Here is a 115,343-nt window from a genome sequence, read left to right as displayed (position 1 = left end):
CCCGGGCACGCGCTGCTGCGGATCGCAGCGGCCGCCTCGACACAGGTGGCCCTGACCTCCCGCGACGAGTTGCACGCCCGGTCCATGCCGATTCTCGAGGCGCTGCGCATGCTGCTGCGCGGCCTGTCCGCGGCGGACGCGTTCGGCCGACCCGACCTGGAATCCCGGGTTGCGGCCCGGTTCCCGGCGTTGGCGAAGGCCCTCCCGCGCCGCCCGGAGCTCGACGCGGTGGTGCAGACGCTGGTGCCGGACATGCACTGGAACGAGTCCCGCAGCCGCTACGAGTTCGTGCAGGAGCAGGCCGTCGCGTCCTACGTGCCCACCCGGCACACCCGCACCGCCGCGCCGGCGCACCGCGAGCACGGCACCTCCGACGTGGAGTACCTGCTCACCTCGAGCGTGCAGGAACGCACGTTCCGGGCGCTCGGGGTGCCGTTGGGCACGTCCGACACGGTGGCAGCGGCGCTGGTCGAGAAGTTCGGTGCCACCCGCATCGACGTGACGGATCTACTGCTGGGCACCTTGCGCTCCAAGGCCGCGGCCGCGGGCATCGACTGGAACGCGATCCTCGCCGCGGACGCCGGCGCCGCCGCCGACCGGGAAGGGTTGAAAGGCTTCGTCGCACAGGCAGTGCCGCCGCTCATCGATGCGGTCGCCGCAGCGGATGGGCCGGTGGTCCTCACCGATCTGTCCACACTCGCCGCGTACGGACAGTTGGGGATCGTGCGCACCTGGTCGGATCTTGCGACGCCACCACCGCACGCGGTGTGGGCGCTGGTGCCGCAACGCAATGAATCGGGCGGACGACCCGGCGCGAAGGTGGACGGCACGGCATTGCCGCTCAACAGCCCGGAACAATTCGCGCAGATCGACGATACAGAGGTAGCGGCACTGCTCGCCGCCGTGCAGACCGAGGATTCGACAGTGAAGGAGCACGCCTGATGGCATTGGCCACGATCGCCGGAGCCCAGTTGACGGCCGCACTCAAGCCTCAGCTGACCCTGCTGGTCGATGACATGCGGGCCCGCCTGAACGCAGACACGCACGAGCTCGAGAACTGGCGCACCACGCACCGCGAGGCCGTGCGCGAGCAGCGCACCGCCACCTCGTGGACCGACTGGTCCGAAGACCAGCTCACCCAGGCCGCCGTCGGCTGGCTGCTCACCTCGGTGTTCGTGCGGTTCTGCGAGGACAACCTGCTGCTCGGCGACACCGCCGTGTGGATCGCCGGCCCCACCCCGCTGCTGCGGCAGCGCGCCGTCGACGCCGAGAACAGCTTCTACCGCGAGCACCAGGACTGCTCGTACCGCGAATGGCTCGAGCAGTCCTTCGACGCGCTGCGCCGCAACCCCGCCACGCAGGCGTTGGTCGACGAGCACGCCGCGCTGAACATCATCTCGCCGTCGTCCGACGCGGTGCAGCAACTGCTCGGATTCTGGCGGCAGACCGACGACACCGGTGAGTTGGCGTGGTCGTTCCACGACGACGCCCTGACCACCCGCTTCCTCGGCGACCTGTACCAGGATCTGTCGGACTTCGCGAAGAAGAAGTACGCCCTGTTGCAGACCCCGGAATTCGTCGAGGAGTTCATCCTCGATCAGACCCTCGAACCGGCGCTGAAGGACCGCCCGCTTGAGGGTTTCAAGATCATCGACCCAACCTGCGGCTCCGGGCACTTTCTGCTCGGCGCGTTCGCCCGTCTGGTGGAGCGCTGGCACCGCCACGCCCCCGGTCTCGAACTGCGCACCCGCGTGGACAATGCCCTCGCGTCGATCTACGGCGTGGATTTGAACCCGTTCGCGGTGGCCATCGCGAAGTTCCGACTCATCGTCGCGGCGCTGCAGGCATGTGGGGAGAAGTCCCTCATCAACGCCCCGAAGTTCACCCTGAATCTCGCCGCCGGCGACTCCCTGCTGCATGGGCCAGAGCAAGGCGGTAAGGAAGCGTTCGACTTCGGCGACGCGGCGTTCGACAAGGACGCCGTCGCATCGGGTTTCACCTACAGCACCGAGGACGCGCGGGTGCTGCGTCGCATCCTCGCGCCCGGGCAGTACGACGCGGTGGTCGGCAACCCTCCGTACATCACCGTGAGCGACAAGGCGCTCAACGCCCGATACCGGGAGATCTACCACCACTGCAAGGGCACCTACGCTCTCACAGTTCCGTTCATGGAAAAATTCTTCGACCTCGCCAACCCCGGCGAACGGGCTGGCTGGGTCGGGCAGATCACCTCGAACTCCTTCATGAAACGCGAATTCGGGGTGCCGCTGATCGAGGAGTTCCTCGCCCGCAAGGACCTGCGGCTGGTCGCCGACACGTCCGGGGCCTACATACCGGGCCACGGCACCCCGACCGTCATCCTCGTCGGCCGGAATCAGTCCACGGTTCATGACTCGGTCCGCGCGGTGCTCGGTATCGAAGGCGAGCCCGGGGCACCGGCGAATCCGGCCAAGGGACTGGTGTGGACGTCGATCGTCGATCACATCGACCGGCCCGGCTACGAAGACCAGTGGGTGTCGATCGCCGACCTCCCGCGTACGAACCTGAATCAGCACCCGTGGAGCTTGAGCGGCGGCGGAGCTGTCGAAACGCTCTCCGCTATCGACGAGGTCGGCAGAACCACGCTCGGTGACCGTTGCGATGCGATTGGCCGAACGACCCACACTGGGCTCGATGACGCGTTCTACGTAACACCGCAAGCCGCCCGGACCCGCGACTTCTCTTGTGATGCTGTCCCGATTGTCTTGGGCGAAGATGTGCGCGACTATGCCATCGCCCCAGAACACGTGACGGTTTTCCCGTACGACCGCCATGGACTCCCCAAGGAGGTAAAGGATTCAGCGTTTCGCACACTCTGGTTAAACCGCACAGCACTCAGTAGACGAATTGACTTTAAGCAAACGCTCACCGAACGCGGTTTGCGTTGGTTCGACCACTCGATGTTCTTTCCCAAACGTTATCGATCGCCATTTGGTATCGCTTTCGCGTTCGTCGCCACCCATAACCATTTCGTGCTTGACCGTGGCGGCAAGGTGTTCAAGCAGTCTGCGCCGGTGATCAAGTTGCCGGAGGGTGCGAGCGAGGACGATCACCTGCGGCTGCTGGGCACCCTCAACAGCTCGACCGCGTGCTTCTGGCTCAAGCAGAACAGCCATAACAAGGGCGAAGGTGGCGGCGCGCGTGTGGATGCGGGATACGCGGCTATGGGCAGTGAGCTGTGGAAGAACACCTACGAATTTACCGGCACCACCCTCAAGGACTTCCCGCTGACGAAGGAAGCCCCGCTCGAGCGTGCCCGCCGCATTGACACCCTGTCGCACCAGCTCGCCGCTCAGGAACCGGCCGCGGCAATCGAAGCCGGTGGTGCCACCCGCGCTACTGTCGACACCGCCCGCGTCGAACACAACCAGACTCGCGCCCAGATGATCGCCGAGCAGGACGAACTCGACTGGGAGGTCTACCGTCACTACGGCCTGGTCGACGAGGACCTCACCGTTCCTGTGGGTCAGGCCCCCCGTATCGCTCTGGGCGAGCGCTCTTTTGAGATAGCACTCGAACGTAAGATTGCGGCCGGAGAAGCCGAGACCGAGTGGTTCACCCGCCACGGGTCCACCCCCATCACCGAGATCCCCGCGCACTGGCCCAGCGAATACCGTGAACTGGTCGAGAAGCGCCTCGCCGCCATCGAATCCAACCCGTTCATTCGGCTGCTCGAACGCCCTGAGTACAAGCGCCGCTGGGCTGGAGACTCGTGGGATGTGAAGCTGCAGCGCGCGCTGAAGGACTGGTTGCTCGATAAGCTCGAGGACCCGGCCCTCTGGTTCACCCCGCACGGCACGCCGCTGCCGCGCTCCGTCGGCGAGCTCGCCGGGCACGTCGAAAAGGACTCGGAGTTCATCGAGGCTCTAGACCTGTGGGCCGGGCAGAAGGACGCACCGGTCACCGCAACGCTCGTCAAGCTGCTCTCCGACGAGGCCGTGCCGTATCTTGCGGCCCTGCGCTACAAGGACTCCGGGCTGCGAAAGCGTGCCGAGTGGGACCGGGTGTGGGATCTGCAGCGCGACGAGGACGCCGGCCTGATCAAGGCCACCGACATCCCCGTTCCGCCGAAGTACACCAGCACCGACTTCCTCAAGTCGTCGTACTGGTCGCACCGCGGCAAGCTCGACGTGCCGAAGGAACGCTTCATCGCCTACCCGGATGCGGGACGCGACACCGACCCGACCCCGCTGCTCGGGTGGGCCGGGTGGAATCACGCACAGCAGGGCCTGGCGCTGGCCACCATCTATGCGCTGCGCGAATCCGAAGGCACGGCGCTGACCGCGCTGGTGCCCGTCGTCGCAGGGATCGCCGAGGTGCTGCCGTGGGTCAAGCAGTGGCACTCGGGCGTCGATCCGAACCTCGGCCTCGATCTCGCGGAGTACCTGAGCAATCAGCTGGCGGAGAAATCGGCGGCTGTCGGTGTGCCGGTGCAGGATCTTCCGGCATGGCGGCCCGAGAAGAAGACGCGTGGTCGTAAGGCAGCAACCCGAAAGGCAGGCCAGTAGTGTTCCCCGGCGCCTCCACTCCCGCGCGCACCCTGCGGGAGACGTTCGACATCCCCGAATCGCACGGCACCAACGACTATGTGCTGCGACTGTCCGATTCGGTGGGCGAAGACCACCTCGCCGCGACCGTCGACTCCTACGTCGTCACCCCCGCCCTCGCCGGCGCGTTCGACTTGGCTCTCGCGGTGGTGGAGGAGGCGCTCCGCTCCGGGGAGAACAAGGCCGCGTTCCTGCACGGCTCGTTCGGCTCCGGTAAGTCGCACTTCATGGCCGTGCTGCACGGCATCCTCGGGCACTCCCCCAAGGCCATGTCGGTGCCGGAACTGCAGCCGATCGTCGCCGAGCACCCGATGGTGAACGAAGCGAACCTGCTGCGCCTGACGTTCCACTTCCTCGACGCGACCACCGTCGAATCGGCACTGTTCGACCAGTACCTGCGGCAGATCACCGCGGCACACCCCGATGTGCTGCCGCCCGTGCTGCACTCGGCCGGCGGTCTGTTCGCCGACGCCGACAACCGTCGCCGCGAAGTGGGCGACGAGAAGTTCTTCGCGGCGCTCAACGGCGCCGGCGGTCCGCAGGCCAGCACCACCGTGAATTGGGCGGCCCTGGGGCAGGCCACCTCGGCGTGGACTCCGGAGACCTATGCCGCCGCGAGTGCTCCCGGCGCCGCCCCCGCCGAGCGTGCCCGACTGCAGCAAGTCCTGGTGTCCACCTACTTCACCAGCTACTCCCGCAACACCGACTGGCTGTCCCTCGAGGACGGCATCGCCGTCATCGCCGACCACGCCAAATCGCTCGGCTACGACGGCGTGGTGCTCATGCTCGACGAGCTGGTGCTGTGGCTGACGTTCCTCATCACCGAACGCGAACGCTTCAACGCCGAGGTCCAGAAGATCACCAAGCTGGTCGAGACCAGCCGCGGCAGGCTCGCGGTGCCGGTCGTCTCCTTCGTCGCCCGCCAGCATAACCTCGCCCAATGGATCGCCAGCGGCCCCGACGCCGGCGCCATCCAGCAGGCCGTCGAACGCGCGTTCGCGCACCAGGAAGGCCGGTTCGGCCTGGTCACGCTCGGCGACGAGAACCTGCCCTACATCGCGCACAAGCGGCTGCTGCAGCCCCGCGATGCCGACGCCAAGGCCGCCCTCGACGCCGCGTTCACGCGGCTGGACCGCAGCCCGCAGGTGTGGGACGTGCTCCTCGACGGCGTCAACACCGACGACCGGCACCGCGGCTCCGACGCCGACGCCTTCAAGCTCACCTATCCGTTCTCGCCGGCGCTCATTGCGACGCTGCGCGAACTGTCCGGGCAGATGCAGCGCGAACGCACCGCGCTGAAGGTCATGCAGCAGATGCTCGAGGACAACGCCGACCGCCTCACCATCGACAACGTGATCCCCGTCGGGGAGGCGTTCGACTACATCATCGACAGCGCCAACGCCACCCCCATCAACGACGCGGCCGTGCACACCTTCAAGACGGCCCGCTCGCTGTGGACGGACAAGCTGCGGCCACTGCTGTTCCGCAATGCCAACGTCCCCGAGTCCACCCTCGACAAGGACGTGCCGCCGGGTCTGCGTGCGGACATCCGCATCGCCAAGACCCTGCTCATGTCGGCGGTCGCCCCGAATGTGCCTGCGCTCAAACAGATCGACGCCTCTCGGCTGGCCTCACTCAACCACGGCAGCGTCATCAGCCTCATCCCGGGCGACCAGATCGGGCAGATCACCGGCAAGGTCAAGCAGTGGGCAGCGGAGATCCCCGAACTGTCCGTCACCGCCGATGCCAACCCCATCATCTCGGTGACCCTCGAGTCGGTGGACTACGAGAGGATCGTGCGCCGCGCGCAGGCCGAGGATACCGACGGCCGTCGCCGGGAGTTGATGCGCGAGTTGCTCTCCGAGCAGCTTGGTGTGGTCGGCGCTGACCACACCGTCGACAACGCACTGCTGCGCCAAGTGGTGTGGCGCGGCACGCAGCGGCAGGTGGAGGTGGTGTTCGGCAACATCCGCGACCACAGCTACCTGCCCGACGAGGCGTTCCGGCCCTCGGTCGCCGGTGCGCTGCGGCTCATCGTGGATCTGCCGTTCGACGACGCCGGCCACACCACCGGCGAGGACCACGACCGCATCGACGAGTTGCTGCGCACCGGGCAGGACCGGTTCACCGTGGCGTGGCTGCCGAACTTCTTCAGCGAAAAGGTGACCCGGCAGCTCGGCCGGCTGGTCATCCTCAACTACGTCCTCGCCGGCGACCGGTGGGCGTCGTACGCGAACGAGCTGTCCGACGCCGACCGCGCCGCGGCCCGCTCGATCCTGCAGCAGCAGCAGACGCAGGTGCGCGGCCAGTTGGGCACTGCCATCCAGGTGGCGTACGGAGTCGCGGCCGGCGCCCATTTCGCGGCCGGGCAGCCGCCGCTGCGGTCGCTGCACGCCGGGTTCGCGGTGCAGCCGCCGATCGGAAACGACCTCGCCGAGGCCGCGAACCGGCTGATCGCGGATGCGTTCGCCGCGCTGTACCCGGACCACCCGGAGTTCACGCCCTCCGATCTGCTCATCACCCGCCGCCAGTTGAACACGACGTTGACGCGGCTGCGGGAGGCGCAGGCGGTGGTGGACGGCCGGATCCCGCTGGACCGCGGTGAACGCGACAGTGTGCGGCGCATCGTCGAGTCGCTCGGCGTCGCCCGCACGAACGACACCCACCTGCTGTTCGGCCCGGAGCACTTCGCGACGTGGCGTAACCGCATCACCCAGGAACTCTCCCGCGGCGGGATCGACGAGGCCGGGGACGTGCCCATCGAGGAGTTGCGCAGCGCAATCGTCGCGAGCGGCCCCAAGCGTGGATTGACCGACGACATGGTCGATCTCGTCGCCGGGGCGTGGGCGGCGCAGGGCAAGCGGTCGTGGTTCCTGCACTCCTCCCCCATCGACGAACCCGCCATCGGCGAGTTCCGGCGCGGCACCACGCTGCGGCTCGAGCCGCTGCCCGACCGACAGGTGTGGACTCAGGCGTGCACCCGGTGGAAGACGCTGACCGGACACACCGTCAACGACTACCTCACCGCCACCAACGTCGCCGCATTCGTGCAGCACGTACGCGATGACGCGGCCGCCGGTCGCGCCGACCGGTCCCGGCTCGTCGACGTCCTCACCCACGCGTACGCCTACTTCGGTCTCGACGCCGGCAAGCGCCTCGATCTCGCCCGGGACCTGAACGGGATGCTCGATGCGCGGCTGAATCGCCTCGACAACCTCGCCGTGGTGGAGGCGATCGCCAGAGCGCCACTCGCCGGCACCGACCATGAGGCCGGTAAGTCCCTCACCACAGCGGTCTCGGTCGCCGACGTGGTGAGCCGCTACTCCCTCGATAAGTTCACCGTGCTGCGCAAGTCTGCAAATACGAACGACGAGAAGGGTCAAGAGGCCGCGATCATCGTCAACGCAGTGGCGGACGCATTCGCCGATCACGAACTGTCCCGGCCACTCGCAGAAGCACTGCGCACCGCCGATGCAGCACGGGATCGGTGGATCGAGAAATGGCTCACCGACCCCACCCCGCCTCCGCCTCCTCCGCCGCTGCCGCCCCTGCCGGACCCAATTGCCCCTCCGATCACACTCACCTGCACCGGCCGTAGGGATTTCTCCGCCGTCGAAGCCCGGCTACGGGAACTCCTCGACGCAGATCCGGACGCCACCTACACCGTCACGATCACCAAGGTGCAACCGTGACAGTCGCCGCTGGACTGCCCGAGGCGGATGCCGCGGCGGTGCGCAGCCTCGTCATGGGCCTGCGCAGCAAGAACTACCCGCGCGGGGTGGTCGCGCTCGCGGCGGCACCGGTGTGGTCGGGGCCCGAGGAGTTCGACCTGGACGGGCAATCGGTGCGGGTGCGGGTCGCCCCGAGCGTCCTGGCGATCCGCGACGCGCTCACCGAGCGGCACCGCGCCGACTGGGTGGTGATCCTCACCGACCGCGACCCGGCGGAACTGCCTGCCGGGATCCTCGAGCACCTCACGGCCGGGCGGTTGTCGAACCTCGACCCGTGGCCCGCGCTGCGGGAGCTGTTTCAGGCGTCGCGGCAGGAGTTCCATCTGCTGTCGCTGAGCAACGACGCGGCCCGCGCCGCGCTGCGCGACCTCGATGGGGTGCGTGCCCCCGCGCCTGGTGGGGTGCTCACCAACGACCACCTGTTCGCGGCCCTTGCCGACCGCAACTTCGGGCTGCGGCCCGCCGAGTACACGCCGCACCACGTCGCCCTGTGGTCGATGGACGGCGCGGCCACCGCCCGGTTCGACGTGTGGCGCCAGCACACGGATCCGGTGTTGCTGGAGCAGTTCTACGGCTGGCTCGAGGCCCGGCTCGGCCCGCTCGGACCGGCCTTCGTCGCGGTGTGGCGGAGCAGCGGACCGGCACAACTCGTGCCGCTGGGTCTGGTGGCAGCGCTCGTCGGCGACGGCACCGCCGCTTTCCCAGCCCCGCGCGATACCACCGTCAAGGTCCGCACCCTGCTCGAGGTCGAGCTCGGCGGCCGGGCCCTCACCGAACAGCAACTCACCGCATGGGGCAACGCCGCCACGCTCGCGGTGTCCGGCCCGCACGTCCCGGACGACGTGTTGCGCCGCGCGGAGGACGCGGTGCGGCGCCTGCAGGCCGAGCCGCTTGTGGCGCGCTCGGACGTGTTGCAGATGGGGTTGGCGCCACGGATCGCGCAGTTCGCGTCGGCGCTGAGCGCAGCAGTCGACTCCGGTGATCTCGCGGAAGCGGAGAACGCCTGGGCGGACGTGGTGGCGCACCGCGGTGCGCACGCCGGCACCCCGGACGCGCCGCGCAACGTGCAGGTCGGCGCAGCGGCACTGCGGCTGCTGCGGCGCCGAGCGCTCGACTGGCCCGAATCCGGGGGCTTGACCGACTGGCTGGCCCACTACCGGCGCGACCTGTCGTGGGTCGACGATGCCGTCAACGACGCGTTCGTCGGCGCCGACGATCGTGCCCTGGCAACAGTCGCCGATCGGATCGTCACTGCGGTGCGCGCCCAGCGGGCGGAGGCAGATCGCCGGTTCGCGCGTCGCCTCGCCGCCGACGGCGGACACCGCGCCACCTCTGGCGGCCCCTTGTACATCGAGGATGTGCTCGACCGGATCGTAAAGCCGCTGACCGTGCCCGCACCGGGCCCTACGGGCGGTCTCGGCGGGGTCACGCCCGGCGGGCCGAAGCCGTCGCCGGTGCTGCTCGTGATCGCGGACGGGATGAGTGGATCGGTCGCCAACGAGGTCGTCGCGGACGCACTGCGGCGACACCGGCCGCAGTGGCAGGAATGCCGGTTCGCGGGCGCCGAGCGGCCGCACGCGGCACTCGCCACGCTGCCGACGGTGACCCGGTTCTCGCGCTGCTCGCTGTTGACCGGCACGCTCGCCGAGGGCGGACAGGACAAGGAACGATCCGGGTTCTCGAACTGGCTGCAACGCAACGGGCTGCGTGGCATCGGACCGGTGCTCTTCCATAAGGCCGAACTGGATCTCGTCTCTCGCAATCACGCCCTCGCCGACGCGGTGCGCGACGCGGTGGACGACACCGAGCATCGCCCAGTTGTGGCGTGTGTCCTGAACGACATAGACGATGCGCTGGACCGATCCGATCCGATCGGAACCGCCTGGAGCACCGCGAGTTTCAAGCATCTCGATCCGCTGCTCACCGCCGCGGCCGCCGTGGGACGAACGGTGGTGCTGGTCAGCGATCACGGGCACGTCGTCGAACGTCGGGAGCAGCCGAGCGTGCAGCGGGGCCAGCAGGTTTCGGCCCGGTACCGGTCCGCGTCCGATGTCGACCCGGAGGCCCGCGACGACGAGGTGCTCGTCACCGGTGTGCGGGTGCTGTCCGGGCACCAGCGGGGGATCCTCGCCGTCGACGAGCAGGTGCGCTACACCGGTCTCAAGGCCGGTTACCACGGCGGCGCTTCGCTGGCCGAGGCGGTGATCCCGGTGTCGATCCTCGTCAACGGTGCGGTGCCGCACCATCTCGGGATCGAGGTCGCGCCGGCCCCGCAGCCGGCGTGGTGGGAGGCGGCGCGCACCGCCCCGGCGCCCACGCCCGTCCCGACCGTCGCGGCAGCCGCCGCGTCGAAGCGGAAGAAGCCCACCGTCACAGCAAAACCCGTCGCGCAGGCCGACGCCTTGTTCGACGTCGGCGCGCCCGCCGCCCCTGTCGCTGCAGCGCCCGGAGGCCGGGACCGGATCGCGGAGGTCCTGGGCAGCGAACTGTTCGGTCAGCAGTACGCGCAGTTCCGGCCGAAGTTCACCAAACCGGTGATCGGGCGGCTGCTGCGGGAGCTGCTCGACGGCAACGGCCGGCTCGCGTTGAGCCGGGCCGCCGATCTCCTCGACGTGAAACCCGCCCGTGCCCGGGCTGCGGTCGCCGTGCTTGCGCAGGTTCTCAACACCGACGGGGTGGTGGTGCTCTCCGACAACGGCACCGAGGTGGAACTCGAAGCCGCGCTGCTGTTCGAGCAGTACGGGGTCGCGCCGTGACGACACTGTCGCCGGTGCGGCGACGGGAAATCCTGCAGGCGCTGCGGCAGGGCACCGTGCCCTCCGGCAACCTGGACGTGCTCGCCGTCGGCATCGACCGCTTCGCGCCGACCATCGACGACGACCTCGATGCCGTCGCCGCGGGCGGGTCGATGTTCAAGGCGGTGCGCGGCGAATACGGTTCCGGCAAGACGTTCTTCGCACGGTGGATGCAGCAGCGAGCGATGCGCCGCAGCTTGGCTGTCGCCGAGGTGCAGATCAGCGAGCTCGAAACCCCGCTGCACAAGCTCGAGACTGTGTACCGCCGGACCACCGAGTCGCTACGCACCGCCGCGTTCCCGCCGTCGGCGTTCCGCAATGTCCTCGATGCGTGGCTGTTCGGGGTGGAGGAGGACGCCGCAGCCGCCGCCGGGGTTGACGAGGCCACGCCCGAGCAGGTCGACGCGCTGCTCGAACAGCGACTCGCCGCGGTCGCGACGGCCACTCCGGTGTATCCGATGGTGCTGCGCGCCTACCGCGCAGCCCTCACCCATGAGGACGCCGCGACCGCGGATGCGCTCGTCGCGTGGCTCGGCGGACAACCGCACGTGGGGGCCGCCGCAAAACGCGCAGCCGGGGTACGACAGGACGTCGACCACTTCCTCGCAATGGGATTCCTCCAGGGCCTGCTCGCGGTGCTCCAGGGTGCACGGCACCCGGGGCTGCTGCTGGTGATCGACGAGGTGGAGACGCTGCAGCGGATGCGCTCCGACAGCCGCGCGAAGGCGCTCAATGCGCTGCGGCAGTGGATCGACGAGCTCGACTCCGGTCGGTATCCGGGGCTGTATCTCCTCATCACCGGGACCCCGGCGTTCTTCGACGGCCGGCTCGGCATCCAATCGCTGCCGCCGCTCGCGCAGCGGCTGCACACCGACTTCACCACCGACGGCCGCTTCGACAATCCGCGGGCCCCGCAGATCCGGCTCGTCGGTTTCGACCTGGACCGCCTCGTCGAGGTCGGCATCCGGGTACGCGAGGTTTACGCGGAGGGCACGGCCGACCCGGAACGGATCCGGACCCTGGTCGACGACGCGTACCTGCGCGGCCTCGCGGCCGCCGTCGCCGGGAAGCTGGGTGGGCAGGTGGGCGTCTCACCGCGACTGTTCCTCAAGAAACTGGTGCTCGACGTGCTCGACCGGGTCGACCAGTTCCCCGACTTCGATCCGCGGCAGCACTACGCGCTCACCGTCGCGACGACGGAGCTGACGGACACCGAACGCGCTGCGGTCACCGCGGACGACGTGGAGCTCTAGCGTGGCCGGGTTCGACCTGCTCGATCCGGTGCTGCAGCACCACATCGTCAACTCGCTCGGCTGGCCCGGACTGCGGCCGCTGCAGGACGAGTCCGTCGCGTCCGTCACCGCCGGCGCGGATGCGATCCTGTTGGCCCCGACCGCGGGAGGCAAGACCGAGGCGGCGATGTTCCCGCTGTTGACCCGCATGCAGGCCGAACGCTGGACCGGGATCTCGGTGCTGTACGTATGCCCGCTCAAGGCGCTGCTGAACAACCTGCAGCCGCGGCTCGCGGAGTACGCGGCGTGGCTCGGCCGCTCCGCGATGACGTGGCACGGCGATGTGGGCCAGTCGGCGCGTGGTCGCATCAAGCGCGATAGGCCCGACATCCTGCTCACCACCCCGGAATCGCTGGAGTCGATGCTGGTGTCCGAGAGCGTCGACGCCGCCGCACTGCTCAGCGGGGTGCGAGCGGTGGTAGTCGACGAGGTGCACGCGTTCGCCGGCGACGATCGCGGTTGGCACCTGCTTGCGGTGCTCGCCCGGCTCGAGACGCTGCTGGGGCGCAGGCTGCAACGGGTCGGCATGTCCGCCACCGTCGGTAACCCGGACGAGTTGCTCGGCTGGTTGCAGGGTGGCGCGTCCGCCCCCGGTCGTGTCATCTCCCCCGCAGTGCCCGGCGGTGCGGTGGTCCCCGAGATCACCGTCGACTCGGTCGGCGGCGTCGAAAATGCCGCGAAGGTCATCGCGGCGCTGCACGCCGGCGAGAAGCGGCTGGTGTTCGTGGATTCGCGGCGACTCGCCGAGGAATTCGGCACCGAACTCCGGCGCCGCGGCATCACCACCTTCATCTCGCATTCGTCGCTGTCGGCGGCCGAGCGCCGCGAATCCGAGCAGGCGTTCGCGGAGGCCCGTGACTGCGTCATCGTCGCCACCTCTACCCTTGAGCTGGGCATCGACGTCGGCGACCTGGACCGCGTGATCCAGATCAACGCGCCGCGAACGGTGTCGTCATTTCTTCAGCGGCTCGGGCGCACCGGTCGTAGGTCGGGCACCACCCGCAACTGCCTGTTCCTGGCCCTCACCGACCAGGCGCTACTGGAGACGCTCGGAATGCTGCAGTGCTGGTCCACCGGCTGGGTCGAGCCCGTCGTTCCGACGCCAGAACCACGCCACATCGCCGCCCAGCAGTTGTTGGCCGCGGCGTTGCAGACGCGACGAGTTCCGCTTGTCGGATGGCAAAAGGCCTGGGGTTCACTCCCGCTGTTCGGCGCCGACGGTGAGCAGATCTTCCACCACCTCCTCTCCGAGGGGTTCCTCGAGCACGACGCCGGAAGCGCCTTCATCGGGCCCGAATCCGAAATGCACTTCGGGCGCCGGCATTTCATGGAGTTACTTGCGGTATTCACCGCCGCCCCGGAATTCACGGTGTTGGCAGGTCGGCAGGAAATCGGATCGGTCGAAACGAGCGTGCTTACCGACGACGTCGATGGTCCGCGCATCCTACTGCTCGGTGGACGGTCGTGGACGGTCACACATATCGACTGGAAACGCCGACACGTGTTTGTCGAGGCCACCGACATCCAGGGACGCGCCAAGTGGAGTTCGGTGCCCGACGGAGCATCGTTCGAAATTGCCCGCGGGATTCGCGAGATCCTGCTCGGTGCCAACCCGGCCGGGGTGACGTTGACGCGGCGGGCCGCCGCAACTCTCGACGACCAGCGTCTGCTGCGCGCCGATCAGGTCACCGACGGCGCGTTCATCATTGCCCGCGACGACCGGGACGACTGGCGCTGGTGGACGTGGGCGGGGGCGAAAGCCAACCGCACCCTTGCGGCGTGGGCCCCTGACCTGGTGCCGCCGCGCCAGCGGATCGGGGCGGAATCGCTACGCCTTCATGCCGATCTCGCTGTCGCCGACATTCGCTCCGGGCTGGCCGCACTACGGGCCGCGGGTTCAGGGCCACTTCCGGCGGTGGACTCCGGTGCACTGCGGGGACTGAAGTTCTCGACGGCATTGCCAGAGCACCTGGCGCGCGCCACCCTTGCCGTCCGTGCCACCGACGCTGCGGGGGCTAGCACGGTACTCGACGAGAAGACGCGGATCGGCAAATGACTGCCTCGATCCCCGTGTGTAGCAAATGGCTGCCGCTGCGCGAGATCTCCCGCAACGCCCCCCTCCTCCAACTTCCTGGCATGTCCCCCGTGCGTTGCAGAGGATCCGACGGTCTCGACTACATCGGCCAGACTGGTCGCGGTCTTCGCCACCGGTTGGGCGCGCTGTCCCGCTGTTACAACACGAAAATGCACTACCGCGATCCGCACCCTGCGGCGCCGGCGCTGTCGGCGTTGCGCAACGCGAACGCCTACCGGTTCGAGGCATCGTTCGCGGTGGTTTCCGGAGATGCGCATGCCCGCGTACTGCCGAGTCGCCCTCGGGCGCATCTGGCGAAACTCACGAAAGCAAATCACGTCCAGGGCGAGACCTTCGCCGCACAGCACAGACTCGAGGTCTTGTGGGTCGCCACGTCGCAGCGACTGCAAATCAGCTGCTGGAACTCGAGAACGGCCATATCGCAGCACACCTTGTTCATCTCTGTAGCGCTCCCGCGCGCACTTCAAGGGTTGTTCAGACAGGAAATTTTATCCTTGCCATCCCTTGCTTTCCGGGCAAGGCGTGAAACTCCCACCGATAAGCCTCGGGAACACGGTCCGAGCAGACGATTACGATGCATCAGACAATCACCGAAGGGTAGCGTGACCGGATCGACCTGGCACTGAAATCTAATCATCGGCGCTCAGTTCTAGTGAATCGAACACAGATCGAACGTCCGATGGCTGCAAAGCCCATCTGTATGCAGGATGAACCTCCCAATCATAGCCAAAATCAGCGAACTTGCTCTGCAGATAGCGCTGCTCCTCAAAGTACTTACGGTGTATCAGACCCCCCGATTCTTTCCGAGCTGTAATGAAATTGATCTTATACATGAATGCCGCAAGTTCCTGAGGAGATGCCTCCCTCCCTGACGCGAAGTAGAATTTCCCCTGCTCTTGAATGTTCTTGATCTTACGTATGAGCGATTCAGTTGGGTATACATAGCCAGCCTTGGCACTTGCCTCCTTTTTGCTCGGGCGCATGCCAAACAGCAATCGTTCAATATCCCTTAGTTCAGAATTGTATTCATTAATCGCATCCTGAACTCTCCCCTGTGAATACTCCTCGAAACTTGCCTCAAGGTCTCCGGTAAGTATTAGATTGTGCTTGGTTCTATTTGCGGATCGCGCCGCCAGAGTGCATAACTTGACAAGATCACGCGGACGTTTTCTAACAAGTGACATCATTACTCTATATATTGGCGCATTGCGCCAATGGCCCCTCCCTTGAAATCTTGGCTCAAACACCGGGTCGAGATAGTGGGCCAAGGACGCCGAGCTCCTACTGCTCAAGTCATCGTAATCAACGTCTCGACCATAGAATGTCTCAATACGCTTTACTAGCAAGGCGAATATCTCATTATTGGTCCACGAGTTCCAAACGACAGATCCTTCGACCTTATCGGTTGATTCGTCCGAAGTTCGGACCAGAAAGTACACATCCGACCTCAAGCTGATTCTGAACTTTATTCCACGGTCCTCGTTCGACAGATCCCGGACCGCACTCAACAACGCCGAGATACGGCGCACATCTTTTGTACTTCCCTGCCAACCCCGGTCGAGATCATCTATGTACACAATAATCTGAGGTGATCGCAGGAATTCTGCTCCCAGTTCATCGACACAACCTTGAGCACCCAACTCCTTGGCGAGGCGCATCAGAAGTAGATCAGATCCGGAGGTGCTACTAATGTCTACGTCCAATCTTCGCGATGCCTCGCGCTCGATAATTTCGCGGATTCCAACCTTCCAGTTTCGCACCGATTTGAGAAAGTCGTTGCTCTCCGTCGCGATATCTAGGACATCATCTGGCTTCACACTTATTGCGAGGAGGTTCATTTCCCGATTCTCCGCGAGTGCGACCTGAAATAGTGCGGACTTTCCGATTCCTTTATGACCCACAACAATACGAAGCGGTAATTCCGTGACGACTTGATCATATGTCGATGGCTTGAAGTAATACTCCTGTAGACGTTGAGGGTCTTCATCTTCAGCCGCCTCGTGACCAAAAAGCCTCTGGATCTTTTCTTCATCGAATGGGGAGATTTTGCGTTGCGCCACGGTAGTCTCCTTGCTCACCAGGGTGTCCGAGTCCAGACCTAGGAGCCGACTTTACATGAACCTTCGACGCAGCCCCTCACTTTTCGGGTGGGCAGTTCTCGGTATGATCGTAGTGGTCGTCGTGGGTGCCGTTTGCACTTGGGTACTTCCTAGAGCGCTGTCGTTGCCATACGCCGAAGGACTTGACTCAGCGGCACGCCTCAAGGCAGAGAGCGACATTCGCTCAAGTCTGGTAGCCTTCGTGGCGGCTACTGCCGCATTGTTCACTTTTGTGATCGCCGCAAGGAATTTCGGACTATTACGGACCGGGCAACTGACGGATAGATTCAGCCAATCAGTTGCCGAACTCGAAGCAGACTCACTCTCTCGCCGCCTCGGGGCGGTCTACTCACTTGATCGACTTGCTTCCGACTCTTCATTCGACAAGGATTCTATACGACAAGTGCTCAGCGCATTCGTACGCGATTCTCGGCCCGATATTCAAGACGGAGAGCAACACATTAGGCGAGATTCTGAGGCGGCAGTGCGCGTTCTGGGTGGAAACTGGTCAAGGAGAATGAAATCTCCTCTAGACTTGACCGGCGCATGTATTGCAGGAGCAAATTTGGAGGCGCTTTCCTACAAGAACGCGATTCTCGTAGGAGCAAATTTCGACGGCGCGATTCTAGTCCGTACCAACCTGAGTCGGGCAATCATCAAGAATTCTTCATTTCTCTCTGCCAATATGAAAGGAGCAAGTCTCAAAGACGTTGATAAATCCGACGCTGATCTACGTGGCACTTGCTTCGAATGACGTTTTCTCGGTGAGTTGATCTTGCTTGGGCGGCGTAGGATTCGGATCGCGAAGCGACGCGGAGCCCTAGCCTGCCGCTTTCACGGCGTTCCGCGTGAGGGTGTGTGTCGGACATGAAGAAAGGTGACCCGACCTGGGAGAATGCGGATTGTTGAGGCCCGTATTCACCCGAGAAGAAGGATCACTTTTCCGGTGCGCAAGTCTACGTCCCCGTATCGTCGCCTGTCCGCAACAGCCGCCGGAACCGGTGTCGTGTCACACGCCGGCGCGGTCCTGTTGGTACGGGCGGTCGAGAAGACCGCTCTGACCACCGCACTCTCGACCGCCCTCGCGCGATGGCGCACATCGCTGGCCAGGCACGATCCCGGCAAAATCCTGCTCGATCTGCGATCTCGCTCGCTCTGGGTGGTGACTGCCTGGCCGACATCGCTCAACTACGAGCACATCCGGAGGTCTTCGGTCCGGTCGCCTCGGATCCGACGGTCTCACGCTTGATCGGCGCCCTTGCCGCCAATGCCCCTGCAGCACTGTCGGCCATCGACGCAGCCCGGGCTACCGCCCGCGCTCACGCCTGGTCCGCAGCACGAACGCAGGCACCCGACCACGGCATCGACGAAGACCACCCTCTGGTCGTCGACATCGATGCCACGCTGGTCACCGCCCACTCCGAGAAAGAGAGGGCAGCTCCGACTTCAAACGCGGCTATGGCTTTCATCCACTGTGTGCGTTCGTCGACCACGGCACCGGCGGCACCGGCGAACCGGTCGCGATGCTGCTACGCCCGGCAATGCAGGCTCCAACACTGCAACCGATCACGTCACGATCGTGAAGGACGCACTCGCCCAGTTGCCGTTCGATCCGTCGTATCGGGTCGGGAAGAAGGTGCTGGTGCGCATCGACGGGGCCGGCGGAACCCATGCGTTGCTCGAGTATCTGACGAAGCGACGACTGTCGTATTCGATAGTGCCCCGTGGAGTGATGGACTTCGGATCGGTTCGCGGTATGCGCGGTGATCAACGAGTTGTGGTGGATACTATGCTGTTTCACGCGATCCGGTCAACGACAACACCGGTTCGGTGGCGTGTTCCTTCGCGGCGATCACCGTCCGGAGCTCGTCCATGCTCAAGTCGGAAACGTAACGGCGGGTGACCTCCCACTCGTCGTGCTGCTCGATCACCACCGCGGTCGCCAGCCGCAGGAACGCGGCCGGATTCGGGAAGATCTCCCCGACATCGGCTCGACGCTTGATCTCCTTGTTCAACCGATCTGGGATTGTTCGACCACAACTTCTGCCAATGGGCCTTCGGGAACGCGGTGAACGCCAACACATCGTGCTTGGCCGACTCCATCAACGCCGCGACCTTCGGGAACGATCCGGAGAGGGTGTCGGTGACCTGATCCCACTGCGCGGCCACCTCCACCGGGTCGGTGTGCGCGAAGATCGTCTTGACCGCCGCCATCACCGGCGGCACGTGCTTGGTCGCCACCGCGCCCCGGATGTTGTGCATGAAGTACACCCGGCACCGCTGCCATGCCGAACCCGCAAATTGCTGCGCCACGGCGGCTTTGAGCCCACTGTGCGCGTCGGAGATCACCAGATGCACCCCGGACAGACCTCGTCCGCGCAGGCCGGTGAGGAACTCACGCCAGCACTCGTACGATTCGCTGTCCCCGACCGCGGTGCCCAACACCTCGCGGGTGCCGTCGATCGACACCCCGGTCGCGACCACCAGGGCCTGGGAGACCACGTGTGCACGGATGCGGACCTTGCAGAAGGTGGCGTCGAGGAACACGTACGGAAAACTCGTATGGGTCAAGGTGCGTTCCCGGAACCGGGCGACCTCGGTGTCCAGATCGGCGCAGATCCGCGACACCTCCGACTTCGAAATCCCGGAGTCGACCCCGAGCGCGCCGACCAGATCATCGACACTGCGTGTCGACACCCCGTGCACGTACGCCGCCATCACCACCGCGTACAGGGCCTTGTCAATGCGCCGGCGGCGTTCGAGCAAAGACGGGAAGAACGACCCCGACCGCAGCTTGGGGATCTTGACGTCGACGTCCCCGCTGGTGGTGGCCACGGTCTTGGTGCGGTGCCCGTTGCGGTGGGTGGTGCGGGTGGCGGTGCGTTCGTAGCGGCCGGCACCGAGTTTCTCGGTGGCCTCGGCTTCGATCAAGGCTTGGAGGCCGGTGCGGATCAGTTCGGCGAACACGCTCGCGCTGTCGGCGCCCTTGAGTGCGTCGAGTTCCCTGCGTGTCAGGGTGAGTTGAGTCCAACGGTTCACAGCAACCCCGCCTGCAGGGCGAGATACGGATCTATCCCACGATGACGATTTCCAGCCTGGCCATGGCCGGGGACAATGCTCACATGGAGTCCTCCCACCCACGTTCCGATGGGCCACGCCGACACTTGTTCACCCCGGCGGACAATTTGGCGCACCTGGCCGCGTACGAGCAGGCCTGCCAGACGAACGAAGGCGGCGCCTACCTGCGCCGCGAGGGCCTTTACTCCTCCCTGATCACCGAGTGGCGCAAGCAACGCGACGCCGGCGTCCTCGACGGCAAACCTGCCGGCGCGAAGGTGGGCAAGCTGCCCGCTGAGCAGGCCGAGATCGCTCGCCTCAAGCGGGAGCTCGACCGCACGAACAAGCGACTGGCCACCACAGAAGCCGCCCTGGACATTATGGGAAAAGCGCCTGCTCTCATGGAATCTCTCTCCGAGAGAGCGGATTTGGACGGCAAGCCGACCGAGCGCTGTCCGCAGCATGGACCGAACTGACCGACGTCGGGGTGTCGACGAGAACAGCAAGCGCAGTGACCGGTGTGGTCCGATCGACCGCGGTCCGGCGCCGCACCGCAGCCGCCGCACCGATGCCTTCCGCCCCGACCCGACCTACGAATCCGCCGGCGAACAAGCTCAGCCCGATCGAACGGCGCCGCATCCTCGACATACTCAACAGTGACCGGTTCGGCGATCAGGCACCGCTCGAGGTGTACGCGCAACTCCTCGACGAGGGTGTCTACCTGTGTTCGATATCGACGATGTATCGCATACTGCGGGAGAACACGCAGGTCAGTGAACGTCGCAGGCTCGCCCGGCACCCGGCGAGAACCTGCCCGGAACTGGTCGCGACCGCGCCCCGGGCGGTGTACTCGTGGGACATCACGAAGCTCGCCGGGCCGGACAAGGGCCGCTACTACGACGCCTACGTGATGATCGACATCTACTCCCGCTACATCGTCGGAGTGCACGTCCACGCTCACGAATCAGGTGTGCTGGCACGGGAGCTGATGGAGCAGATCTTCGCGGTGCACGGCGTCCCGCAGGTCGTGCACGCCGACCGTGGCACGTCGATGACCAGCAAGTCCGTCGCGTCACTGCTGTCGGACCTCGAGGTCACCCGCTCGCATTCGCGTCCGCGGGTGTCGAACGACAACCCGTATTCGGAGGCCGTGTTCAAGACCCTCAAGTACGGTCCGGAGTTCCCCGACAGGTTCGGATCACTGAGTGAAGCAAGGGAATTCATGATTCAGTTCACCGACTGGTACAACCACGAGCATCGCCACACCGGCATCGGGCTACACACTCCCGCCGACGTCGACTTCGGTTTGGCGGCGACGAAGGCCCCCGAACGTCGGCAGGTACTCGAGGCGGCACGGACCAGGCATCCGTACCGCTTCAGCACCACGACCTCACCGAAAATCCTCGACCTGCCCGACACCGTATGGATCAACCGACCCGCCGACGACCCCGAGAGTACCGCCGAAGCCGAAACGTCAGCCGCTTAACACCCCGTGGACTCAACTCCCTTGACAAGTTCCGGGGGCGGCCGCTGGCTCCGGCTCCTCCTCGGCTCCGCATCCGGACAGCAATGTCACGGCGCCGGCGGTCGCCAGGAGCACCCCGACGTTCCGCAAGTGCCTCTCGGCACCCACCCGACCTGTCCCACGCAGACGCGAAGCGGTACTCAGCATGCAGTGACTCCTCCAAAGCGCTGGCCGGTAGACGCGGTGACTACCGCACCCCCCAGGGAATAGAAAGTTCTTTGGACACAAAGGAATCGGTCACGCGTTTGCATTCGTTACAGGCCCTGCGCAGGACTCTCCGATTCCTGGCCTCAAGCCCACACCCCACGCTGCGCCAGCACCCACCGCACCGGATCGAGGCACCGGAAGGGGGAGATCCCGCTGTGGTGCAACCGATCCCCGACCGGTGACTCGCCGAGCGCCGACACGGCGAAGAACCGGCTGTGCAGAGAGGCACCGGTGTGCGGCTGGTCGACGGCCATCACCATCGAGCGGGCTTCGAGCTTGTCGAGGAGGCTGCGGACTTCCTCGTGCAGCAGTCTGCCATCGGATTCGTTGTACGGCGCGTACTGCAGGCTCGGGTCACGTGAGAACGCGGCGCCGCGCTGTGACATGATCTCGCTCCAGTCGCTGCCGTCGACATGCTCGAGGGCCTGTAGGGCGTCGAACTTGGAGAGGACGACCGCGAGATTCGGTGTGCTGTCGCCGATGATCGACAGCACCGTCCGCAGAACCGAGCGGGGGTCGCCGCCGACGCGTTCCTGCGCCGGGACTAGGTCGTGGAGCTGCTGCCGGACGGATTCGACCTTGAGCGGATCGAACATGAACACGACGCCGTCGGCCTGCGCGAAGAAGCGCAGGTGCGGGGCATGCGCGTTGTCCGGGTTCTCGAGGTCCTCCCCGGCCACGTCCCGCAGCACCAGGTACTGCCGCATGCCGTTCCACAGGCCGAGGCTGAAGATCAGCGGCTCCCGCTGGTACGGGTTGCTCGTGTGGGCTGCGGGCGTGGATTCGAGAATGCCGCGTTCCTCGTACAGCGGCCTCTCGTAGATCTCGCGGTAGGCCTGTTCGGTTTCGGAGGTCGCGGGCTCGACCACGCAGTTGAGCCGCTCGCCGAGCAACTGCAGGGTCTTGACGAGGACAGCGATGTACACGGTCTTGCCGGTGGCGCGGGCGCCGGCCATCGCAACACAGGTGGCGTGGGCGCCGCGCCACCCGGTCGGTAGCCGATAGTGGCACGTCGGGCACACCTCGGCGACCGGGCCGCTGGCCTTGTCCTCGGCGTCGCTCACCGGCGGCGCCCAGTCGTCCCCGGAACCCGAGGGCCGCTGGAGCTCGACGACCTTGCCGGACCGCACGGGGCTGCCGTGGAAGACCGTCGCGACCTCGTCGACCTCGATCGCGTCCGGCGCGGTCGGGGCCCAGGCGTAACGGTCCGACGGGAGCACCGTGAAACAACGTGGGCATTTGGTCATCGCCGCGCACCTTCCGATTCGGCTGTCGCCGACAGTCCTGCCACGAGCGACGTCACCGTTGCGAATAACTTCTCCGGGCTGGAGAGCCAGTCGGAATCCGTGCCTGCCGTTTCGCCGGTGGGCGGCACGGCGGTGCCGAGGCCCGCCGCAGCCGAGGTGTCTGCACACAGGATCACAGGCCGCCGTCGCACACCCGGCACACCCGTGCCGGTGTGATCGGCGGGTAGTGCGTCGGTCACGGTGAATACCAGCGTGGGGGTGTTGTAACTCGACCGGTCGATCTCCGCGGAGCGGAACCCCACTCCCAGTGGCGCGGCGTCCAGTTGCGCCTGGACCTGGTCGGCGACGTGCCGCAGCTCGACGACGGGCAGCGACCTGGAGGATCGGCCGATCAGATTGACCTGCAATTCTTCTCGGATTCCGATCACCGCCGTGATACCGGTGAGCACGTCCACCGCCGCGCGAACACTGCCGTCCTCGATGAGCGGCAGCATCGACATCGTCGTATCGATATCCACCTCGACGCGCAGCCGGCGCGCCTCGGGCAGCCGGTCCACGCCGAGGGCGCCGCGTGCCGCGGACCGCGCGCGGGCGCCGAGATCGCTGAGCGGGACGTCGACCACCGTCTTGCGGGCCGTGACAGCGAGACGCTCCCCCGCGGGGGCGATCGTCGCAAGCTCGACGTGGTGAAGTCCCGACACGTCCAGTGGTGTCAGCTCGGCCCGATCCGGGTCGGCGCTGCGGCTACTGTCCACCGCGATGGTGGCCTGCAGCACGGTTCCCTGGGGAAACACCACTGCGTCGCCCCCGGGGCGAGCGGCCACGACGATCTCGTGGGTGACTCGGGGCAGCACAAGGAAGCCGGGCTTCGGGTAGAGCGCGGACGCCTCCGGGGCGCCGTCAGGCGTCATCGCCTGCACCTGAACCGTCACGGTGGTCGCATCGACCGTCACGGCCAGCGGCTGGTGCGGCAGGTCCACCACCCCTGCCCCGTCGAGCACATATCCGGGCATCAGTCTCGTCCTCCCCGTATCCACGCACTGCACATCTGCACTGTCCTCACACCCGCCTCGGCGTCGCCCGGCCTGGCGGCGATCGATCCGCGTCGGCCCGGCGCTCGTCGAGCCAACTCCGGACGAACCCGGCGTAGACGTCGCACGCGTAGGCGACATCGCGGTGTCCGCGCAGGTGCAGTTCCTCGCGGATCGCGTCCATCAGACCGTGCACCCCCAGCGGGCCGCGGTAGCCCGGCCGTTTCATCACCGTCGACGCCACCTCGTCCAGAAGGGAAGATCGCACCCCACGGGAACCGACCTCGAACCGTGCCAGAACGTCGCGCTGATCCAGCACGGACCGCACCCGCGGCGCCGACGGAGACGTGAACACTGCGTGTGCCATCAGCCAATAGGCGTCGAGCGCACCGGATTCCACCAGGGAGGCCAGCGCATCGACGACGAACCGTGCGTCCTCGTCCACCGCTCGGACGAGCGCCTCCCGGTGCCGGGCCGGAAGGTCCGGCACCGGGAGGCCCGATTGGGGTGGGGTCTGCGCCCGCAGCGCGACAGTGAAGATCGCGAGCCGGGCGAGCAGATCCGTGGGAAGGTCCGCTTCGTAGCCTTCCGCGTAGTCCTCCAGGACGGGTAACACATGCACGTCGAGTGCCCGGCGCAGTGCCGGTCCGCTGATCGCAGCCCAGCGCTCCTCGTTCCGGATCAGCGCCCACGACACCGCGAGGTCGTCCAAGTACGGATCGGCCGCCCACCTCGACGCTTCCTCGCGAGCGCCGGGTTCGGCCAGATGGCGGACGAGCGTCTCGAGCTCCGGTCCCCACGGTTCGCGGACGACCACGTCCTGCAGAAAACGGGGCGCAACGGCCTCGGGAAACGCGCCGACGAGTCGGCACCATTGCTCCGCCGTCCAGCCGTGCCCGGCGACCAGCGCCGGAACATCGCTCGGCGCCCAGCCGCCCTCCCGCGCTTCGTGGAGTGCCCTCCACAACGCGACCGGCACCAGCTCGCTCCGTATTCGTGCTCGATCGAATTCTTGTTCCGTGAGGGCGAAGACGCCGTCGGCGATCAGCACACATTCGGGCTCGGTGATGCGCTGCGGGTCGGAGGCGAGCTCGTCGAGGTCTGGTACGTCCAACAGTCCGTCGACGAGCCATTCGAGTACGGGAGGCGCAAGCCGGGAGCCGAGCGGGCGCCCCGCGAACACGGGATGGGCGGTCAGTGCGGGCTGCACAAATCTCACGCGCGTCGACGCAGAGACCGGCCCGAGTTCCGCGACGAATCCGGCTCCGTCGACCCGATCGCACAGGGTCGGGATCACCGCCCGCTCGAGCACCTCGAAGGCCACGTCGACGCCGCGATCGCGGAGGAGGTCGGCGCGCACGAGCAGGTCGATCGTCTTGAGGGCGTCGAACGCGACGTCGCGCAGATTCCCGCCGCCTCGTGCGCGCAAGCGCAGATCGCCGAGTATCGCGTCGGCCTCGGCTTGAAGGTCCTCGGTTCGCGTGCACGACTCGAAGACAGCGAATTGCTCGGGTCTCGCCCGACGTACCCAGTGGCCGTCACCGAGCGCGCGGAAGGCGAAGACGGTGCCAGCGAGCTGCCGGACCGCGGGCGTGACGGCGTTGTCAACCTGCCAGCGGGCGAGTGTTTCCTCCGCCTGATGTGTGGTCGCACCGAGTCGCTCGTCCACAATTCCGACGATCACGTGCGCGAGATCGGGTGCGGTGGCGGCCTCCATCGGGGACTCCGCGAGTACGACCGAGGCGGCCTCGTCCAGTGCGTCGTGCAGACCGGGGTCGGTGACGACGGCCATCGCCAGCGGCCACGCCTCGGTCAGGTCGCGACCACCTACACCGGCCGCGATCGCGTCCTGATGCGCGAGCGCTCGATGCGCGGTCTCGACGTCGAGCAGAACCGTCTGCGCGAGCACCGACCAGCACGTCACCGGAACGAGATCGCCGTTCGCGACGGAGTGCGGCTCACCGTCGAGCTCCCCCAGTTCGGGAGTCTCGTTCTCGCCGAAGACGGTGCAGCCGGGACTGTCTCCGGGCAGGTCCGAAAGCGGAACGGCCACCAGGTTCGCGCCGCGTGCCACGGCGTCGTCGACGGAGTGCAGACGGTCGAAAGTGGACCATCCGAAACGACGGGCGGTGCCCGGCGACATGAAGTGCGAGACGGCCCCGATCCAGAGTGCGGCGGTGTCGGGATCCTCGCATCCGAGCACCACCGCCGGGCCGCCGCGCAGGGACCGCGCCACCGCGTCGAGGAGGACGCTGAAGACACCGATCCGCCAGGTTCCCGGATCGAGCAGGAATCCGAGTGCGGCGTCGCGATCGACGATCCCCCCGGGTCCGGGTGCCGTGGCCGGCAGGGCTGCCTCCGCGACCTCGTCGGCGCCGTACGGGACCAGCCAATCCGTGGACCGCCAGCGCTCGATCGGACGCACCCCGTCGCCGGGCTCCGCACCGCGATCGAGCACGGCGTGGGCGAACACATTCCCGGGGCGGCCGGAGGCGTCCGAGCCGGCGGGCACGGTGTGCCAATAGCATCCGGCCACGTCACGGATGTGGGCGTACATGAGCCGCCGCGGCCGCCGGGCGATGTCCTCGACGGTCGGAAATCGGGGCATCGGCTGCGGGGATTCGAATCGGGATACGACTCCCGCGCGGAGCAGTTCCTGTTCGTCGACGTCGAGGTCGCCGGCCATCTCCTTGACCTGCCAGCCGCCGCCGGATCCGGTGCCGGGTCGGTCGAACGAGGTGTAGCTGAGCTGACCGAACCGTGGCGATTCGGTCTCGTCCATCCGAGCGGTCATTGCGCGTCTTCGCGCAGCACGTCGTCACCGATGAGGTGATCGCCGATGAGATCGAGCCGGATGTGTTCGATCGGCGGATCGATCAGCGCGATGGTGCGGCTCTGCTCGGGCCGCACATCGGCGAAGACCCGCACGTACCCGGTCAAGTCCGTCACGTCGACGGTCCACAGCTGGCTCCACTCGCGATGCAGGCCGCGCGGATGGAAGCTCCGGGCGCCGGGCTGGGTTCGCCCGTCCCCACGGACCTCCAGCGGCCGGCCGTCCCGAGCGCTGAGCGGCAGCCGGGTCTGGTTGTGCACCACGACGAACGGTGGGGCCGTCGGGAGTTCGACCTGTGAGGCGAGCCGTACGGCGAGCGCGACACCACCGGCAGTGCGGCGAGTCTCGGTCGTGTACTGAATCCGCAACAGACCCGGGTAGTCGACGGTGGCGGGGATGCCCGCGATACGCTCGCCGGCCGTGTAGGCGACGGCGACCACGTGGACGGCACATCCCTGCTCGGGCAGCGGGTTCGACAGGTGCAGGCCGCCGTCGCGTTCGTACGCCGCTCGGGAGATCTCCGCGAAGGGCCGCTGTTCGATCGCATGCTCGGCCGGAACCTGTGGCGAGCTCACGTACACCGACACCGATGCCGCGCCCTCCGGCCATGGGAAGGTGAGCACCTGCTCGGTGCAGCGCTCGACGATCCGCACCTCTCGCGGCGCGGGCAGCGGCCTGGTCGCGATGACCGTGTGCCCCACCTGCACGTCGCCGTCGAGGATGGTGACGGGCGTGAAGTAGGCCCGGACCCAGCCGCGCGGCCAGGAGACGTTGCTCATCCGGTGTTCGCCGTCGCCTCCCACGGTCACCGGATGGACCAGTCGCGCGGAGGTCGGCAGCCCCCCGGAGACGTCGAGTGCACCCGCCGCGAGCACTGTCCGGTCGATGCCCGGCCGTGGCGCGGTCTCCGTTCGATACATCACCACGGTGCCGATGTCCGGCGGGGTCCAGCCGAGGTCGAAGTGCAGGTCGTCGCTGTCACCGTGGGTGGCGACGTGCAGGTCGGTGACGGGCTCGAGCACCGCGGACACGAGGACTTCCGCCTGTGCTGCCGGGGAGAGTCTGGTGTGCCCGTCGACGTCGACCTCGCAGATTGCGCGGTAGAGGTAGCGATGCCCTCGTTGGGGGTCGCGGTCGACGAATCCGCCGAGATTCGGTTGGTCGGCCAGGATGCGGTGGCGTGGGTCGTTGGTCACTGGAGCTCGGCCGTCGAGCGGGATGCGCAGTACCCGCACCTGGGTGACTCCCGGCCACACCGTCCACTGGCCGATCACGGTGCCGTCGTCTTCGACGACAACGAAGTCGGCGACCGGGCTGAGGACATGTCCCTCGGCGACGAGAACGGGCTGGCGCCGCACCGCGTCGTGCTGGTCGCGTCCGGCATGTGCCCACACCTGCAGGTGCCGCACCGCGGCGGCCGGAGCTGCGGTGTCCACGAGGAGGGTTCCGCGGGTGACACCGACAAGTCGTCCGGCCTCCGGCTTGTAGGGGCGGTGCGTCTCACCGGCGACGACGCGGTACAGCACCATCTGTCCGGACCGCTCCGGCAGCGGTGACCATTCGAGCAGGTGCCCGCCGCCCGGTTCGGCCGTGATGGTGATCGCCCCGACCTCCTGGTCTGACTCCCCGTGCATGAACTCGCAGAAGTCCTCGGCGCGCAGGTCGACCAGATGCTCACTTCCGGGAGCGGGCGCCACCGGCGGAACCGGTTCGGGCGCCGGCGCCTCCACCGTCGGCGACGCCTCGGTGACGAACTCGCCGGGCCTGGCCGACGTCACCACGTGGACGATTCCGTCTACCAGCGGTTTCGCCTGACGTGGCAGCATCGGTTCGATCTCCTCGGCAGTGCGCCGATCCGACCGGATGATCTGCTGCAGATGTGTGTCCTTGAGCAGGCCGGGACGAAGACGGCCGTCGTCGATCTGCTGTTGTCGCCACAGCTGCAGAGCCTCGAAGACAACGTCGGGCATTGTTCCACTCGCTCTCAGAAGTTGATGCCGTCGGCGACGGGCGCAGCGAACGGCGCAGGGGCCGGACGGTCCGCGCGGTCGTGCGTCGGTTCGGCCGGTCGCAGCTCGAGGTCGGGCACCTGCGGAATGCCGACCGGTGCTGCGGGGTGACCGTCCGACAGCATGGTCCGCAGATCCTCCGCGGCGATTCCCTCCGTGTACTGGGTGGTGACCGCGACAAGCCCACAGCCGGCGGGGGTACGTGTCGACACCGTCTCCGCGACGATGGTGAGGCCCCGCATCGCCGCGGTATCGGTGAAGACGGCAGGGTCGAAGAACCCTTCGGCCGCAGGTTGTCCGACGCCGGCCAGGAACTCGTCGATGCCGTAGCGGCGCACGGCCCCGTCGGCGCGGTGTTCGATGGTGGCGAGCAGCTCGCGTGCCAAGTCGCTACGCGGCCCGGACAGCTCGCCGAGTGCCCGCTCCCACATCAATGCCGCACCGCTCGCCTGACGTTCGCCGCGGTGGAATCGGATGGACCACTCGTCGAGTGGAGAGCCGGACCCGGCCCCCGCCTTCGCGGCGAGCAGGGTGGGGTCGCGATCGATGTCGAGTCCTGCGGCACCGAGTGAGGAACCTGCGGAACCCACGACGGCGTCCCATGCCTCGGTGAGCCACCCGACGCCGAACATGTCCTGCCGCAGCGCGTCGGCGACTCGCTCGACCTGCGCGGGTTCAGGGCTACCGATGCCGACGGCGCTGTGCCGGGGCATCCCCCATTCGATGCTGCGGCCGACGGCATGGGTGTGGTCGGTGACGCCGAGCGGCTTCGCCAGAAACGCTCCGAGTGCACGGTTCCACGACAGGAACTGCCGATACGCGGCAGTGAAGTTCTCGATCTCACGGAGAGCGGACCTGAGATTCCTCCGGTCTGCCGCGGCCGCCGCCGACGCCGCCTCGCGCTCGACGAGGAGCTGCTCGAGGTACTGCTGCGTGCGTTGGCAGATCCAGGCCACGACGCCCGCCCAGGCGAGCACGCACACTGCGATGACGGGCCCGCCGGTCCACCACGAGATCACCTCCCGCCAGGCCAGAACGCCCGCGACGATCGCGGCGGCGAGGAAGCCGAGCGTGGCGATGCGCACCTGGCGGAACATGCGCGCCTGCTGTTCGGCGCTCGCCTCGGCCAGATCGCGAGGCGCTTCGGCGGCGTGAAGTCGCTCGAGCAACATGCCTGCCTCGGTGATGCCGGCCGACAACCGATCGGCGAGGATCGATCCGAAGGTGACTGCGAAGCTTCGGCGGACGCGGCCCACCCAGCCCGCCAGCGCGGCGCTCGTTCTCCGCGCGTCGAGCCCGATCGTCGGATCCTGTTCCAGCTCCCGAAGCCGTGCCTGGAAGTCCTTGATGCCGAGGAGGTCCGGGGCTTCGGCGGCGTGGACGTTCAGCGTCGCCGAGACGACGCCGGGGATGTCGGTGAACTCGTCGTCCGGTCCGGGCACGATGTCCGACGCCGAACGCAACACGGCTCGGTGGGCGCCGACCTGGATGGTCGGCAGGCCCGGTGAGCGTTCGGCGGCGTCGGCGAGCGTGAGGGCGGCGCGGCCATAGTCCCGCCACAGCGAGGAGAGGTCGGGCGCCGCGGACTGTGGCGTGTTCGTCGCTCCGTCGAGAGCTGCGCCGATCTGCCGTGACGCCGCCTCGTACTCGGACCATCCGACCCTGCGGCCGTCCGCGTCGACACCGCGGACCACCACACGGCTGGCACCCTGCGCCGATCCGAACAGCGAGGACTGTGCCGCCGAAGCGACCGCGGCCGAGGCGCGGTGACCGACCCGGGCGGCCCACTGCGCCGGGGCGTTGCGCAGCACTGCGACGAGGAACGAGAAGAATATCGTCAGGGCATCGGTGAATTTCACCTGGCGCGGAGCGTCGGCCGGGGGTGCGCTCACGCGCTCGCCCTGGAGCAGGTGCCGGTGCTTGACCCACAGTGCCTGGGCCATCGTTCGCGTGGCGGCCGGGACGTCGTCGGCGTACACGACGGCGGTGCCGGCGTCGCGGGGCAATGGCAGCTGCCCGCCGAAGTCGAGCAGGTGCATGCGCAACTCGTGCTCGGCGCGCGAGGTGTCGAGTCGGCGGTAGAACGACCGCACCACCCGCAGCGTGCTTCCCGGCAGGACCGGCTGCCCGTCGAACGGAGCATGTTCCGCATCCGTCCACAGACCCGCGATTCCGGCGATCACCGGGGCTGCGTGGCGGCCGACGTCGACCGGATCGGTGGTTACGGTGAGGGACTCGTGGCCCATTCCCGGACCCCGCGAATCCTCCGGTGCGACAAGCAGGTTGTGCCAACCGGCGAGCGCGACCGCGACGGAGTCGGAGGGGGTGTCGCCAGGACGGCGCAACACCGTCCGCAGTCGAACGAGGCGGGCTCCGCCCGAGTTCGACGACAGGAGGTCGGCGAGAGTCCTTTCCGACTCGACCCGGACGGGATCGGTACCGCGTGCTCCCGGCACGATCACGCACAGCCGCACCACATCGACGCGACGCGACGCGAGCACGTCCTGCAGCACCACCATTGTGTCCGCACCACAGGCGGTTTCGATGGCTGGGATGCGAGCACCACCCGGCGCGACGCCGGCGTCGTCGACCCAAACGAACGGTGCGATCAAGCCCGCCGTCGAGAGGTCGCGGAGGACGTCACGTACTCCGAGCGCCGGCCCGGTGGAGGCAAGGAAGACCGTGAGGACGCTCTTCACCGAATCGGCCATGTCAGAACTGACCCGCGTCGGGAATTACGAACGCGTGCGATGCCGACGTTGTGGACGCCGCCGGCTCGTGCACCGGCCGGTCCGGCTGCTCGGCCCGGTGCCTGCACTCCTCGATCAGATTCAGCAGCTCACCGGTCGCCCAGTACACGTCCGGCGCGATGTCCCGGAATATCGGAGTATGGGACGCAGTGACGCGATCGGTGATCGCCGAGAAGGTCCCCCCACCGGGTGCCGCGTCCTCCCCAGCTGCCATGTAGTGCAGCCCGGTGAACTCCCGCACCCGGCCGAGCCACGTCGCGGCGTTCTCGGCGCGAGCATCGATCGAGACGTCCGGGCCGGTATCGGTGACCTGGGACTGCCATCCCGTGCCGGTCTCGCCGGTCCGCAGCCACTGCGTGAGGATCGACTTGGCGGACACCTCGAGGATGCCGCCGGCCGGCTTTTCCGGAGAAGCATCGTAGATCGCGCGCAGCGTCCGGTAGGGAAGCATCGACTGCATGACCGGCGATTCGTGCGACCGCGCCATCGCCAACAGGACCGATTCGAGCACTGCGGGCAGCCAGTCGTTGTTGGCGAGGAACCGTGACGGCGGGGTCAGCAAGGGATGGGGAAAGTCGACCCACACTGCTGAGGCGGCATCCCACACCCGCACCGGCTCGTCGTACGGTTCCGCAGGAAGGCGCAGGCGGCCGACCACGAGGCCGAGGAACCAGCCGGCCGTCAGCGCTCGCCGCTCGCTGTAGTGCATCGGCAGCGAGGCAGCCAACGGCCGGGAGCGACGCCACTGCCAGAACGACTCCTGCTGCGTCGGAGTCGAATCCGCCCACTGCTTGGCCGCGGGGGTGAGCACGGAGTCGTAGGCGAGCGGCGAGTAGTTCGGGTAGGAACCGAAGATGTCGATGCGAGTCAACCGGTCTTCTTCGGTCAGCAGGCGCACGAACTCCGATCGAGTCTCGTGGTCGATCATCGGGTTCTTCTGCAGTACCTGCTCGAGGGAATCCGCGACGGGCAGGTTGAGGAACGGCACCGAGGTGAACTTGTACCGGTACTCGACCTGCTGCCCCGGATGCAGCGCCTCGAGCGCCTGCTGATTGACGCTGGCGAGTGGTCGCGCCAGCGACAGCGCTTCGGCGAACTTCGCCTGCAGTCGCTCACGCCGCTCCTCGAGCGCGTACTCGGGGACGGTCGGATCCTCGATGTACTCCCGCAACGACACGCGACAGAAGCGGTCGAAGGACTCCCCGGTGCGGCCGACGAACTGCCGAGCGCGTGCGAGCAGTTCCGCAGGTCGAAGGTGTAGGTCATACCGTGCGGCCGAGGGAATGAGCGCCTCGCGAGTTCCCGGATCGTACGGGAACGCGCGGGTCCGCCACGCCGACGTGCGCTCGAGAACGGGATGCTCCTCCCCCGGCGACTTGCTGCCGTCGATCGTCTGCCACAGACCGGTGACGACCCCCACGACGGCCCGCTTGACAGACTCCTCGAACGGCGGCGTCCCGAGACCGCTGGACGCGACCGCGAGCGGCAGGTCGCTGCGGTACTGCACCATGAAGTCGGCCGACGGGGTGAGCATCACCTCGTTGTTCGCTTCCGCGAACCGCTTGGGTACCCGATCGGCCTTGTCCGCGGGCCACGCACCGTACTGGTCGGTGGACAGGCGCGCCAGGCCGACGTCGCTCGCCGGCTTGCTGCGTGCCCGCCGCATCGATGTCTGCGCGTCGTTCAGCGCCTCGAGTAGGGGCTGCAGAATCTCCGGTACGAGCGCGGCCGCGACCTCGGCCACCTTCCCGGACAGCGAGGCGTACAGCTGGCGGTAGACGTTCTGGCTGCAGCTCGCGAGCACACGGTCGACGATGTCGGCGTCGCTCTCGATGGTTCCCTTGAGTGCGGACAGCGCCTGAGCGGTGTCGGCCGACTGCGCCGTGATGTCGGTCGGCGCCTGTTTCGCGAGGTCCTCCGCCCCGACCCGCACCTGGTCCTTGATGTGGCTGGTCAGCCGGTTCACGAGCGCGGTGGCGTACGGCAGGCCGAGGTCGGCGATCGCCTTCGCCACCGTGCGCTCGATGTTGTCGGCGAGAGTGCGGTGCCACTGGTACGCATGGACAAGCGCGTGCACTTCGGCGGACGCCGTGAGCGCCTGACGACGGGCACCGAGCACCCGCTGGATCTCGGGGACCCACTGGCTCGCGTTCAGACCGCTGCCGGACGGAAGGTAGCCACGCAGTTCGGACTCGGTGACCTGACGGGCCATCCGCAGGCCGTCGCCCTGGGGCAGCACCACACCGGTCAGCCACGCACTGATACCGACCTGCGCGCCCCGCGGATCCGCCTGAACGACAGGCAAACCCATCGTGGTGAGCAGGGTCTGCCACTGGCTGTCGAGGATGGAGTTGACCTGATCGTCGTCGGATGCGGCATTGCCGGGGTTGCGGTGCCCGTCGAGCAGCCGGTCCACGGTGCTACGGGCGAGCCGCTGCGCCGAGTATTCGGCGTATCGGTCGCGGCCCATGCTCAGGCTCGAGAACCCGTATGTGCCCCAAGGCAGGTTGTCCCACTGTCCGCCCCAGCCGATGTTGTCGCGCTGACCTGACAGGCCCGCACCGTTGGTGAGGTCGTACTGCACGAACTGGCGCGTCGCAGCCCCGCTCATCATCATGCCCGCCAGGCCACGAGCGAGGCCGCGGTAGATCGCCTTCTGGGAACCGTCGCCGAACGGCGCGCCCTCGACGCCGACGCGGCGGCCCACCGGGAACACCCGAGCGAACGGCACCTTCTCTCCGGCGCCGTTCTGCTGGCCGAGCGCGCGCAAGATCTCGACATCGTGCTCGCGCGCGGAGCCGAGTTGGCTGGCGACGATCTCGCCGAGCATCGCAAGGGCGTTGGCGCGCACGCCGGTGGTGGCGCTGCGGCCGAGGCCGTCGAAGATGTCGGGGGCGACCATGAACACACCCATCAGCCGCGGATCGAGCTTGGGGATCAGTGTGAGCAGGCGGCACACATCCAAGGCCATCGACGCACCTGCGCCACCGGCCATCGACGAGACGACCAGGACGATCGGGGACTCCTCCTGCTCGAAGCTGCCCCCGCCGGGGACGTTCAGCGCGCCCATCTCGGTGGCGGTCTGCACGGTGAACAGCTGGTCCCAGGCGTACTGCAGGGTCTCGCGAATTCCGCCGGCCTTGCTCAGCGTGATCATGCGGCCGAGGGCGCGGTACTGGCCGGCGCCGGACCCGATCGGCACCGTGACAGCGGAGGGATCCCGCGGGGCCCAGGTGGCGATCTCGTCGAGGCTGCCGCGGGCGGCGAGCTGGTTGCTCAGCGCGTTGTCGAGCACCCCGTACGAGTCGCCCTGGGGGCCGCTGCCGAAGTAGTAGCCGCCCTGGTCGCGAACATTGCCGAGCCCGTCCGGCCCCGCCTCCGGCGCAGTGGGCACATCGATGCTCACGAACTGCCACCCACCCGGGATCCGGTCCACTCCCGCCGCGGCGAGATCGGACCGGAGCTGGTCCATCATGTACGCGAGCGTGACGGCACCCGAACCACCGCATCCGACTACGAGAAACCGCCTCATACCGGTCCTTCCACATCGAGAGAGAGCAAAGCTGGATTCCGACCGTCAAGCGCCGGGCGGACGGAACGGGTCGAAAGGCTGAGCGGCCGGCGCGGCGGACGAGCTCGAACCGCTGTGCGGCGCGGCACCGAATCCGGAACTGCCGCCGAACGCCGGTGGCGCACCGAATGTCGGTGCGGGCGGAGCGGTGGGTGCGCCGAAGGGATCGAAGGAAGACTGCGGTGCGGGTCGCCCGTCAGGCGCACCGGTGCCCGGCGTCGCCGTGTCGTCGGATCCGACACGCTCACGCAGTCTCGCGAAGACGCCCGATGCGCGCCGGTTCAGATCCTCGATCAACCGGACCGGGTTCGAACCTGCACCGACGAGCAGGAGCACCGAGGCGTGGTCGGCGGGTCCGGCCGGATCGTGGAGGATCACCCAGTTGTTGTGCACCGCCAGCGGCAGCCTGGCCTCACCTGTGCGCGGGTCGTGGTCGGGCTTCGCACCGGAGGAGCCGAGCAGGCCACCGGCATTGACACGGACGTAGCCCGCGCCGACCGGCGACAGCCCTGTCTTCGCCTCGAGCTCTACTCCGTCCGTGGTCAGGTGCCGTGCAGGCTTGTTCGGCTCCAGTCCACGAACGACTTCCTTGAGGTCACCGTCGCGCAGCGTGAAGGGTGCTCCGTCCCGCAGAACGGCGCCGTCGGCGATCGTCACGGAGAAGCGCTGAGCCTTCAGGGTTTCGGCAGGAATGCGCGAGGCTCGCCACTTGAGCGCATACAGCAGAGCCAGCGGGATCGCGATGCCCAGGAACAGCGTGAGGAGGAAGACCAGCAGGAACCGGCCACTGTCGAGCGGTTTCTGCAGCTCGGCGGTGAACGGCACATCGACCGGCATCGCGCGGTCGAGCTCCCCGGTGGGGGCCATCATCATCCGCACGGAACCGTTGAGGGAGCCGTTACCGGCCTCGGGCACGTCGAGTTCGACCGTCAGCGCGCCCTGCACGCCCTCGTCGACGGCCAGGCACCGCTCCGCGGAAGTCGCCGCGGGGTTCACCAAGGCCACGTCACCGACGCCGTCCGGCACGGCATCGATGCGGATCGGTTCCGCCGAATCGAGCCACACGCAGCCGGGGCCGCCGACCGGGATCTCCGCCGGGAACCGACCGGCTCCCTCGACAGTGCCGAAGTCGATCCGGTTCGGCAGCGTCGGATAGCCGACCGGGGGCGCCACCGTCAGCGGCACGTCGACGTATTGGGGCGCCAGTTGAGTACCGGGCGCGATGACCGTCCCCGAGGCAGTCCGGGCATCGGCGGTGGTCACCTCGAGAGCGAGGCGCAGCGTCGCCTCACCCGGTGGCACCGACGTGAGATCCAGCTCGATCGGCTCGTCGATCCCGTTCTTCGGGATCCTCGACGCCAGCTCGTGCGCAACCCGAGCCGAGTCGACGAGCGACACCGACAGGTACGCGCTTCCGAGCAGGTCGGAGGGGTCGATCTCCCGACGGTCGGAGTCGACGATGCCGAGCTGTATCGCAGATGTCTTCTCGCCGCTGTGGATGGCGGTCACATCCTGTCCGAGCCACGCCGGGAACAGGTTGCCCGAGATATGGATGTTGGACTTGGAGCGCGCCGCGGGATCGGAGCCATCGGGGTCGACGAACACGAGAGCCCACATGCCCTGCCATTGCCCGGGGTTCGCCGACGCCGGCTGGCGCATCGTGAACGACACCGACCGCGCCGACAACCAGCGGTAGTCGACGCCGACTCCGTCGACGTTCAGGCTGCGCGGGGCGTTGTCGCGCGGCATCGCAAGTTCGGCCCCGTCGGGCGACACCAGTGTGGGTACGAGCCCGTCCGCGTCCGCGAAGCCCAGGACTGTCACCGAACCGATGGAGTTGTCGAGGACGAAGCGGTGCTGCGCTTCCTCGCACACCTGACCCACACATACGCCCGTCTCGTTCTCGAGCGGCGCTTGGCCCGGACTGCTGAACGCATCGAACGCGAAGAGCAGGTCGTCGATGTTCTGGGCGAGGTAGAAGTCGCCGGGTCGGGGCGAGGTCCGGTTCCCGCACGCCTGCCCGGCGGCGGGTTCTCCGGTGGCGATGGACCGCATCAGATCGAAGTCCCCGGCCTGCGCCGTACCGGCCGCGAGCCCCACCGCGAAGGTGACGATTCCCGACGACCTCAACTGGTCCGCGATACCTGCGGGCCGGCAGATCGACTCGCGGGCGGCCGCAATGATCTGCTGAACGCCTGCGTCGGTGCCGAGCGATACTCCTGGGGCGTACGGCTTCTCCGCGTCCCGCGTCGTGAAGTCGAGCTTGCCGTCGGAGAACCAGGCGACGGCCTGGCATCTGTTCGAGGCTGTGGACGAGCGGTCGGCGAGAGCGCCGCGGGCACCGTCGAGAGCGGCCCAGTAGTCGGTGTCGACACCGTCCGTCCGGGATCGGAACCTGTCGACCTCGTCCTGCAAGGCAGGCAGGGACCCACCGTCGAGGCGGGTCCACGGCGCGTGCACGGTGAAGTCATCGGAGAAGCCGGCGACCGAAACGTCGAGCGCGACCCCGGCGGAGCCGCCGAAGGAGCTGAGCTGTTCGAGCAGGTAGTTGGCCGCGGAGACCCGCGCCGCCTCAGGGTCCGAGACCTGCAGACTGCCGGATTCGTCGATCATCAACAGCAGATCGCCCTCGCGCTGGGAGGCGAGACACCCGCCGAAGTCCCCCACCGCCGACTGCTGCGGCGCAGCCGACGCGGCCGGTGCCGCCACCACCAGAGAGCCGAGCAGCACGGCCGCGAGCGCAGCCACCTTCTTCACAGTCGACCTGCCCATTCCGCGATCTGCCATGCCCCGAGCGCGATGCCCACGAATCCGAGCACAACGACGGTCCAATACGTTCCCTGCACAGCCTTCGAGCCCGCGTAGACCGGCCGCGCCCGCTGCTGCATGTCAGCGACCGTGTGCTGGGCAAGCAGGTAGAACGCGGCAGGACCGGCCAGCAGCCACCCGATGAAGGCGAACACTGTGGAGCCACCCGACAGGGTGAGTGCGACGGCGGTGAGCCCCAGCAGCGCTACCACGCCGCCGCCGATCAGCCATGCGCGCGGCGGCCTACCTTGCGAAATGGCCGTCACGACCGGCCGCTGCTCGACAGCGAACGCGTCGGCAGGCGCCCCGCCGAACCCGGGCGTCGACCCGCCGGGCCCCGCGAACGAGGCGGCGGCCACGCTTCCGAACGGCTCGGGAGGTGGCCATGGCGACTGGGATCCACCCGACCACGGATCGTCTGCGTCGTCCCGCGAGCTCGAGTACTCGCTGAAATCGAAGGGGTCGGTCGAGGAGGACACGCGCTTCTTTCGGGGTCGGGCAGGGCGAGCCCGATACGAGCTTCCCCCTGGCAGCATTCCAAAACTTCAAACTTCAATCGCTGGTGGTGAGTGATTGTTACACCTTCCGAATTGACGTTCTCGGAGCCATGCCGAGTTACAGATACTCGCGCTGTTCCAGATTCCCCATCTCGCCGGTAGCACGGGTCCTACATGTGCCGCCCTGTACGCGTGAGGAGACGGACGATTGCCGCCGAGGAGCAGGTGCTCAGTAGGTCAGCGATCCCGCTCTGGCCTCGGCCGCACACACCGACGAAGGATGCTGCAGTGGCTGGGACACATCGTGTAAGCGCACCTGATCACGCCGCAGCGAATTCACACCTCATCGATGTAACGGCGCACTAGGTCAGCACCGAAATCAAGATGAGAAGCCGGCGCCATCTCAGCTCCCGCCGCTCCTCCGAGGAGGCACCGACCTCCCCACCTACCGCCCGAACTCTTCAAGAAGACGGCAAACCATGTTCGGCACACAACATGCACTCACCACGACTGCGGTAAGCACCCACCACACCATCCGATCGAGGTGGACGTAGCCATGTCGAACTCCCCACCCGCCGGCTGGTATCCGGACCCCGAACGCCCCACCGAGCGACAACGCTACTGGGACGGACAACGGTGGACCTCCGCCCACGCCCCCTACGCAGGCGTCGGCAAAACGGGCGCAACCCGGTCCACACAAGCATCCTCCCCACCTCTGCAAGGTCGGAGCCCGCGCACCCGCCTGGGCGGGCTCGTCGCAGTCGGCACGATCACGCTCGGCTTGCTGTTCATACTCGGCGGTCTTTCGGAACGGCTATGGGCCTTAATATTGTTTGGTCTTCTCGCCGCCGTCACCGGCATCCTCTATATCCGCGAGGACCGCACCCGTCCAGCACGCTATAAGTGGGCAGCATGGTCCCTCATTCCAGCCTTTGTCCTGGCGATTGTCACCACTCCTGCCACCGGACCCGACCCCGAAACATCAGCGGACCAAACACGCGCCCCGGCCACCTCTACCTCGCCGCCTATATCGCCGTCACCGGCGCCCACCACGTCTGAGACGCCGCTCGCTGCGCCCGCACTCTTTCCCGAAGTCGACAGCCAGGCAGCTACCCAGTCCCTGACCACCCTTGCCAGCATTCCTACTCGGACCGAGTTGCCCGAGACGGAATACGATCCGTCGCGCTTCGGCGAGCCCTGGTCCGACGATGTCACCGTCGACGGCGGCCACAACGGCTGCGACACCCGAAACGACATCCTGCGCCGCGACCTGTCCGCAGTCACGATGCAACCTGGATCCCGCGGCTGCGCGGTCCTCAGCGGCACGCTCAACGACCCCTACACCGGCACCTCGGTCGCCGCCATTGGCGACACGCTCGACGACGTTGTCATCGACCACGTCGTCCCGCTGCCCGATGCCTGGCAGAAAGGTGCGCAGGCACTCGACGCCGCAACCTTACAAAACCTCGCCAACGACCCTCGCAACCTTCAGGCCACCGCCAGCAGCATCAGCGTGCAGAAAGCCGACCGGGACTCCGCGGGCTGGCTGCCGCCGAACGGCCAGTACCGCTGCACCTACGTTGCCCGGCAGATCGAGGTGAAAGCCGCCTACCACCTGTGGATGTCGCCACCCGAACACCAGGCGATCGAGCAACTGTTGATCGGCTGTGGCGGCGTCGCCCCCACCACGCCGGCGGTATCGGAACCCCCAGCGCCCCAACCGCAGCCGACCGTCGAGCAGAACGCACCAGTAATACCGCCGCCACCCCCTCCCGTTGAACCTCCGCCCCCACCCCTCCCGTTGAACCTCCGCCCCCACCGCCCCCGGCCGATCCGGCACCAATCCCAGCCGAGCCAGTACCGCTCCCGGCACCCGCGCCCGACGGCGGCTATGACGGCAGCTGCGGACCGAACAGCTACATCAACGTCGACGGCGAATGCATCCCCGGCCCGGTAGAAGCACCGAGCCCTCCCAGCGGGGCCACCGCACGCTGCAATGACGGCACCTACTCCTTCAGCCAACACCGACGCGGCACATGCTCCGGACACGGCGGCGTCGCCGAATGGCTATGACCGGCGGGAGCCCGACCCGCTCCCCGTGAGCGTTCAGACCTCACCAAGATCACATATCGACGACAGCGATCTTTCAGCTTCATGAGGTAGATGTTCAACTACCTCGCTACCGCATCTCCGACACTCCCGTCGAAGTCCGCCTCGACTCCGGCGACAGCCGTGCCCCGATATATGCAATCGCATTGCTGCAGAACAACGGTGGCGAACTTCCCGTCAGGCGCGAGGTCGAGGACATCCGAGGTCACCGATTCCCCTATGAAGGCCTACGGATGGGCTTGCGCTGGAGTGCGGGCAGCAAGTGACCACACAGGAATTCACTGCGGCCCGTAGTGTGCGCCACGATGCCCGCGAGGCCGGAATTCGCGGTGCGCACTCGGGTCCGGTGTATTCCAGCGGTGGGCCGCATCGACTAAGTCCGGACGACCTACTCGGCGTCCACGCCGTACCTCGCAACCAGACCACTCAAGCCGTCGTCGTACCCCTGCCCCACCGCGCGCAGCCGCCACTTCCCCGCCCGCCGATAGATCTCGGTGAGGACCATGGTCCGCTCGGTGGTGCCGGCGTCGAGCACGAACGTCGCCGCCGTGCCGTCCTCACCGTCCACGCTCACCGACACCGCCCCGAGGTCGCCGAAGGTGCGCTCGCCGTCGATGGCCGCGGCGATCGCGACGCGCGCGCATTCGTCGGGCAGCGCGGCCAGGTCGAACCGCACGCTCTGTTCGCTGCTGCCGTCGATCGACAGCTCGACCGCGCCGTCCTCGGCGGAGGGGTTGTTGTAGAAGACGAAGTCGTCGTCGCTGTCGACCTTCTCGTCTTCCGCGAGCAGGAAGGCGACGACGTCGACGTCGAAGTCGTCCGTCTCGGCGCGCCACGCGACGTTGACCGTCCACGACGTCTTCCGCGCCGGCAGGTCGATGACCTCGCCTCGGGCGAGCGCCGGCGCGGAGATGCGGGACTCGATGCGCATGTGCGGCGGCACGACGCCCTTCTCCACCGCGGCGCTGATGTCCGTCTTGGTCAGGACGGGGAGCTCGCGCGCGGTGATGCGCGGCATGCGCCGGTCGCTATCGCCGCCTTCCAGCATCAGCACGTCCGTGACCGCCGCGGTGAGGTTGAGCGACGGGCGTGCACCGAGCTGGACGAGACGCGAGCGCATGAGCACGGCGTCGAGGTGGGTGCCGCCGAGGAGCAGCACCCGCCGGCCCTGCCACAGCTTCGGCTTCTGTCCCGTGAGCATCCGCTCGGGCAGGCTCGGTACATCGGCGAGGGGCTCCGCAGGCGCCGCCTGCGGAGGAGGTTCGATCACGGGCTCAGCAGCGGGCGCGGCCAGCTCGACCACCGGACGCATCTTCGGTTCGCCTGGAATCACCCGGGTGAGCATCTCTTCGAGTTGCTGCTCGGTGACGACGGGAATGCCCTCGGCCATCGCCTTGCGGATCTTGCCCGTCTGCACGCCGGGGTCGTTACACACGACCACGCTCGTCTGGCGACTGACGGAGTTCATCACGTCGAGGCCGGCGTCGGCCATCCGGCCGGCGAGCGGGACCCGCGGCGTCACCGTCTGCCCCGTGACGACCACCTTCATCCCCTGCACCAGGCCGACGTCCAGCGACAGGCGTCCCGGGTTCTTCCACTCGCACGGCACGCGCGGCACGGAGTCCGGGTAGGCGGGCCTGCGGCTGAGGCAGTCGACCACCGGCAGCGGGAGCTGCAGGCTCTCGGCGAGCAGGGCGCTGCGTACGAAGACCTCGCTGAGGACGCGGGCGTCGTCGTAGGCGTCGTGCTCGAGCAACTGCTGGACCTGCCAGTGGGCGGCCAGGGTGGAGAGTTTGTGATCGGGCACGTCGAGTTCGAGCCGCCTCGACAGGGCGAGAGTGCACAACCGCTGTCTGGCCGGGATCTCGGTTCCGGCGCGCCGGAACTCGGCGTCGAGGAATCCGTAGTCGAAGGCCGCGTTGTGGGCGACGATGGTCCCGCCGTCCAGCACCTCGGCGAGTTCGCCGGCGATCTGCTCGAAGCGGGGAGCTCCGGCGAGCCGTTCGCGCGTCAACCGGTGCACGTGGACCGGGCCGGGGTCGCAACCCGGGTCGACGAGCGTCGAGTACTCCCGCTCGACGCTGCCGTCCTCCCGCAACACCAGCGCGGCCACGCTGAGCACCCGATGCGCGTAGGCGCGCAGGCCGGAGGTCTCGACGTCGACGACCACCCAGCGGTGGCCCTTCGGCAGCGTCCGCGAACCCGACGCGTGCGACAGCGTGTCGATCACCTGCACCTGCTCTACCTCCGACTGTTCTCCGGCCGGTCCCACCGGCGCACCGGAACATAGTGACTGATATGTCCGACACCGCCGGCGGCGCCACGCCGAGTGCGGCTGCCTTCCGACTGCTGCGGGCAGTACCGTTCCAGCCATGGCACAGCCACTCACAGGCAAAATCGCCGTGGTCGCCGGCGGCACCCGCGGCGCTGGCCGCGGAACCGCAATCGCTCTCGGCGAGGCCGGCGCGACGGTCTACTGCACCGGCCGCACCACCCGCGAGCGCCGCTCGGAGTACGACCGGCCGGAAACCATCGAGGAGACCGCCGAGCTGGTGACGGCCGCGGGTGGGGTCGGCATACCCGTCGCCGTCGACCACCTCGATCCCGAGCAGGTGCGTCGGCTCGTGCAGCGCATCGACGACGAGCACGGCCGCCTCGACATCCTCGTGAACGACATCTGGGGTGGCGAGAAGCTCATCGAGTGGGAAACCCCGCTGTGGGAACACGACCTCGCCGGCGGCTTACGGATGGTGCATCTCTCGGTCGACACGCATCTGATCACCAGCCACTTCGCGCTGCCGCTGCTGATCCGGAACCCAGGCGGGCTCGTCGTCGAAATGACGGACGGCACAGCCGAATACAATGCCGAGAACTTCCGGCTCTCGGTGTTCTACGACCTGGTCAAGTCCGCGATGCTTCGCCTCGCGTTCTCGCAGGCAAAGGAGCTCGCGCCGCACGGGTGCACGGCCGTCGCGCTGACGCCCGGGTGGATGCGGTCGGAGATGATGCTCGAGCACTTCGGGGTCACGGAGGAGAACTGGCGCGACGCCGCCGTGCCACATTTCGTCGCGATCTCGGAGTCGCCGCGGTTCGTCGGGCGGGCCGTCGCGGCGCTGGCCGCAGATCCGGACGTGCACCGCCGCAACGGAGGGTCGTTTTCATCGGGTGGGCTGGCGCGCGAGTACGGCTTCACCGACGTCGACGGGTCGCAGCCCGACTGCTGGCGGTACATGGTGGAGGTTCAAGATCGAGGTCTGCCCGCGGATGCGACCGGGTATCGGTGAGCGCGACACGCCGAGCCTACGACTGCCGTTCGCCCCCAACGTATTCCACACCAGTGAGTCGAATCGATTGACGCCCCCGCGGCGCGGTGCCACCATGTGTCATCCCCCGCACCCGCGAGGGTCACAACTGAAGAAGGCCCGCCAGGAGCGGCAACTCCCGACGGGCCGGATGTCCGACTGTCAAGGAGTCGAACGTGGGTCAGAATACCCTCGTCGGAGGCGTGCGCCGCGCGCCGCGCCCGACGAGCAACTACACCGTCGTCCGCAACGAAACGATCGGCAACAACAACCTCTCCTTCCGCGCCCGCGCGGTCTTGATCTGGCTGCTCTCCAAGCCCGCCGACTGGCGCATCCGCTCCGACGCGATAGCCGCGGAATCACCGACCGAGGGCCGCGACGCCATCCGGTCCGCGATGCGGGAGCTGGCTGCGCACGGTCACCTCGTCACCGAGCGTCGTCAGAACGAGCACGGCCAGTGGATCACCGTCCAGACCGTCTACGAAGTACCGGTCCGGCCCCAGCCGGGGCCTGGAAATCCGAACCCCGGCGAGCCGGACACCGGAGAACCCGGCGCTGAACAAAGAACTGAAGACCAAATAACTGAAACAAACCCCTCACCGGCCACCCAGCCGACGCCACCGACCGCGCACCAGCAACGGGTGAGCAGCATCTCGGAGAAGAAGCCGATCGGCGAGCTGGCGACCGCATGCCGCACCGCCGACCTGACCGCGACGTTCGACTACCTGCCCGCCGTCGCGCGCTCCCAGATCGCCGCGCTGATCGACTCCCACGGAATCCCGCCCCTGGTCGCGGCGGCGCGAGCGGCGCATCGACCGAACAATCCGACGCGCTTCGCGCACGCATGGATCCCGCTGTGGCAATCGCTGCCCCTGCCGCGGGCTCCCCTGCCGCCCAGGTGCGGCCGGTGCGACGAGTACGGCTGGCTGCCCGACGACCCGCACGGCCGCGCCGTGCGGTGCCCGTGCCGTCGCGTCGACGCGCCCGATCACCCGCTCGCCGCGTAAGCAACCGTCGGCGGCGAGCCGGTAGCATCTGCCAGAACTGTTCCGTGACCACCGAGGTCGGAGGCCCATGTCCCGCAAGCGCTCAGGGTCGAGTCGCGGCTCCTCTCGTCAGCTGCCCGACAACGTCGTCTCGTTGGCCGAGCGTCGCCGCCCGGCGGGCACGCCGAAGGAGCAGTATCGCGCACTGGTTCCGGAGTTCGCCGGGTGGCTGGTAGAAAACGCCGTCTGCCCACCGAATCGGGTGGAGCAGATCGTGGTAAGCATTGCGAACGCGATCGACACACTGGCGCGGGCAAGCAAGGGATTCTCGGCGACACACTGGCGCAGCCACGACGTGGACCACCTGCTCGAGCGAGTGTTGACCAGCGACCTGGTCGAGGACGACGACGAGACGCGGGCGCACATCGCCGGGGATGTCATCGTCTTCCTGCGGTTTCTCGAAGCGACGAACCGGTGGACCGGCACCGCCGAGGACTTCGGGTACGGCCTGTCCACGCTCGTGTCCTACGTCGAATCGAAGCTCGCGCCCCTTCCGCCGGTCGACGAACCACCGGTCGAGCCCGAGGTCGAGCGTGCCGCCTTGACGGCCGTGCCGGTCGTCGCGCGGTTGGACGCCCTGCTCGGCTGGATCGGTGAGCGCCGGCCCGTGACCGCGACCGGAGCCCTGAAGCGTGCCCTGGTCATGGAGGCCTTCGACGCCGTCGGCGGCAAGCGCGAGGATCTGGCACCACGCAAAGTCCAGTCGATGTGGGATCTTCCCGTGCTGGAACAGACCTGGGTCGTTGCAGCCGTGGTGGACTTGATCTCGATCGGCAAGACCGTCGTCAAGCCCGGTCCGGCCGCGCCGGTGTGGCGGGATCCGGACCGGAATCCGGACCAGTACCTCGCCCTGTGCCGGGATGCGGTGACGCATTTCCTCATCGTGGCCCTCGGCAGGCGCGGTGAGGGACGGTTGGAGGCTTTCCATTCCGCCCTCGACGAGGCGACCGCCGTCGTCCTGTCCGCCGGTCTCGGTGAGCACCCGCTGCCGTCCGACCCCGAGGAACGCCTGAACGCACTACCCGTGCTGTTCCCCGGCATGCCGGTCGGACCGAGCTTTCTCGGCAGTATGCTCGTCGACCGCCTCGACGACCTCGTCGCCGACGGCATCCTCGAGGATGCGGATGGCTACCGCGTACCGACACCGCTCCGTCCTGCCGTGCGGGCCGCCGTGCGCATCCTCCTCGGCGACGTGCCGCCCGTCGCCATCCACCCGCCCGCGCGGTGCACTCTGCGAATCACGTTGCGCGACAGCGAGACCCCGGTGTGGTGACGGGTGGCGGTCGACGATTCGCTGAGCCTGCTGCATCTGCACTTCGTCATCCAGAGCTGCTTCGCCTGGGAGGACTACCACCTGCACCAGTTCACGAAGGGCGAGCCGTTCACCCGTGGTCGCGTGTACGTGCCCGACGATCAAATCGACGACGAGCTCGCGAACGGATTCAGCGACGTCGTCGACGAGGGCACGGTGACTATCGGGACGGTGCTGCCGAAGGTGGGCGCCACCCTGACCTACCTGTACGACTACGGCGACGGGTGGATGCACGACATCGTCGTCGAGTCCGTCGCCGACTTCGATGCGAATGCTCCGCGCGCGGCCTGCGTCGATGGTCACGGCCTGGCGCCGGCCGAGGACTCCGGCGGCACGTGGGGCTGGTCGGACATACTGGCGGCAGCTGACGACCCGAGCCACGAACGCCACGACGAGGTGCGGCAGTGGCTGGGCTTGCGGCCGGGTGAGCGCGTCGACCCGGAGTGGTTCGACGCGGACGACGCCAACGAACAGTTGCATGCCCTGTTCAGATAACGTTGCGGCCGAACGGCTTGCGCGCGAATCGCGCAGGTTCACTCGAGCGCGCAGTCTTCCTTCCCTGTCGGTCGTACACCTTCAGCAGCCATGGGTGGTGAAACGAAAACCTGGGTTCGGTGCCAGCCGAGGTACGCCGTGTCGGGCCGATCTGCGCCCGCCGGAAGGATCAACCGGTCGGCCAGCGGCGGCTTGCCGAAGGCACGACGCAGCGGATCGTCACTCGGCAGTGCTCGTTCGAGGTCGGTGGCGTACGTGATGGAGAGGTCCTCGGACACAGTGAGTAGGCCCGTGTCGAATGCGACATCGTGCGTGGGGCAGGCCGTCAGTCCGTTCAGGTGATCGAGGCGTTCCTTGTTGGTGCTCTCTCGCCACGGCTTGATGTGGCTCGCAGTGAGCAGGCGCGGCCGACGACGGCCCCCGATTATGCTCCCCATACCGCAGAACACGCACCGGTTGCCGTGGTTGGTCAGCACTGCCTTGGCGAAGCGGTGCTGACCGATACGAACAGTCGAGGTGAGCAAACGCTGCGTGATCTCGACCGGCACATCCTGCCGCTCACGCGCCCACTTCTCGACAATTCCCTCGAGTTCTCGCTCGACCTCGCTCTCGACGAGTTCCTCCTGCCCCGCCAGCCAGAGCGAGCCTCCGTCCTCGAGTTCGAGGAAATCAGGCAGGGCGTCCCGTCCTATGCCCTCGGCGCGTGCCGCCCGAAGAATCCGCAAGTACACGTCTTGCAGCAGAGCACTGTCCGACGTCATGCGCGCCGACACCTCGAGTTCGTGGCGGCCGCCGTGACTGCGCGAGCCGTCGAGGTTGGCCATCTTGGCGAGGATGCTCGACGGCGGCCGCTTGTAGAGGCTGGCAAGGTGCTGGACTGGAAAGCCTGCTCGATGGGCGCTGCTGCTGCCGAACCGACTGTGGTCGACGAGCAACGAGGCGCACAACGACAGGACGACCTCGCTCGGGACGAAGTTCACCTGCCGCTGCCCTCGAAGAACTGGCTCCCGAGCGAGGACCGACCGCCACTGCTCACGGAGTGCGACATCGGAGGGATCCAGGAAGTCACCGATGCCGTATGCGCCACGTCGATTCACCAAGATTGAAACCTCCACACTCTGTAGTCGCCCCTGATAATGCACCACATTGATCTTGCGTGACTCCCGCGTACCGATGCGGAGAGGACGAACCCGATCATCGAGTACGTTGCTGTTCCGCTTGAGTCTTCGGGAGCTGGGCATCGACGCCGCACCGTGGGTCTCGAATTCCTCATGAAGCGAATCGAACAAGTACCTACCGAGCCACAGGACATCATTTGTACCGGCAGCGGGCCGAAGAGGCCGTGAGGCACATCGAGGCAAAAAGCCGACTGGACCAATAGGGCACTCGGTCCCGGGTGCAGTTCACCCACCGTGTCCGTCCCGGCTTGAGGGCTCGGAAGAGCGCATTGGGCGCATCGGCACCCGCGCCGCAACGAGTGCGTTACAGTTCCCGGGCCAACTGATACCGGGGGGATTCATGGCCGAGGGACTCCGTTTGAATCCGCAGACGATCGAAGAGATCGTCGCCATCTGCGACACGATGCTTGAGACGCTTCGAGAAGCGGGCCGGCAGGCCGGCGAGCTCACTGCAGCACCAAGTTTCGGAGGCTTCAAGTCGGCCGAGGATCTTCGTGCAGGTTTCGTACGCAAAGCTCAGGGCACGCCCGAGTCACTCTATGAAATCCTCAAACAGTTCGAAGCCGTGCTCAGAGGTATGCGCGACACGTTTGCCACAGGCGGGGAGGGATTCCTCGCCGCAGAATCCGAGCGGGTCGAACGCCTGCACGACCTGCCCCAGGACGAGCTGTGACGGCGCGCCGAACCGCTACAACCGTCAGTGGTGCGCTCGCAGTCCTCGCTGCCCTCGCCGGCTGCGCCGGACCCACCCACAATTCGACCCCTGCAAGCGCAGCCGTCGAACCGCCAACCCCTGCAACTCGCGTGCCACGTCTCGTCGACGAGTCCGACCGCCCTCTGGTGGCCTTCGATCCTTGCCTCGACATACCCGACGAGGTGATTGTCACTGCTGGTTACGACCCGACCTCGGAAGACAAGGCCGACTTCGCGGCCACCCATTTCACGATCCTCGGCTGCGCCTACAAGGGCACCGTTCACGTACCAGAAGTACTAGTTCGCTACGACCTCTCCGTGCTCTCTGCCAATTTCAACTTCGAGGAGGAACAGCAGAAGTCCAGTGACAACGGCGACGACGTTCGCAGTACCGAGATTGCAAGTCACCGGGCACTGCTGAAAACCAACCAATCACTTCCCGAGCGTTGCGAAATGAGCATCGAAACGTCGTACGGAGTCCTCATCGTTGCTCGCATCCATTGGAGCGATAGCGGCAGTCCAGTGCCCGAATCGCAATGGTGCATCGGACTCGAAGACACGGCCGAGCGCATCGTCGCCGTCCTCGACGACGTCGAGTCGCGCACCCGCTGACCCAGCATCCCGTCTGGATTCGAGCCCGGAAGCCGAACTCGAACCCGCACAGGTTGGACGAGACCACGCCCGCGACGCTGTCGCCCCCATATGTCAGCATGGTCGAACCCGACACCGGAGGAGGGAGCGTCGTGTCCACCGCCGACCTGCACCGCCTGGCGCGTCTGCGTCAGGAGCACCCGGCATGGGCGCTGCTGCGGTCGGACAACGCGGCCGCGGTGCTGGCACTGCTGGGCCGGCACTTCGACCGTGGCACGCGACGGCTGCCGGCCCCGGAGCTGTTCGCCCGCCTCGATGCGGACCTGCAGGAACTGCGCGACGAGGGCTTCGAGCTGCCGCGCACCGGTCAGGCCTATTGTGCGGACTGGGTGCGCGCGGGTTACCTGCTGCGCCGCGCGAGCGCCGACGCCCGCGAGGAGACCCTCGAACCGACCGAGGCGACGTTCGCCGCCCTCACGTTCGTCGCGGGCCTGACGACCGCCACCAGCTCGGTCACCGAGTCGCGGCTGACCACCCTGTCGAGCCAGCTCCAGGCACTGGCGCGGGACTCGGATCCGCGCAGCGAGAGTCGCCTGGCGGCGTTGCGGGCCGAGCGCGACGAGCTGGACCGGCAGATCGCCGCCGTCGAATCCGGGGACTTTCCCGTGCTGGACGGGAACCGCGCGGTGGAACGGTCCGCGGAGATTTTGGCGCTGGCCGGGGAGATCCCGGGTGACTTCGCGCGGGTGCGCGCCGAGTTGGAGGCACTCAACCGGGAGCTGCGGGCCCGGATCCTCGGCGACGAGAACGACCGCGGCGACACTCTCGGCGAGGTGTTCCGCGGGGTCGATCTGATCGGCAGCTCCGACGCCGGCCGCAGCTTCGCCGGCTTCTACGACATGATCATCGACCCGGAGCGGTCGTCGCAGCTCGACGACTGGATCGAGGCGGTGCTGCAACGCCCGTTCGCGCAGCAGCTCACCACCGAGCAACGCAACCGGTTCCGCACCCTGCTCACCGAGATGGAGGACGCCGGCGGCGAGGTGCACGCGACGATGACGTCGCTGTCGCGTTCGCTGCGGCACTTCGTGCAGTCCCGCCACTACGAGGAGCACCGGCGTCTGCAGCGGCTCCTGCGCTCGGCCCAACAGCAGGCCCTGCAGGTGGCGCAGCGCCGCAAACCATACGATCTGCTGGACCTCGAGCTGGTGCGGGTCGGCATGGGCATCGATTCGGTGGCGGCGCTGCGGCTGCACAACCCGGCCGACGACCTGGTGGCCGAGCCGGTGGTGACGCAGCCGGTCGGCGAGGTGGATCTGGCGGAGCTGCGCCGCATCGTCCGCGAATCGGAGATCGACATGGACGAGCTGGCCGGCAACGTCGCCGCCACGCTGCGTTCCCGCGGCAGCGCCACGATCGGCGACGTGTTGCGCGATCATCCCGCCACGCAGGGACTGGCCAGCGCGGTGGGTCTGCTGGTGCTCGCCGCGGAGCACGGTCACCGCGTCGACGGCACCGAGGAGATCGCCTGGACGTCCCCGTCGGGCGCGACCCGCGTCGCGACGGTGCGCCGGCACCTGTTCGACCCAACCGACACCGAGTTCACCGCCCGCATCACCGAGGACGCGTCATGACCGAATCGACCACCCGCACGGGCCTGTATCCGGGCGACGCAGGCGAACTCGACCTCGACACCCGCCGCGCGCTGGTGCAGCTGCTCAAGGGACCGCTCGTCACCGCCGACAAGCACCCGGAGGTGTGGCGGACGGTAATCCGCGACGAGCGGGTGCTGCGGTCCCGGCTCGCGGACGTGTTCCTCGATCTCGTCGTCGACGAGGACGATCAGCTCGCGTTCACCCGCCCCGCCGACACGGGCGACCACAAGGCCCCGACGGTGCTGCGCACCGAGCGCCTGACGTTCATGGACACCGTGATGCTGCTGGCGTTGCGGCACCGGCTGCTGCGCGCCCAGCCGGGCGAGCGGGTGATCGTCGACTTCGACGAGGTGGCGGGGCAGCTGGAGATGTACCGCGCGGCGACGAGCACCGATCCGGCCGGCTTCCGCAAACGGGTCAACGCGTCGTGGGAGAAGTTGAAGAAGTACACGCTGCTGGCGTCGACGTCCACGGAGGGCCGGATGGAGGTCTCTCCGGTGTTGCGGCAGTTGTTCGACGCCGATCAGGTCGCCGCCGTCGAGGCCGAGTTCCGGCGCATCGTCGAGGAGGACGCGCCGTGAGCGCCGCGCCGATCCACCCCGGCCAGTTCCGGCTCGCGCGGGTGCAGGTGGTCAACTGGGGTACCCTTCACGGACATCACGCCATTCCCTTGGCCCGCAAGGGTTTTCTCATTACCGGTGCATCCGGTTCGGGCAAGTCGACGCTCATCGATGCGATCTCGACGGTGCTCATGCCGGGCGGCAGCGTGCGGTTCAACGCGGCCGCGCAGGAGTCGGCGGCCGGGTCGGGCCGCAACTTCGTCAGCTACATGCGCGGCGCGTGGCGGCGCGAGGCCGACGCCGACACCGACTCGCTCACCGCCTCCTACCTGCGCACCGGCGCCACGTGGAGCGCGGTCGCACTGACGTACAACGCCGGCGACGGCACGGCCCCGGTGACGCTGGTCAAGCTCATGCACCTGCGCCGGGGCGCCAACGCCAACAACGAGATCTCGCACCTGCACCTGATCCTCGACACCGACGTGGAGTTGACCGACCTCGAACCGTTCGTCGCGCGGGGAATCGACACCCGGGGTATCCGCAAGCGCTGGCCGGATGCGGTCGTGAACCCCAGCTACGCGCCGTTCGCGCGCGCGTTCCGGTCCAAGCTCGGCATCTCGTCGGAGGCCGCGCAGCGGCTGCTGCACCGCACGCTGTCCGCGAAGAGCCTGAACAGCCTCGACCAGCTGCTGCGCGACTACATGCTCGACGAGCCGCCGACGTTCGCGATGGCCGAGCGGGCCACCACCCAGTTCCGCGAGCTGCGCGAGGCGCATCGCGTCGTCGTCGATGCCCGTCGTCAGGTCGAGACGCTCGAGCCGCTCGTCGCACTGGCCGATGCCCGCCGCACCGGCCTGCAGTCGCAGCGCGACCTGCAGGACGAGGCCGATCACCTCGACGCGGTGCACGCCCGGATGACGGTGGATCTGCTCAGCGACAGGCTCGACGAGACGCGGGCGCAAACCGGTCTGCTGCAGGCCGCCGCGGACAAGACCGCCGACGAGGCCGACCGCGCCGGCGAACGCACCCTTGATCTGCGGGTGCGCGCCGAGAGCGCCGGCGACGGCCGGCTCGCGACCCTCCGCGTGCACAAGGAGACAGCCGAGACCGAACTCGAACGAATCACCCAGCAACGCAGACGGTTCGACGTCGCCCTCGCGCAATGGGAGGCGGAGACACCGGGCACCGCGGACGACTTCGCGCATCTGCAGGCCCAGCTCGAGAGGGAACTGCGCGAGCTCGACGCGACCGCCGACACGCGTAGGGCCGAACTGTACGAGGTGGCCGGTGCGCTCGCCGAACGCCGGAAGACGATCCGCGCACTGATCGCCGACCGGGAGGTCCTGGCCCGGCGCCGCTCGAACCTCGATCCCGACCTGCTGCGCGCCCGGGAACTGGTGTGCTCGGCGGCCGGACTCGGTGAGGACGCCCTGCACTTCGCGGGCGAGCTGATCGCGGTGCGCGCCGAGCACGCCGAGTGGACGGGTCCGATCGAGCGGGTCCTGGGCGGATTCGGGCGCACCCTGCTGGTGCCCGACGAGCTGTATCCGCGGGTGGCCGCCGCCGTCGACGCACACCATCTCGGTGCCCGCCTCGTGTACCGGCGGGTCCGCACGGGTGTCGGTGCGCCGGACGCGCCCACCACCGCCGACGGCTCGCTCGTCCGCAAGCTCGAGGTGCGGCCCGGCCCGCTCGCCGCGTGGCTGCAGCACCACCTGGCGGACCGCTTCGACTACGCGTGCGTCGACACCGCCGACGACCTGCGCCGCGTCCCGCGGGGCGTGACCCGGGCCGGACAGGTCAAGCACGGCGGCGACCGGCACGAGAAGGACGACCGGCGGCGCATCGACGACCGCAGCCGCTGGGTCCTCGGCTTCGACAACGAGGCCAAGCTCGCCGACCTGCGCCGGCGCATCGGCGACGTCGAGACCGACGTCGCCGCGCTGCAACGGCGGCAGGAGGCTCTCGAGCGCGCCGAGTCCGCGGTCCAGCAGCGCCGGCAGGCCGCCGCGGTGATCCGCGAGTCCGCGTGGGCCGACGTCGACGTCGCGGCGGCGGGCAGCGCGGTGGACGCGATCGAGGAGCGGCTGCGCGAGTGGATGCAGGGCAACACCGAATACGCCACGCTCACCGCGGATCTGGCTCGCGCCGAGAGCGAGGAACGCGCCGCCCGGCAGGCGCACACCGCGGCGCTGGCCAAGCTCGAACAGCACCGGGACGAGCTGACCCGGGTGCAGGCGCGGCTCGACGACGCGCAGGACCACGCCGGCACCGCGGTGCCCGACCCGATCGCCGCGCGCATCCGGACCCGGTTCGCCGCGGCGGTCCGCCGCGTCACCGTCGACAACATCGACCGGGCCCTGAGCACCGTGGGTCGCGCGATCAACGAGGAGATGCGGTCCGCGCAGCGCGACACCGCGGACGCCGAGCGCCGCATCACCGCCATCCTCACCGGCTACCTCGCCGAGTGGGAGGCGCGGCGCGCCGAGATGCGCTCCGAGGCCGAGTACGTCGACGACGCCCTCGCCGTGCTCGCCCGGCTGCGCAGCGACGGCCTGCCCGCCTACGAGGACGAGTTCTTCCGGCTGCTGCGCGAGCAGTCGCACCGCAACATCGGGGAGCTGGCGCGCGCGATCCGCAAGGCGCCGGGCGAGATCCGCTCCCGCATCGAGCCGGTGAACGAATCGCTGCGCCGCTCGCCGTTCGACACCGACCGGATCCTGCGCATCGACGTCAAGGACCGGCGCTCCCCCGCCGCGTCGGAGTTCCTGGCGGAGCTGCTGCAGATCACGAGCGGCGCGTGGAAGGAGGAGGACCGGGCCGCGACGGAGCGGCGGTTCGAACAGATGGCGGCGGTGCTCGAACGGCTCGACTCCGGCGAGCCCGCCGACCTGCGGTGGAAGCGCCTCGTGCTCGACACCCGCCTGCACGTCGGATTCATCGGGGTGGAGGTCGACCCGGAGGGCCACGACGCCAACTATCACGACTCGAGCTCCGGCCTGTCGGGTGGGCAGGCGCAGAAGCTGGTGTTCTTCTGCCTCGCCGCCGCGCTGCGCTATCAGCTGGCCGCCGCCGGCGAGGAGTTGCCGCGCTACGGCACCGTGATCCTCGACGAGGCGTTCGACCGCGCCGACCCCGCGTACACGCGGCGGGCGCTGGACGTGTTCACCCAGTTCGGGTTCCACATGGTGCTCGCCACCCCGCTCAAGCTGCTGCAGACCCTCGACGACTACATCGACGGCGTGGCCGCGGTGAGCATCCGCGACAAGCGCTACTCGCAGATCGCACTGTTGCCGATCCGCGGGGACGGCACGTGAGCGCACTGTGCGTGCCGCCGTCCGCGGTCGCCGGCAAGGCCCAGGTTGCCTACCGCAGCCGCCGCACCCGATGGATCACCGATCCCACTGCGGCCGAATCGGATTCGCTGTCGATCGGGCTGCATCCGCCGTCCGAGCGGCGGGTCGCGCAGGATCCCGACGCCGTCGTCGCGTGGGTGCGTGCCTGGCACCGCTACCCGGGTGCCGGGCGGGTCGAGTGGGAGACGCGGCGCTGGCCGAGCTTCGGCACGCAGGAAGTGCCGATGCGCCTGCTGCTTTCGGGCGCGACCGAGATCGCCGCTGCGGCCGCACGAGCACCCGAGTGGCGCACCCTCACCGAACGGCAGGCGCGGCTGCTCGACGGACTCGGCCCCGGCACCGCGACGCTCGCGACAGCGATCGCCGCGACGCATGCCCGCTGGCTGGAGCTGGACGAGCCGGACTTCGCGCGGCTCGTCGCGGCGGTGCGCTGGCTGGCCGAACACCCGTCGTCGGGGCTGTTCATCCGCCAGCTGCCGGTGCCCGGCGTCGACACCAAATGGGTGTCGCGGCACCGCGGCCTGGTCGAGACGCTGCTCGACGGCGTGCGGGGCGATCGTGACCTGGGGGTGCGGTCGCTGCCGCGGATGTGCGAGGTGGCCGTGTGCGACCGGGCGCTGCTGGCGACGGCGCCCCGGATCTTCGCGACGTCGCTCGACGAGCTGGCGGCACTGCCGGTGAAGCCGGCCCGCACCCTGATCCTGGAGAACAAGGAGGGCCTGCACGCGCTGCCGGAGCTGCCGGCGACGGTGGCGGTGCACGGCGGCGGCTACGCGGTGCACGAGCTGGCGGACGTGCCGTGGCTCGCCGCCTCCGACGTCGTGTACTGGGGTGACCTGGACACGCACGGTTTCGCGATCCTCGACCGGCTCCGCGGCCGCCTCCCGCACGTGCGCAGCCTGCTCATGGACCGCGGCACCGTCGAGCGGTGGCGCGACCTCGCCGTGCCCGAGGCGTCACCCGCCCCACACGTGCCCGCACACCTGACCGGACCGGAACGCGACGCGCTGGCGGCGGTGCGTGCCGAGGGTCTGCGGCTCGAGCAGGAGCGGATCCCGTGGCCGTACGTCGTCGCCCATCTCGAGGCGCTGTAGGCGCGAGCGCCCCGCAGTACCCCGAATGGATCGGGCCGACCGACGTCGGCTGAGCCTCGACGGGGCCGGAGTCCCGAAACTGGACCCCGAACGGGCCGCCGGTTCCGGGGTCGTCTTCCCGCCTGCGCCTTCACGATGTGCCTGAAGTTGCAATAGTGAACTAGAATCAAACTTCTCGTTCCCGGGATCTTTCACGGGAAATCCCTTCACAGGAAAGGAGCACTCCGACGCACACGCCGGCCCCCCACACCGTTCATCTCGTCTCCCTGCCCCACAGCGTCGGGGACGCTCCCCCGCTCGCGTCCGAGCGACCCCGGCTCCACGGCCACCCGGACATCGTGTGGTTCCGGGATCGCTATGCGATCCCCATCTCGACGACCACGCCGCACGAGGCGATGCTCGAGGATCTGCACTTCGTGCGCCGGGTCCTCGACGACGCCGGCATCGACTATCTGCTGGTCCGCGGCGACGGCACGCGCCCGGTGCTGGCGGTGGACTGGGCCGACCGCAAGGAGCTGCGCGCCGCACTGGTCGTCGCGTGCACCGACGAACCGTTCTACTCCAAGACGGTCGGCACCAAGCGGCGCCGACCGGTGCTCGTCGCCGACGGCCGGCTCTCCCACAGTTCCAAGGCTCGGGCGTTCCGCCTGTTCCGGCCGCGAGTCGAGCTGACCAGCGGGCTGCGGTACGGGGCGTCGAACGGGGTGCAGATCGAGCTGTGGTCGCACACCGACGACGAAATCCTCCTGCCGAAGGAGAACGCTCTGACCCGGCGCAGCGTGCCGCGGGAGGAGATCACCCGCACCACCGTCGAGCGCTACGGGCAGACGTGGCCGACGATCGAGGGGATGTTCGCGACCCATCCGTCGGACGTCCCGTTCGAGATCGACCTGGTGTTCTCGTGGGTGGACGGCTCGTCGAAGGAGTGGCAGGCCGAGCGCGCCAAGCGCATGCAGAACTACGTGGTGGGCGAGGGCGACGACTCCCCCGCACGCTTCCGGCAGATCAACGAGCTGAAGTACGCGCTGCGCTCCGTACACATGTATGCGCCGTGGATCCGGCGGATCTTCGTCGCGACCGACTCGGAGCGACCGGACTGGCTGGCCGACGACGGCCGGGTCACGTTCGTGCGCAGCGAGGAGTTCTTCGCCGACCCCTCGGTGCTGCCCACCCACAACTCGCAGGCCGTCGAGTGCCAGCTGCACCACATCCCGGGTCTGTCCGAGCACTTCCTGTACTCGAACGACGACATGTTCTTCGGCCGCGCGGTGGATCCGCAGATGTTCTTCTCCGCCGGCGGCGTCACGAAGTTCATCGAGGCGGACACCCGGATCGGGCTGGGCCGGAACCACAAGAAGCGCAGCGGTTTCGAGAACGCGGCGCGCGTGAATCGCCGGCTGCTCGAGGACCGGTTCGGGGTGACGATCACCCGGCACCTCGAACACACGCCGGTGCCCCTGCGCAAGAGCATCATGGCGGAGATGGAGCGGGAGTTCGCGGAGGAGTTCGCCGCGACGGCGGCGAGCACGTTCCGGGCCGCGGAGAACATCTCGGTGACGAACTCGTTCTACCACTACTACGCGCTGATGACCGGCCGCGCGGTGCAGCAGACGACGGCCCGCATGCGGTACGTCGACACGACGATGAAATCGGGGCTGCGCGAGCTGGACACGCTACTGGCGACGCGGAAGATGGACTTCTTCTGCCTCAACGACGGCAGCATGCCCGAGGTCGACCTCGAGCTGCGGACGGCCAAGGTCACCCAGTTCCTGGAGCGGTACTACCCGATCCCGGCCCCGTGGGAAACGGACCACCCGGGGCGGGCCTGACCTGCGCGGCGTAGTCCCATCCGGCGCACCGGGCCGTCCCGCTTATCCGCGGGGCGGCCCGGGCGCGGTGGAACGCGAACTCGGGGACGACGCCAGGGCCGGCGTCGACGCTCACCGCCCGTTCGGTGACGAGGCGAGGGCGGGAAACACCCAGCTTCCGTCGAGGATCTCCGGACGCGGGCGATACAGGCGAACGAGATAGTTCCACCCCTCCGTGACGGGAAGGTAATTGGCGCGGTCCGCCTCGTCGCCCCCACCGAAACGGACGGTGATCGAGCCGTCGGCGTTCGGCACGCCTGTGAGGTTGTTGATGCTGTAGGCGTGGTGCTCGTTCGGTTCGAAGAAGCCCTCGGCGTTGTAGACCGAGACGGACCAGAAGCCGTCGACGGGCACATCGCCGACGGTCAACTCGTACTCTCCGACCGGCAGTCCCGGATCGACGCCGATGTACACGGCCTCCTCGGTCGGAAGGCCGCCCCAGCCGGCGGCGGTACCGATCAGGTGCCGGACCGGGTCGACGGCGTTCCTGGCGCCGAACATCCGATCGAATCCGGTCAGGTCTCGTGCCAGGGCCAGGAGCGCCTCCCGCGTCGCGTCGAGGCTCGCACGGTCGTAGTCGGGCGCCGCGAACGGCGTCGACGAGCCGACTTCGAGACGGAACCGGTCCTGGAGCGAGACCACGGTGCGGACGTCGTCCGGATCGGAGGGATCGACGAGAATCCGCACCGCGACGGCGACGTACGGTGTCGGGAACTCGTCAGCGGTGAACTTGTGCTCTCCCGGGTCGTGGAGGATCCGATCGACATGGTGGTCCTGGTCGACCACCATCACGGACATGTACCGCCGACCGCCGTCGGGGATGGTGAGTGTCGCTCCCCCCGAGGTGTCGACGATCGCGAGGCTGTACAGGGTGTCGCGGTTCATCCGGATCACCGTCTGCTGCTCGACCGAGGCGGGCTCCCGGTTGTGCCGGAGCACATTGATGCCCCCGGCGTCCCGCTGAAGATCGAGAAACATCCGATCCGTCTCCGCGCGAACGAAGTTGTCCACATTCACCGGAATCGATGTCATGCGCGGCAGCCTAGACGACGAACGCCCCACGCGCTGTCCGATTCGTCCGCCTCCGCGACGGACCGGTGTCCCCTGCCGGAACTGCCGGGCCGGCCGCCGGGCACGGTGCGGCCCCGTCTCATTCCGGCTCCGACATCCGCGCGCGGCGCGCGAGGGTGGCGGCGACGCCGGCCGCGGCCGCGCGCACCGACGTGGCGTGCCGCTCGGGATGGAAGCGGGCCACGGGACCGGTGACACTGAGGGCCGCGATCGGCCGGTCGTCGGGGTCGAGTACCGGCGCGGCGACGCAGGTGATGCCCATCGCGGATTCCTCGCGTTCGTACGCGACCCCCTCGTCGACGATGCGTTCGAGCTGTGCGCGCAGCAGTCCGGGCCCGGACAGCGTCTTCGGGGTGCGCCGTTCGAGTGGCCCGGCGAGCACCCTCTCGATGATCTCCGGATCGGAGTATGCGAGGAGGGCCTTTCCGATGGCCGTGCAGTGCAGCGGCATTCGGCCGCCGAGACGGGACGGGGAGCGGGCCTGCCGGTGTCCCCCGATCTTGGAGATGTAGACCACTTCGGTGCCCTCGAGGATGCCGAGGTGCACCGTCTCGTGCGTCCGCTCGTACAGGTCCTCCATGAACGGGGTTGCGACCTCGATCAGGCTGCGTTCGGTGGACGCCCGCATTCCGAGTTCGAACAGTTGCCCGCTCAGCCGGTAGCCGGCCTGGGTGCGGTCGAGAAGGCGCACCTTGACGAGGTCGGAGACCAACCGGTGCAGGGTGCCCTTGGGGATGCCGGTGCGCCGGCCGAGTTCCGCGAGGCTGAGCCCGTGGTCGTCGACGGTGAACGCATACAGCACGGTGACGACCTTGCCGAGCACGGTGTTCGGGTCGATCTGCACGTCGCTGGGAGTGTGCACCGCATTCACCCTTTCGTCCGGTGACCTGGCGATTCGGGTCACCCGCCACTGTACGTTCCACTGAGTCGAACACTTTCCTGGCCGGATGCCGGCTCGCCCGGCGACAGTGGGCAGACCAATTCCCTTCGACCTTCCGGGACCGCCATGACCCCCTCCCCAGGAACCGACCGCATGCCGGCTCCGCCCTCCGCCGGCGGCGCCGCGACGGACGATCCGGCTGTACACGCGGCCTTCGTCCGGATCGACCACGCGGTGCGCACCCACTCACCGTGCCCGCCGGTGCGTGACCTCATCGGCAGCTCCGACATCGAGCGCGCCTACGCGGTCCAGACGAAACTGAACGCGGCACGCACGGCCGCCGGCGCTCGTGTGGTCGGTCGCAAGATCGGGCTCACGTCACCGGCGGTCCAGCGGCAACTCGGCGTGGACCGGCCCGACTTCGGTGTCCTGTTCGACGACATGCAGTACACCGAGGACGAACCCGTGCCCTTCCAGCGCCTGCTGCAACCGAAGGTCGAGGCGGAGATCGCCTTCGTGCTCGGGCAGGACCTCGCCGACGGCCCGCTCGACGACCGGCGCATCCGCGCCAGCGTCGACTACGCCGTCGCCGCCCTCGAGATCGTCGACAGCCGGATCGCAGGCTGGGACATCACCTTCGGGGACACGGTCGCCGACAACGCCTCGTCCGGGCTGTTCGTCCTCGGCACCCGGCGCCGCGGGCTCGACGAGTTCGAACCGGTCGACACCGAGATGGCGATGCGCGTCGACGGCGCGGCGGTGTCCACCGGGAACGGCGCGGCCTGCCTGGGCGACCCGCTGCGGGCCCTGGCGTGGCTCGCCGACACCGCCCGCCGGTTCGGTGAACCGCTCCGCGCCGGGCAGATCGTCCTGTCCGGGGCCCTCGGGCCGATGGCGCCCGTCCACCCCGGCTCCACCGTCACCGCGGACATCACCGGACTCGGTTCGGTGACCGCGACCTTCACCCAGGAGGACCACACATGAGCACCCGCAAAACACAGGTGGCCGTCATCGGCTCCGGCAACATCGGCACCGACCTGATGATCAAGGTGATCCGGAACTCGACCAATCTCGAGATGGGCGCCATGGTCGGCATCGATCCCGACTCGGACGGCCTGGCCCGCGCCCGCCGGCTGGGTGTCCCCACCACCGCCGACGGCGTGGCGGGCCTGATCGGCCTGCCGAACTTCGACGAGATCGGCTTCGTGTTCGACGCGACGTCGGCACGGGCGCACCGGGCCAACGCCCGCGCGCTCGAACCCTACGGCAAGCGGCTGATCGACCTCACGCCCGCAGCGATCGGCCCCTTCGTCGTTCCCGCCGTCAACCTCGACGCACACCGGCACGCCCCGAACGTCAACATGGTCACCTGCGGTGGGCAGGCAACCATCCCCGTCGTGGCGGCGGTCTCGCGCGTCACGCCCGTCGCCTACGCCGAGATCGTCGCGTCCATCGCGTCGAAGTCCGCCGGACCCGGCACCCGCGCGAACATCGACGAGTTCACCGAGACAACGGCGCACGCGATCGAGTCGGTCGGCGGCGCGGCCCGGGGCAAGGCGGTGATCGTCCTGAACCCTGCCGAGCCGCCGCTGATCATGCGGGACACCGTGTTCTGCCTGATCTCCGAGCCGAGCGCGGTCGTGCACGACGCCGTCCGGGAGTCGATCGAGCGGATGGTCGCCGACGTCGCCGCCTACGTGCCGGGCTACCGGCTCAAGCAGCGGGTGCAGATCACCCCGGTCCCGGAGGGGCAACCGGTGCATACCCTGCTCGCCGACGGCGCCCCGACCACACCCACCCACCAGGTGTCGGTATTCCTCGAGGTCGAGGGTGCCGCCCATTACCTGCCCGCGTACGCGGGCAATCTCGACATCATGACCTCGGCGGCCCTGCGGTTCGCGGAGGCCGCCGCCGAGACGGACACCGCGCGCGCGGCAGAACTGGAGACCACCCGATGACGACCGAACTGTTCATCCAGGACGTCACGCTCCGGGACGGGATGCACGCCGTTCGGCACCGCATCACCCCGGACGACGTGGGCCGTATCGTGGCCGCGCTGGACGCGGCCGGCGTCGACGCCATCGAGGTCGCCCACGGTGACGGCCTGGCCGGCGGCAGCCTCAACTACGGACCGGGCAGCCACACCGACTGGGAGTGGATCGAGGCCGCGGCCGCGAACGTGTCCCGGGCGCGCCTCACCACCCTGCTCCTGCCCGGGATCGGCACGATCCGCGAACTCGAACACGCCTACCGGCTCGGGGTCCGCTCGGTGCGCGTGGCCACGCACTGCACCGAGGCGGACGTCTCGGCCCAGCACATCGCCACGGCCCGCGAGCTGGGCATGGACGTCTCCGGATTCCTCATGATGAGCCACATGGCACCGCCCGCCGAGCTGGCGCGACAGGCGAAGTTGATGGAGTCCTACGGCGCGCACTGCGTCTACGTCACCGACTCCGGCGGTCGTCTGACCATGGACGGGGTACGCGAACGGGTTCGGGCCTACCGGAACGTGCTCGACCCGGGCACCGAGATCGGCATCCACGCCCACGAGAATCTGTCGTTGTCGGTGGCGAACTCCGTGGTCGCCGTCGAGGAAGGTGTCACTCGCGTCGACGCCTCCCTGGCCGGCCACGGCGCCGGCGCCGGCAACTGCCCGCTCGAGGCGTTCGTCGCCGTCGCCGACCTGCAGGGCTGGACCCACGGCAGCGACCTGTTCGCGCTGCAGGACGCCGCCGACGACCTGGTCCGGCCGCTTCAGGATCGGCCGGTCCGGGTGGACCGCGAGACCCTCACCCTCGGCTACGCCGGCGTGTACTCCTCGTTCCTCCGCCACGCGGAGGCAGCGTCCGAGCGCTACGGCATCGACGTGCGCACCCTCCTGCTCGAGGTCGGGCGGCGCGCGCTCGTCGGCGGGCAGGAGGACATGATCGTCGACATCGCCCTCGACCTGCTGGGGGACCGTGCCGGCAGCCCGGCGTGACCCGGGATCCGCATACGCGCGGGGGCGGGTCTGTCGCGAACGACAGACCCGCCCCGGTCGCTGCGCCGTCAGACGGCGTCGGTCCGCTTGGGTGTTCCCCAACTGCTGACGTCCACCACCGTTCCCGTCACGGTCGCGGAATCGTCACGGCACGCGAGATAGAGGTAGGCGCCCACGTAATCGTCGGGTTCCACCTCGATCTGCAGCGCGCCGTTGTCGCGCACCATCTGCCGGATCGGAATCGCATCGGCCACCGAGCGGTCGGCGAGCCCCATCGCGCCGGGCCCGCGCAGGTCGGTGGCCATGCCGCCGGGAGCGACCGCATTGACCCGAACCTCCGGGGCAAGTTCGTACGCCAGCTGCCGCACGAGTCCCACGCCGGCATGCTTGGACGAGACGTACAGCGGCCCACCGCCGCCCGGGAAGAAGGCCGCGTTGGACAGGGTGAAGATCATGCTGCCGCGGGAGGACTTCAGGTGCGGCACTGCGGCCTTCGCACCGAGCAGATAGCCCTTCACGTTGACGGAGAACAATTCGTCGAACCCGGTACCCAGTTCTTCCGGCGACGCGTCGAGCAGCGAACGACCGAAGTCCCAGACCCCGGCGTTACCGACGAAGGTGTCGAGAGCACGGAACTCGCGCACGGCGAGATCGGCCGCTTCCTTGTTGTCGGCGAACGAGGTGACGTCGCCCGTCAGGGTGCGCACGCTGGTGCCGAACGCCTCGCGCAGTGCGGTCAGCTTCGGCTCCGACCTGTCGAGCACGGTCACGCGAGCGCCGTTCTCGACGAACCTTCTGACCAGGGCGTGGCCGAGCCCGGATCCGCCGCCGGTCACGAGAATCGACCTTCCGTCAAGCCGTCCCACTACGGGCTCCTTCCTTCAGTTCGTACGAGTCGGGAAGTCCGACGTGGATGTCGCCGCCCTCGACACGGACCGGGTGCGTGCGGACCGCGGTCGTCGCGGGCGGACTCAGGGGCCGGCCGGTTCGGAGACAGAACTTCGCCATGTGGAGCGGGCATTCCACGACGCAGTTCTCGATCCATCCGTCGGCGAGGGAGTACGTCTCGTGCGTACACGTGTCGTCGACGCAGAAGTACTCCCCGTTCGACCTGAACACCGACACCGGCGGACGCGAGTCGAGCCGCACCGCGTCGTCGTCGTCGAGGTCGCCGACCGCGCAGACACGAACCCACCGCGTGTTCTCACTGGGTGATTCAGCCGTCATCGTCGGTAACCTCACAGGAAGATGCTGATGCTGGGGGCGAGGATCGTGGTCTGCTCGAGGACGATCCGGCGCTCGCGGATCTTGAAGGGCAGGGCGCCGCTGTGGTGGCGCAGCACATCGAAGCGCTCACCGACGAACCAGTCCTGGTGCCGCTCGAGCCGGCTGCGGTAGACCCAGAAGTTGCACACCACGTCGAGATCGCCGTCCTCGCGGTGCGCGACACGGACATTGGTCAGCAACCGCCGGGTGCGCGACGGTGGCTCCTCCGACCACGACAGGCCCGAGGTCAGCCGCCGGACCCTGCCCCGCAGAAAGGGGAAGTCGTCGTCGATGAACGCGCCCTCGTCCGGGCCGGAGATCTCGGCGTCGCGTTCCCGGAACGTGCGGGTCATGCGGGTGGGCGCCCAGTAGTGCACGTCCTCCCCGAAGAACTCGAGCCATTCGTGGTAGCGGTGGTTGTCGAGGTGTTCCGCCTCGGCATACAGGAATTGCTCGACCGCGTGCTGCAGATGCACGTCGGCGCGCTGGACGGCCGCGGGCAGCCCGTCGGCGCTGCGGGTTTCGGTGGTCATCGGCTCTCTCCTGTGTGTTCGGAGCGCCTGGCCTCGTCGGCCCGGCGGAGGATCTCGTCCCACGGCAGGCCGTCGACGAGATCCAGCCACCGCCCGTAGAACCCGCGGGCGGCGGTTTCGCTGTAGACATCGTTGGACAGGCCGGGAAGACCGTGACTGTCCCGTTCCTCGAATCCCATCCCCATCTGGACGTTGAACTCGGTGCTGCGCGACTTCCAGCCTCGCAGCACTTGCTGCACCTCGGTCCAGTTCTCACCGTCATCGGTCTCGAAGACCCCGGCCGGGCTGAAGGACCGCTGGGTGCCCCGCCGCATCCCCTCCTTGGCCTCCGGCGACGCATCCTTCGGTACGAACGTCCATGCCCACACTTCGATCTGTCCGGGACCGCGCGGATGCCACACGCGCATCGTGTTCACGGGTCCGAGCCAGGAGAAGTTCGGGAAGATCAGATTGTGCCCCGAGACCTTGACGGCGCGGTCGGCTCCGATCCGCCGGAAGACTTCGTCGCGATGTGCGGTCTGCCAGGCGCTGTACTCGGGGCCTGCGTGCAGGTCGGGCCCGAACTCGGGGAGCCAGAAGCTCCCCGATCCGTGGCCGTCGCCGGCGAACTGCCGGCCCGGCGCGTCGGGCGGCGGGTTGAGCAGACCGTGGTAGGCCGGATCCTCGTGCAGGGCCAGCATCGCCGACGAATGCGAGATCGCCGCGTGATACATGTCGCTGGCGAACTGCTCCGCCGGCAGCTTCCAGTTGCAGTCGATGACCCACTTCGCGGCGCCCTTGACGAACTCGACGCCGTTGTCCCATCGATCGATGGTCGCGTCGAAGTAGTACGCCATCTCGCCCAGATACTCGACGAAGTCCGGCACCTCGTCCGACCAGGTACCGAAGTGGAACCCCCGGTAGCTCGCGATGCGGGGGACCTTCGTGGCGCCCCAGGAGGATTTGTCGATCCGGTCACGGTATCCGCGTTGCTGCTGCGGCACGTTGATGAGGTTGCCCTCGAGGTCGTACGACCAGCCGTGGTAGGTGCACGTGAACGCGCGACTCGTGCCCTCGTCCGATCGGCAGATCCGCATCCCCCGATGCCGGCACTGATTGAGGAACGCCTTCACCGAGCCGTCTCGCTGGCGCACGACCAGAACCGGATCCTCACCCATGTACGTCTGGACGAACGACCCGGGTTTCGGCAACTGACTGTCGTGCGCGAGGAAGAGCCAGGTACGGCCGAACACCCGCTCGAGCTCCAGTTCGTAGATGCCCGGGTCGGTGTAGATGGTGGGGTTGAGTCGGCCGTGAGCGGGGTCGACCAGCGCACGCATGTCACTCATCGTCGGCCCCCACTGCCACGGCGCTGGGGACGTCGGCAAGGACCTGATGGCCCCACGTGCTGGCCGACCGGTAGTGACCGACAGTCCACGAGTCGTCGTCCACGAGTCTGCCGTTCCACCCGTACTCGATCGCGAACCCGGACGGTGTGGACAGATAGAACGAGGTCATCGCGTCGTTGGTATGTTCCCCGAGGGCACGCACGACCTGCCCTGGCGTCTCCATCGCCAGATCGAGTGCACGGCCGACGGAGTCGAGGCGGCTGACTTCGAGCATCACATGGCCGATCCCCGGTTCGAAACCCGGGATGGCGGCGAGCGCCACCGTATGGTGACGCGGATTGCAGTGCAAGAAGACTGCATTGGTCGGGCCGAAGGCGATGGTGTCGCTGGGGCGGAAGCCCAGCATCGACTGGTAGAACTCGGCGGATCGCTGCGCGTCGGATGCGAAGAGGAACACATGCCCGAGGCCGAGATCGCCGGTGACGAAGTCGATTCCCCGCGGCGACACGAACGGGATGTGGTCGTGCGGATGACCATACACGACCTCGATCGGGTTGCCGTCGGGGTCATCGAAGGCGATGAGCCGCTGCACATGCCGTGCACGCGCCAGATCGGCATCCTCCGAGACCGGGACCGAGTTCGCGACCAGGCGGCGGGCGAGCGCGTCGAGGTCCTCGCTGGTCCGCGTCTCGAACCCGAGGGCGAGCAGGGCGTCCGCCCCGGGGGGACCGTCCTCGACCGTCAGCCGATACTCACGCTCGTCGAACCGGAAGCGGGCCTCGGTGGGGTCGTCGGACGGCACGAGTTGGGCTCCGACGATTCGAGTGGCGAACTCCCTCCACTCGTCGACAGGGCCGCGCACCCGCAGGTATGCAAGAGCCTTCACAGTGCTCACGGGATTTCCTTTCGTTGACATCTCAGATCCGGCCGCGCAGGAACAGCGTGCTGAGCTGGACGAACCGATCGGCCTGTTCGATCTGCGCCCAATGACCGCAGTGCGGCATGACATGCAGGCGCGCGTTGGGGATTCGCCGGGCGAGCCATTCGCTGCTCTCGGCAGGGACCACCGAGTCCTCGCGGCCGTGGACCAGCAGAACATCATTGCGGATCCGCCGCAGCGATGTCTCCGGGACACGGAGGCCCGGAAGCCCGGGACCGGATTGCGGAAGCCCGAAGGTGAGGAGATGGGATCGGCGCACGTCCGGACGCAGCGCCGTCTCGAGCCGGTCCCGGGCGATCGAGTCGATCTCGTCGCCGAACAGGTCCGGATCGTGGAGCATGTACGAGATCAGCTGCTTCATACTCTCGAGCGTGGGGTCGTTATAGAACTCGATGAGCTTGAGCAATTCCCCGGTCGGCGCGGTGTTGCCGCCGCCACCGGCCCCCATGCCGATGACCTTCCCGATCCGGTCCGGGGCGACGGTCAGCATGTTCAGGGCGACGACCCCACCCAGCGAGTTCCCCACGAGGTGCACGCTGTCGAGGCCGAGGGCGTCGACCAGCGCCAGGTTGCTCAGTACGAGCTGCCGCACACGTCCGCTCGGGGGGAGCTCGGCCGGGTGACTCGAGTCGCCCCAGCCCACCTGGTCGATCACAAGACAGTCATAGTCGTCCGCGAAGGCGGAAACGGTCGCGGCATAGTTCGACAACCCGGTGGCACCGGGCCCCGATCCGTGCAGGAACAGAATCGTCTCCCCGGTGCGCGGGCCGGCTCTGTTGAGCCGGATGCGGAAACCGCCGGCTTCGACGTCCGAAGTCTCCATTGTTGTCGTCATCGTCATCCTCTCTACGTCCGGGTGTGCCCAGATTTCACCCCGGGCCGCGGTGGGTGGGGCCACGCCACGGGGCACCTGAAACGCCCTGGCCCGGGCGAATCTGGCTGTGGAATAGATTCAGGTCGAGTCTGTTTCGGGATCACCCGGTGACGTCGATGTCGCGCCGGACGTCCGGGCTCCTCAGTTGGCGGACCAGCCTGCGCAGGTCGGTACCCGCGAACCGCAGAGTCTCGTCCGGAACTGCAATCCTGTTTTCCGCCAAGATTTTTGCCGATCGGACATCGCGCGGCTCGTCCAGGGCGGCTGCGGCGGCAACACGCCCGTCGCGCACCCAGAAGGCCACGAATCCGGGTTCGGTGGTCGAGTCACGGACAACGACGCGGTCGCCGGGCCGCCCGCGCCCGTACATCTGCAGCGTGTGCTGGTACTGGTGCGACCAGAAGTAGGGAATTTCGCGGTTGACGGTCGCGTTCCCCGCCATCGAGGCTCCGACGGCCGCACCGTGCCGGCGGGCCACGTCCCAGTGCTCGATCCGACCCCGGTGACCGAGATGCGGGTTGACGTGCGCGGCGATGTCTCCGGCCGCCCAGATCCAGGGGTCGCTGCTGCGGCCCAGGTCGTCGACGGTGATGCCGTCGGCGCAGGCTACTCCCGCCTGTCTCGCGAGCCCGTCGTTGGGGACGACACCGCACCCGACGACGACGGTGGCCGCGTCGAGACGTTCGCCGGTCGACAGCCGCACCGACTCCACAGCGCGCGAGCCCGCGAACGCCTCGACCGTGCGGCGCGTCAGGATGCGCACCCCCCGTTCCGTGTGCAGCCGGCAGATGCGCCGGGCGATCTCCGGGCCGACGGCCGCCAGGAGGGGGAGCTCGCCGAGTTCGACGACGGTGACGTCGATTCCGCGGTCCACCGCGGCCGCAGCGACCTCGAGACCGACGAACCCTCCGCCCACAACGACGAGCGGCCCACCCGCCCTCAGCCGGGCGGACAAGGCCGCGGCGTCGGCCGCATCCCGCAGCGTGAGGATGTTTCCGAGGGCGGCCCCGGGAACGTCCAACCGCCGTGCCGCCACGCCGGTGGTGAGCAGCACCCGGTCCGCGACAAGCTCTTCCCCGTCGGATGTGTCGATGCGCCGGTCCGACGGTCGAAGCCGGCGCACCCCGACACCGAGGCGCAACTCGATGTCCAGGCGCCGGTACTCCGTCTCGGCCACAATCTCCCGCAGTCTCCGGTCGGACAGGTACTCCTTCGACAGTGGCGGGCGTTCGTAGGGTGTATGAGGGTCGGCGTCGACGACGGTGATTCGACCGGCGAATCCGTTGTCTCTCATCGCCGACGCCGCGGCCAGGCCGGCGGCGCCGGCGCCGACGACGACGTGGTGCTTGTTTCGGGTCAAGGTGCCATCTCCTTCACGGAGCGGTTGGGAGGTGCCCCACTCCGCAGGCATGTTGTACGGATCACAGTAGGTTCGCGTGGACACCGGCGTCCATCGACTGTTCCGTGCGCCGGAACTCCAACCGGGACGATCCCATGAAGTGTGATGCGGCCCAGCATTTCTCTCATCTGCGGACCCGAATCGGCACGGCGAATCCGCCGGAGCACGGCCGTGGTCGAGCGTATGCTCACCGCCATGCCTGTCGAACGATCCGGGCGCGCTCAGTACACCGACATCCTGACTGCTCTTCGCGACATCGTCGCGGCCGACAGTGCCGACGTCGTGGTGCGCGCGGCACTCACCTCGGCGCGCGCCACCGCGCGTGCCGACGCGGCGTTCTGGATGGACGCCCGCGAGGACGGTCTCCACATGGTGGCCGGGTCGGGTCTGAGTCAGCCCGAAGTCCATGCCCTGAGCCACATACCGCCCGACCGGGGGCTCGGAGGCGAAGTGCTGCGCAGCGGCGGACCGGTGTCGACACCCGACTACAGCGCGGACCCCCGGGCGATCCCCCGGATGCGGCAGCTGCTGGAACGAGAAGGACTGGTCTCGGCGGCGGCGGTGCCGGTGAGCGGAGCCGCACACGTCGACTCGGTGCTGTATGTGGTGTCGCGCGCACGCCGCCCCGTCGAGTCGGCGGAGCTGCGCGCGCTGGCCGGTCTCGCGTCGATGGCCGGGGAGCTGCGCGAGCGGGCCGTGGAACGAGCACGCGCCGCGCAGGACCTGCGGACGCTCGAGGACGACCGCGAGCGGTCCCGCGCCGAGCGGGAGCTGTATCTGGCCACGGCCGAATCGATGCTCTCCGGTGCCGGCCTCGACCACTGCCTCGAACTCGCAGGCGACGCGTGGGGCGCATCGGTGCACCTCGAGGGGCCGAACGGCCGCCCGCCGCGGCCGGGCAACCCGACCGTCGACCGAAGCCGCACGACGGGGTGCGTGCGGGAGTTCCGCGTCCCCGGAACGGACAACGCAACGCTGACCCTGCGTGGGGCCGCCGCCACCGGGGACGACTCGGTGCGCGTGCTGGCGGCTCTCGTCGGGATGGACCTCGCGCGGCACCGTGCCGCCCTCGAAACCGAGATCCGCCTCACCGATCACTTGGTGCGGAGCCTGCTGGACGGGTCGAAGGACGAGCTGCGCCGGCTGTGGCATCGGGCTCTGCTGGTCGGGCTCGATCTCGGCGTCCCTCGAGCGGTCGTCGCCGTGGGAGGTGACCGGCACGTGGATCGGGCACTGCTCGACACCCTGGGCCGGCGGGTGCGGTCTCGGGTCCCCGACGCGCAGCTGACCACGTTCGAGGGCGACGCGTTCGTGCTGTGGCCCGTGCGCGGCGACGCGGAATCGACCGTCCTCGCAACGCACCTCGCTACGATCGTCGAGGAGTGCCGCCCACACGTGCTCGGCGCCGGCATCGGTCCGGTCTGTCGCCGGGCCGAGGACTATCCCGCGGCCGTGCGCGAGGCCCGCTTCGCGCTGCGCGTCGGTGTCCACGGACGACGCGAACGCGCCGTCGTCACCGTCGAGTCTCTCGGAATGTACCGCCTCTTCGCGCACGTCGGCGGGGTCGACGCACTGGCGGCCGCGGCGGAGGAATCGTTGGCTCCGGTGCTTCGCGCCGACACCCGCGACGGCTCCGATCTGCTGCACACGCTGCAGACGTATCTGGAGAAGGACCGGCGAGCGGCCGAAACGGCCCGTGCACTGCACGTTCACGTCAACACGTTGCGCTACCGCATCGAACGCGTCTGCAAGCTGCTCCGCGTCGATCTCGACGACCCGGATGCTCGCTTCTTCCTGCTGCTGGCGCTGCGGTTGAGCACCGTCGTGGGACGCCGGGACGGCCGCTGACGCGGGCCGCGCGACCGTGCTCCTACGGGCCGGCGCCGCGATCGGCGCCCTGGGCGACGATGTCGGCGCGCAACATCCGGTAGAGGGCGCCGATCTTGCGTTCGAGGTACGCCGCGTCCCCCCCGGACTCGATGACGGCGCCGCGCACGAACGTCACGCTGGTCAGAGCGAGTTCGACCGCGAGCGCGCGCGGGTCCACCACACCGGCCTCTTGCGCGAACGGCTCGATGACGTCCACCAGCTGGTCGCGGGCATAGCCGGTGGCCTTCGCCACCACAGCGGCGAGTTCCGGGTCGGCCGCCCCGTGCCACACGATGTCCGCCTCGAGCTGGAAGTACGAGATGTGTTCGGCGATGGTTGCGGCCGCAGCCGACCAATACGCGCGCATCGCCTCCTCGGTGGATCCGGAAATATCCACCGCCCGAGGAAGATTGGCGAAGAACCTCCGGCTTCCCCGCTCGATCACCGCGGCGAGCAGGCCGGACTTGCTCTTGAAGTGGTGATAGATCGATCCGACGGGAAGCCCCGATGCACGCCGGATGTCCGCGATGGAGGTCCGGTGGTAGCCCTGAGCCGCCATCAACTCCTCCGCGACGTTCATCAAGTGATCGCGACTGTTCTGTGAAATTGCCTCCGCGCCGGCCATGGATCCGGTCCCCACCTCCTCGACTCGTCTAGACAGATACGTAACGCGCCCCGAGCGACCGGCCGATCGCGGCCGACGCCTCCCGCAACGGCGAGACGAGTTGCTCTCCGGTGCCGTACCCGCTCGGAAACGCCACGGAGATCGCCGCGACCGCGTCGTCGCCCACCAGGACGGGAACCCCTACGCACGCCAGGCCTTTCGCAGATTCCTCGCGATCGAGCGCGTACCCGGAGATGCGGACGCGCTCGAGACACGTGTGCAGGTCGTCCGGACGCACGATCGTGCTGGGTGTGCGCGGGACGAGGACGCGAGATCGCGACGGCGCGGGGCCGAGGGGTGTGTGTGCGAGCAGAGCCTTGCCGACCGCCGTGGCATGAGCCGGCAGCCTGCCACCCACCGAGGCCGGGGTCGACGTTGCACTACCGGTCATCTTCGCCAGATAGACCACGTCGTTTCCGCGCAGGACTGCAAGGTTCACGGTCTGCCGGGTGGCCCGGTGGATTCGTTCGAGGAACGGCAGCGCAGCGTCACGGAGTTCGAGCTCGGCGGAGCAGAGTCCCACCGAGAACAACCGCAGTCCCACCTGATACCGGTCGTCGATACGCTCGACGGCGCCCACCTCCTGCAGCATCGCGAGGAGACGGTGCGTCGTGGACTTGGGCAACCCGCTTCCGCGCGCGAGTTCGCTCAGTGTCATGGACCGTCGGGACTGAGTGAATACACCCAGGATCTCGAATGCCCGCCCGAGCAACGATGCGGTAGCCGCACGATCGTCCGGCGCCGAAACACTGCGGCATTCCAGTCCGGGACGAGGATCTCCTGCCATAACGCCTCCAAGCTGGCTAGAACGATCGTTCCAATGAGGCTATCCACCGACCGGCACCCTGTCAACGAATCACGCCCGCCGCACCGCCTGCGCCCCTCGGGGTCGCGTCCACGTGCCCACCGCCTCGAGTCGATGCCCACAACACCCGGCCCGATCGCTGGACAAGTCATCCATTGAGCACCGATCCGGGTCCGGCCACAGTCGAAGCCATGACATCCGAATCCCCCTCTCCCCCGGACCCGACCTCGGCGCCACGAATTCAGGTCCTGGTCGTCGGCGCCGGCCCCGTCGGACTCGTGGCGGCCCTCGCCGCGCACTCACACGGCCTCCGGACGACAATCCTCGAGGCTGAGGACAGCAACCGGCTCCGACCCGGAAGCCGCGCGACCTACCTCTACCGCGAAACGCTGGACCAGCTCGACGCCTTCTCCCCCGGCCTGGGCGCGCGGCTCGCCCACGAGGGCGTGACCTGGCCGCGTATCCGTTCGACGTACCACGGCCGCACCGTGTACGAACGGACCTTTCCGCGCGCGCCCCACGGCGCGTTCGGCGCCAGCATCTCGCAGCGGCTGCAGGAGCGGGCAATGCTCGAGCACGTCGAGAAGGCCGGGATTCCGATCCGGTGGGGCAGTCGGGTCGGCGGCGTGTCGTCCACCGAGAACGGGGTCACCGTCCACCTCGTGGACGGCAGCACGATCGACGCAGACTACGTCGTAGCCGCCGACGGTGCGCACTCTGCGGTACGCACGTCGCTGGGAATCGACATGGAGGGTCCGCGGTCCGACGCGTCCTTCGTCATCGTGGACGTCGACGAGGTTGCCGACGACCCGCTGCCCCTCGTGCGGGAGTTCCACTACCGGCACCCGGCGGTCGAAGGACGCAATGTCCTCGTCCTGCCCTTCCAGGGCGGATGGCGCCTCGACCTCCAGGCACGCCGAGACGACGACGTCGAGGCCCTCCAGTCGGCCGACGGCACCGCCGCCTGGGTCGCGGCCATCCTCGGCGAACGCTACCGCGATCGCATCGCGTGGGTCTCGCGCTATCGATTCCACCGCGCGGTCGCCGCGCGATTCACGGACCCGCACAACCGGGTGTTCCTCGCGGGTGAAGCGGCGCACCTGTTCGCACCGTTCGGCGGCGGACGCGGATTGAACTCCGGAGTGCGCGACGCGCAAGCCGCGATCGAGGCGTTCGCCGCCGCAGCTCGCGACGGTGGGGACGCCGCCGCCCGGGAACAGGTCGGCGCGACGGGCGAGACACGCCGCCGTGCAGGACATTTCAACGCCGATGCTGCCGGAGGCGCGCTCGCCCAGATGGAGGCGAACACCGTGTTCGACCGTGCCGCGCAATGGGGTGCGGCGTTCGCCGCGCGCTGGTGGAGCCGGCCGGGAATGTGGCTGGACAGCCGGGTGACATCCGGTTCCGCCGAGCGCTTCTCGCCGTCCACCCGATTCTGACCATCACCGCACGCCGAGGACCATCATGATCGATCAACCTCATCCCAGCCCCGGCACCTCGAACACCAGCCTCTGGGACGTGTTCGCCCGCCGCGCCGCCGCCCACCCCGATCGCGAGGCCGTCGTGCACGGTTCGTTCCGCTGCACCTACGGCGAACTGCGCGAACAGGCCGAACGCACCGCCGCCGGTCTCGAAGCGCTGGGGGTGTGCCCCGGCGACCGGGTCGGCATGCTCTCCTACCCGCGCCCCGAAGTCGTCGCCGTCTATCTCGCGTGCGCCCGGTTGGGCGCCCTCTTCCTCGGGATCGGAACGCGGGTGAACGAGAAGGAACTGGACTACATCCTCACGGACGCCACGCCCTCCGTCCTTGTCACCGTGGAACGATTCGAGGGCACGCAGTTCGGTGCCCTCGTCGATCGGGCCGCGGAACGCCACGACATTCGTGCCGTCGTTCGTCTCGGTGACGAGCCGGGCGGGCCAGTGCCCTTCGAGGCGGTTCCCGCACGATCCGTCGCGCGGCCCGTCGATCCCGACGCCCCGCTGTCGATCGTCTACACGTCCGGGACGACGGGGGACCCGAAGGGCGCCGTCGTGACCCATCGCGGCATCCTCACCTTCTCCGCGCTCCTGCGCCACACTCCCGTCGAGGCGCCACGCATCCTGTCGCTCATGCCGATCGACCACATCGGTGGTCAGGGCAACGAAGTCGTGTCCGCCATTCTGTCCGGCGGCACCCTCGTCCAGCTGCCGCGCTTCGAGGCCGGCGCCGCACTCGACGCGATCGAGCAGGAGAAGGTCACCCTCTGGCAGGGAGTCATCCAAACCATGCTCAACAGGCTCATGGCACACGATCGGTTCGAGACCGCGGACCTCGGCTCGCTCGAGCGGTTGTGGTGGGTCGGTCCGTTGCCGGTGAGCCTGGCGGAACGGCTCGCCGCCCGGATCCCCGTCGTCGGCGCCTCCTACGGCATGACGGAAATCGGGTGCATCACCATGACCGATCGGGACATCACCCCTGCGGAGGCGACCCGCACCGTCGGCAAGCCGCTCGACGACATCGACATCCGGATCGAACCGATCCCGGGGCACCGCCCCGGCGAACCCGGCGAGATCCTCGTACGACGCAACCCGTTGATGCACGGGTATTGGGGAAAGCCCGACAAGACCGCCGAAGCGATCACGCCGACGGGATGGCTCCGCACCGGCGATCTCGGCTACTTCGAGGACTCGGGAAACCTTGTCCTGGCCGGTCGTTCGAAACTGCTCATCCGCTCGGGCGGCTACAACATCTCACCGATGGAGATCGAGCAGGCCGTCGAAAACCACCCCGGCATCCAGCTCGCCGCCGTGGCCGCCGTGCCGGATCCCGACCTCGGGGAGGCCGCCCACATGCTTGCGGTCCCGGCCCGCGGGCACGCCCCGACCGAGGAAGAAGTGAAGAGGTTCCTTCGCGAGCGCCTCAGCTCGTACAAGATCCCCAAGAGCGTGCGGTTCTGCGACCAGCTCCCGTTCCTGGCCAACGCCAAGCTCGACCGCCGGGGCGTGCAACAGATGCTCGACCCGAGATCCGACAGCCCCGCACCCGTCCCGTCCCAGGAGGAACGATGATCGTCTTCGGCAGCACCGCCGATCTCACCCAGCACGTCGGCACACATCTGGGCTCCAGTCCGTGGGTAACGCTGGACCACCAGCACATCCGCGGATTCGGTGAGGCCACACACGACTTCAACTGGATCCACTTCGACACCGAGCGCGCCGCGGCGTCCCCGTTCGGATCGATCATCGCGCACGGCTACCACACGTTGGCGCTGATCGGCGGGCTCATCCAGCAGACCATCGATACGTCCTTCTGCTCCCTCGGACTCAACTACGGCCTCAACAGAGTTCGTTTTCCGGCCGCGGTTCCGGTCGACACGCGGGTACGGCTGGACCTGCACCTGGCCGACACCGTGCCGTTCGACGGCGGCGTCGACGCCGTCTACCGGTGCGTCATCGAGATCGAGGACGGCGACAAGCCCGCCTGCGTCGCCGAGGTGATCTTCCGCTACTACGACTGATACCCGCCGCCCGTCACCCCTGCCTTCGGAGAACCCATGCCTGTCTTTCACGACGGTCTCGCCGAGACCGCTCCTCCCCGTGGCCCGGTCGTCGAAACCGACGTCGCCATCGTCGGGTCCGGCCCCGCCGGCGCCTCCGCCGCACTGTTCCTGTCCACGCTCGGCATCGACAACATCATGATCACCAAGTACCGGTGGACCGCCAATACGCCACGCGCCCACATCACCAATCAGCGGACGATGGAGATCTTCCGCGACGTGGGCATCGAGCAGCAGGTCCTTGCGGAGGCGTCCCCCCACGCCATCATGGGTGACACCGTGTTCTGCACCGCCCTGGCGGGCGAGGAACTCGGGCGGATCCTGGCGTGGGGTACCCACCCCGCACGCGAGGCCGACTACGTGCTCGCCTCGCCGTCCCTCAACTGCGACATTCCGCAGACGCATCTCGAACCGATCCTCGTGAAGAACGCCACGGTCCGCGGTACGCAGACGCGGTTCTCGACCGAGTACCTCTCGCATTCCGAGGACGCCGATGGGGTCACCGTCCGTGTTCTCGATCGGCTCGACGGCCGCGAATTCGACATCCGGGCCAAGTATCTGATCGGGGCGGACGGCGCCCGCTCCACGATCGCAGCCTCCCTCCACCTGCCGTTCGAGGGCCGGATGGACATTGCCGGTTCGATGAACATCACGTTCCGTGCCGACCTCACCGACCTCGTCGCGCACCGCCCCTCGGTGCTGTACTGGGTGGTGCAGCCCGGCTCGGATGTCGGCGGCATCGGCGCCGGACTCGTCCGCATGGTGCGCCCGTGGAAGGAGTGGCTCGCGGTGTGGGGCTACGACATCGAGCTGCCGCCACCGGAGATGAACGACGATCACGCCCGGGAGATCGTCCGCACCATGATCGGTCGCGACGACATCGACGTGGAGATCACGGGCTACTCGCTGTGGGGCAACAACGAGATGTACGCCACGCACATGCAGTCGCACCGGGTCTTCATCGCCGGCGACGCGGCCCACCGTCACCCGCCGAGCAACGGCCTGGGCTCCAACACCTCCATCCAGGACTCCTACAACCTCGCCTGGAAGATTGCCGCCGTGCTGGAAGGACGCGCCGGTCCCGGACTCCTCGAGACCTACTCCGTCGAACGTGTCCCTGTCGCCGAGCAGATCGTCAGGCGCGCCAACAAGTCCAGTCGGGAGTTCGTGGGAATCTTCGAAGCCCTCGGCACAACTCGGGCGACGACGGTCGAACACATGCAGGCCGAACTCGCCGAACTCCGGGCCGACACACCCGAAGGTGCCACCAAGAGGCAGGCGCTCGCGGCGGCGATGGAGCTCAAGAACTACGAATTCAACGCTCTCGGCGTCGAGCTGGGGCAGAACTACGCCGGCTCCACCGCGGTGGCCGGGGACGGGAGCGTCCTGCCCGCCCCCGCGCGGGATCCGGAACTCTACTACGAGCCGCACACGTATCCCGGTGTGCGCCTGCCGCATTGCTGGGTAGGCAGTTCGACGAGCAAGATGTCCACTCACGATCTGGCGAAGTACACGCAGTTCACTCTCTTCACCGGCAAGACCGGCCGGGCGTGGGCCGGCGCGGCGGCGAAGGTCTCGGAGGAACTCGGCGTCGAGGTGGTCCCGATCGTGATCGGAGCCGGCGAGCAGGTACAGGACCTGTACTTCGACTGGAACAGGCTGCGGGAGGTGGCGGAGGACGGTGCGGTCCTGGTCCGGCCGGACACCCACATCGGATGGCGAGCACACCGTGTGGCGGACGACCCGGTGGCCGCACTGCGCGACGCCATGCTCCGAATCCTGCACCGGCAGGCGTGACCGATGGGACTGTCGTTCACCCATGAGGCCCTTCCGCAGCGCGTGGTGTTCGGGGCCGGAGGCGCACGCCGCCACCTCGCGGCCGAGATCGACCGGCTCGGCGCCGCGCGGGTCATGCTCGTGGCATCGGCGGCGGAAGATGCCCTCGCCGACCGCATCGCCGGGGACCTGCCGGTGGTTTACCGCTGGTCGGAGGTCCATCCGCACGTCCCCGTCGAGGTTGCGCGACGAGCACGGCGGGCCGCAATCGACGCCGAGGCCGACGCCCTCGTCAGTATCGGCGGAGGATCGGCCGTCGGCCTGGCCAAGGCCGTCGCGATGACCACCGGCCTACCGATCGTGGCCGTGCCGACGACCTACGCCGGTTCGGAAGCGACCAACGTGTGGGGGCTGACCGAGAAGGGGGTGAAGACCACCGGCGCCGACAACGCGGTCCTTCCAGCCTCGGTGATCTACGACTCCGAGCTGACCGTCGGCCTGCCGGTCGATCTCAGTGTGGCCAGCGGCCTGAACGCGCTCGCCCACTGCATCGACTCGCTGTGGGCCCCGCGCGCCGATCCGATCAATGCCGCGCTCTGCCTCGAGGGCGCCCGTGCCCTCGCCACCGGCCTGCCGGAGGTTGTCGCGGACCCCGGCGGCATCGACGGCCGCGACCGCTGCCTGTACGGCGCGTACCTCGCTGCCGTGGGGTTCGCGTCGGCCGGCGCGGGCATGCACCACCAGATCTGCCACGTCCTCGGTGGCGCATACGGTCTGCCGCATGCGCAGACCCACGCCGTCGTGCTGCCCTACGTGCTGGCCTTCAACGCCGCGTCGCTCCGCACGCTCGGCCGGCGCCTCGCCGTCGCGCTGGGATCCCCGACCCCGACGGATCCCGACGCGGCCTCCGCAGCGCTCGACGAACTACGGCGACGCTCGAACGCTCCGACGTCTCTCGCCGAGCTGGGGATGCGCGAGGCGGATCTTCCCGACGCGGTGCGGCGCTGCCTTGCCGCTGTTCCCGACACCAATCCCACACCCGTCACGCCGCAGAACCTGACCGAGCTGCTGTACGCGGCGTGGTCGGGTCGGCAGACCCGGAGGACTCCGTGAACACCCCATCCGATCACCCTCACGAGCCGTTCCACTCCACCCCTCGCCCACTCGACTCGGCGCCCTCCGTATCGCCCGAACAGGCACGACGCGAGCAGGACCTCGTCGACCGGGTCGTCGCGTCGTTCGACAACACCGGTTCGCCGCGCCTGCGTCAGCTCATGCAGGCGCTCGTCCAGCATCTGCACACATTCGTGCGCGAGGTACGGCTCACCGAGCAGGAATGGAGTACCGCCGTCGGCTTTCTCACCGAGTGCGGACACATCACCGACGACAAACGCCAGGAGTTCGTCCTCCTCTCGGACGTCCTCGGTGTCTCGATGCAGACCATCGCCGTCAACAACGAGGCCATCGGCGACGCCACCGCGTCGACCGTGTTCGGGCCGTTCTTCGTCGAAGGGTCACCGCGCATCGAGACCGACGGCGACCTGACGTTCGGCGCGAAGGGCCAACCGTGCCGAGTGCAGGGCACCGTCCGCGACCTCACAGGCCGGCCTGTGCCGGGCGCGCGCCTCGAGGTGTGGGAGGCCGACGAGGATGGACTGTACGACGTGCAGTACCGCGACGAGCGCGTCGCGGCTCGCGCTCACCTGTTCACCGGCGACGACGGCCGGTACAGCTTCTGGGGACTGACCCCCACCCCCTACCCGATTCCGCACGACGGTCCGGTCGGGCGGCTGCTCGAAGCCGCCGGGCGGTCACCGATACGCGCGTCCCACCTGCACTTCATGGTGTCCGCGCCGGGACTTCGAACGCTCGTCACCCACATCTTCGTCGACGGCTGCGACTACCTCGACCGCGACAGCGTGTTCGGTGTCGAGGACTCGCTCGTCAAAGACTTCGTCCAGCACTCGGCCCAGGAGCCGCCGCCGGACGGACACGACCTCGCGGGGCGCAGCTGGGCGAGCGTCGATTTCGACATCGTGCTGGCGCCCGCCGAGTAGGCCGGCCGTGGCGACGCCGGTACCGACCGTCCGAGTTTGTGCGGCGCGAGCCTAGACGCGGACGGTGACGTCCGGGTTCTCGGGGATGCGGATTCCGGCCTCGGCGAGACGCTGGGCCGCGTCCTCCGCGGTGGACGGCCGGCCGGTGGTGATGTAGCTGCCGGTCGGCACCACGGAGTGGACGATGGTGTCCGGGTAGACGTGCACGAGGTTGAAGCCCTGGGCACCGTCGTGGCCGCGCTGGCACCCGGCCGGAACGTTGAGGTCCTGGGTGTAGCACGTCGAGGAGGCCACGGAGACGGGGATGTCGGCGAAGGTCGCAGTCGTGGTGTAGTGCAGGTGCCCGGCGAGGATGGTGCGCACGTCGGTGCCGCGCAGCACCTCGGCGAGGCCGGCCTGGTCGCGCAGCTCGACGAGCACGGCCTGGTCGAACACGCTGGGCACCGGCGGGTGGTGCATGGCGAGGATGGTGCCGAAGCGCGCCGACGTCTCGAGTTCCTGCGCCAGCCAGTTCAGCTGTTCCTGCGAGATCTCGCCGTGGTGGAAGCCGGGCACCGAGGTGTCGAGGGTGATGATGCGCAGGCCGTTGACGTCGTATACGCGGTCGATCGGGCCGGTGGACGGCGCCTGATCCAGCAGCAGTTCGCGGAAGGTGGCGCGGTCGTCGTGGTTGCCCATGGCCCACACGATCTGCGCGCCGAGTGCCTGCGCGACGGGCTCGACGAGGCCGCGCAGCTTCGAGTAGGCGTCGGGCTGGCCGCGGTCGGCGAGGTCGCCGGTGAACACGAGCGCGTCCGGCTGTACCTGGGACGCGCGGATATCGGCGAGAATCTGCCGCACCCGGGCGTCGGCGTCGACCGTCCCGTAGAGCAGTTCGTCTCCGCCGACCAGGTGGGTGTCGGTGATGTGCAGCAGGGTGTGCGAGGGCCTCGGGTATTCGGCTATTCGCTCGGCCCCACGAGGGCTGCCCATGATCTCTCACTTCCGTTCGCCGACGTGCTCAGGGGCACACGTCGAGTATGACCATAGTCGAACGGGTTCGGGTTGCCCTTGGGCACCCCGGAGTCGACGCGACGGCGAACAGGGCGGAAACCTCGGGTGCCGTCAGGCGAGATGCGCCCCCAACGGCGTGGATTCCGGCTGGTCGAGGCGCCAGAACATGCCGCCGTCGCACGATTCGACGTCACCGCTGAGGTAGCTGGCGACGGCGACGGCGGCGGCGGTCGGATCGGGAAACCGTCGGCCCTCCATCGGGCCGGCCGTGATCTCGAGGACGCCGGTGGCGGGGTCGAACCGCCCCTTGACCCGGTAGCCGTCCCAGTCGGCGAGCACCGGCAGCCGCGGGTCCTCGGCGACCTCGGGCTCGGCCGCCCCGCGCGCCTTGCCCGAGGTGCTCGCCTTGCGCGCGCGGTTGCGGGCGAGCCGCTCCTGCTCGGCCTCGGCCGCGTCGTCGTCGGTGTAGCGGGTGGTGTCCTTGGCCGGCGTCAGGCCGAGCAGGTCCCAGCGGTCCTTGCCGTGGGCGACACTGCTGAGCGGGATGGCGTGGCTTCCGGTGCGGGTCCGGCCGCGCGCATCGGCCATCCAGATGTCGACCTCGGCGGCGATCCCCGCCGCGACCTCGTCGGACGGCAGCACGAAGTACGTCACCGGGGTGCTCCCCAGGTCCACGAAGACCCAGAACTGCGAGCCCGTGTCGTCGGCGTCCGGCAGGGCGTCCTGCCGTCGCGCCTGCCAGTCCCCGTCGATCTTGGTGCGGACGCGCACGATGCAGCTGTCCCCGTCGACGCCCCACACCTGGACCGGGTTGCGCGGCAGGTGCTCGAGCCGCTCGGCGCGGCCCCCGCGCTGGATGACCTCGGAAATGAAGGCTTGGATGCCTCGACCGGCCGTATCTTGCACTCGACTGCGTCCATTTCTGTGCTGCGCCCCGTACGCATCGGTGAGCTGTGTTGCGACGGGTCCAACGCGGCACGACTCGAGTTTCTGTACTCCAGAGTACGGGCAGGGGTTCGGCGGTGGCCGGACGAGTCGGCCTTCGGTGGGTCGGACCGGGTGCCGCGACGATGTCCGCCCCGCGCCGATGAGGGGTAATTTTGCTGCCATGAGCACGTCCTGGCAGGACCCGAAGGCGGTGAACCTGATGCTCGACGACTGCGACACCTGGGCGGTGGTCGGGCTGTCCGGCAATCCCGGCCGGACCGCGTATCGGATCGCGCGGCTGTTGCAGGAGCGCGGCAAGCGGATCGTCCCCATTCATCCGAACGCGCCGACGGTGCTCGGCGAGCAGGGCTACGCGTCCCTCGCCGACGTCCCGTTCCCCGTCGAGGTGGTCGACGTGTTCCGCCGGTCGGAGTCGGCGGGCGAGTTCGCCGACCAGGCCGTCGCGATCGGCGCGAAGGGCGTGTGGTTCCAGCTCGGCGTGATCGACGAGGACGCGTTCCGGCGCACCACCGAGCAGGGCGTGGCGATGGTGATGGACGCGTGCCCGGCGATCGAGTGGGGCAGGCGGCGCGGCTGAGCCCGCTGCTGCGCCGCGGCGTCGCCCTCGCTGACCGGCCGCCCGCCGGCGACGGCCGGCGGCCGTGCCGATCGAGCGGAGGGGTCAGGACGCCAGGATCCGGGCCTTCTCGGCCGCGAACTCGGCCTCGGTGAGCACGCCTTGTGTTTTCAGCTCGGCGAGGTCCTTCAATGCGGCAATCCGGTCCGTCCCTCCCGGGGCCGCCGGGGCGGTCGGCGTCGGGGCAGGTTCGGGCGGGTACTGCGCATCGCGGTCGTATGGAGCCTGCTCCTGCGCCGCCCAGCGCCGGCCCTGCCGCCGGGACACCCGGTTGGACACGGCGGTGGCGGTTCCGGCCACCACGGCGGTACGGGCGACTCCGCGAAGCAGTCCGGGCATGGTGCACTCCTCGGGTACTCGAATGGTATATCGATTCGAATTACTTTGCTCTACTTCAGCTTTCAGATCCAAGAGCCTCCAGAGACGACAGGATGCTCTGCACCGGGATGCGACCCGACGCGACGAGCTGGGCGCCGTTGCGACGCAGCGCCCGCGCGAATGGCGCGGCCCAGGTGTTCTCGTAGACCAGGACGGCTGCCGAGCAGCCCGGCTCGAGCGCGGCTCCGGCTTCCTCGAAGTCGGTGTCGTCGAGCAGACCCGAGGCGGCCTCCGCGAACAGGGTCACGTCGAACTCGCCCTCCAGCCCGACCTCGGCGATGTCGATCCCGGCGACGGAGCCGTCGGGGTCCTTGCGGACGAACGCCAGGTCCAGCACCCGGATGATGCCGCGCTCGACGAGGTCGCGCAGGAGCGGTAGCGCCGACCCGTCGGGAGGGCGATCGGCAGGAAACTCGATGACGAGATAGTCGACCGGACCCATCTCGTCGATATCGGAATCGGTCACCAGGAGCCTCGTTTCAGCGACGGAACCAGTGTTCGGCGGGCGCACCACCCACCACCTGTTCGACGATAGTCCGCGCGCGGCAACCCGCATCGGTTTTTGCACATGCGGCATCGGGACACCGACCCGCCCCCGGCAATGCCGGTCTCGTGACCGCTTCGAAACGGGAAAAAGGCCCGAAGCCACTGCAGAGAAACAGAGCCGAAGCGCACACTGGGCGAGACCAATCCCGCCTCGGAAGGGGAGCATCATGTCTCAGAACGTGCGTGCCGATCAGGAAGGCATGTCCGTCAAACAGGGCATCGCCGCGGGGACGTCGATCGGGGCCGCGGTCATCATGGCCACGATCGGCATCCTGCAGTTCTTCCAAGGGATTGCGGCGGTGGCCGAGGACGAGGTGTTCGTCCAGGGCCAGGAGTACACCTTCAAATTCGACCTGACCACCTGGGGGTGGGTCCATATCGTCTTCGGTGTGGTGATGGTGGTCGTGGGCATCGCCCTGATCAGCGGCGCGACGTGGGCACGAGTGTCGGCAATTGTCATCGCTGCGCTGTCGATCCTCGCGAACTTCCTGTGGCTCCCGTACTACCCGTGGTGGTCGATCCTGATCATCGCGCTCGACGTGGTGGTGATCTGGGCGATTTCGACCTGGAACCCGCGAGCCGACTATTACTGACCCGGGCGGGGAGGAGATCCGGACCTTCGTTCCCTTGCTGATCGAGAAATCGGCGTGGCGCGACATCGGGAACGCTTCTCGCTCGTCCCGGACCGGTCGCACATAGGCGGATAGCGATGACACAACAGGGAACCGGCGCCCAGGACGATTCGGCGCCGAGCGCACCCGACACGGCGAACACCGGTGCAGGTCTTCCCGGCTCCGGAGCTCGCGCCGCGACCGTCGAGGCCGCGGCAGGAGACGACGAGAGCCGGTCGCCCGAGACCGGGGGCCGCCGGAAGCTGCTGTACGTCACCCTCCCGGGGTGCTGGGGCGCACTGATCTTCGCGTGCTTGTCGTTCACGCCGTCGCTGCTACCACGCGGAGGCCTGCTCCAGGGCATGATCTGTGGCATCACTGCCGCGATCGGCTACGGGTTGGGGGTGTTCGCGGCGTCCGTGTGGCGCGCATTCGCCGACCGAGGCCCTCGACGTCCGCGGCGCGGCTCCTGGCTGGTCTTCCTGGTCGCCGCGGCGGTGCTGTTCGTCGGCTTCTTCGGCGCCGGTCAGTACTGGCAGCACGAGATCCGCGGGTTGATGGGGGTCACCGAGTACAACGTCGCGCTCGTGGTCCTCTCACCGTTCGTGGCCGTGCTCGTCTTCGGTCTCCTGCTGGCGATCGGGCGCGGCGTCCGGGGCTTGTATCGCTGGCTGGCCGCTCTGCTCAACCGGTGGATCGGACATCGCGCGGCGACCGTGGTCGGGTGGCTCGCGGTCGCCTGGCTCGTCTACGCGGTCGTGTCGGGTGTGCTGCTCGGTGGCCTCGTCGCCGTCGCCAACTCGGCGTTCTCGGTGCGGGACACCACGACCCCGGAGGGCATACAGCAACCCACGACCGGCCTGCGTTCGGGGGGACCGGGATCGGTGGTGCCGTGGGACTCGTTGGGGTACCAGGGGCGCAGCTTCATCGGCTCCGGCCCCTCCACGGAGGAGCTCACCCAGTTCGCCCGACGCCCGGCTGCGGAGCCGATCCGGACCTATGCCGGACTGGCGACATCCGACGACTCCGAGACCCGGGCGACGACGGCGGTCCGGGATCTCGAGCGTGCCGGAGGGTTCCAGCGGGGGAACCTGCTGGTGGTCACCACCACGGGAAGCGGGTGGGTGGACCCGGCGCTGGTGGATTCGTTCGAGTATCTCACCGGGGGCGACGCGGCGACGGTGGCGCTCCAGTACTCGTACCTGCCGTCGTGGATCTCCTACCTGGTCGATCAATCCAAGGCCCGGCAAGCCGGTCGCGACCTGTTCGACGCGGTCTACGACGTGTGGTCGAAACTCCCCCAGGACAGCCGCCCCCGGCTGTTCGTCGCCGGAGAGAGCCTCGGCTCGTTCGGCGGCGAGACCGCCTTCAGCGGCGAATACGATCTGCGCAACCGCACCGCGGGCACCGTGTTCGCCGGTCCCCCCAACTTCAACACCCTGTTCCGGGAATTCAGCGACCGGCGTGACGCGAACAGCCCGGAGGTCGAACCGGTCTTCAAGGACGGGCGCACGGTGCGGTTCACCAACGATCCGCAGGGCGGCATTCCGCCCGCGGACCGGCCGTGGGACGGCACCCGGGTGCTGTACCTGATGCATCCGTCCGACCCGATCGTCTGGTGGAGCCCGAATCTGATCCTCGGCGAACCGGACTGGATCGGCCAGGCGCCCGGACAGGATGTGCTCGAGGAGATGTTCTGGATGCCGTTCGTGACGTTCTGGCAGGTCACCGCGGACCTGCCGTTCTCCACCGGTGTCCCGGGCGGCCACGGCCACAAATACACCTCCGGGTACGTCGACGGATGGAACGCGGTCATGCAACCGACGGGGATCACCCCCGAGCAACTCGCCACCCTCCGGACGATCATCGAAGCCGGCGAGTAGGACAGGAGGGGGCGCTCCGGTAGCGATGATTCGAGTGATGTTCCGGCACCGAATCTTCCGAGACCCGGGGAACCACCTGCTCGTCGACGTCGACGACAGTCCGACCAGGGCGTGGCGGTAGTGATGGACGCGCGCCCGGCCGTCGGGTGCGGCAGGCGGCGCGGCTGACGGCCCTACCGAGCGGCCGGCGAGCGGGCGACGCACCCGGGCACGGCCTCCCGGGGTGCCGCGAGCCGGTAACTGCCGGCGTGGAACAGCAGCGGCTCGTCCTCTCCCCGTTCGTACTCCCGCACCCGGCCGACGAAGATGGTGTGATCGCCCTCCACGTATGCATTTTCGCGGGTGCACACGAACCGGGCGAGGCATCCGCCGAGCAGCGGCACCCCGCCGGGCCCCTCGTCGACCGGCAGCCCGGCGAACTTGTCCTCGGCGGGCCGGGAGAACCGCTGCGACAGCCCCTGCTGCTCGACCCCCAGCACGTGGACGGCGAAATACTCGGCGGTGCAGAACGTTTCATAGCTGGGCGCCCGGTTGGCGAGGCAGAACAGCAGCAGGGGCGGATCGAGCGACAGGGAGGTCAACGAGTTCGCGGTGATGCCGGCCCGCCGGGCGCCGGCACCGCGCGCGGTAATGACGGTGACGCCGGTGGCGAACTGACCGAAGGCGTTGCGCAGGTCGCGGAGATCGAGTCCGTGGGTGGTCATGGCGTCACTCCTGTCCGGCGAGTTCGGCCATGAGCTGATCGGCCCGTTCGGGGCCCATGGCGGTGTAACCGCCGTCGACGGCGTAGTCGGCTCCGGTGACGAACGACGCCTCGGGCGAGAGCAGGAACCGCACCACGGCAGCCACCTCCGCCGGGTCGCCGGTGCGGCCGAGCAGGTGCAGCGGCGCGGCCACCCGGTCGGCCTTGACGCGATCCCCGCCGGAGAGCTGGTCGATGGCGTTGGACCAGGTCCAGCCGGGCGAGACGGAGTTGACGCGGATGCCGTCGGCGGCGAGGTCGAGGGCCATGTTGCGGGTGAGCTGGACCATGGCGGCCTTGCTGACGGGGTACGTCCAGCGCCCGGCCTGCGCGACGCGCGCGGAGGTGGAGGTGAAGTTGACGACGGCGGCCCGGTCGGAGCGGCGCAGCCACGGCAGCGCGAGCGCGGTGAGGACGGCGGCGCTGACGACGTTGACGTCGAGGGTGGCGAGCCAGTCGGAGCGGGTGGAGGCGGGCCCGTTGTCGCGGTAGACGCAGGCGAGGTTGACGAGGTGGTCGATGCCGCCGTGACGGTCGGCGATCGCGGCGACGGTGCCGGCGAGGGCTTCGTCGTCGGTGAGGTCGGTGCGGTGGAAGCTCGCCTGCTCGCCCAGCCGGTCGGCGACGGCTCCGCCGGCGGGATCGACGTCGACGATCGCGACGGACCAGCCGTCCTTGGCGAGGGCTTCGGCGACGGCCGCGCCGATCATGGTGGCGCCGCCGGTGACGACGGCAGTGGGGGCGGTGGTGGTCATGGCTGCTCCGGGGTCGTGGGGCGCGGTCCGTCGTCGGCGGGTTCGCCGGTGAGGGCGGCGCGGGTGAGCTCGAGCCGGGATCGGATCCCGAGCTTGCGGTAGGTGGTCTTGAGGTACTGCTTGACGGTGTAGCGGCTGAGGAAGAGCTTCTCGGCGATCTGCTGGTCCTGCAGGCCCGCGACGGCGAGGGCGGCGATCTCGCGTTCGCGGGCGGAGAGCTGCGAGGCGAGGTGGTCGGGCAGCGCGGCGACGCCCGGTGCGGCGGGCAACAGCTCGAGCAGTGCCACGACGCGGCGGGCGCCGCCCCGGTCGGTGACGCAGCTCTGCACCTGCAGGTGCCGGGACACCCCGTCGAGGCGCACGTCCAGGACGAACGTCTGCCGCATGCCGGCGTCGGCGTCGCGGCCGGGCCCGCCGGCTTCGATGAGCCCGGTCAGCCAGAGCGTGGGCTCGCTGATGCCGACCCGGCCGAGCAGGGCCCGCGCGGCGGCGTTGACCTGGCGTTGCCCGGTGGCGAGATCGAGGATGACCGTGGCCTCGCTCGACAGGTCGAGCGCGGCCCACAGGTCGTCCTGCACGGCGCGGGCCGCCTCCCGCCGAGCCACCTCGGTGACCGCGACACCCACGAGCCGGCCCAGGGCGCCGGCGACGGCGATCTCCGCGGGCGACGCCAGCGCGAGCCGGTCGTTGTCGGCGAAGTTGAGGGTGCCGACGACGTGGCCGCGTTCGATGATGGGCGCCTCGAGCACCATCCGCATGTCGTGCAGGCGGGCCACGTCGCGGAAGAACGGGGACTCGGTCCACGTGTTCTCGCTCATCAGCCGGCTGCTGTGGGTGGGGCGGCGGCGTTGCTCGAGCGTGCGCAGCACGGGGTCCTGGTGACGGCCGAGTTCCTCGTACAGCGTCAGGAAGCGTTCGCTGACGCCCTCCGCGGCGGCCAGCGGGGTGCGGCCGGGCGAGTCGCCGAACAGGTAGATGCCGAAGGCACGGGACGGCAGCACCCGCGGGACGAGGTCCATGCACAGGTCCTGGATCGCCTCGACCGTGTCGACGGCGAGGAGGGACTCGGCGACGTCGGCGAGATCGGTCGCGACGGTGCGATCGTCGTCGTCACCGTCGAACGGGAACTCGATGTCCATGGCCCCCTGCACCTCCTCGGCCGCCCGTGCGGCGGCCTCCACCCTCGTATCGGCAACCCGCCCGGCGTTCAGGACGCCGCCGGCCGGTAGCGGAGGACGAACGACCCGCGGTCGTCGACCTCGACGGCGAACTCGTCGGGCACCACGACGCTGCTGGTGCCCAGTTCGATGATCGCCGGCCCCTCCAAGTGTGCGCCCACGCCGAGGCCGTGCCCGTCGTACACCGCGGCCTCGACCATCGTCCGGTGCAGCACCGACCAGATCGGGCGGGTGCCGATCCGCCCGGTGCCGTCGCCGGTGGGCACGACGGCGCTGTCGAGGCGCGGCTTGGGGGTGGTGCCGACGACGCTGAGCCGGATGTTGAGCACGTCGATCGGCATGTCCGGGGAGCGGTAGCCGAACAGGGTGTCGTGCATGGCGTGGAACCGCTCGGCGACGTCGGCGAGGTCGACGCCGTCGAGGGACGACGGGTCGAGCGGCACGTTGATCTCGTACCACTGGCCGCGGTAGCGCATGTCCAGCGAGGGTTGCAGGGTCACCTCGGTGTCGGCGACACCTTCCTCGGCGAGGATTTTGCGGCCGCGCATGGCCATGTCGTGCCAGATCCCGAGGAGTTCTCCGGTGTCGAGGGCGGCGAGTTCAGCCTTGTGGCTCTGCACGAAGTCGTGCTGGAAGTCGCACACGAGCATGCCGGCGGCGCAGAAGATCGACGACTCGCGCGGGGTGACGAGCACGGGGATCTCGAGTTCGCGGGCGATGGCGGCGGCGTGGACGGGTCCGGCTCCCCCTGCGACGACGATCGGGAAGTCGCGGGCGTCGAGGCCGCGGCGGACGGTGATCTCCCGGACGCCGGCGGCCATGCCGACGTTGACGACGTCGTAGATGCCGGCGGCGGCCTCCTCGACGGAGATGCCGAGGGGTTCGGCGACGTCGCGGCGGATCGCCTCGATCGAGGCCTGCCGGTCGAGGGGGATGTCGCCGCCGAGGAAGCTCGCGGGGTCGACGTAGCCGAGGACGACGTCGGCGTCGGTGACGGTGGCGCGGGTGCCGCCGCGGCCGTAGCAGGCGGGTCCGGGGACGGCGCCGGCGCTCTCGGGGCCGACGCGCAGCAGGCCGCCCTCGTCGACGTAGGCGATGCTGCCGCCGCCGGCGCCGATGGTGTGGATGTCGACCATGGGCAGGGCGATGCGGCCGCGGTCGATCTGCCCGTCGGTCATCACGAGCGGCCGGCCGTCGTTGACGACGGCGGCGTCGAAGCTGGTGCCGCCCATGTCGACGGTCAGGCAGCGGTCCCAGCCGTGCGGGGCGACCTCGAGCAGGCCGGCGGTGGGCCCGGACGCCGGGCCGGACAGCAGCGACAGGGCGGCACGGCGGGCCAGCTCGTCGGGGGTGGCGACGCCGCCGTTGGACTGCATGAGCAGCAGGATGCCGGTGAATCCCGCCGCGTCGAGCGCCTCGGTGAGCACCCGAAGGTAGCGCGTGATGATCGGTCCCGCATAGGAATTGAGAACGGCGGTGCTGGTGCGGTCGTAGTAGCGCACCTGCGGCAGCAGCTCGCTCGAGCGGGTCAGGTACACGCCGGGCAGCTCGGCGGCGAGGATGTCGGCGGCCTGTCGTTCGTGCTCGTCGCCGGCGTGCGAGTGCATGAACGACACCGCCACGGCCTCGACGCCCTCGCGCCGGAACAGTTCGGCGGCGGCACGCACGTCGTCGGTGGCGAGCGGGGTGACCTCGGTGCCCTCGTGGTCGAGGCGGCCGCCGACGGGCCGGCGCAGCGCCCGGGGCACGAGCGGACCCGGCGGCGTGAGCCGGTTGTCGTAGGCGTCCTCGCGGGTGCCGTCGCGCATCTGCAGCACGTCGCGGAAGCCCTCGGTGGTGAGCAGGCCGGTCTTGGCGCCGGTGCGGGTGAGCAGGGCGTTGGTGGTGACGGTGGTGCCGTGCACGATGGTGTGGACCTGCGTGAGCAGGTCGGTGAGGGTCTCCCCGCGCCGCTCGGCGATCTCGGTCAGGCCCTTGACGACCGCGGTGGACGGGTCGGAGGGGATGGAGCTGGTCTTGTGCACGAGCCGGGTGCCGTCCTCGTGGACGACGAGGAAGTCGGTGAAGGTGCCACCGACGTCGACTCCGATGCGGATGCTGGGTGTTGCCGACATGGTCACTGTCCGCCTTTCCGGGTGTTGCGCAGCTGAGCGGTTGCCTCGGCGTCGAGGGTGCGGGTGGCGGCGTCGACGACGACGCCGTAGCGGATGCGGGCCTGTTCCGCGGAGAGCAGTTCGTTGCGGACCTCGTCGGCGACGAGGTCGGCGGGCCGCAGCAGCGGGTCGCCGTAGCCGGCGCCGCCGCCGCTGACGGAGCGGACCACCGAGCCGGACGGGAGCTCGACGAGTTCCTTCGACCCCCACTCGTGGGTGGTGCCGTCGGGGTATTCGACGGTCATGCGGTTCATGCCGGAGGGGCCGCCGCCGAACAGGCCGGCACCGGGGGCGCCGCCCTCGGATTCGACGGATTCGCCGATGGTGACGCCGATTTCGGAGTCGCCGTAGCAGCGCCACGCCGAGCGGGTGCCGAGGCCGCCGCGCCACTGGCCGGCGCCGGCCGAATCCGGTAGGTACTCGTGATATTCGAGGAAGTGCGGGCTCGACAGCTCGAACATCTCCGGGTCCGGGGAGCGCATCTGCCCGGCGGTGCCGGTGAAGCCGAGCGCGTCCCACCCGTCGGTGCCCTTCATGGCGCCGGGGCCGTTGCGCTGGAACACGGTGAGGGTCACGAACGGCTGTTCGGTGCGCGGGTCGGTGCCGTTGAGGGCGGTGCAGATGAATTTGTTCCACCCGGCGGTGACGCGGTCCGGCAGGGCGTCGGCGAGGGCCGACATGATGGCGTCGACGACCTCGTCGCACATCTGGTTGCCGAAGATGGTCGCGGCCGGGAAGTGCGGGTTGAGCAGCGAGCCGGGCCGGAACACGGTGTGCACGGGCCGGAACAGGCCGTCGTTGGTGGGGATGTTGATGCCGCCGGCGGCGACGAGCATGAGGAACGCGATGCGCACGGCGCCCATCGCGGAGGCGGGCGGCATGTTGGTGATGCCGGGGGCCTGGTCGTCGGTGCGGGAGAAGTCGAAGGTGACCTCGTCGCCGGAGACGGTGATGTCGCAGGCGACCTTGTAGCGGCGAGTGGGGTCGAGGCCGTCGGAGATCATCCAGCTCTCGCCGTGGTACACCCCGTCGGGCCAGCGGCCGATCTCGGCCCGGACCTGTTTCTCGGAGCTGTCGAGGATGTAGTCCATGTGGGCGTCGAAGGTGCCGCGGCCGTAGCGGCCGAGCAGTTCGACGAGGCGGCGCGAGCCCACGGTGCACGCGCCGACCATGGACTTGATGTCCTCCATGACGAAGTCGATGCGGATGTTGGCGCCGACGAAGTCCCACACGTCCTTGCGCAGCACTCCCCCGGCCATGATCTTCACGGGCGGGATGCGCAGGGCCTCCTGCCAGATCTCGGTGGCGCCGGGGTTGTAGCCGCCGATGGTCATGCCGCCGATGTCGGCCATGTGGCCCTTGGCGGCGGCCCAGCCGACGAGTTCGCCCTCGTGGAAGATGGGCAGGTAGACGCCGGTGTCGGCGTTCTGGTTGCCGCCGGTGTAGACGTCGTTGTGGAGGATGACGTCGCCCTCGGCGATGTCGTCGCCGAAGTAGTCGATGATGTATTCGAGTGGCGGCTGGGCGCCGAAGGCGATGATGGCGGCGAACTCGGCCTGGGCGAGGGTGCGGCCGTGCTTGTCGAACAGCACCGTCACCAGGTCGCCGATCTCGTTGAAGATCGGCGAGCGGGACGAGCGCATCAGCATCGTCGCCATCTCCTTGGCGATGGCGTCGACGCGCCGCTGCAGCACCGACGCGAGGATCGGGTCGATGGCGGTGCCGCCCGCCGTGCCGGCGGTGGGGCGTTCCAGGGTGGTCATGATTGCTCTACCTCTCTCAGACCCGGTACAGCTCGGTCGGAAACTTGGACAGGGTGCGGGTGCGCCCGGCCTCGACGACGCAGGTGTCGGCCATGTAGCCCATGGCGCCGGAGTCGGCGTCCCACAGCATGGGGTGCAGGGCGATCACCATGCCCTCGGCGGTGACGGTGACGGCCTCGTGGTTCTCGTTGTCCTGCACCATCTCCAGGCCCACCCACGGCTCCTCGAGCACGTCGAGGCCGAGGCCGTGGCCGGACCAGTAGGACGACCTGACCCCGTGCTGCTCGATCGCGGCGATGACGTCGCGCTGCACGCCGGACATCGTGGTGCCGGGGCGCAGGGCGGCGCTTCCGGCGGCCATGCCGGAGCACACCGCGTCGGCGAGGCGCTGCACCTCCGGCGTGGGCGGGGCGAAGGTGACCATGCGGGACAGTTCCATCCAGTAGCCGGCGGGCCCGACGAGTTCGTAGCTGAAGGTGAACACGTCGTGGGCGGTGAGTTCCCGGCCGCCGGGGGCCCCGAACGTCGGGCACGGGCCGGTCGGCTCGTCGTCGGCGTACATGGTGAGGAACAGCGGGTCCTCGGCGCCGAGCGAGTAGGCGACGCGGTACATCTCGGCGGCGACGGCGCGTTCGGTCGTGCCGGGGCGGGCGATCTCGAGCAGCCGTTCGAAGCAGCGGTCGGCGATGTACGCGGACTCCTCGGCGCCACGGATCTCGGCGGCCGTCTTCACGGCGCGGACCTGCTCGAACATCGCACTCGCGTCCTCGAACACGGTGCCGGGCAGCGCGTCGGTGAAGTGCAGGTAGTCCTCGACCTTCATGACCTGCCCCATGCCGACGATGCCGACGCGGGCCGGTGCCGCACCACGGGTGAGGGTCTTGACGAGCGCCTCGGAGAGCTTCTCGGCGTAGACGTAGTCGTCGATCCAGCCGGTGCGGGGACGGCGGCCGCCCTCGAGGTTCTTCGGCAGCACGAGGGTGGGCGCGGCGCCGGGGTGCAGGACGGCGTAGCCGTAGCGGTGCGAGAGGTTGTAGTCGGCGAGGTAGCGCAGGGCGCCCTTGTGGCCGCGGTAGTCGGCGGCGGCGAACAGCAGCGCGTCGTAACCGTCGCGCTCCATCCGCTCGTGCAGCAGCCGCCAGCGCCGGTCGCGCTCGGCGAGGGTGGCGATCATGCGCTCACCGCCCGCGGGAAGTGGCTGCCGCGCAGCGTGTTCCGCACCTGCCCGGCGAGGATCTTCGCGGTGCCGGCGGCGACGACCGCGCCGGGGCGGCGACCGGTGTGCTCGCCGATCCACCGGTCGGCGGCCGCGCGCTCGGTGAGCCACGGGAAGGCGGTGGGAGGTGCGTCGAAGACCTGCGCGAAGCGGGTGGCGAGGCGCTGGTCGGCGAAGCACGCGGTGAGCACCCGCTGCGGTGTCTTGCCGAGCGGTTCGAGGAGCAGGTTGGTGAACCGGTAGGTGCCGGCGATGTGCTCCTCGTAGACGCCTTCGAAGGTGCGGGTGATCCATTCGGCGTCGAAGGGTCCGTCGCCGCGGGCGAGGAGGGCGTCGAAGTAGTGCCCGGCCTGCCGGATGCCGGAGCCGGCGCCCTGACCGGCGACGGGGTCGTAGGCGACGGACGTGTCGCCGAGGCTCATCATCGGCCGGCCGCCCGGGGTGGTGCCCAGCCCGGAGCGCACGGACGGGGTGACCCGGCCCTTGAGCCACGAGTGCGGGTCGTCGAGCATCGGCTCCATGTTCCGCATCGACGGCCAGTCCCACGGGGCGTAGTCGCGGGCCAGGCGCGAGGCGGTCGCGAAGGCCTGCTCGACGGTGGTGACGTCGGCCCAGCAGTCGAACGGGCCGCCGGGCTTGGCCTCGAACACCAGGCACCAGACGTTCTCGCCGGACTTGTGCAGGAACGGCACCCAGAAGATCTCCCCGGCGTCGCCGAAGAGATTGAAGCACACGCCCGTCGAGCCCTCGACACGGTTGGGGAAGGCGGTGCCGTCGGTGGGGATGCCGCGCACGAGCACCATGGCGAGGTTGCGCTGCGGGGTGTCATAGACGCTGCGCCGCGCGTCGCGGGCGAACAGCGACGACAATCCGTACTTGCCGGTGGAGACGACGGTCAGGTCGCTGCCGGCGGCGATGTCGTCGAGGTCGTCGGGCTGCACCGATGTCACGACGATGTTGCCGCCGAGTTCGGCCAGGCGCACCATCCGGTCGTACGACTTGCGGCGCACGTCCACGGCACCGCCGGCGGCGTCGCCGAGCGCGGAGCCGAAGTGCACCAGCTCCTGCCCGATCTTCGGGCTGAAGCACACGTGCAGACCGTCCATCGGCACGCCCTTGTCGTCGTAGCCGGGGCAGCCGAGCCGCAGCTCGGTGGCGACCGAGCGGTGGAACAGGGCCGCGGTGCCGGTCGGGGAGGTCTCGTGCAGGATCTCCTCGGCGGTCTTGTCGGTGTAGAGGTCTACTTGGAAGCCGTTGGCCTGCAGGGCCATCGACAGGAGGGTTCCGGCCTGGCCGGCCCCGATCACGGAGATTCTTCTCATGGCGGTCATCCCTTGTGCCGGTGGATGGAGCGGTGGTCAGAAGAGTTCGAAGTATTCGCGGTGTTCCCACTCGGTGACGGTCTCGGCGTAGCCCTGCGGGTCGGGCTGCTCGGCCAGGTGCGCTTCGTAGCGCGAGACCTCGCTGGACTTCATGGTGACGAGGTAGTCGACGAACCGGTCGCCGAACGCCTCCCGGTAGAACCGGCTCGCCCCCAGGGCCGCGAGCCCTTCCTTCAGGCTCGTGGGCAGGTGCGGAACGTCGGCGGCGTACGGATCCACCGACGGGGCACCCGGCTCGGTCTTGTTCTTGATGCCGTCGAGCCCCGCGGCGGCCTGCGCCGCGATGTACAGGTACGGGTTGGCGGCGGGCTCGCCGACGCGGTTCTCCACGTGTGAGGCCTTGTCACCGGGGGCGCTGATGACGCGCATCATCGCGGCCCGGTTGTCCAGGCCCCACGTCAGCCGGTCCGGGGCCAGGGAGTACGGGCGACGGCGGCGGTACCCGTTGATCGTGGGCGTCATGAACGGCGACGCGGCGGCGGCGTGGGCCAGGGTGCCGCCGACGTAGTGCCGGCCGATGTCGGACAGCAGCTCCCCTTCCCCCGGCACCATGACGTTCTCGCCGGTGACCGTGTCGACCAGGGAGGTGTGCAGGTGCCAGCCGCTGGCGTAGAAGCCGGGGATGCCCGGGGTGGACATGAAGGAGGCGAGGTAGCCACCGCGGCGGCAGATCTGCTTGACGGCGGAGCGGAACAGCAGCATCGAATCCGCGGCGGCCATGCCTTCGAGCACGTCGAAGGTGGTCTCGACCTGGCTCGGCGCCCACTCGTCGTCGATCGAGCGTAGCGGCAGCCCGAGCGCGGTGACGGCCTGTCGCACCGGGCGCAGGACGTCGTCGATCTCGTCGAGATGCGATTCGAGGAGGTAGTTGTAGCCGCGGGCGACGGCCGCGACCTCCGGCGGGTCGGCGGGCATCCCGGGGGCACCGAGGGAGCCGGTGACCAGCTTGTCATCGAGGACGCGGGTGAGATACCACTCGACCTCGAGTCCGGTGATCAGGTGGTAGCCGGCACTTTCGAGCTGGGCGAGGGTGTTGCGCAGGATGCTGCGGGGGGAGAACGGGAAGGGGCTGCCGTCGCGGAAGTACAGGTCGCACAGCACCCAGCCGGTGTCCGGCGCCCACGGCAGCACCCGGAAGGTGGTGGGGTCCGGAACCATGGTGAGGTTCGGGCTGCCGGACAGCTCGGGCATGTCGAACCCGCCGCCGGGGCTGAACGGGTTGAAGACGATGGCGTTGGCGGTGTCGAAGAAGAACGGCGCCATGGTGATCTCGGTGCCGGACTCGAGCGCCGCCAGGTAGCTGTCGACGGTCATCGTCTTGCCGCGGATCAGGCCGTGCTGATCCGGCCAGGCCAGGCGGACCATCTCGATGCCCTTCTCCGCGAGAAGGTTCCGGGCGCGGTCGGCCGCCTCCTGCTGCGCGGCGTCGAACAGGGCGTGGCGGGCGACGAACTTGGCTGAAGTGGACATGCGGTCCTCCGTGAGGGGTGGGTTCGTGGGGTCAGTCGCGTGCCGCGACGAGCGGGGTGTCGACCCCGATCGGGCCGGTGTGCACCGCCCCGCCCGGGGAGCCGAGCGGGGCGTCGCGCCCGGGCAGCACCGAACTGAAGAAGACGGCGTTGTCCTCGAGATGGATGCGGGTGGTCTCGGCCACCCGGCGGTCGTTCGAGATGGCCTCCATCGGGCAGACCGATTGGCAGGCACCGCAGTCGACGCATTCGAACGGGTGGATGTAGAGCTTGCGGGCGCCCTCGTAGATGGCGTCGACGGGGCATTCCTCCATGCACGACTTGTCCATGACGTCGGTGCAGGGTTCTCCGATGAAGTACGGCACGGTTCCTCCTGGGGGTGCGTCAGCTCGGGACGGGGCCGGCGTCGGTGGAGTGGCCGGGGAACAGCGGCGCATCGTCGTCGATGCGGTGTGCGATGTGGTTGACGGCGGTCGCGGCCTCACCGAAGCCGACGGACATCAGCCGCACCTTGCCGGGGTACTCGGCGATGTCGCCGGCGGCGTAGACGCCGGGGACGTTGGTGGCCATGTCGCGGCCGACCACGATGTGCTGACCGTGGAGTTCGAGGCCCCAGGTGCGCAGCGGCCCGAGCTGGGCGGTGAAGCCGAGCGCGGCGATCAGCTTCTGCGCCGGCAGCCGCACGGTGTCGCCGTGCTCGTGGCGCAGGACCTCGACGAGTTCGAGACTGTCGGTGCCGTGTGCGGCGGTGACCTCGGCGTTGGTGTGGATGGTCGCGCCGCGGCGGCGCAGTTCGTCCACCGACGCGGCGTGCGCGCGGAAGCGGTCGCGGCGGTGCACGAGGGTGACGGACCCGGCGATCGGATGGAGGGCGAGCGCCCAGTCGAGGGCCGAGTCCCCGCCGCCGACGACCACGACGTCGCGGTCGCGGTAGTCGCCGAGGTCGGTGACGAAGTACGCGGCGCCGCGCCCGGCGTACCTGTCGGCGGCGTCGAGGGGCCGGGGCCGGAAGGACCCGATGCCACCGGCGACGAGGACGGCGCGGGTGCGGATGCGCTCGTCGTCGTCGGTGCGGACGGTGAGCACGTCGCCGTCGCGATCGAGGTCCACGGCCTGCCGGCCGAGGAGGTACTCGACGTCGTCGCCGGCCTGCTCGACGAGCTGCCGGACGAGGTCCTTGCCCTTCACCGCGGGCAGGCCGGCGACGTCGTAGATCTCCTTCTCCGGGTAGAGCGCGGAGACCTGTCCGCCGAGCTCGGGCAGCGCGTCGACGACGACGGTGCGCAGGCCGCGGATGCGGGCGTAGTAGGCGGCGTACAGGCCGGTGGGGCCGGCACCGAGGATGAGCAGGTCGGTGTCAGTGTTCATGACCGGCTCCGGGGGTGGGGCACAGCGCCGGGGCGAGCAGGTGCTCGACGAGCGCGGCGAGGTGGTCACGGGAGGGATCGGCGAAATACGGTGCTTTGTAACGGATTTCGTCGGGATCTGCGCCGGCGGCGCGGACCTTGTCCGGCTCGCCGGCCATGAGCCCGGCGATGCCGTCGACGGAGCTCTCGGGGTGGTACTGCACCCCGATGGCGGAGCGGAACGCGAAGGCCTGCACGAAGTCCCGGGATCGGGCCAGGACGGTCACGTCGGGCGGCAGCTGGAAGGTGTCCCAGTGGAAGGAGAACCGGGTGCCGGTGAAATCGACGGGGTGATCCACCCCCGCCCCGCAGGCGGTGACGTCGACGAAGCCGACCTCGGCACTGTCGCTGCCGCGCACCGCCGTGCCGCCGAGCGCGACGGCGAGCAGCTGGGAGCCGAGGCAGATCCCAAGCGTGGGCACGTCGCCGGCCGCGGCGGTGCGCAGGAAGTCCCGTTCGCGCAGCAGGTAGTCGTGCGAGTCGTCGGCGGACTCCTTACCACCCAGGCAGATCACCGCGGCGGCCTCGTCCGGCGCGGGCAGCACGTCGCCGCGGAAGGGGCGGACGATCCGGATCGGGACGCCGTGATCGCGCACGACGTCGCCGAGGACGGTCAGGTCGGGGTCGTCGACGTGGGCGACGACGAGCAGGGGTTTCATACGGCACCTCGGGGTTCCAGAGTGTGTGTCCACGGTCGCCAGTGGTCGGTGGCGGCGAGGGCGCGCAGCAGGGCGACGGCGTCGGCGCGGTCGACGGCGATCCAGCTGCCGTCCGGGACGAGTTCGTAGGGGGTGAAGTCCCAGAACTGCGCGCGCCGGATCGCGTCGGCGACCTGCCGGTGGGCGGCGAGCTCGCGGTCGAGGCGGTCGACGCGCCGCGTGAGCCGGTCCACCTCGGCGCGCAGGCGCTCGAGTTCGGTGATGTCGGTCATGCCGGGCCCGTCAGAGGACGAGGGTCAGGTTCTCGTGGCCGTGTTCGCAGTCGACGAGGTTGACCTGCTTGACCGCGATCCGCCACTGCGCGTCCCGGCGGACGAGTTCGTGCCCGCACCAGCCGGCGTACGTCTTGGTCGTGCCCGCCCGGAACTCGGTGATCAGGAAGTTCGATCGCACGAGCCGGCGGTCGGGTGCGTCGAGGACCTCGACGTTGGTGACGAGCCGCCGGGTGCGCGACGACGGGATCTGGCAGAACGCGAGTCCGGTGCGCAGCCAGTAGATCCGGTCCATCAGCCGGCGACGGTCGTCGAAGGCGTGGGACACCTCGCGCCGGGGGTCACCGCCGCCGGGGGTGGTGGGCACCCAGTAGAGGCATTCGTCGGTGAACAGCTCCACCCAGTCGTTGAAGCGGCCGTCGTCGATCAGGCGCGCCTCCCGGTAGAGCAGGTTCTCGACCTCGGAGCGCACCCGCGGATCGGGTTCGCTCCAGTCCTCCTGCCAGGCCCCCATCAGCTCGGCCAGGTGGTCGTAGTAGGCGGAGTCCAGGTAGTACGAGTACCGGGAAGTGTCGTGGCGTTCGTTGCTCTGCACGGTCATCTGTCGTGTCCCTTCACCGGCTCATCAGCCGGAGCCATTCCTGGTAGTAGCCGCGCATGTGCAGCTCGTCGGTCACCGGCCCGGTCACGACGCCGTCGGCGTCGACCTTCTGCCGGCCCTCCACACCGAATCCGCGGTTCATCTGCACCCATGCGACCTCCGGGATGCTCAGGCCGCGCTGGGCCTCCTCGAAGTTGGCCTGGTCGTCGGGCTCGCCGAAGGCCGGGAAGTCCTCCTGGGTGCGCATGCGCAGGACGTTGACCTCGTCCGGGACACCGCCGACGGTGGTGGCGTACCAGGTGAGCTGGGTACGGTCCACGGCGAGCGGCTCGATCACCTGTACCTGGTTCCCGATGATGAGCAGGTTCGGGAAGATGTTGAGGTTGATCTGGGCGCCGACGGTCAGGTCGAGGTAGCGCAGCGCGTCGTCGGGGTACTCGCTGCGGATCAGCTCCTCGAACACCTCCCGCCCGGGTTGCGGGCGCTGGTTGGCCCAGAACGCGCCGGGGCCGTCGTAGCTGGGGCGCTGGTCGATGAAGGTGTGTCCGTTGCCGAGGTACTGCACGTACATGGGGCCGCGGTCGGGGGTGCGGCCGAAGTACGTCATGTCCTTGGACTCGCCGAGCCGTTCGGCCATCTGCAGCAGGGAGCGGTGCGAGAACGCCGGATGGTATCCGTCGCCGGCGTTGTCGTACGCCAGCTTCCAGTTGCCGCGGTAGACCATGCGGTGCGCGGAGTTGCGGAGGAACACCTCACCACCCGGGGCGCGGTCGATCCAGTAGTCGAGGGGTTCGCGGACCGGGCCGAGATGCTCGGCGAGCGGCGGCGCATCGGCGTTGAGGGTGCCGAAGACGAAGCCGCGGTAGCTCTCCACCCTCGGCACCACGCCGAGGTTCAGGTCGGTGCGCTCGAAGTCCGGTCCGTACGCGTCGGGCCACGGCACCCCCACGAGCTGCCCGGTGTTCTTGAAAGTCCATCCGTGATAAGGGCATTGGAAGTTCTTGGCGGTGCCGCTCTCGTCGCGGCAGACGGTGGCGGCCCGGTGGGTGCAGCGGTTGAACAGGGCGTGCAGCTCGCCGGCCCGGTCTCGGGTGACGATGATGGGGCGCAGGCCCAGGTAGCCGGTGCGGTAGCTGTTGGGAGTGGGGACCTGACTCTCGTGCGCGAGGTACACCCAGGTGCGGCCGAAGACGCGGCGCATCTCGTCGTCGAAGATCGACGGGTCGGTGTACAGCGTGCGGTGCACCCGGTCGTGCTGCACCAGCTCGTCGTACGAGTGGGTGGAACTCACGGTCATGGCTCTTGCCCTTTCGCCGAGGCGTCACGTGGCGGGATCGTTCGTCGTCGCCCGAGGTTCGGGCGGTTTCCGATCGCGTCGGATTGCGTTCGCGTCGGGTTAATCCTGGCCGGGCCGCACGGGGCTCGGTATCCCTCCCAGGAGGGGTATTCACCGGCCCGCAAGGGTCGAACGACACCAGAAATCCCGTGTGTAACAAGAGATTTACAGAACGGACCCATGACGGGTCGCGGCACGACGGCCGATTACGGCGGGGTTACGACACCCGCCGGACGTGGGCATGATTGTGCCCCAGGTCACAGTCGCTGTCAACGCACGGTGGCGTACCGGGCACGGCCGCCCTCGAGGCGCCGGGCGGGAACCCCGGCCGGCGGCTATCGCGGTTCTGCGGCGAGCGCCGTGGCGACGGCACCGCCGAGCGCGACATTGCCCCGATAGACCTCGACATTGACGTCGAGGCTGCGGCCGCCGGTCGCGCGGTGGAAGTGGTCGAGCAGGAACGGCGTGGTGTCCTTGCCGACCACTCCGGCCGCCGCGGCCCGCTCCTCGGCCTCGTGCAGCACCCGCGCATGCAGCGCGGGGTCGAGCTGGGCGTCTTCCGGTACCGGATTCGCAAGCAGGACGCCGGCTTTCAGACCGAGTGCGTCCCGGGCACGGACAAGGGCGGCGACCTCGGCCGGCGACCCGACGGAATGTTCGAGCCGGCAGCCGCTCTCGCGGATGTAGAAGCCGGGGAAGCTGGTCGTGCGGTAGCCGACGACCGGAATGCTCAGGGTCTCGAGCCGCTCCAGCGTGGCCGGGATGTCGAGGATCGACTTGACGCCGGCGCTGACGACGAGGATCGGCACGGTGGACAGGACGACCAGGTCGGCGGACTCGTCGAAGGTGCTCTGCGCGCCGCGGTGCACGCCGCCCAGCCCGCCCGTCGCGAAGACCTCGACCCCGCCGCGGTGTGCGAGCAGCGCCGTGGCGGCAACGGTGGTGCCGCCGGACAGTCGTCGCGCCACGGCGATCGGCAGCTCGCGCACACTCAGCTTCGTCACCGTCTCCGCCGTCGCGAGGTCGGTGATCTCGTCGGTGGACAGCCCGACGGTCGGGACGCCGCGGAGCACGCCGACGGTGGCGGGGACGACGTCCGCCTCCCGCAACCGCGCCTCCGCCTCGAGCGCCACCTCGAGGTTGCGGGGGCGCGGCAGGCCGTGGGTGAAGATCGTCGATTCCAGGGCCACCACCGGCCGGCGGGCTGCGACGGCGTCGCGCACCTCGTCCGATATCCGGATCACCGGGTCCATGCGGCTCCTCTCGTTGCGTGCAGGGTAGCGGCGGAGGGCGACCGTCGCCGATCATCTCAAAAATTCAGAGCAGCTCACGGATTCCGCACAGCGGCAGATGGATCCACCCCTCCCGGACCGCGACGGCGCGCTGCGCCGCATCGGGCCGGACGGTTCTTCCGAGCGCTGCCGCTCGGGCGACGAGGCTGGCGACCACCGCATCGAACGCGTCGTCGGAGGCCACACAGAGGTCCCGGAAGCCGCCGAGCCTCAGTCCCGAAAGGGCGCGTTCCAGTGCGGCCACCGATGCGGCCCGCGCCTCGCGGTTCTTCGCGCTCTTGTATCCCTTGAACGGCAGGCCCCAGCCCTGCAGCGCAGCAGCGGGATACACCTCGACCACCGTTCCGTCGACGCGGTCGACATCCACCCCGACGGCATCGAGTTCCGCGAGCAGACCCGCACACCGCAGCGCCACATGGGCGATGAGATCCGCGGATACGCTCAACGGGACGATTCCCGTCCCGGCATGCACCACGCGGTCGGTCAACCGCCGCACCAGCGGGAGCCGTCCGGCTCGGCTGCTCAGGGCGCGTTCGCGCGAGTACTCGAGGCGATGGTGCGCGCCGACGAAGTCCACGAACGCGTCGGGCCACCCGAACGGCGCGTCGATGCCGGTCCGGTCCGCGGCGGCCACCGCGTTGACGACGTCCGGGTCGGTCGCGCCGAGCCGTAACTCCTGCACCGTCGCGGTGCCGTGCTCCCAGGCGACGGTGGCGACCGCCGTCTTCGCCGGCTCCGCCGCGAGGTCGACCCCTACCGTCTTCACGGACGTCACGGTATCCGCTGCCCGGCCCCGGAGCCTGCACTCGTACTGTGCACCGTGCACCCCCGGTCCCGCCACAACGGGGGCAGGCACGCGCTGGAGGGAGCAAGCCGCCGGCACGCACACGATCGGCGGGCACGCAATCGTGGACTACGTTCCGCATCCGTGCCACGGTGGAGGCGGATATCTCTTCCAGGAGGTGCAACACCATGGAGCACACCCAGCAGAACAGCGCCGCACAGGAATGCCCGGACTGCCATGCGCTCGCCGCGGACCTCGCGGCTCACAAGCAATGGCACTCCAGGGTCGTCCACGACCTCGCCGTCGCCGTCGAGAAGGAAGTGGATCGACGGACACGGACACCCTGACCGGCGCCGCTCCGCGATCCGGTTGCGCCGTCAGCGGAAGGCGTCGCCCTTCGTCGTGAGCGCCTTGACCCGCTCGACGATCCTGTCCTGCAACTTCTTCGGCGTGCGCCAGCGCATGGCGAGGCGGTCGTAGTCCATCGCGTGCTCGGCGACGATGTCCTTGAGCTGCTCGACGTCCAGCGGCGCCAGCTTCGCGCGCAGGCCGGCCTCGCCGCCGTCGCGGAACGCGGCGAACGGGTCGAACGGCCCCGGGGCGCGTGTGCCGCGCCGAGCGGCGGGGGCCTTCCGCGGTGCCGGGGCGGGCGACGGCGCCTCTCCCGGCGCGGTGAGTGCCGAGGCGAGGGCGTGCGCGAACCGCGGGGTGCGGGCGGCCTCGTCGGCGATCACCTGCACCAGCCGCACCAGGGCGGTCGCGGCGGCGGGGCTCGATCCCTGCAGCCGCAGCAGCGCGGCGCTCGCCTCCCCGATCTGCACTCGGAGGCGGGCCTCGTCGCGGTCGACGGTGCCGGTCACAGCAGCACCTGCGCGTTCATCAGGACGTCCTCGGTCAGCATGCGCAGGGCGTCGAACTGCCCGGAGTTGCCGTACTTGCGCTTGAGGGTGCCGTACGGGACGAACTCCGCGGACTGCGCGATCTGGTTGGCCTCGGGGATCCACGCCGGCACGACGTTCGCGATCCGCTCGTCGCGCTGCAGCTGTTCGATGATGCTGCGGTGCAGGTTCGACGCACTCCGGTACTTGGTGATGACGAGGCCGATCTCGCGGATGGGATGTCCCGTCCGCTCGGCGAACGCCCGCACCCGGGTCTGCAGCTGGGGAATGCCGTAGGTCGAGAGGATGTCGGGGATGGTCGGAATGAGATAGCCGTTCGCCAGCCGCAGGCCGTTCTGGGTGAGCATGCCGAGGTTGGGCGGGCAGTCGACGAGGATGTAGTCGTACCGGTCGGCGATCGGGGTGATCGCGTGCAGCAGCACCTCGAGGGGCCGGGTGGACTTCGGGTCGGCGTACTGCTGGTGGCTCAGTCCCTCCTGGATGTCCATCAGATCCAGCGACGAGGCGAGCAGGTCGACGTTCTCGACGGCGCGCACGGGTGAGACGTCGCGCTGGAGGGCCTTCTCGATGTCGAAGGCGGGGGCGTCGGGATCGACGGCACCGCGGAACAGCGTGGCGAGGGTGCGGTCGAGCTGGTTGAGCTCCTGCCAGCGCTCCTCCCCGATCATCATCGTGGTGAGGTTGGTCTGCGGGTCCAGGTCGATCAGCAGCACCCGCTGCCCGAATTCGGCGGCCATGAACTCCGCGAGGGCGGCCGTTGTCGTGGTCTTGCCGACGCCGCCCTTCAGATTGATCGTCGCGATCACCCGCGCCACACCACACCCCCAGCACACTCGCTACTCGTTCGCTCAGCAAAGTACACCGGGACCCGGACGAATCCGGCGCCGGGCACCGGCGCACCCCCTAGATTCGAGGCAGTCGGCGACGGGAGCCCGCGAGTGCGAGAGGGACGGTGGAGGCGCTGGTGGCCGCTCGCGGCCACCGCGGCGCTCGTCGTGCTGCTCGCCGCGACGAACACGGTCCCGACCTGGCCGGGGCTCATCCACCTGGTGGCGCTGCCGCCGCTGGATCAATTCACCGACCTGCGGATCCTGCTGTCGCGGGCATCGTCGTGGCCGGCGTTCCTGGTGTTGCTCGCCGGGGTGGCCGCAGCCCGGGTGGCGCTCATGGCGTGGCTCCTGGGCGGCCTCGACGCCCGCCGGCTGCGCTTCGCGGCCCTGTTCTACACGGTCGCGTTCGGGCCGGTGCTGCTGGCGGCGTTCGCCGACGCCACCGCCTACGCGGTCCTGTACTCCCGGCTGTTCTGGCCCGCCGTCGCCCTGATCGGGGTGCTGGTGCTCACGCTCGGCCCGGTGCCGTGGCAGGGCGGATCCCGGTTGCGCGCGGCCGTCGCGCTGACCTGGCGGCGGGGGCTGCGGGTCGAGGTGATGCTGCCGTACTGCGCGGTGATCCTGGCGCTGGGTGCCGTGGCCGAACGGGTCCCGGTCCTGACGGTGCCGCTCGTCCCGGTCTCGGCCGTCGCGACCGGCCTGGCGATCCGGGCGATGGCCCGCCCGGCGCTGCGCCGGCCGGGGGCGGTCCTGACCGCGCTCGTCGCGGTGCTCGCCGCCGCGTCGCTCGTGTTCGTCGCGACCCGCGGGTACGACGAGCCGGAACCCGGACCGCCGCAGCCGGGTTCGCTGTTGATCCTGTCGGGGATCAACTCGGCGTCGGGGCGGGGCGCGATCCACGCGACGGACGTGCACCGCCTCGGCTACCGCTGCGAGCAGGTGTACTACTTCTCGTATGCCGGACCGGGCGACGGGCAGCCGCAGCGGGACGCGACCTGCCCGATCCGCACGGGTGCCCCCTACGGGCCGAGCGACACCCAGCGTCCGTTCCACGAGCAGGTCGATCTGTTCGTCGAGCAGGCGTCCGCGCTGCCTCGTCCGCTGGTGGTGGCCGCGCATTCGCACGCCGTGTGGGTGGTGTGGGAGGCCGCCGCCACCGGGCGGGTGGACGTCGATGCGCTGCTGCTGGTCGGACCGTTCCCGAGCACCCCGACCGGCTATCCCCCACCACACGTGAACGCGCCCGGCCGCGTCTTCGGCGACCTGCTGCGTGCCGCCGCTCCGGCCACCGACCTGATCCGGTTCCACTTCGACCCGGACACCCCCGCCGCGCGGGAACTGCTCGGCACGGCGGGAGCCGCGGAATCCATCCTCGCTCAGCCACTTCCCGCAACGGTACGAGCAACGAGCCTCCCCGGGGCCACCGATCTGCCCCTGATGCCGGACGACTGGCAGCTCGACGTCGAGCGAAACGGGTGCCCGGCCCGCGTCGCCCACCCGTACCTGCCCAGATCGGCGGCATTCGAGGACGCGGCGATCCGCTTCCTGAACGGGCGGCCGCCCCCACCGTGCCCGCCGTGGCGGGACTGGGGTGCCGTACTCGTGCGGCCGTTCGGGGTGCCGGCCGGGCAGGCTCTGCGATGATCCCGAATTCCCCGGCGACGATCGCCACCGAGGGGGATATTCGGAGGAGGCCACCACCGGTAACGAACGCGGCATCGCCGGAAGCAGCGCGGTGCTCACGACCCACGACCGCCACCACCAACGACTGCCACGACCCAACGACTGCGGAGTACCCATGACACTGCTTCCCCGCCCCGGTCTGTCGACGATCGTGACGGTTGCCGCCGCTGCACTACTGTCCGTGTCGATGCCGCCGAACGCGCTGGCCTTCGCGCCCGACATCCACGGCGCGATCCTGCGTGCAGCGCTGCCCCCGGCCACCCTCGACGGGGGTGTCGACGACCCGGCGCTCGCCGAGATCACCGGCAGCCTCCTCACCGGCACCGGCAACGAAGGCAGCGACCTATTCCAGGGCGACGCCTTCCGGCACTTCGACAACGCCGCGGGGCCGGCGGACGTCTGCGACCGTGCCCGGGACGCGTGGAACTTCTTCGTGCCCGCCGTGATCGCCGGTGCGCAACCCACCGGCCCGCCGGAGTTCCGCACCTCCGCGAACGGCTTCGCGGCCCGCAGCGCCGTCGGCGGCCTGACCCACGCACTCGCCGACTTCTACTCCCATTCGAACTGGGTCGAGCTGGCCGTCGGCACGGATCGGGCACCGGGGCTCGCCCCGCTCTTCCCGACGTGCGATCCCGCCGCTCTTCCGGCCGGTCTACACACCGGATACTTCGAGCTGACCCCGGCGAACGGCCTCGACGGCTGCCCGAGCGGTCCACCCGCTCCCCCGGCCGGGTCGTCCGTCCCACCGGCCGAGGGCCCGCCCGCCCCGCCCGCCCCGTTCGAGGAGTGTCACCTGACCCTGAACAAGGACGATCCGGGCACGCTCCGCGGTCGTGAGCCGGTCCCCGGATATCCCGGCACGACGTATCACCAGCTCGCGGTGCAGCTCGCCGTCGAACACACCACCGCGCTGTACCGGGAGGTCCGCGGTCTCGTCGCCGGTTCCGTCCCCGCCGGTGTCGACGGCGAGTGCGTCGCCGACAACCTGTTCCGGGCCGCGCAATTCGCACCCTGCGCGGTCCCGGCTCCCACTCCCGTTCTTCCCAAACGTGTTTCGGGTCAGCCGGTCGGCGTTGCGCCGAGTCCGCCGGCATAGGGGCGAGACCGGCTGCACCGGGGCAGGGCCCCGGCATCCACCTCTCACCTCATCGCTGCCACCGCGGCCGGGGTGAGACTGTCCAAGCCGGGCAGCACCAGTCCTGCGAGGGCGAGCGCATCCGGGTCGGGTGGGTACCGGGGATGGGGAATGGCGATCACCCGCATGCCGGCCGACGCCGCCGACCGCAGCCCGTTGCTGGAATCCTCCACCGCCGCACACCGAGCCGGGTCCATCCCAAGTCGCTCGGCCACCGTCAGGTAGATGTCGGGTGCCGGCTTCCCACGCGCCACACCTTCGGTGGACAGCGCCACGGTGAACACGTCTCCCAGCGCTGCGGCGTCGAGCACGCCGTCGATCAGAGCCTGCGGGGACGAGCTGGCCAGCCCGAGCGGCCACCGCGCCGCCATCGCGCGCACCGCCTCGACCGCACCCGGAATCAGCGGCAGCCGGTCGGCGTAGCGAGCGCCCATGCGATCGATGACCAGCGCTGCCACGTCGTCGGGTGGCAGGTCGACACCGAGACCGTCGCTGAGATACCTCGACCACTCCGGGGTACTCATGCCCATCAATCGGCTCTGCGCGTCGGCAGTCCACCGACCCCCGTGCTCGGCCACGACCTGCCGGCGCACCTGCTCCCACAGCGGTTCGGAGTCGACCAGCACACCGTCCAGGTCGAACACCACCGCTTCCACACCGCCGATATCGGACACAGGCCCAGTCTCGGCCACACTCGTCCGCAGGCACGACACCGACACGCAACCGATCGGCGGACGGATCCGGCGCCTCGGCCGGATGCCCGTGAGCGCTGCCGACGGGGCGAGGATGTGCTCGTCGCGCCCCTCGTCCGCCTCCTGCGGATCACGCATTCGGCGCCGCACCGGCGCGTATCGTTCTCCGATGTACGCACGTGCTCGTCGTGAGGGGGACGACCGTGAGCGAAACCGTAGGTCTGGTGGTATCCGGCGCGGGCGCCCGGGGCGCGTACGAGGCCGGAGCTATCGCATCGCTGCTGCCGCACCTGCCGAGGTCGGAGCACCCCCCGATTCTGGTGGGAACCAGCGCCGGCGCACTGAACGTCGTCGCGTTGGCCGCCTTCGCCGGGGACGGGTACAAGGCCGCAACCCACAGGATCGTGAGCCTGTGGTCGACGGTGGGACTGGACGACGTCTTCGGCCCCGTGGGGACGCTGGTCGGCACGGGCCTGCGCTACCTCGGTCAGGCCGCCGGTCTGGACGTCACGCTACCGAGCCTTCTCGACACCGAGCGCATGCACGACCTGCTGGACTCTCTCATCTGCTGGGAGGACCTGCACGCCAACATCCGCAGCGGCGCCATCGGGGCGGTCGCGGTAACCGCAACGTCGGTCGCCACCCGCGGCACCGTGGTCTTCGTCGAGAAGCACTCGTCTGTGCCGCTACCTCCCTACGACGAACATCGCAACATCACCTACGTCGAAACGGAACTGACCGTCGAGCACGTGCTGGCATCGGCGGCGGTGCCGGTGCTGTTCCGGCCCGTCCGGGTCACCGAACCGGCGGCGTGGGCAGGCTGGTACGTCGACGGCGGTCTGCAGCTCAACACCCCGCTGAAACCGGCCCTCGCCTTCGGCGCGGACACCTTCGGAGTCGTCGCGACCCAGCCGCGGCACTGGATCGAACGGCCTGCCGCCGACCTCGTGCCCTGCGACGACGAACCGCCCGACGTATTCGGTGCCGCCGCGCTGATCCTGCGCGCCCTCCTCTCGGACCGCATGATCGAAGACCTCCACCAACTCGAGGTCCGTAACGACCGGCTGATGCGCATCCGTGCAGCCGGAGTGGACAGCGCGGACGTGACATCGGATCGGAAGATCCGGGTGCGGTTCGCGGGCCCGTCGCTCGATCAGGCGTACGACCTCGGCCGGCTCGCGTACGACGTGTACAGCAGGAAGGCCGCGGGCGTCGGCGGTCTGCGCCATCCGTGGCTGTCGGTCCTGGGTCGCCTCGCCGGGGGAACACGCGAGGACCACGGCGACCTGCTGAGCTTCCTGCTCTTCGACCCGGACTTTACTTCCGCCGCAGCCGAACTCGGAATCGCGGCAACTCACGAATGAGCGCGGCCCGAGCGAATGTATCGCTCACCTCGGTAGTCCGACAGAACGATACATTCGCTCGCCTGTGGCGGCGCGGGTGAAGCAGTGAGCGCAGCCGCGCCAGGTTACCGACTGCCCGTCAGCAGCACCTTGAGCGCACCGGTCTCACCCGCGCGGCCGAAGACGTCGTAGGCCTCCTCGAACTCGTCGAGTGCGAACCGGTGGGTGATCATCGGCGAGGTGTCGAGTTTGCCGCTGCGGACCAGGCCGATCAGGGTCGGCGTCGAGTAGGTGTCGACCAGGCCGGTGGTGATGGTGAGGTCCTTGATCCAGATGCTCTCGAGGTGCAGGGTGGCGGGCGCGCCGTGGACGCCGATGTTGGCGACATGGCCGCCCGGCCGGACCAGTTCGACGGCCTGCTCGAACGTCGCCGGCACTCCGACGGCCTCCATGGTGACGTCGGCGCCGAGGCCGCCGGTGAGGTCGCGCACCACCGCGGCGACGTCGTCGCGCCCGCCGTTGACCACGACGTCGGCGCCGAACGCCTTGGCGGCCTCGAGGCGGCTGTCGGCGAGATCGACCGCGACGACGTGGCTCGGGCTCAGCAGCCGGGTGGCGAGGATCGCGGCGAGACCGATCGGTCCGGCGCCGACGATGACGACGACGTCGGCGGGCCGCACGCATCCGTTGAGCACGCCGACCTCGTAGGAGGTGGGCAGGATGTCGGCGAGCATGAGCATCTGCTCGTCGCTCACGCCCTCGGGTACACGGTGGGTCGAGTTGTCGGCGAACGGGACTCGCACGAGTTCGGCCTGGGTGCCGTCGATGAGGTGGCCGAGGATCCAGCCCCCGCCCCCGAGGCACTGGCCGTAGCGGCCCTCGCGGCAGAAGCGGCAGCGCCCGCACGAGGTGATGCACGAGACGAGGACCCGGTCGCCGGGCGCGAGGTTCTGCACGCCCGGCCCGACCTCGACGACGGTGCCGACGGCCTCGTGCCCGAGGATGCGCCCGTCGGTCACCTCGGGGACGTCGCCGCCGAGGATGTGCAGGTCGGTGCCGCAGATGGTGACCGCGTCGACGCGGACGATCGCGTCGGTGGGGTCCTGGATTCGGGGGTCGGGAACGTCCTCCCAGACGCGCTTGCCCGGACCGTGGAACACCAGTGCCTTCATTGCTTCGGCCCTTTCGCCGATGGGTGTCTGCCGGTCTCAGCGTCCCATCGTTCGCGCCCGTTCGGAACGGGTCCTTGGACCTCGAATCGGACGGGGGGAGGTCACACCGGGTCGGTCAGTGGCCGGAGACGATCGTGAGCCGGTCCGGGGCCGCCTCGACCAGCGCCTCGGGGGTGCCGTACCCGTCGACCTCGACGACGGGTGCCCGGTCGACGGCGGCACGGACGACGGCGCCGTCGGACGTGAAGACGATCAGGCCCTGCCCCGCGGTGTCGGGGAGGTTCTCCCACACGGTGCCCGTCAGGCCGAGATCCCGGTTGATCGAGCTCATCAGCAGGGGCAGCGAGAAGCGGTACATGCGGTCCCACGACCCCGGCGACAGACCGGCGTCCTCGGCGACGGAGGCGAGCGTGCGGGGTTCGCCGGTCAGCAGGACCGTGTCGAACTCCGCCTTGAGGATCGGGTCGTCCTGCACCCGGACCGTGCCGCCGGACCCGCCGCAGCCGGCGACGGCGAGCACCGTCGCCGCCAGGAGCATCCCCGACCTTCGGGCCGTGCACGCCGGCACCGTGGGTCTCGGCACCGTGCATCTCGGCGCCGTGCATCTCGACACACTGCGCAGCATCCGTTCACCCCCAGTCGATTTCGCTCGAGAACGCGTGAAAGTTACAGCACCGCCCGCACGAGAAGCAGTGCCGTCGGGCGACGTCGGAATCACCGAGGAGCTGGGCTGTGACAGCTGACAATCGACGCGCGGGCGGCCTCACTCTCGCGCGGTGAGCTCCGCGATGTCGCCCCTCAGCTCCGACCGGAGCGAACCCATCAGCTCTGCCGCGATCCCGAACTGGTCGCCGACGAAGTGGGTGTTGTCGGCGGACAGCTCCCGCGCTCCCGATCGGCCGATGAGGGAGTCGATCCGCTCGTCGAGGCTCGCGGTGCGGGCCTCGACCTCGGCCGTGCGCAGCTGGACCTCGGCGACGGTGAGCAGTTCGCCGATGCGGGCCAGTGCCGCCACCCGGTCGAGAAGCTGATCCCACACCGGTGCGAGCACGGCGATACGCGCGTCGACGGCCGCGCGAGCGGACGGCGCCGCGCGCCGGGCGTCGGCGAGTTCGGCGAGCAAGCCCCGCAACGTCACGGCGTCCACGGCGATCTGCGTCAGCTCGTCGGCGAGATCGAGCTGGGACCGCTGCACCGCGAGGTGGTCCGACCGCCAGGCCGTGGAGCCTTCGATCCGGTCGAACAGGGTGCCGGCGAGGAACAGCAGGGTGTCGTACCGGTCGACGAAGTGATCGTCGCCGTCGGGCACCTGCCGGCCGAGGGCGTCGGCGGCGCGACGTCCCACCGCGGCCGCCGCGGTGCCGTCGGACCAGCGCGTCACCCGGTCCACGGCCACGCCGAGCACGGCGCCGCGCACCTGATCGGTCGTTCTCTCGGGGATCGGCGCGGGCGTGCGCTGCAGCGCCGCGAACAGGGCGTCACGCTGATGCGGGTCGAGGTGCACGCCGTCGCGCCGTTCCCGCCGCACGGCCCGCACGCCCTGCGCGTAGTGCCGGCCGGACACGGTGAGCGTGTAGTGGGCGTTGCGCAGCCGCTTGGCCAGCTCCCCCGCCCGGTACTCGAACACCAGCCGGGCGGCGCCGGGGCGCAGGTCGGCGGCTCGCACCGTGAGGCGGGCGTGCTCGTCCGTGAGATGGCGCAACGCGCCGAACCCGCCGAGCGTGGGCAGGCCGCGGCCGATCCGGCGGCGCCGGGCCAGGATGTCGCGGGTCTCGTCGTCGAGGTGGCCGGCGGCCAGGCAGAGAGCGGCGGCGTCCGACAGCGGGGCCTGCCGGCCGTCGAGCCGGTGCTGCTCGCACCAGCGGCGCACCTGCGCGGCCATCCGCTCGCGGCGCTGCTCGGCCGGTTCGAACCCGACCGGGAACTGCGGGTCGTCGGACATCGGGACCTCCTCGTGGCGTCCGGACCCCTCCACTGTTCCAGAAAACCCGGGACCGCGACGGGAGCGCCGGACGCTCCTATGGATGTCAAGCGGTCTGATGGTGTTCGAGTAGCCGGTAGAAGTCGCGGGCGATGTATCGCTCGAGGCAGCGTTTGGTCTCGCGGGACGTCTTTCCTTCGGCGGTTCGTCGGGCGGTGTATGCCTTGGTCGCGTCGTCGTATCGTTGCCGGGACAGCACGACGGTGTGCAGGGCCCGGTTGAGCTGCCGGTCGCCGTGCCGGTTCAGCCGATAACGGGTGGTGACCTGACCACTGTTCGCCGGAATCGGCGCGACGCCGGCGAGCATCGCGAACGCCGCTTCGGACCGGATACGGCCGGGGTGTGACCATGCGCACAGAACCGTGGCGGCCACGATCGGCCCGACGCCGAGCTGGGCGAGCAGGTCCGGCCGCCACCGCCGCACGATGACCAGGATCTGCTTTTCGAGGTCGTCCGCTTCGGCCTGCAGAGTGCGGGCACGACGGGCGAGTGTCTTGAACACGGTCGCCGTGGTGGTGGTTTCGGTGTCCCAGTCCTTGCGTAGGCGCACGGTGGCGGCCCGACGGATCATCTCGGGTAGTTTGTGTCCGCGAAGCGTGTCGCGCAGTACCTCGGGGGCGGCGATGACGAGGCTGAACAGCTGGCGTTGGGCAACCGTCGAGGCGTCGACGGCGGACCGGCGCGCAGCCAGCAGTACCGATAGTGCTTGACGGTCACCACCTGATCGTGGCGTGCCGACATCCTTGCGGGACAATGCTTCCCGTGCCGCACGCACCGCGTCGAGAGGGTCGGACTCGGCGCCGTGGCGGCGCTGGGCGCGCTCGGGTCGGTCGAGTTCGACGACGAGTTCCTCACGGCGTTCGAGCAGTCGGGCCAAGCCGGCACCGTGCCCGCCGGTGCCCTCGATCGCCCACACTCGCAGTGCGCTGTGCTCGTCGGCGAAGTCCACCAGATCCTGGTAGCCATCGACAGTGGTCGTCACGGTGATCTGGCCGAGAACAGCGCCGGTGCCGGCGGCGACCGCCGCAGCGGTGTGGGTGTCGACGTGGGTGTCGACTCCGATGACGACGTCGACGATGTCAGTCAGAATGGTCATGCGTTCCTCCACCAGCTCCGGTTGGGACGACGGGTCCGGTCCGGATGGGAGTCTCGGCAGGACTGTGACGGGACACGGCGGTGCTGTGAACACCACCGGTCAAGCTCCTGATCAGGCCAGTCGCTCCACCGGGCCGGGGCCGACGGACCACGAGCGGACAAGTCCCGCGAAAGGCACGAAGCCAGTCAGGCGAAGAGTCACGCACGCAGTCCATCGACTTCAGCCCACCACCGGCAGCTGCCGAACGTGCCGGCTTTCACGCGGTTGGTGGTGAATCCATCCTCACAGTCAGGCGAGGAACTCGGTGACGGCGTCGACCGCGGCGCGCTGGGCCCTGCCCTGCCCGGCCGGGGTGCCGCCGAAGGCGATGCCACCGCTCCACTGGGCGTCGCCGGGGAACATACCGAGGCGGATCAGGTGGCCGGCGCCGTCGACGGACAGGTGCCGGTCGCGACCGTCGCCGCGCCGGGCGAGCAGGGCGCCCGCCATGTCCGTGGACGGCCACAGCTGGTCGTCGGTGCCGGTGATGCACAGGATCGGGGCGTCGATCTTCTCGGACCGCAGGTGGGCGGGGTCGGGCGCGTCGCGCAGTCCCGCGCGGTAGGCGTCGGACAGCCGCAGCAGCGACGGCCGGTGCCGGGCGACGTCGCGGCCGGCGCGCCAGGCGTTGCGGATCATCTGCGGCATCAGCGCGGAGCTGGGCAGCGGTGCCCAGGGCTGTGGCGCGCCGTCCAGGGTCCACGACGGAGTGTCCGGGATCTCCCCGTCCGGCCCGAGTCCCTGCCACGAGACGGAGCTGGGGCTGACGAGCACCAGCGCCCGCAGCGACGTGCCGTCGGCCGCGACGGCGGCGAGAAGGCCTTCGGCGCCCCGGGAAATGCCCACGGCGGCAACGTTGTCGGTGTCGATCTCGGGCAGGGCGGCGAGGTGGCGCAGCGCGCCGGTGAAGCGCTCGAGCGGTACGGACGCGACCTCGGTGTTCTCGTCGAGCCACGAGTAGGCGAGGGCGACGTGGCCGTGGGAGGCGAGGGCGGCGATGGTGGCGCGCTGGGAATCGACGCCGCCCTCGGATCCGCCGACGCACAGCACCGCCGGCCATCCGCGCGGCGGAGCCGGGCCGTCCGGGCGGGCGAGCAGACCCGGCCGTCCGGCGACGTCGAGGTCTGCGACGGTCACGCCGGGCGCGGCGTCGGTGCGGATCACCGTGCGTCGCGTGGTGTGCGGGCCGTCGGTGACGGTGAGCGTGACCGGCCACCGGCCGGGCGGGGGGACGAACAGGTCGGGTACGCGGTCGGACTCGTCGAACCGCATGTCCCACAACGGTTCGTCGACGACGTCGACGCTGCCGTCGTAGCTGCGGTGCGACCGCCAGCGGGCGCCGGACATGTCGGCGCCCTCGGCGGTGACGGTGATCGTCGCGTCGGGCCGCGACCCGGCGAGGGTGAGGCGGAACGGCTCGTCGTGCCGCGACTGGCGCGGCACGACGAGGTGGACCCGGGGCGAGTCGAGGTCCGGGGGTGGTGCCGTCGGGGACGCGGGTTCGGGGCTCGGGTTGGCGGTGGCAGCGAGCGCGGACTTCGTGTCGAACCACTTGGGAAACAGGGCCGAAACCAGTCCGGCGGCACCCAGGACGACGAAGGGGACGACCCAGTAGCCGACGACGGAGAGCGCGTCGGTCTCGTCGCGGACGGTGGCGGAACCGTCGACGATCGGCGGGATCAGCGAGGACACGGTCATCACGGCGAACGCGGCGGCCCACATCCACGTCATCGCGGTGGTGATGTACCGGAAGCCGCCGGATGCCGCGGTCGCGGGATCGACTGTCTCGACGGCGTATTCGCGCACGAACGGTCGTCCGGCGAGGATGCCGCCGAGGACGACGAGCAGCAGTCCGAGATTGCCGACCGGCTGCAGCCAGCGTTCGAGGACGGCGTCGTCGAGCGTGAGCGCGGCGATCAGCAGCAGCGCGAAGACGACGACGGTGCCGACGTCGAGGGAGCGCCACGGCTTTCCGCGCACCCGCTGTACGAGGGGGCCGGCGGCGGCGAGCGCGAGGGCGGCGGCCACGGCGGTGACGAACCCGGTGTTGCCGACGAGGATCCAGTACACGATCCACGGCGCGAATCCGACGACGAGGGACATTCGCGGATTGTCTCCCG

The 115,343-nt window shown here is 69.0% G+C and carries 88 protein-coding genes and 2 pseudogenes (1 of these 90 running past the window's edge); 39 read left to right on the top strand and 51 right to left on the bottom strand.

Translation table 11 applies throughout. The features are described 5' to 3' along the window. The 6 genes in view from ISO16_RS27045 to ISO16_RS27020 are tightly spaced (at most 1 nt apart) and all read left to right on the top strand, a layout consistent with a single transcriptional unit that may run on beyond the window. Positions 1–942: the final stretch of a protein kinase domain-containing protein gene (locus ISO16_RS27045; protein ID WP_083662468.1), read on the top strand. The gene continues 3,102 nt to the left of window position 1, outside the view; 942 of the gene's 4,044 nt are visible here — the last part of the coding sequence; its start codon lies off the left edge, out of view; it ends in the stop codon at positions 940–942. Next, entirely contained in the window at positions 942–4,547 is a 3,606-nt protein-coding gene (gene pglX, locus ISO16_RS27040) for a BREX-2 system adenine-specific DNA-methyltransferase PglX (RefSeq protein WP_072634864.1), read from the top strand. The genes ISO16_RS27045 and pglX overlap by 1 nt, the downstream gene beginning before the upstream one ends. Next, positions 4,547–8,278, top strand: coding sequence for a DUF6079 family protein (locus tag ISO16_RS27035; RefSeq protein WP_072634863.1), 3,732 nt, complete (start codon positions 4,547–4,549; stop codon positions 8,276–8,278). The genes pglX and ISO16_RS27035 overlap by 1 nt, the downstream gene beginning before the upstream one ends. Beyond that, positions 8,275–11,073, top strand: coding sequence for a BREX-2 system phosphatase PglZ (gene pglZ, locus ISO16_RS27030; RefSeq protein ID WP_072634862.1), 2,799 nt, complete (start codon positions 8,275–8,277; stop codon positions 11,071–11,073). The genes ISO16_RS27035 and pglZ overlap by 4 nt, the downstream gene beginning before the upstream one ends. Beyond that, complete coding sequence (gene brxD, locus ISO16_RS27025; protein ID WP_072634861.1) at positions 11,070–12,365, top strand: BREX system ATP-binding protein BrxD; 1,296 nt, start codon at positions 11,070–11,072, stop codon at positions 12,363–12,365. Before pglZ ends, brxD begins: the two co-directional genes overlap by 4 nt. Before the next feature lies 1 nt (position 12,366). Further along, the gene (locus ISO16_RS27020) at positions 12,367–14,460 is read left to right on the top strand and encodes a DEAD/DEAH box helicase (protein WP_072634860.1); all 2,094 of its coding nucleotides are present in this window, start codon (positions 12,367–12,369) and stop codon (positions 14,458–14,460) included. A gap of 668 nt (positions 14,461–15,128) precedes the next feature. On the opposite strand, the gene ISO16_RS27015 is transcribed toward ISO16_RS27020, so the two are convergent. Then, positions 15,129–16,559: a P-loop ATPase, Sll1717 family gene (locus ISO16_RS27015; RefSeq protein ID WP_072634897.1), complete on the bottom strand. Its 1,431-nt coding sequence runs from the start codon at positions 16,557–16,559 to the stop codon at positions 15,129–15,131. 103 nt (positions 16,560–16,662) lie between these two features. Between ISO16_RS27015 and ISO16_RS27010 the strand changes: the two genes are divergently transcribed. Both ISO16_RS27010 and ISO16_RS27005 read left to right on the top strand, forming a co-directional pair. Continuing rightward, complete coding sequence (locus ISO16_RS27010) at positions 16,663–17,352, top strand: pentapeptide repeat-containing protein (protein WP_170914064.1); 690 nt, start codon at positions 16,663–16,665, stop codon at positions 17,350–17,352. A gap of 192 nt (positions 17,353–17,544) precedes the next feature. Beyond that, positions 17,545–18,315, top strand: a pseudogene (locus ISO16_RS27005) (transposase); the annotation flags it as partial. Positions 18,316–18,385: 70 nt separating this feature from the next. Here ISO16_RS27005 and ISO16_RS27000 read toward each other — a convergent pair. Then, positions 18,386–19,613: pseudogene (locus ISO16_RS27000) on the bottom strand (IS256 family transposase). Between the two features lie 107 nt (positions 19,614–19,720). On the opposite strand from ISO16_RS27000, the gene ISO16_RS26995 reads away from it, so the two are divergent. Next, positions 19,721–21,141 (top strand): IS3 family transposase gene (locus ISO16_RS26995; protein ID WP_139310998.1). Its coding sequence is split into 2 segments (ribosomal slippage): positions 19,721–20,105 and positions 20,105–21,141, totalling 1,422 coding nucleotides; the frame shifts between segments, so codons are not numbered across the junction. 329 nt (positions 21,142–21,470) lie between these two features. Here the strand turns inward: ISO16_RS26995 and ISO16_RS26990 are convergent. Genes ISO16_RS26990 through ISO16_RS26955 form a run of 8 tightly spaced genes read right to left on the bottom strand, consistent with a single transcriptional unit; the run spans position 21,471 to position 37,995 of the window. Then, the gene (locus ISO16_RS26990; protein ID WP_072634857.1) at positions 21,471–22,634 is read right to left on the bottom strand and encodes a TRAFAC clade GTPase domain-containing protein; all 1,164 of its coding nucleotides are present in this window, start codon (positions 22,632–22,634) and stop codon (positions 21,471–21,473) included. Further along, the gene (locus ISO16_RS26985) at positions 22,631–23,647 is read right to left on the bottom strand and encodes a hypothetical protein (protein ID WP_072634856.1); all 1,017 of its coding nucleotides are present in this window, start codon (positions 23,645–23,647) and stop codon (positions 22,631–22,633) included. Before ISO16_RS26985 ends, ISO16_RS26990 begins: the two co-directional genes overlap by 4 nt. Before the next feature lie 46 nt (positions 23,648–23,693). Next, positions 23,694–26,447 (bottom strand): GAP1-N2 domain-containing protein, encoded by a 2,754-nt coding sequence (locus ISO16_RS26980; protein WP_230304448.1) that lies wholly within the window; start codon positions 26,445–26,447, stop codon positions 23,694–23,696. Between the two features lie 8 nt (positions 26,448–26,455). Then, on the bottom strand, positions 26,456–28,468 hold the full coding sequence (locus tag ISO16_RS26975) for a hypothetical protein (protein WP_072634854.1): 2,013 nt from the start codon (positions 28,466–28,468) through the stop codon (positions 26,456–26,458). Between the two features lie 14 nt (positions 28,469–28,482). After that, on the bottom strand, positions 28,483–31,218 hold the full coding sequence (locus ISO16_RS26970) for a hypothetical protein (RefSeq protein ID WP_072634853.1): 2,736 nt from the start codon (positions 31,216–31,218) through the stop codon (positions 28,483–28,485). A gap of 1 nt (position 31,219) precedes the next feature. After that, a complete protein-coding gene (locus ISO16_RS26965) occupies positions 31,220–34,789 on the bottom strand; it encodes a tubulin-like doman-containing protein (RefSeq protein ID WP_072634852.1) in 3,570 nt (1,189 codons plus the stop codon). Between the two features lie 45 nt (positions 34,790–34,834). Continuing rightward, positions 34,835–37,576: a vWA domain-containing protein gene (locus tag ISO16_RS26960; protein ID WP_230304446.1), complete on the bottom strand. Its 2,742-nt coding sequence runs from the start codon at positions 37,574–37,576 to the stop codon at positions 34,835–34,837. Positions 37,577–37,581: 5 nt separating this feature from the next. Continuing rightward, positions 37,582–37,995 (bottom strand): hypothetical protein, encoded by a 414-nt coding sequence (locus ISO16_RS26955; protein WP_139310992.1) that lies wholly within the window; start codon positions 37,993–37,995, stop codon positions 37,582–37,584. A gap of 694 nt (positions 37,996–38,689) precedes the next feature. Here ISO16_RS26955 and ISO16_RS26950 point away from each other — a divergent pair. Together ISO16_RS26950 and ISO16_RS28860 are read left to right on the top strand one after the other, a co-directional pair. Next, a complete protein-coding gene (locus ISO16_RS26950; protein WP_195886180.1) occupies positions 38,690–40,090 on the top strand; it encodes a GmrSD restriction endonuclease domain-containing protein in 1,401 nt (466 codons plus the stop codon). Then, positions 40,054–40,206, top strand: a complete 153-nt coding sequence (locus tag ISO16_RS28860; RefSeq protein WP_326839327.1) for a DUF3761 domain-containing protein — start codon at positions 40,054–40,056, stop codon at positions 40,204–40,206. Before ISO16_RS26950 ends, ISO16_RS28860 begins: the two co-directional genes overlap by 37 nt. A gap of 424 nt (positions 40,207–40,630) precedes the next feature. On the opposite strand, the gene ISO16_RS26940 is transcribed toward ISO16_RS28860, so the two are convergent. Continuing rightward, positions 40,631–42,478, bottom strand: coding sequence for a TerD family protein (locus ISO16_RS26940; protein WP_083662465.1), 1,848 nt, complete (start codon positions 42,476–42,478; stop codon positions 40,631–40,633). A gap of 136 nt (positions 42,479–42,614) precedes the next feature. Here ISO16_RS26940 and ISO16_RS26935 point away from each other — a divergent pair, with 136 nt between their 5' ends. From ISO16_RS26935 to ISO16_RS28850, 4 genes are all read left to right on the top strand, one after another. After that, positions 42,615–43,526: an SDR family oxidoreductase gene (locus ISO16_RS26935; RefSeq protein ID WP_072634848.1), complete on the top strand. Its 912-nt coding sequence runs from the start codon at positions 42,615–42,617 to the stop codon at positions 43,524–43,526. Positions 43,527–43,747: 221 nt separating this feature from the next. Continuing rightward, complete coding sequence (locus ISO16_RS26930; RefSeq protein WP_072634894.1) at positions 43,748–44,551, top strand: replication protein; 804 nt, start codon at positions 43,748–43,750, stop codon at positions 44,549–44,551. Between the two features lie 253 nt (positions 44,552–44,804). Further along, entirely contained in the window at positions 44,805–45,863 is a 1,059-nt protein-coding gene (locus ISO16_RS28855) for a hypothetical protein (RefSeq protein ID WP_230304445.1), read from the top strand. 3 nt (positions 45,864–45,866) lie between these two features. Next, complete coding sequence (locus ISO16_RS28850; RefSeq protein ID WP_230304444.1) at positions 45,867–46,397, top strand: plasmid pRiA4b ORF-3 family protein; 531 nt, start codon at positions 45,867–45,869, stop codon at positions 46,395–46,397. Positions 46,398–46,435: 38 nt separating this feature from the next. Here ISO16_RS28850 and ISO16_RS26920 read toward each other — a convergent pair whose 3' ends face one another. Continuing rightward, complete coding sequence (locus tag ISO16_RS26920; protein ID WP_230304443.1) at positions 46,436–47,377, bottom strand: HNH endonuclease; 942 nt, start codon at positions 47,375–47,377, stop codon at positions 46,436–46,438. Positions 47,378–47,915: 538 nt separating this feature from the next. On the opposite strand from ISO16_RS26920, the gene ISO16_RS26915 reads away from it, so the two are divergent. The 7 genes from ISO16_RS26915 to ISO16_RS26885 all read left to right on the top strand — a co-directional run bounded on the left by ISO16_RS26915 (position 47,916) and on the right by ISO16_RS26885 (position 57,353). After that, positions 47,916–48,248: a hypothetical protein gene (locus tag ISO16_RS26915; RefSeq protein WP_072634846.1), complete on the top strand. Its 333-nt coding sequence runs from the start codon at positions 47,916–47,918 to the stop codon at positions 48,246–48,248. Continuing rightward, the gene (locus ISO16_RS26910; RefSeq protein WP_072634845.1) at positions 48,245–48,880 is read left to right on the top strand and encodes a DUF3558 family protein; all 636 of its coding nucleotides are present in this window, start codon (positions 48,245–48,247) and stop codon (positions 48,878–48,880) included. The genes ISO16_RS26915 and ISO16_RS26910 overlap by 4 nt, the downstream gene beginning before the upstream one ends. Positions 48,881–48,978: 98 nt before the next feature. After that, positions 48,979–50,493: a DUF3375 domain-containing protein gene (locus tag ISO16_RS26905; RefSeq protein ID WP_170914063.1), complete on the top strand. Its 1,515-nt coding sequence runs from the start codon at positions 48,979–48,981 to the stop codon at positions 50,491–50,493. Then, positions 50,490–51,095 carry a DUF4194 domain-containing protein gene (locus ISO16_RS26900; RefSeq protein WP_072634844.1) on the top strand — a complete coding sequence of 202 codons (606 nt, stop codon included), beginning with the start codon at positions 50,490–50,492 and terminating at the stop codon, positions 51,093–51,095. The genes ISO16_RS26905 and ISO16_RS26900 overlap by 4 nt, the downstream gene beginning before the upstream one ends. After that, positions 51,092–54,391, top strand: a complete 3,300-nt coding sequence (locus tag ISO16_RS26895) for an ATP-binding protein (protein WP_072634843.1) — start codon at positions 51,092–51,094, stop codon at positions 54,389–54,391. The genes ISO16_RS26900 and ISO16_RS26895 overlap by 4 nt, the downstream gene beginning before the upstream one ends. Continuing rightward, positions 54,388–55,524, top strand: coding sequence for a DUF3322 domain-containing protein (locus ISO16_RS26890; protein ID WP_072634842.1), 1,137 nt, complete (start codon positions 54,388–54,390; stop codon positions 55,522–55,524). Before ISO16_RS26895 ends, ISO16_RS26890 begins: the two co-directional genes overlap by 4 nt. Positions 55,525–55,862: 338 nt before the next feature. Continuing rightward, positions 55,863–57,353, top strand: a complete 1,491-nt coding sequence (locus ISO16_RS26885) for a stealth family protein (protein WP_072634841.1) — start codon at positions 55,863–55,865, stop codon at positions 57,351–57,353. Positions 57,354–57,464: 111 nt separating this feature from the next. Here ISO16_RS26885 and ISO16_RS26880 read toward each other — a convergent pair whose 3' ends face one another. Further along, positions 57,465–58,424, bottom strand: coding sequence for a DUF1214 domain-containing protein (locus ISO16_RS26880; protein WP_072634840.1), 960 nt, complete (start codon positions 58,422–58,424; stop codon positions 57,465–57,467). Between the two features lie 118 nt (positions 58,425–58,542). After that, positions 58,543–59,334 (bottom strand): IclR family transcriptional regulator, encoded by a 792-nt coding sequence (locus tag ISO16_RS26875; RefSeq protein ID WP_170914062.1) that lies wholly within the window; start codon positions 59,332–59,334, stop codon positions 58,543–58,545. A gap of 162 nt (positions 59,335–59,496) precedes the next feature. Here ISO16_RS26875 and ISO16_RS26870 point away from each other — a divergent pair, with 162 nt between their 5' ends. From ISO16_RS26870 to dmpG, 3 genes are read left to right on the top strand one after another with little or no spacing between them, the layout of a single operon-like run. Further along, complete coding sequence (locus tag ISO16_RS26870; RefSeq protein ID WP_072634839.1) at positions 59,497–60,327, top strand: 2-keto-4-pentenoate hydratase; 831 nt, start codon at positions 59,497–59,499, stop codon at positions 60,325–60,327. Continuing rightward, positions 60,324–61,301 (top strand): acetaldehyde dehydrogenase (acetylating), encoded by a 978-nt coding sequence (locus ISO16_RS26865; protein WP_072634838.1) that lies wholly within the window; start codon positions 60,324–60,326, stop codon positions 61,299–61,301. Before ISO16_RS26870 ends, ISO16_RS26865 begins: the two co-directional genes overlap by 4 nt. Beyond that, a complete protein-coding gene (dmpG, locus tag ISO16_RS26860) occupies positions 61,298–62,323 on the top strand; it encodes a 4-hydroxy-2-oxovalerate aldolase (protein ID WP_072634837.1) in 1,026 nt (341 codons plus the stop codon). Before ISO16_RS26865 ends, dmpG begins: the two co-directional genes overlap by 4 nt. A 68-nt stretch (positions 62,324–62,391) precedes the next feature. Here the strand turns inward: dmpG and hcaB are convergent, their stop codons facing one another. The 7 genes from hcaB to ISO16_RS26825 all read right to left on the bottom strand — a co-directional run bounded on the left by hcaB (position 62,392) and on the right by ISO16_RS26825 (position 68,624). Then, positions 62,392–63,189: a 3-(cis-5,6-dihydroxycyclohexa-1,3-dien-1-yl)propanoate dehydrogenase gene (gene hcaB, locus ISO16_RS26855; protein ID WP_072634836.1), complete on the bottom strand. Its 798-nt coding sequence runs from the start codon at positions 63,187–63,189 to the stop codon at positions 62,392–62,394. Beyond that, positions 63,176–63,550, bottom strand: a complete 375-nt coding sequence (locus tag ISO16_RS26850) for a bifunctional 3-phenylpropionate/cinnamic acid dioxygenase ferredoxin subunit (protein ID WP_072634835.1) — start codon at positions 63,548–63,550, stop codon at positions 63,176–63,178. Before ISO16_RS26850 ends, hcaB begins: the two co-directional genes overlap by 14 nt. Positions 63,551–63,561: 11 nt before the next feature. Then, positions 63,562–64,122: an aromatic-ring-hydroxylating dioxygenase subunit beta gene (locus ISO16_RS26845; RefSeq protein ID WP_072634834.1), complete on the bottom strand. Its 561-nt coding sequence runs from the start codon at positions 64,120–64,122 to the stop codon at positions 63,562–63,564. Further along, positions 64,119–65,450, bottom strand: coding sequence for an aromatic ring-hydroxylating oxygenase subunit alpha (locus ISO16_RS26840; protein ID WP_072634833.1), 1,332 nt, complete (start codon positions 65,448–65,450; stop codon positions 64,119–64,121). Before ISO16_RS26840 ends, ISO16_RS26845 begins: the two co-directional genes overlap by 4 nt. Further along, positions 65,443–66,345, bottom strand: a complete 903-nt coding sequence (locus tag ISO16_RS26835; protein WP_230304442.1) for a VOC family protein — start codon at positions 66,343–66,345, stop codon at positions 65,443–65,445. Before ISO16_RS26835 ends, ISO16_RS26840 begins: the two co-directional genes overlap by 8 nt. 22 nt (positions 66,346–66,367) lie before the next feature. Further along, positions 66,368–67,225 (bottom strand): alpha/beta fold hydrolase, encoded by an 858-nt coding sequence (locus ISO16_RS26830; protein WP_072634832.1) that lies wholly within the window; start codon positions 67,223–67,225, stop codon positions 66,368–66,370. A gap of 139 nt (positions 67,226–67,364) precedes the next feature. Continuing rightward, positions 67,365–68,624, bottom strand: coding sequence for an NAD(P)/FAD-dependent oxidoreductase (locus tag ISO16_RS26825; protein ID WP_072634831.1), 1,260 nt, complete (start codon positions 68,622–68,624; stop codon positions 67,365–67,367). 234 nt (positions 68,625–68,858) lie between these two features. Here ISO16_RS26825 and ISO16_RS26820 point away from each other — a divergent pair, with 234 nt between their 5' ends. Then, a complete protein-coding gene (locus ISO16_RS26820) occupies positions 68,859–70,511 on the top strand; it encodes a helix-turn-helix domain-containing protein (protein WP_072634890.1) in 1,653 nt (550 codons plus the stop codon). 22 nt (positions 70,512–70,533) lie between these two features. Here the strand turns inward: ISO16_RS26820 and ISO16_RS26815 are convergent, their stop codons facing one another. Both ISO16_RS26815 and ISO16_RS26810 read right to left on the bottom strand, forming a co-directional pair. Then, the gene (locus tag ISO16_RS26815; RefSeq protein WP_230304441.1) at positions 70,534–71,112 is read right to left on the bottom strand and encodes a TetR/AcrR family transcriptional regulator; all 579 of its coding nucleotides are present in this window, start codon (positions 71,110–71,112) and stop codon (positions 70,534–70,536) included. Positions 71,113–71,185: 73 nt separating this feature from the next. Next, positions 71,186–71,983, bottom strand: coding sequence for an IclR family transcriptional regulator (locus ISO16_RS26810; RefSeq protein WP_256997141.1), 798 nt, complete (start codon positions 71,981–71,983; stop codon positions 71,186–71,188). A gap of 209 nt (positions 71,984–72,192) precedes the next feature. Here ISO16_RS26810 and ISO16_RS26805 point away from each other — a divergent pair, with 209 nt between their 5' ends. Genes ISO16_RS26805 through ISO16_RS26780 form a run of 6 tightly spaced genes read left to right on the top strand, consistent with a single transcriptional unit; the run spans position 72,193 to position 79,370 of the window. Then, positions 72,193–73,440, top strand: a complete 1,248-nt coding sequence (locus ISO16_RS26805; RefSeq protein WP_230304439.1) for an FAD-dependent monooxygenase — start codon at positions 72,193–72,195, stop codon at positions 73,438–73,440. Between the two features lie 25 nt (positions 73,441–73,465). Continuing rightward, entirely contained in the window at positions 73,466–75,049 is a 1,584-nt protein-coding gene (locus ISO16_RS26800; RefSeq protein ID WP_072634830.1) for a class I adenylate-forming enzyme family protein, read from the top strand. Continuing rightward, entirely contained in the window at positions 75,046–75,498 is a 453-nt protein-coding gene (locus tag ISO16_RS26795; protein ID WP_072634829.1) for a MaoC family dehydratase, read from the top strand. Before ISO16_RS26800 ends, ISO16_RS26795 begins: the two co-directional genes overlap by 4 nt. Before the next feature lie 36 nt (positions 75,499–75,534). Next, complete coding sequence (locus ISO16_RS26790; RefSeq protein ID WP_072634828.1) at positions 75,535–77,334, top strand: FAD-dependent oxidoreductase; 1,800 nt, start codon at positions 75,535–75,537, stop codon at positions 77,332–77,334. 3 nt (positions 77,335–77,337) lie between these two features. Continuing rightward, a complete protein-coding gene (locus ISO16_RS26785) occupies positions 77,338–78,426 on the top strand; it encodes a maleylacetate reductase (RefSeq protein ID WP_072634827.1) in 1,089 nt (362 codons plus the stop codon). Further along, positions 78,423–79,370, top strand: coding sequence for a dioxygenase family protein (locus ISO16_RS26780; RefSeq protein ID WP_072634887.1), 948 nt, complete (start codon positions 78,423–78,425; stop codon positions 79,368–79,370). The genes ISO16_RS26785 and ISO16_RS26780 overlap by 4 nt, the downstream gene beginning before the upstream one ends. Before the next feature lie 51 nt (positions 79,371–79,421). Here ISO16_RS26780 and ISO16_RS26775 read toward each other — a convergent pair whose 3' ends face one another. Beyond that, on the bottom strand, positions 79,422–80,342 hold the full coding sequence (locus tag ISO16_RS26775; protein ID WP_006933091.1) for a phosphodiesterase: 921 nt from the start codon (positions 80,340–80,342) through the stop codon (positions 79,422–79,424). A 132-nt stretch (positions 80,343–80,474) separates the two neighbouring features. Then, entirely contained in the window at positions 80,475–81,269 is a 795-nt protein-coding gene (locus ISO16_RS26770; protein WP_072634826.1) for a hypothetical protein, read from the bottom strand. 202 nt (positions 81,270–81,471) lie between these two features. Here ISO16_RS26770 and ISO16_RS26765 point away from each other — a divergent pair, with 202 nt between their 5' ends. Beyond that, positions 81,472–81,888 carry a CoA-binding protein gene (locus tag ISO16_RS26765; RefSeq protein WP_029542672.1) on the top strand — a complete coding sequence of 139 codons (417 nt, stop codon included), beginning with the start codon at positions 81,472–81,474 and terminating at the stop codon, positions 81,886–81,888. Positions 81,889–81,972: 84 nt separating this feature from the next. Here ISO16_RS26765 and ISO16_RS26760 read toward each other — a convergent pair whose 3' ends face one another. Both ISO16_RS26760 and ISO16_RS26755 read right to left on the bottom strand, forming a co-directional pair. Further along, positions 81,973–82,266 (bottom strand): SHOCT domain-containing protein, encoded by a 294-nt coding sequence (locus ISO16_RS26760; protein ID WP_072634825.1) that lies wholly within the window; start codon positions 82,264–82,266, stop codon positions 81,973–81,975. 55 nt (positions 82,267–82,321) lie between these two features. Then, on the bottom strand, positions 82,322–82,771 hold the full coding sequence (locus tag ISO16_RS26755; protein WP_072634824.1) for a DUF6325 family protein: 450 nt from the start codon (positions 82,769–82,771) through the stop codon (positions 82,322–82,324). Positions 82,772–83,018: 247 nt separating this feature from the next. Here ISO16_RS26755 and ISO16_RS26750 point away from each other — a divergent pair, with 247 nt between their 5' ends. Next, a complete protein-coding gene (locus ISO16_RS26750; protein WP_006933103.1) occupies positions 83,019–83,444 on the top strand; it encodes a DUF7144 family membrane protein in 426 nt (141 codons plus the stop codon). 116 nt (positions 83,445–83,560) lie between these two features. Then, the gene (locus ISO16_RS26745) at positions 83,561–85,345 is read left to right on the top strand and encodes an alpha/beta hydrolase (RefSeq protein ID WP_195886179.1); all 1,785 of its coding nucleotides are present in this window, start codon (positions 83,561–83,563) and stop codon (positions 85,343–85,345) included. A gap of 173 nt (positions 85,346–85,518) precedes the next feature. On the opposite strand, the gene ISO16_RS26740 is transcribed toward ISO16_RS26745, so the two are convergent. The 16 genes from ISO16_RS26740 to ISO16_RS26665 all read right to left on the bottom strand — a co-directional run bounded on the left by ISO16_RS26740 (position 85,519) and on the right by ISO16_RS26665 (position 102,335). After that, a complete protein-coding gene (locus tag ISO16_RS26740; protein WP_006933107.1) occupies positions 85,519–86,049 on the bottom strand; it encodes a flavin reductase family protein in 531 nt (176 codons plus the stop codon). Between the two features lie 4 nt (positions 86,050–86,053). After that, entirely contained in the window at positions 86,054–86,842 is a 789-nt protein-coding gene (locus ISO16_RS26735; protein ID WP_072634823.1) for an SDR family oxidoreductase, read from the bottom strand. Then, the gene (locus ISO16_RS26730; RefSeq protein WP_139310991.1) at positions 86,839–87,981 is read right to left on the bottom strand and encodes a LuxR C-terminal-related transcriptional regulator; all 1,143 of its coding nucleotides are present in this window, start codon (positions 87,979–87,981) and stop codon (positions 86,839–86,841) included. The genes ISO16_RS26735 and ISO16_RS26730 overlap by 4 nt, the downstream gene beginning before the upstream one ends. 68 nt (positions 87,982–88,049) lie before the next feature. Beyond that, positions 88,050–90,134 (bottom strand): hydantoinase/oxoprolinase family protein, encoded by a 2,085-nt coding sequence (locus tag ISO16_RS26725; protein WP_072634822.1) that lies wholly within the window; start codon positions 90,132–90,134, stop codon positions 88,050–88,052. Positions 90,135–90,136: 2 nt separating this feature from the next. Beyond that, positions 90,137–91,936, bottom strand: a complete 1,800-nt coding sequence (locus ISO16_RS26720) for a hydantoinase B/oxoprolinase family protein (RefSeq protein WP_072634821.1) — start codon at positions 91,934–91,936, stop codon at positions 90,137–90,139. A 16-nt stretch (positions 91,937–91,952) separates the two neighbouring features. After that, the gene (locus ISO16_RS26715; protein ID WP_072634820.1) at positions 91,953–93,110 is read right to left on the bottom strand and encodes a M24 family metallopeptidase; all 1,158 of its coding nucleotides are present in this window, start codon (positions 93,108–93,110) and stop codon (positions 91,953–91,955) included. Further along, entirely contained in the window at positions 93,107–94,474 is a 1,368-nt protein-coding gene (locus tag ISO16_RS26710) for a styrene monooxygenase/indole monooxygenase family protein (protein ID WP_170914061.1), read from the bottom strand. The genes ISO16_RS26715 and ISO16_RS26710 overlap by 4 nt, the downstream gene beginning before the upstream one ends. 36 nt (positions 94,475–94,510) lie before the next feature. Further along, positions 94,511–96,004: a glutamine synthetase family protein gene (locus ISO16_RS26705; RefSeq protein ID WP_006944811.1), complete on the bottom strand. Its 1,494-nt coding sequence runs from the start codon at positions 96,002–96,004 to the stop codon at positions 94,511–94,513. Between the two features lie 31 nt (positions 96,005–96,035). Then, entirely contained in the window at positions 96,036–96,368 is a 333-nt protein-coding gene (gene fdxA / locus ISO16_RS26700; protein WP_072634818.1) for a ferredoxin, read from the bottom strand. Positions 96,369–96,387: 19 nt separating this feature from the next. Beyond that, complete coding sequence (locus ISO16_RS26695) at positions 96,388–97,371, bottom strand: NAD(P)/FAD-dependent oxidoreductase (protein ID WP_072634817.1); 984 nt, start codon at positions 97,369–97,371, stop codon at positions 96,388–96,390. Continuing rightward, positions 97,361–98,068, bottom strand: a complete 708-nt coding sequence (locus tag ISO16_RS26690; RefSeq protein WP_072634816.1) for a type 1 glutamine amidotransferase — start codon at positions 98,066–98,068, stop codon at positions 97,361–97,363. Before ISO16_RS26690 ends, ISO16_RS26695 begins: the two co-directional genes overlap by 11 nt. Continuing rightward, positions 98,065–98,340, bottom strand: coding sequence for a hypothetical protein (locus tag ISO16_RS26685; RefSeq protein WP_072634815.1), 276 nt, complete (start codon positions 98,338–98,340; stop codon positions 98,065–98,067). The genes ISO16_RS26690 and ISO16_RS26685 overlap by 4 nt, the downstream gene beginning before the upstream one ends. A gap of 10 nt (positions 98,341–98,350) precedes the next feature. Beyond that, complete coding sequence (locus ISO16_RS26680) at positions 98,351–98,941, bottom strand: aromatic-ring-hydroxylating dioxygenase subunit beta (protein WP_072634814.1); 591 nt, start codon at positions 98,939–98,941, stop codon at positions 98,351–98,353. A gap of 13 nt (positions 98,942–98,954) precedes the next feature. Then, complete coding sequence (locus tag ISO16_RS26675; RefSeq protein ID WP_006944801.1) at positions 98,955–100,238, bottom strand: aromatic ring-hydroxylating oxygenase subunit alpha; 1,284 nt, start codon at positions 100,236–100,238, stop codon at positions 98,955–98,957. A gap of 374 nt (positions 100,239–100,612) precedes the next feature. Beyond that, positions 100,613–101,530, bottom strand: a complete 918-nt coding sequence (locus ISO16_RS26670; protein ID WP_072634813.1) for a pseudouridine-5'-phosphate glycosidase — start codon at positions 101,528–101,530, stop codon at positions 100,613–100,615. 64 nt (positions 101,531–101,594) lie between these two features. After that, positions 101,595–102,335, bottom strand: coding sequence for a DUF429 domain-containing protein (locus tag ISO16_RS26665; protein WP_072634885.1), 741 nt, complete (start codon positions 102,333–102,335; stop codon positions 101,595–101,597). A gap of 206 nt (positions 102,336–102,541) precedes the next feature. Between ISO16_RS26665 and ISO16_RS26660 the strand changes: the two genes are divergently transcribed. Beyond that, on the top strand, positions 102,542–102,700 hold the full coding sequence (locus tag ISO16_RS26660; protein ID WP_006944786.1) for a hypothetical protein: 159 nt from the start codon (positions 102,542–102,544) through the stop codon (positions 102,698–102,700). Between the two features lie 30 nt (positions 102,701–102,730). On the opposite strand, the gene ISO16_RS26655 is transcribed toward ISO16_RS26660, so the two are convergent. Together ISO16_RS26655 and ISO16_RS26650 are read right to left on the bottom strand one after the other, a co-directional pair. After that, positions 102,731–103,213, bottom strand: coding sequence for a hypothetical protein (locus tag ISO16_RS26655; protein ID WP_072634812.1), 483 nt, complete (start codon positions 103,211–103,213; stop codon positions 102,731–102,733). Further along, a complete protein-coding gene (locus ISO16_RS26650; RefSeq protein ID WP_065922793.1) occupies positions 103,210–104,067 on the bottom strand; it encodes a ParA family protein in 858 nt (285 codons plus the stop codon). The genes ISO16_RS26655 and ISO16_RS26650 overlap by 4 nt, the downstream gene beginning before the upstream one ends. 123 nt (positions 104,068–104,190) lie before the next feature. On the opposite strand from ISO16_RS26650, the gene ISO16_RS26645 reads away from it, so the two are divergent. Beyond that, the gene (locus ISO16_RS26645; RefSeq protein ID WP_072634811.1) at positions 104,191–105,726 is read left to right on the top strand and encodes a hypothetical protein; all 1,536 of its coding nucleotides are present in this window, start codon (positions 104,191–104,193) and stop codon (positions 105,724–105,726) included. Positions 105,727–105,880: 154 nt separating this feature from the next. After that, positions 105,881–106,861 carry a hypothetical protein gene (locus tag ISO16_RS26640; protein ID WP_072634810.1) on the top strand — a complete coding sequence of 327 codons (981 nt, stop codon included), beginning with the start codon at positions 105,881–105,883 and terminating at the stop codon, positions 106,859–106,861. A gap of 44 nt (positions 106,862–106,905) precedes the next feature. Here the strand turns inward: ISO16_RS26640 and ISO16_RS26635 are convergent, their stop codons facing one another. Then, positions 106,906–107,574 (bottom strand): HAD family hydrolase, encoded by a 669-nt coding sequence (locus ISO16_RS26635; protein WP_006941379.1) that lies wholly within the window; start codon positions 107,572–107,574, stop codon positions 106,906–106,908. Between the two features lie 242 nt (positions 107,575–107,816). On the opposite strand from ISO16_RS26635, the gene ISO16_RS26630 reads away from it, so the two are divergent. Further along, positions 107,817–108,956, top strand: coding sequence for a patatin-like phospholipase family protein (locus tag ISO16_RS26630; RefSeq protein WP_083662462.1), 1,140 nt, complete (start codon positions 107,817–107,819; stop codon positions 108,954–108,956). 104 nt (positions 108,957–109,060) lie between these two features. Here the strand turns inward: ISO16_RS26630 and ISO16_RS26625 are convergent, their stop codons facing one another. The 5 genes from ISO16_RS26625 to ISO16_RS26605 form a co-directional block, all read right to left on the bottom strand. Then, a complete protein-coding gene (locus ISO16_RS26625; protein WP_029542625.1) occupies positions 109,061–110,107 on the bottom strand; it encodes a zinc-dependent alcohol dehydrogenase family protein in 1,047 nt (348 codons plus the stop codon). A 115-nt stretch (positions 110,108–110,222) separates the two neighbouring features. Beyond that, entirely contained in the window at positions 110,223–110,645 is a 423-nt protein-coding gene (locus tag ISO16_RS26620) for a hypothetical protein (RefSeq protein WP_072634809.1), read from the bottom strand. A 225-nt stretch (positions 110,646–110,870) separates the two neighbouring features. Further along, the gene (locus ISO16_RS26615) at positions 110,871–112,049 is read right to left on the bottom strand and encodes a hypothetical protein (RefSeq protein ID WP_072634808.1); all 1,179 of its coding nucleotides are present in this window, start codon (positions 112,047–112,049) and stop codon (positions 110,871–110,873) included. Between the two features lie 85 nt (positions 112,050–112,134). Then, positions 112,135–113,184 carry an IS110 family transposase gene (locus tag ISO16_RS26610; protein ID WP_072634807.1) on the bottom strand — a complete coding sequence of 350 codons (1,050 nt, stop codon included), beginning with the start codon at positions 113,182–113,184 and terminating at the stop codon, positions 112,135–112,137. A gap of 288 nt (positions 113,185–113,472) precedes the next feature. Continuing rightward, positions 113,473–115,326 (bottom strand): acyl-CoA thioester hydrolase/BAAT C-terminal domain-containing protein, encoded by a 1,854-nt coding sequence (locus ISO16_RS26605; RefSeq protein WP_072634806.1) that lies wholly within the window; start codon positions 115,324–115,326, stop codon positions 113,473–113,475. Positions 115,327–115,343: the final 17 nt, after the last annotated feature.

Origin of the sequence: Rhodococcus sp. M8, from assembly GCF_015654185.1 — a bacterium.
Classification (GTDB): domain Bacteria; phylum Actinomycetota; class Actinomycetes; order Mycobacteriales; family Mycobacteriaceae; genus Rhodococcus; species Rhodococcus aetherivorans.
Note: the sequence above shows the minus strand (reverse complement) of the source record. Positions and strands in the feature narration are given on the sequence as shown.

Excerpts from the sequence above, each read along its gene's own strand:
- pglX (WP_072634864.1), top strand. The coding sequence starts at position 942 with ATGGCATTGGCCACGATCGCCGGAGCCCAGTTGACGGCCGCACTCAAG.
- ISO16_RS27010 (WP_170914064.1), top strand. The coding sequence starts at position 16,663 with ATGATCGTAGTGGTCGTCGTGGGTGCCGTTTGCACTTGGGTACTTCCT.
- ISO16_RS26990 (WP_072634857.1), bottom strand. The coding sequence starts at position 22,634 with ATGACCAAATGCCCACGTTGTTTCACGGTGCTCCCGTCGGACCGTTAC.
- ISO16_RS26985 (WP_072634856.1), bottom strand. The coding sequence starts at position 23,647 with ATGCCCGGATATGTGCTCGACGGGGCAGGGGTGGTGGACCTGCCGCAC.
- ISO16_RS26980 (WP_230304448.1), bottom strand. The coding sequence starts at position 26,447 with ATGGACGAGACCGAATCGCCACGGTTCGGTCAGCTCAGCTACACCTCG.
- ISO16_RS26975 (WP_072634854.1), bottom strand. The coding sequence starts at position 28,468 with ATGCCCGACGTTGTCTTCGAGGCTCTGCAGCTGTGGCGACAACAGCAG.
- ISO16_RS26970 (WP_072634853.1), bottom strand. The coding sequence starts at position 31,218 with ATGGCCGATTCGGTGAAGAGCGTCCTCACGGTCTTCCTTGCCTCCACC.
- ISO16_RS26965 (WP_072634852.1), bottom strand. The coding sequence starts at position 34,789 with ATGAGGCGGTTTCTCGTAGTCGGATGCGGTGGTTCGGGTGCCGTCACG.
- ISO16_RS26950 (WP_195886180.1), top strand. The coding sequence starts at position 38,690 with ATGTCGAACTCCCCACCCGCCGGCTGGTATCCGGACCCCGAACGCCCC.
- ISO16_RS26935 (WP_072634848.1), top strand. The coding sequence starts at position 42,615 with ATGGCACAGCCACTCACAGGCAAAATCGCCGTGGTCGCCGGCGGCACC.
- ISO16_RS26915 (WP_072634846.1), top strand. The coding sequence starts at position 47,916 with ATGGCCGAGGGACTCCGTTTGAATCCGCAGACGATCGAAGAGATCGTC.
- ISO16_RS26905 (WP_170914063.1), top strand. The coding sequence starts at position 48,979 with ATGGTCGAACCCGACACCGGAGGAGGGAGCGTCGTGTCCACCGCCGAC.
- ISO16_RS26900 (WP_072634844.1), top strand. The coding sequence starts at position 50,490 with ATGACCGAATCGACCACCCGCACGGGCCTGTATCCGGGCGACGCAGGC.
- ISO16_RS26880 (WP_072634840.1), bottom strand. The coding sequence starts at position 58,424 with ATGACATCGATTCCGGTGAATGTGGACAACTTCGTTCGCGCGGAGACG.
- ISO16_RS26870 (WP_072634839.1), top strand. The coding sequence starts at position 59,497 with ATGCCGGCTCCGCCCTCCGCCGGCGGCGCCGCGACGGACGATCCGGCT.
- ISO16_RS26865 (WP_072634838.1), top strand. The coding sequence starts at position 60,324 with ATGAGCACCCGCAAAACACAGGTGGCCGTCATCGGCTCCGGCAACATC.
- dmpG (WP_072634837.1), top strand. The coding sequence starts at position 61,298 with ATGACGACCGAACTGTTCATCCAGGACGTCACGCTCCGGGACGGGATG.
- ISO16_RS26850 (WP_072634835.1), bottom strand. The coding sequence starts at position 63,550 with ATGACGGCTGAATCACCCAGTGAGAACACGCGGTGGGTTCGTGTCTGC.
- ISO16_RS26845 (WP_072634834.1), bottom strand. The coding sequence starts at position 64,122 with ATGACCACCGAAACCCGCAGCGCCGACGGGCTGCCCGCGGCCGTCCAG.
- ISO16_RS26840 (WP_072634833.1), bottom strand. The coding sequence starts at position 65,450 with ATGAGTGACATGCGTGCGCTGGTCGACCCCGCTCACGGCCGACTCAAC.
- ISO16_RS26830 (WP_072634832.1), bottom strand. The coding sequence starts at position 67,225 with ATGACGACAACAATGGAGACTTCGGACGTCGAAGCCGGCGGTTTCCGC.
- ISO16_RS26820 (WP_072634890.1), top strand. The coding sequence starts at position 68,859 with ATGCCTGTCGAACGATCCGGGCGCGCTCAGTACACCGACATCCTGACT.
- ISO16_RS26815 (WP_230304441.1), bottom strand. The coding sequence starts at position 71,112 with ATGAACGTCGCGGAGGAGTTGATGGCGGCTCAGGGCTACCACCGGACC.
- ISO16_RS26810 (WP_256997141.1), bottom strand. The coding sequence starts at position 71,983 with ATGGCAGGAGATCCTCGTCCCGGACTGGAATGCCGCAGTGTTTCGGCG.
- ISO16_RS26805 (WP_230304439.1), top strand. The coding sequence starts at position 72,193 with ATGACATCCGAATCCCCCTCTCCCCCGGACCCGACCTCGGCGCCACGA.
- ISO16_RS26800 (WP_072634830.1), top strand. The coding sequence starts at position 73,466 with ATGATCGATCAACCTCATCCCAGCCCCGGCACCTCGAACACCAGCCTC.
- ISO16_RS26795 (WP_072634829.1), top strand. The coding sequence starts at position 75,046 with ATGATCGTCTTCGGCAGCACCGCCGATCTCACCCAGCACGTCGGCACA.
- ISO16_RS26790 (WP_072634828.1), top strand. The coding sequence starts at position 75,535 with ATGCCTGTCTTTCACGACGGTCTCGCCGAGACCGCTCCTCCCCGTGGC.
- ISO16_RS26785 (WP_072634827.1), top strand. The coding sequence starts at position 77,338 with ATGGGACTGTCGTTCACCCATGAGGCCCTTCCGCAGCGCGTGGTGTTC.
- ISO16_RS26775 (WP_006933091.1), bottom strand. The coding sequence starts at position 80,342 with ATGGGCAGCCCTCGTGGGGCCGAGCGAATAGCCGAATACCCGAGGCCC.
- ISO16_RS26765 (WP_029542672.1), top strand. The coding sequence starts at position 81,472 with ATGAGCACGTCCTGGCAGGACCCGAAGGCGGTGAACCTGATGCTCGAC.
- ISO16_RS26760 (WP_072634825.1), bottom strand. The coding sequence starts at position 82,266 with ATGCCCGGACTGCTTCGCGGAGTCGCCCGTACCGCCGTGGTGGCCGGA.
- ISO16_RS26750 (WP_006933103.1), top strand. The coding sequence starts at position 83,019 with ATGTCTCAGAACGTGCGTGCCGATCAGGAAGGCATGTCCGTCAAACAG.
- ISO16_RS26745 (WP_195886179.1), top strand. The coding sequence starts at position 83,561 with ATGACACAACAGGGAACCGGCGCCCAGGACGATTCGGCGCCGAGCGCA.
- ISO16_RS26740 (WP_006933107.1), bottom strand. The coding sequence starts at position 86,049 with ATGACCACCCACGGACTCGATCTCCGCGACCTGCGCAACGCCTTCGGT.
- ISO16_RS26735 (WP_072634823.1), bottom strand. The coding sequence starts at position 86,842 with ATGACCACCACCGCCCCCACTGCCGTCGTCACCGGCGGCGCCACCATG.
- ISO16_RS26730 (WP_139310991.1), bottom strand. The coding sequence starts at position 87,981 with ATGGACATCGAGTTCCCGTTCGACGGTGACGACGACGATCGCACCGTC.
- ISO16_RS26725 (WP_072634822.1), bottom strand. The coding sequence starts at position 90,134 with ATGTCGGCAACACCCAGCATCCGCATCGGAGTCGACGTCGGTGGCACC.
- ISO16_RS26720 (WP_072634821.1), bottom strand. The coding sequence starts at position 91,936 with ATGACCACCCTGGAACGCCCCACCGCCGGCACGGCGGGCGGCACCGCC.
- ISO16_RS26715 (WP_072634820.1), bottom strand. The coding sequence starts at position 93,110 with ATGATCGCCACCCTCGCCGAGCGCGACCGGCGCTGGCGGCTGCTGCAC.
- ISO16_RS26710 (WP_170914061.1), bottom strand. The coding sequence starts at position 94,474 with ATGAGAAGAATCTCCGTGATCGGGGCCGGCCAGGCCGGAACCCTCCTG.
- ISO16_RS26705 (WP_006944811.1), bottom strand. The coding sequence starts at position 96,004 with ATGTCCACTTCAGCCAAGTTCGTCGCCCGCCACGCCCTGTTCGACGCC.
- ISO16_RS26695 (WP_072634817.1), bottom strand. The coding sequence starts at position 97,371 with ATGAACACTGACACCGACCTGCTCATCCTCGGTGCCGGCCCCACCGGC.
- ISO16_RS26690 (WP_072634816.1), bottom strand. The coding sequence starts at position 98,068 with ATGAAACCCCTGCTCGTCGTCGCCCACGTCGACGACCCCGACCTGACC.
- ISO16_RS26685 (WP_072634815.1), bottom strand. The coding sequence starts at position 98,340 with ATGACCGACATCACCGAACTCGAGCGCCTGCGCGCCGAGGTGGACCGG.
- ISO16_RS26680 (WP_072634814.1), bottom strand. The coding sequence starts at position 98,941 with ATGACCGTGCAGAGCAACGAACGCCACGACACTTCCCGGTACTCGTAC.
- ISO16_RS26675 (WP_006944801.1), bottom strand. The coding sequence starts at position 100,238 with ATGACCGTGAGTTCCACCCACTCGTACGACGAGCTGGTGCAGCACGAC.
- ISO16_RS26670 (WP_072634813.1), bottom strand. The coding sequence starts at position 101,530 with ATGGACCCGGTGATCCGGATATCGGACGAGGTGCGCGACGCCGTCGCA.
- ISO16_RS26660 (WP_006944786.1), top strand. The coding sequence starts at position 102,542 with ATGGAGCACACCCAGCAGAACAGCGCCGCACAGGAATGCCCGGACTGC.
- ISO16_RS26640 (WP_072634810.1), top strand. The coding sequence starts at position 105,881 with ATGACACTGCTTCCCCGCCCCGGTCTGTCGACGATCGTGACGGTTGCC.
- ISO16_RS26625 (WP_029542625.1), bottom strand. The coding sequence starts at position 110,107 with ATGAAGGCACTGGTGTTCCACGGTCCGGGCAAGCGCGTCTGGGAGGAC.
- ISO16_RS26620 (WP_072634809.1), bottom strand. The coding sequence starts at position 110,645 with ATGCTCCTGGCGGCGACGGTGCTCGCCGTCGCCGGCTGCGGCGGGTCC.
- ISO16_RS26615 (WP_072634808.1), bottom strand. The coding sequence starts at position 112,049 with ATGTCCGACGACCCGCAGTTCCCGGTCGGGTTCGAACCGGCCGAGCAG.
- ISO16_RS26610 (WP_072634807.1), bottom strand. The coding sequence starts at position 113,184 with ATGACCATTCTGACTGACATCGTCGACGTCGTCATCGGAGTCGACACC.
- ISO16_RS26605 (WP_072634806.1), bottom strand. The coding sequence starts at position 115,326 with ATGTCCCTCGTCGTCGGATTCGCGCCGTGGATCGTGTACTGGATCCTC.